Genomic DNA, 115,343 nt, shown 5'->3' with positions numbered 1-115,343 from the left:
AAACCTCAATAAACTCTATGCAAGACTAGCAGGCTATGGAACTTCAATCTTTAACAATAGTAGGTTAATGTTGAGAGTTCGTAATGCGAACAGAGTGAAAATTAATGTATTCTTATTTGGAAAAACTATTCAATAGTTTAAGGCTCCGATTTGTACGTTTTCCGGACCTTCAGGATATCTTTCTAGCTTAAATTAGAAGCGGTTTACAGATTGCCAAAACTTGGCGCTTTCTTACACTTAGCGATACTATAGAATTGAAAAACACTGACTTAAATAGTAGGCCACAATGTGCGAACAAGAAAATAAAAGGATTGTTCTTGAAGGTGATGAAGCAATTGCTTTATGGCAAGCAGGAAAGAAAGAGTGGAATGAATGGGTCAATCAACACCCTGTAGCGGATGTAAACTTTATTTGTGTTGATTTTGCCTCTTTCCGCACTGAAGAAAAGCCGGATATTAGTTTCAATCAATATAACTTTCCCAAAGGAAATGTAAGCTTTTATGGAGCCAACTTCGGTAAAGGGGATTTGCGCTTTGAAAGAGCCACCTTCGGTGAAGGGGATGTGGACTTTAGTGCTGCCACCTTCGGTAAAGGGGATTTGCGCTTTGAAAGAGCCACCTTCGGTGAAGGGAATGTGGACTTTAGTGCTGCCACCTTCGGTAAAGGGGATGTAGTCTTTTACGGTGCCACCTTCGGTAAAGGGGATGTGAACTTTAGATGTGCCACCTTCGGTGAAGGGGATGTGGACTTTAGATGTGCCACCTTCGGTAAAGGGGATGTGAACTTTAGATGTGCCACCTTCGGTAAAGGGGATTTGCGCTTTGAAGTAGCCACCTTCGGTGAAGGGGATTTGCGCTTTGAAAGAGCCACCTTCGGTGAAGGGGATGTGGACTTTAGCAATACCACCTTCGGTGAAGGGGTTGTGGGCTTTCACGGTGCCACCTTCGGTGATGGGGATGTGAGCTTTAGCAATACCACCTTCGGTGATGGGGATGTGAGCTTTAGCAATACCACCTTCGGTGATGGGAAGGTTTACCTTAACGTGAACCACTTTGGAAAAGGTAAACTGCTGCTAAGCAATATTAAATGCCAAGCTATTTCGTTCGAGAGTAGGCATGGTAAAATAAATAAAAGCCCAGTTTTCGACTTAACGGCATTCTCTTTACGCGGAGCAACGATTAACGGTCCGCTTGTTTTAAATAACCTCGCGTTTAACTGTATTCCTGATTTACGCAGCACCAAACTGTCTCACCATGTAGACATGGACGGGCTTGAAGTGAGACCCGCTCGAGAGCGAGGAAACTGGAAACAACTATTCACTAAAACAAACAACGAAGAAACTGCACAATCCAAACTAAGGCGGTTAAAAGAAATTGCTGAACAGTTTAAACATCATCGACAAGCGCTTAAATTCAATGCACAGGAATTACAGGCCACACGTTGGACGCACAATAAATCATTTTTCGGTAATGGATTGGATATTCTCTATTCAGTTACGTCAGATTACGGACAGTCTATAAAACGCCCTTTTTTGTGGCTTTTAGTGTCGTGGGTAAGTTTCGCGACGATTTTTGGGTTTATGTCAGACAAGACAATAATGTCATTTGAAAGCATAAACCATATGTTGGGTTTATCAATAATAAACAGCCTTCCATTCATTACAATAGGCAAAGCCTTTCAAATTGATATCCTAGAAAAATATGAGCTTACATTGATCGATAATATATTTATCGCCATGAGTTTTCAAAACATCGTATCTTTGATTTTGATTTTTCTGCTTGGTTTGGGCCTACGAAATCAGTTCAGGATTTAACTCACTGCATCATATAAGGCACGGAAAATTGATTTGCGCTCTGTTATGCCATCTCGAAGCAAAGTAGAGTAAATTGTCGTTGCTTTAGTAGTTGCGCATTAACATGATGCCGAACACTCAATAATGCTATTTTCATATTAGTTTGCAGTAGTCAAATGATAACCATGCAAATATTTTTTGTGAAATGGATAATTTAACAACTTCTGCTTAGCGAAAAGGGGTTGAGGCCGAAAGATTTGGACGCCAGTGATGTGCTAAAAGTGAAAAATCAACCAATTCGTCGCATTCTCGGATTGAACTAACAGCCTATTTGAGTCGAACAAAGCTGAGCATGGAAAGGTCCGTTTATTTGTCTAATCCGGACCGAGTTTCAACAATGCATTTTTAAACTTTTAAAAAGTCTGAGAGTCCGTTATGCGAACAATCCAGCGATACACTGCTTATGGACAATAGCCTCTATAATCAATCAAGCAATTGATTGTAGTTTTCTTTACGAAGCACCCTTGTGATTTCTATGTATTCAGGCTTTTGAACAAAGAAAACTGCATATGATTCGTAGACTGCTTTTTGAAACTTTTCGTGTGCAGTAAACGCAAAAGGGTATTGGTCAGGCGAGTTTGTAATGGCGTTAAGGACAGACAGTAACCCTTCATAAAATTCAATTGCAGAGCTTTCACCAAAATGCCTAATGCCATATCTAATGATTTTTTCTAAATCCTCATCGGCTGCATTAGTCAGTCTATATACTGGCATTAATCAGCCTTAGCATTTAATACATCTTTTAGAATATCTTCTGCGCTTCTACTTGATAAACCACTTCGCTCTCCAACCAATAAAGCCTGCCTTAGAGAGTCAATCTGGTTCGACTTTTCTTGCTCTTTGCGTATCAAATCTCTCAACAACTCACTGTCACTGGCATATCGACCCTCTGAAAGTTGCGATTGAATCCACTCATTCTGTTGTGATGTGAGTGTAATACTCTTTTTTACCATGCCCATTGATGCTGTCTCTTTTTGCTCAGTACGATAAAATACTACCACTGGTGGAACAACTATTGCAAAGAAATTACTACACGTAATTACATGGAAATGACTATGTATGAGATAGCTATTTATCGCAAAAAAGAACCGTGGAATAAGAATAAGCTTGTCGGTCAAAAAGCCCCTTTCAGGCTTCAGCAAATATTTGCAATCCGAGCAAGGCTTGAAATGAACAAAGAGGTGAGAAATCTAGCCCTCTTCAACTTGGCTATTGACAGTAAATTAAGAGGTTGTGACTTATTGTCACTTAAAGTACGTGATGTTGCGCACGGGGCTTCAATTCAATCGCGCACCATGATTGTTCAGAAGAAAACACAGCAACCCGTTCAATTTGAAATCACAAAAGATACGAGAGCCTGCCTAAAAGCACTTATCGATAAGTTCGACTTGCACTCATACGACTTTCTTTTTCCATCGCGAAATCGTAATTCCGAGCATTTGACGACACGAGCATATGCAAGAATTGTCAAGCAGTGGGTCGTGTCAATCGGATTAGATCCTGCTAACTACGGAACGCATTCATTAAGACGGACAAAACCATCACTGATTTACAAACAGACAAAGAATTTGAGAGCATGTCAATTACTGCTTGGTCATTCGAAACTTGAAAGTACGGTGAGATACTTGGGAATTGAGGTCGATGATGCGCTAGAGATTTCAGAATCGATTGATTGTTAAAGATTCTTTGTCCTTTCGGTTTTCAAATGAGACAAAGGGGAAAGTGAGAGTGTTTCTAAGCTGAACGACTTTGAACTGGTTTTTACGTCCGGTTTATAATACAGAGGTGACCTAACTTACGTATTCGGATATTATTAATTTTCAAATCTAGTTTAATAAGGACGTTAAGTGATTATTTCAGAAGCTGAGTTTTTTTGGCCAAAACCTATACCACCTAAAGAGTTAGAAGCAGAATATAACATGGTCATAAAACTTATTGGTGCATCGCTCTATCACGGAGATTCTTTTGATAGAGACGACATGACAGAAATACTTGGTTTTAATCGAGCAAAGGTAAAAGTGACCAAGGACTCTCGCGAGTTGTTGTTTATAAAACGCATTCGATGGGCAACAAAGAACCTTTGGACTCTTGACAAATACTTAAGACCAGAATTACAGGAAGAAATAAAAAAAGTATATATTAAATGTGAAACTGTAGAAGTGAATAAGGCTAAGCAGTTACTTCGATCAGTTTATCTGGATTGTAACGTTACTCAATATGCTAGCGGTACAAAAAACCTCAACTGGCTACAAAGCTTAAAGCACCTAAACGATGCTTTATTGCCTGTTTAAACAAACAAATTTCCTAAGTCTTACTCAGTATAAATTGGGTACATGATAACTTTGGCAGAAAGCCGGTTGCGACTTTCGTTGATGGCAAAGTTGCTCTTGTCAGTGACGTTGATACTTGTGTCTGCTTGGAACTTGTAACAATGGCGTCCTTGCCGAGACTGTAACTAATTTTGTGTAACTGCCTATCTCAATTTACTCTATAGAGAGATAAGGATAGGCAGATGAACATGAATAAGAAAGATCTTGAAGCATTCGCAAAGGAAGCAGCCAAAGGCATTAAAACACCTGAGGACTTAAACGAATTTAGTCAGATGTTCAAGAAAATTACCGTTGAAGCGGCATTGAACGCAGAAATGGATGAGCATCTTGGCTACGAAAAAAATCAAAAGTCTACGTCATCGAACAGTCGTAACGGCAAGAGCAGTAAACGCGTTAAAACAGAAGATGGTGAGTTTGAACTTGATACACCTCGCAACCGTGAAGGGTCCTTTGAACCCAAGCTCGTCAAAAAGCATCAATCTCGTTTTACATCTATGGACGATACAATCCTCTGGCTTTATGCACAAGGCATGAGTACCCGTGAAATCGTTAATGCGTTTGATGAATGGTATGGTGCAGAGATATCGCCAACATTGGTTTCTCGTGTTACTAATGCGGTTATTGAGCAAGTAGTCGAGTGGCAGTCGCGCCCGCTAGATGCGATTTACCCCATCGTTTACCTAGACTGTATCGTGGTTAAAATACGCCAAGGTAAGCGCATCATCAACAAGTCTATCTTCCTGGCGTTGGGCATTAATAACGAAGGCCACAAAGAACTGATGGGCATGTGGATAGCCGAGAATGAAGGTGCTAAGTTCTGGCTAAGCGTTCTAACCGAACTTCAGCAGCGTGGCATAGAAGACATTCTCATCGCTTGTGCGGATGGCCTCAAAGGCTTCCCTGATGCAATTAATGCTGTATTCCCACAAACGCATATTCAACTGTGTATCGTACACATGGTGCGTAACTCACTGAAATACGTGTCATGGAAGGACTACAAAGCCGTCACAGCAGATTTAAAACGCGTGTACCGCTCGGCAACAGAAGATGAGGCACTGATTGAGTTGGAACAGTTTGCTGAAACATGGGACGGCCAGTATCCACATATTGCTAAATCATAGCGAACGCACTGGCATAACCTCAACACCTTGTTTAATTACCCTGAAGACATTCGCAGGGCAATTTACACCACCAACGCTATCGAATCTCTAAACAGCGTTATCCTTAAAGCCATAAAGAAACAGAAAATCTTCCCCAGCGATGATTCCGCTCGAAAAATGGTTTACTTAGCAATAAAAGATGCCAGTAAGAAATGGTCGATGCCGATTCAAAACTGGCGTCAGGCGATGAGTCGTTTTATTATCGAGTTTGAGGAACGCCTCGAAACGCATATTAACTAATGGCAGTTACACAGAATCTGTTACAGGCTTTCCTTGCCACCAATTTTTTGTATAGTTTGCTGAAAATGTTTACGCTTGGCTTCTGGATTTACTATCTGAATTTGAATAGCGTTCAGCTTCCTCAATGTAAACCCAGTTTCTGAGTTATTGCCCATTGCTCTTCATTTTAAAGGCTTCAATGTTTTCCAAGTTCACCGCTTAGCAAACTCCTTGTGGCATAAATCCGGAAAAGACCTATTGCTTTTTATGCAAAGCCGTAATTCAGAAAATACGGGGGTAGACATTCATCTTACCGCTACCGTTGGCAAAGACCGTGCTCGGTTATTGAACACATACCTTCAGTTCTTCTTCGCACCTAAAGTTATAAGGGCATTCAGAATCAAATCTGCACTGTTGTTGCATTGATGTATTTATGTTTATGCTTTTGTTGCTAGGAAAATATGGTGTTTTTATACCTATTTCATTAACAGTCTGCATGCAGACGCCTCTACTTTGTGCAAACCCCTTAACGCACTTAAGACCATATGTACAATTATAATCACTCATACATTCAGAGGTTGTTGCACTCGTAGATATATGCTTTTGAGTTGATTTCGACTCCGCTTGTTGCTTCGTAGTAGGGATACTTGAACTTAAGCTGTTAAAGAAAACCGAAGCTTGCTGAGGATTTGAATCGATATAGTCAACACCTAACGCGATGGCGGCAATAATTGCTATTCCTGTCACTACATCAGTCCAAGTCCACTCGTTTCCAGAATTAGTGCTACGGTAGGTCATTTGGCCTGAAACCATTTTCTCTTGGTATTCTCGAAGACTTTGAAATCTGCGCACGTCTGTTTGAATCGCATAGTTCGCAAGCCTTATCTCTTGTTCCCAAGTTTCCTGAGCGCTGAACCAAAGGGTATTACTGTTTTCAGTGTAGGTATTCACCCTAGCAAGGTTTTCTTCGGGCGAATAGTTTTTGCAATAACGCGCCGCTTTCCCTTCAGTTCGATTCTTCTTAAATGAGCAAAATTTATTGTACCAAGGTGCTTCATCAGAGTTTCGATAATAAACGGCAGCGACATCATATAAACCTAGTGCTTCTGCGTTTTCACCAAGATAATGCCAAGTCAAATTTGTATCGGGCATCATTTCAAGTAGATATAGAGTACTAGCTACGTAGTGGCCATTGGCTTGCAAATCTAAACTCGTATCGTAGACTGATAAATCAACGGCGGAGCTTTTTGGAAGAACGACAGTTTTTTTTAAAAAATCGTCAAAAGTGGTCTGACTGTTAGCTCTTGTTTCAATGTTTGGTGCTAGTGTACTTTCGCAAGCACCTAACACTAAAACTGCTACTAAAATAGCCAATCGTGACCATGATATCATTGTCATAAAATGTCCCTATAAATCACACAATAAAAGAAATCCATACATTCAATCTATATCAATACTGTCTTCTTTTCTAGGTTACATTTGACTCATTCAAAATATATTTTTCATGTTCATTGCAAAGCAAAGGGTGGAATGGAGAGACCACGACAACAAAAGCATCGTCAAATACTTCTATAGCAGTCAATAATAACGCTAAGTCACGAGCTCAACGTTGAGTACGCAGAAAAACTATTTATAACAAATAGGAATTAATGTTACTTTTCTAAATGCGACCTAAACATCATGGGATAGCTTAAACGAGTTAAATTTTCGCAACTTTCTTTCTAACAGTAAAGTCATATGGATTTGCTCTTTGCACTTAGAATGTCCGTTCGATCAAAACTACTAGCCCTATGATAGCCTCAATTCAATGACTCAATTAAACGACAAGCAACGATACATTGTATTATCCTATAATAGGCATACTCAGCTTGTTAACATAAACATATTGGCTTTTGGTTTCGTAATCTTGCTCTTCTTAACATGAGTATTTGCCTTTTGTTTAGAGCTGATAATGCCTTACGGTATTTGTAAAAGGAAAACCTTTATTTGGACGTGAAATTTGTAGCGGTTGCTATTGGTGTAATCTCTGGTGCTCTAAGATACTGGATTACTAATTTTTGGATGCAACCCATTATTCGTTATCTAGCCATTACCAATGAAGTGCACGTAGATTTTATATTTTATGCGCAAGTCGTAAATGCACAAGGGCTAAACCCAATGGATGCTGCTACAAACTTGATTGGGTATTCGAATACCTTTGATTACGAAAAGTCGAGCGATCTTCAAAAGCAAGTAAGGCGCCAGCTTGGGTTACCACCTGAAAGCTGAGATAAAGATATGAGTGGATTGTTTATATTTGTAATGGTTTCGTTGGTTCTTTGGAGTTATTTCAGAGATGTTTTACGCAGACGAAAGCCAAAGCAATCTGATGCGGTACTCAGTCTTTTCATTTTAGTAGTTTCACCAATTGCCTCTATGCTTGTTTTGATTTCGGTATTAGACCCTCCACCCATTGATTTTAATTCTTCGTGGTCAATCAATTGGCTTATTATTTGAGTTTTCAGCTTCTGCTATGCGAACAAACCTGCAGCTCAATAAGCACTCGAAGTACTCAAAGTTTCAAAAATACTCAGTGACCGCTATCCGTAGGAAGCGACTGTTCAAGAATCCGATACTCCAGAAATACTGAACGGCCGTTCTTTGTCTAATGCCGACTGTCAGGTCAAGTCGAGACTTTTAACTCAGAATGTCAGATGAGATGTAAGCCACTATACTTGAGCCAAACTAACGCTCAACTTACAAGCCTCAGAAATATGTCCAGACCACCATTCCATCAACTCTCTTCGACGCTCTATGTATTCAGCTCTATTGTAAGCCCGCCGAATTTCATTCTTGTCCACATGCGCTAACGCAGCTTCAATAACATCAGCATCAAATCCTTGTTCATTTAAAGTGGTACTTGCAAGAGCTCTTAACCCGTGGGAGACAAGTTTACCGCTAAAACCCATGCGCTTTAGGGCCATATTTGCTGTTTGACTATTACAATGTGTCTTAGGGTTTCTATCTGCCGGGAATACGTGCTCTCTGTGACCGCTAATCGGTTTCATAACCTTTAGCAATGCAAGCGTTTGTGGTGTTAAGGGAACAACATGCTCTTTTTTCTTTTTCATTCGTTCCGCAGGGATTTTCCAGAGCATTTGCTCGTTATCAATTTCTGACCATTTTGTACCTGCAGCTTCACTGGGCCGAACCATAGTATTTAATTGCCATTCAATCAAACAGCGAGTAGTCATTTTAATACTAGCTGTTGAGATCTTTAACATTAAAGTACTCAATTCTTCAGGCTTAATAGTCGGAAGGTGTTGCTTTTTAGGTGCTTCAAACGCATGGATTATACCAGACAGTGGATTAGCATGTATTACGCCAGTATTGTTTGCATAAATCATGATTTCGTTCATTCGTTGGCACAACCTTCTAACTGTTTCTAAGCTTCCTTTTGCTGCCACTGGTTTAATTGTTTTAATAGCAATAGGGGCTGTAATATCACCAATTGCCATTTTGCCAAGTTGAGGGAAGACATGAAGCTCTAAAGAGCGCCAAATATCAATCGCGTAGTCAGCAGTGACTTTTGTTTTTTTATTTTTAGCCATTCTGATGCGACCGAAATTAACGTTTTAGTTTGAGCGTCTGCAAGCATCTGACGCTCTTGGTCTCTCGTTGTTTTTGGATCTACGCCATTTGCCAATTGCTCACGAGCTTCATTTTTGCGTTTTCGTGCATCCAGTAAAGAAACTTCAGGGTAGACCCCTAAGCTAATTGAAGTACGTGATTTTGTTACAGGCTTTATATAGTCCAATAACCACGATTTTGAACCGTTTGTCTTTATCCGTAGCTGCAGACCCTCGCCATCAGCAAGCTTATATACTTTATCTTTTGGTTTTGCTTGCTTAACTTGAGTATTGGTCAATGCCGATGTTCGTCTAGCCATTTTAGTAGTACCAGTTTGAGTATTATATTGTTGGTACTACTTATGGTACTACTAAAAATCGTGGATGTCTGTAGACCCCAATAGACCTCAGTGGATATGAAAATGGCCTACAGCCCTTTATTTACTTTATTTTAGGCAATAAAAAAGGCTGATAAATCAGCCTTTTTTACATCGATTGGTGGAGCTGGCGGGAATTGAACCCGCGTCCAGAAAGCGTCAACCATTGGTACTACATGCTTAGTCTGTCTTTTATTTAACTCTACGGACTCCGACAAACAGGATTCTTTCGAGCTGGCCTATTACTATTTCGCGGTTCAGCCATAGACAAGCTTCCCTCGCTAGGTCATTGAGATGACCTTCCGAACCTCAGCTAATGACCAGAGCGTGAGTGGAAGGGCCTATACAGGTTATTAAGCTGCTAGTGCGTAGTTTTCGTCGTTTGCGACTATTTGTTTGCGGCTTTTTTAAGAGGCAAACCGCACCTCTGCATGCACCTCAAGCATCATTGAATCCTGTCGAATCCAGAGCAGCCCCGAGATATGGTTTAGAGTATAACATGCTTGTAATACACAAAGAAGCTTCCATAATAAAGAAAGTCGTAAATAAAAAGATAATTAAAAGAACAAGATGAGTGTATTTACAGAGTGTCAACTTAGCAGTGGTGTGTGCTTAAAAAACCGATTTGTTAAAGCCGCGATGGAAGAAAACTTAGCAGATGCTAATCAGTTGCCATCACAAGCCCTCTTTAATTTGTATCAAGCTTGGGCAAAAGGCGGAGTTGGCTTGATTATTACTGGAAACGTGATGGTTGATCGCTTTGCGATGACAGGACCCGGGGGTGTGGTTCTAGAAAAAGACACACCGCTCGATGCGTTTGAAAAATGGGCAAAACAAGCTCAATTAAATAACACAAAAGTGATTATGCAAATTAATCATCCTGGTCGGCAAGTATTTAAGCGTATGGGGGGCAAAGTACTTTCGCCATCGGATGTTGCTTTGAATATGGGGAAGCATAGTGGTCTGTTTGAAACACCAAAAGCGATGACTGAAGACGAAATCCATGATGTGATTACTCGTTTTGTTGATACCGCTTTGCAAGCACAAAGAGCAGGATTTGATGGCGTTGAAATTCACGCTGCACACGGATATTTGTTGAGTCAGTTTTTATCGCCTTTAACCAATAAACGCAAGGATGAGTGGGGTGGCTCTATTCAAAATCGCTCGCGCTTATTAATCAATATTGTTTCACAGGTAAAAGAAGCCTGCGGTGAACAGTTTATTTTATCAGTTAAGCTTAATTCTGCAGATTTTCAAAGAGGTGGTTTTGATATAAATGATGCATCAGTTGTCATAAATGCACTTGCACCTTTTAATCTAGACTTCATTGAATTATCGGGTGGTTCGTATGAAGCGCCTGCCATGCAGGGGAAATCTGGTGACGATAGAACCTTGGCAAGAGAAGCCTATTTTTTAGAGTTTGCAAAAAAACTAGTGTCTGAGTCATCGACACCATTGATGGTAACGGGAGGTATAAAGCGATTAGCTGTTGCACAAAATGCAGTCGAAGCCGGAATGTCTTTAGTTGGGTTAGCGTCAGCGCTAGCATACAAGCCTGACCTGATAAATAAATGGCTTCATGAACCTGAATTGCTTGGGTATATTCCTAAGGTCGACTGGAAGGATAAAACCCTTGCTGGGCTTGCTAATATGTCGTTAGTCAAACGTCAATTACGGCGGTTGGGTGCAAATAAGTTGCCAATGAACAACGCTTCTGCATTTTTTTCGTTAATCATGGACCAAATAAAAGTATTTAGGCTTACAAAACGATACAAACAACATCTCAATAAACAAACACAAACGAATTAGCGACGTAAGATGCCAAACGTAAGACCAAATTCAAAACTGTATTTTCTTTGGTGAGAAATGATTAAGCGCTATGCTTCATCATCCGTTCTTTCTGTCTATTCCAATCGCGATCTTTGATTGAATCGCGCTTGTCATGCTCTTGTTTACCTTTAGCTAAATGGATTTCTAGCTTTACCCAACAGGCTTTCCAGTACATTGACGTCGCTACGATCGTTAAACCTTGACGATCTAATCCACCCATTAATTGTTCGATTTCACGGCGTTTTAAGAGCAGTTTTCGGATGCGAGTAGGATCGCAAACAACATGACTAGATGCTTGATTAAGAGGGGTAATCATCATATTACTGACAAAGGCTTCATTGTCTTTTATAAACACGTAGCTATCAGTGATGTTTGCTTTACCAGCACGGATACTTTTTACTTCCCAACCTTGTAGCTCTATACCCGCTTCAAACTTGTCGATAAATGAATATTCGTGACGCGCCTTTTTGTTTTGCGCGATGTTTCCAGGACTTGTTTTTTTCTTTTTCATGGCGCGTATTATACTTAACTCGTTGGGTTTGTCTTTGTTTGTTGTATGCCTTGCACAAATAATTTGTGCGAGTAGATAAAATTCAAGAGCAAGCGTGTTAACATTCGCAAATGTCTTTTATAACTTCATTAAGTAATTGAAAGTAGAGTAAATGCCAAGTATTCAAAGAAATGCGCTTGTACCTTACAGCGCTGAGCAGATGTTTGATTTAGTCAATGACGTCGATAAATACCAAGAGTTTTTACCAGGGTGCGAGCAAAGCACGGTGTTGCACCAAAGCGATACTGAAATGAAGGCCTCGATGGTGATTTCAAAAGTGGGTGTGAAGCAAACGCTAACGACCCTGAATCAGTTAGAACGTGGAAAATTTATCAAAATGGATCTTTCTGACGGACCATTTAAAACACTCAACGGAGGATGGACGTTTACTGCTTTGTCGGATGAGGCTTGTAAAATTGAATTGAAATTAAACTTTATCTTTTCAAATAAGCTGATGGAAATGGCGATTGGTAAAGTATTTAATTCGCTAGCCAACAGTATGGTCTCGGCATTTAGCCAGCGAGCAAAAGAGGTGTATCGTTAATATGGTTTCACAAAATACGCAGTCTCAAGATGAAAACTTGCTCAACATTGAAGTTGTCTTCGGCACCCCTGATAAACAAAAAATAATTAGTCTGCATGTGGCTGAAAACACAACGGTTGAACAAGCCATTGAGCAGTCTGCGATTACTAAATTGTTTCCAGAAATAGATATAAACGTTAATAAACTTGGTGTTTGGAATCGTACTTGTAAAGCCAGTCAGATTTTAAATGATGGTGACCGTATTGAAATATACCGTCCGCTAATTGCTGATCCCAAAGAAGTAAGAAAACGCCGCGCAGAAAAAGCAAAGGAAGAGGGGCGCGCCGACAAAGTAACGGGCGGGCGCGCTAAGTCTTAATTCAGTATTTGCGGCGCTCTAAACCAGTAGTCGCAAGTATTTTTGCTGAAATCTCTTCAATCGAAAATTTGGTGCTATTCAAAAAGGGAATCTTTTCTTTTCGATATAAATTCTCAACCTCTCTAAGCTCCATTCTACATTGCTGCATCGATGCGTATCGGCTGTTTGCTCGGCGTTCAGAGCGGATTTGATGCAGGCGATTAGCATCGATAGTCAGACCGAATAATTTCTTTTTAAATCCACGTAACACATTAGGCATCTTTAACACGTCACCCATGTCATCTTCGGTAAATGGGTAATTGGCTGCCTTTATACCGTATTGTAGGGCCAAATAAAGGCTAGTCGGTGTTTTACCAGAGCGTGATACACCTACTAAAATGATATCAGCTTCGTGATAGTCTTTGAGGTTTGAACCATCGTCATTTGCCAATGCATAATTTACCGCTTCAATTCGAATATCATAAGTTTTTTCATGAATACTGTGAGTGCGATGAGGCATTGGTTTTGAGGGAACACCTATGACTTTTTCTAGTGGCGCTACAAATTGATCTAAAAAGTTGTAATTTATCCCGATGGAACGACTAATAATGTTTTTAATGTCCAAGTTCACCATCGTAAAAAATACTAATGGGCGCTCACCCGACTCATCAAAACTTACTTTTATTTGTTCGAGCACTTCTTTTGCTTGTTGTTCTGTTTCAACAAATGGAATAGTCACATGTTTAAATTCTGTCGGAAATAAAGACAGCAAAGCATGACCAAACACTTCGGCAGTAATGGCTGTACCATCTGAAATATAAAAAGCGGTGCGCACAACATCTCCTTAACAGTGTTGTAATTTAATTACAAAAAGAAATTAAATTTTACTTTAACATAAGTGTCATTTTAGAATCGCTTCCGTCAAAGCTAGCACGCTTTGCGAACTTTGTATTTACATCTGAAAACTTTCAGTTTTATGTGAGACTAAAGTAGCAACTCTCATGGAAGGGTAAAGTTCAGACTAAAAGAGCATAGTCGTGCTAGCACAGATAAGATTAAATATCAGTGATGGTCTGATTTCAATAAACATTTAATAGCTGAGGGCTCGGCAGTGCAAGAATACGTACTTTGGTATCAAGAATTGGGCATGGATGATGTTAATCGTGTCGGTGGGAAAAACGCTTCTTTGGGGGAAATGATATCAAACCTTGCTAATGCAGGGGTTCAAGTTCCAGGTGGTTTTGCGACAACTTCTTATGCTTTTAACACGTTCTTAGAACAATCAGGTGTGGAAGCAAAAATACACGAATTATTAGATGCGCTCGATGTTGACGATGTTAACGCGCTTGCTGAAGCGGGGAAAACGATTCGACAATGGATTTTAGACACGCCATTTCAACCTGAGTTGGAAAACGCGGTAAAAGAGGCATTTGTAACGCTTCAAGGTGACGCAGGTGAAGAGGCCTCTTTTGCTGTTCGTTCATCTGCTACGGCTGAAGATATGCCTGACGCCTCTTTTGCGGGGCAGCAAGAAACTTTTCTTAACGTCAAAGGCTACGATGCAGTTTTAGTTGCTATCAAGCACGTATTCGCATCATTGTTTAACGACAGAGCAATTTCTTATCGTGTTCACCAGGGTTATGACCACAAAGGCGTAGCCTTATCAGCGGGTATTCAGCGCATGGTTCGCTCAGACTGCGCATCATCTGGTGTCATGTTTACTATTGATACTGAATCCGGTTTTGAAGACGTGGTGTTTGTCACCAGTTCATTCGGATTGGGTGAAATGGTCGTACAAGGCGCTGTCAACCCAGATGAATTTTATGTACATAAGCCAACGCTAGATGCTGGACGTCCAGCAATTGTGCGTAGAAATCTAGGCAGTAAATTAATTAAGATGATTTACTCTGATGATGAGTCGCACGGCAAACAAGTGGAAATCGTTGATATTGAAAAAGAAGACAGTTTACGTTTTTCATTGACCGATGATGAAGTTATGGAGCTTGCTAAACAAGCACAAATAATTGAAAAACACTATCAACGCCCAATGGATATTGAGTGGGCAAAAGACGGCGTAGACGGCAAACTGTATATTGTACAAGCTCGTCCCGAAACTGTGCGCAGCCGCGAAGACATGCAAGTGATTGAACGCTTCCAACTTAAAGGCGAAGCCAAGACCATTTGTGAAGGTCGTGCAATCGGTCATAAAATTGGAGCGGGTAAAGCTAAAGTACTCGCTTCTATTGAAGAAATGGACAAAATTGAAGTCGGCGATGTTTTGGTGACAGACATGACTGATCCAGATTGGGAGCCGATTATGAAAAAAGCTTCCGCTATCGTCACCAACAGAGGTGGAAGAACATGTCACGCTGCAATTATCGCTCGCGAAATGGGTATTCCTGCGGTAGTAGGTTGCGGCAATGCAACGGACTCAATCGAAACAGGTGATGCGGTCACGGTATCATGTGCCGAGGGCGATACAGGTTATATTTATAACCAAGAGTTGGACTTTGATGTTGTGACTTCTCGTATTGACTCTATGCCAGATTTACCACTTAAAGTCATGATGAATGTCGGTAACCCAGACAGAGCATTTGACTTCGCTCGCTTACCACATGAAGGCGTTGGTCTTGCCCGTTTAGAGTTTATCATCAACCGTATGATAGGGGTTCACCCTAAAGCTTTGCTAAATTTTGAAGAGCAACCGCAAGAGCTTAAAGAAGAAATTTCTGAAATGATAGCCGGTTACGAATCACCAACAGAGTTTTACATTGAAAAACTAGTTGAAGGTATTTCAAGCATCGGTGCGGCTTTCTCACCAAAGAAAGTGATAGTGCGTATGTCGGACTTTAAGTCTAACGAATACTTCAATCTAGTGGGTGGTTATCAATACGAGCCAGATGAAGAAAACCCAATGTTAGGTTTCCGTGGTGCGAGTCGTTACATCTCTGAGGACTTCAGAGATTGCTTTGCACTAGAGTGCGAAGCGATAAAACGTGTTCGAAATAAAATGGGTTTGACCAATGTTGAGATCATGATTCCTTTTATTCGAACAGTTGAAGAAGGCAAGCAAGTCATTGAACTACTTGAAGAGCAAGGGCTTAAGAAAGGCGAAAATGGCTTACGCGTTATTATGATGTGTGAGTTACCTTCCAACGCCTTACTAGCAGATCAGTTCTTAGATATTTTTGATGGCTTCTCAATCGGCTCAAACGATTTAACGCAACTTACTTTAGGTCTAGATCGTGACTCTGGTTTGATCGCTCACTTGTTTGACGAACGTAATGACGCGGTTAAAGCACTGCTTTCTATGGCGATTAAAGCGGCAAAAGCGCGTGGTAAGTATGTTGGTATTTGTGGCCAAGGCCCTTCTGATCATGAAGATTTTGCTGCGTGGTTGGTAGAGCAGGGCATCGATAGTGTTTCATTAAATCCTGATACGGTGGTTGAAACATGGCTATACCTTGCAGAGCAGCACGGTTAGTCACTAATGCTTTAAAAGTTGCTAGCTGAATTGACAGCTACACTTAACGACAAGCCACTTCTTATGAAGTGGCTTTTTTTATTAAATTTGATTGTGGTTATACTTTCATCATCGCAGTATTTACATCCTTCATTGCAGTGTCTACTGCAATCTCCTTGGAACATAGAAAACCTTATACATCAACCATCGCTCGTAACATCTACTAGCGTACTTCGTAAGTAATATTCAGCTTTTGTCAGCAATACCCATCCCCATTCATAAAAACGCACGAGGGCGTCCATGCCGCTTTGGTGCCGCGTCCTTGCGGCACAAATTTTATGAATGGGGATGGGTATTGCTGACGCGCTGAATGTTCTTTAGTAATGTGTGATTGATAGTTTGGTTGGGGGCTTTACTTGAAAGAGTGGAGCGGTCACAACCATGCTCAGCAGACTTGAGTTTGTATCCAATTGACTGACAATTTGAATAAAGACTTTAATCGACTACCAAACAATTACAAAGCCTTTCTCGTCGGCATCACCACATTCGCAAAAATCAATCCTGCCACTAAAGACATCAAAATAATAAAGGTCTCTTGCCCGATATGGTCGGCTTTGATGAATTGCTGTCCTGAAATTAACGAGTTCAAACCAATGTAGGTTTTAGACCCCGGAACCAATACAATTAACCCGTGCATAGCAACAATGGATGAAGGCGCATTAGCGAGTCTTGAAAACGCATTTGCATAAACGCCAAGTGCGAATGCACCGACAAACGCACCCATACCGTTATCTAAATAGGTTGAGGCGAAAAATGAGGCGCCGTATGCAATAAAGGTTGCCAAGATTGCAAAAGGGACGTGTTTCATTCTGGTTTTAAAAATCGCGACTAGGCCAATGCTCAGCATGAGTACACCCAGCCAATTTATCCAAAATGGCAGTGTTTCAGCGGCTTCTAATTCTTGTTTTCCAAATAAAAAGTAGCCGATAGTGATGCCCAGAAAGGCACCAAAATATAGTTTAAACAATTGCATCACAGCGTCCATGATGCGCGCAGTACCAGACACTAAGTTTCTAGAGCTCAATTCTGCAAGGCCGATGGTCAGTGATAAACCGGGCACTAAAATAATCAGTGATGATAAAATTATCAGCCATACATTGAGCGAGTAACTCAAATAGTAACTAATGGCACATACCGCCAAACCAACTGAAAATGAAGCAACTGGCTCAAGCATTAAGTAAACGCGTTTTGAATGCTCCGCCCAAAGTGTCCATAAATACACCATGGCGCCAAGCACGCCTGACCAAAATATTTCTTGCCAACCTGCGCCCATCAGCATTGCAAACGCGCTAGTGGCAAGGCTAAAAGCAATCCCACTGGGTATTTTTCCATAAGGGCTGGGTGAGGCATCTATGATGTTAAGCTCGTCATCTGCTTGTTGAAGCGATATTTCACCTGCCAGGAGCTTTACGGCTAATTCATCAGTGAATGACAGCGCGTTCATATCCAGCTCGCCGGGTTGCATGCGTGCAACGTGGGTATATTCTTCTTCATGTCTATCGCTCCATAACACCATTGAAAGTGAAGTAGGAGTAGAAACGAATGAAGAGTGGACGCCTAAGTAGGTCGCAATTTCGCTTAAATAGGCTTCTAGCCGAAATGAGGGCGAGCCATATTTGTGCAACATTTTGCCAAGCTTTAAAATAAATCTGCGAATTTGGATAAATTCAAAGGTATCCATTGCGTTCCAATAACGAATTTGTGCTGTTGTAATATCGGCAGTGAGTGCGCCAATGCTTAATCGAGCTGATTAAAAAGTGTGCGGAGTGTAAAGACTTAGTTTGCGTAGTTCAAGTGATAAAATATAGGTCTTTGCGTAAATAAAACTAATCTATTTACGCATTTTTCTGTTCAACAAATAGCGGTCAAGTTTTACGGCAGATTGGCTCATCGAGCGTTGTACCCACTTAAGCAACTTTCTTGCTGGTGTATATTCAGTGCTGAGCAACATTAATCCAGCTAATACTAAAAGCGTAGAGCCGGGAAGTATTGTTAAGACAACGCCGATAATGCATAACACCATGCCTAATATTACTTTTAACTGTCTCATCGTTTATCTCTTTCGCTTGTTTTGAACTTCTACTCCCAAACAATAGGGTATTTCGCACAAAAATGCATGTTTTAAAATGTAACGATATGTTCAGGTTGAACCGAAAGATGTAAACATACATAAGAAGTCATTGTTCTATTAAATTTCGTTTGTAAGCTAGAGCCTAGCTGACTTAGTCGGTATACTCCTTGGCTCTACAATAGGAGCATCAAGCATTGACCGCGTTACCCATACTGCCAATTGAAAATACAATTTCTACCATGACTCAGCAATTTTTAAATGAATTGCAAAACAAAGGGTTTGAAGGAGACATTGAGTATAGTTACGCCAGTCGACTTGCTGTTGCTACTGATAATTCGATTTATCAACAATTGCCACAAGCTGTGTTGCTTCCTGCAAATACCGACGATTTAATAAAAATCGCAAGCTTGGCAGGTCAGTTTTCAGAGGTGACCTTTAGCGCGAGAGGTGGCGGTACAGGCACAAACGGACAATCGCTTACACCGGGCATTGTGGTTGATACTTCAAGGCATATGAGTGGCATACTAGAGCTTAATCTAGACGAAAAGTGGGTACGTGTACAAAGCGGTGTGGTTAAAGACGCTCTCAATGACTTTTTAAGGCCTCATGGGTATTTTTTCTCGCCCGATCTTTCAACAAGCAACAGGGCGACGGTCGGCGGCATGATCAGCACTGATGCATCTGGTCAGGGCTCGCTTGTATACGGTAAGACCAGTGATCATGTCCTTGGACTCTCTTCGGTACTTGCGGGCGGAAGTGTTCTCAATAGTCATCCCATTCCTGTTGAAGAGGCTCAAGCACTAGCAAAACAAAATACGCTAATAGGTACTCTCTATAAGCAAGTGCTTGAAACCTGCGTGAACAAGCGCCAACAAATTATAGAAAAATTCCCGCGCCTGAATCGCTTTTTAACGGGTTATGACCTCGAACATGCCTACGATGACAAGAATCAAACAATAGACATCGGGCGTCTTATCACTGGTGCCGAAGGTTCCTTAGCGTTTATCGCTGAAGCAAAGCTCAATATCACTAAAATACCAAAGCATACTGCGTTGGTTAATGTTAAATACGATAAATTTGAATCTGCATTAAGGCATGCGCCAAGCATGATTGCGGCGAACGCGACTTCGGTTGAAACAGTTGATAGCACGGTACTTAATTTAGCCAAAAGCGACATCATATGGCACAGCGTCTCAGATTTGATCACCGACGTTCCTGGCAAGGAAATGCTGGGGTTAAATATGGTCGAATACAACAGTGATGACCAAGCTGAAATTGAGGAAAAAATTGCAACTTTATCTGAACGTTTAAATGCGGCAGCGCAAGAAGGTAGAGATGGTGTTATTGGCTTTCAAGTGACCTACGAGCGCTCAGAGATCAATAAAATCTATGCGATGCGCAAAAAGTCAGTTGGCTTACTAGGCAAAACAAAAGGCTCAAAAAAACCAATCGCTTTTGCCGAAGATACCGCTGTACCACCTGAAAACTTGGCTGACTTTATTATGGAGTTCAGAGACTTACTCGACAGCCATAATTTAAAATACGGCATGTTTGGCCATGTTGACGCGGGCGTTTTACACGTAAGGCCTGCACTTGATCTATGTGACATTGAACAAGAAAAGTTAGTCAATACGATTTCGGATCAAGTCGTTGCTTTAGTTGCTAAGTATGGCGGTTTGATGTGGGGAGAACACGGTAAAGGATATCGCAGTGAGTACGCGCCTGAGTTTTTCGGAGAAGCACTCTACACAGAACTAAGAAAAATCAAAAAAGCCTTTGACCCGCATAATCAAATGAATCCAGGCAAAATATGCACGCCATACGAATCTGAGGCGAGTTTGGTGAAAGTATCAGATACTAAACGAGCTACCTTTGATCGTACTATTCCGATTGCATTTAAGACTGCATTTGAACCCGCAATGAGCTGCAATGGAAATGGCCTGTGTTTTAACTATGACACAAGCTCGCCGATGTGCCCCTCAAGTAAAATTACGAAAGATAGAAGACACAGCCCTAAAGGAAGAGCCGGTTTGGTGAGAGAATGGTTAAGGCTACTATCTCAGCAGGGCGTGAATACGAATGACTTGTCGTACAAACAATTCAAGTCTTCTTGGTGGTCAAAACGTAAAAACGCTCGCACAGTCGATACTGAACAAGATTTTTCACATCAAGTGTTTGAAGCAATGAGTGGTTGTTTAGCTTGTAAATCGTGTAGCAGCCAATGCCCCGTTGGTGTGGATGTTCCAGATTTTAGGTCTAAATTTTTATCCATTTACTATCAGCGATATGCAAGGCCGCTTAAAGACTACTTTGTTTCAAATATTGAATCGCTTGCCCCTTTAATGGCAAAAGCGCCACGCTTTTTTAACCTGTTTTTGGATAACAGCCTAATCAAAAGTGCTGTTAAGCATTGGGTTGGTTACGTCGATGCACCTTTATTGTCAGTGCCTAATCTAAGTGAAAGAGTCGAATCTATTTGCAGTGACTTTGACCTTCAAGCATTAAGCAATATGCCTGAATCGAAGAGGAACAATCACGTGATAGTCGTTCAAGATCCTTTTACGAGTTTCTACGACGCACAAACAGTAGAGAGCTTTGTTAATCTGCTAAAGAAAATGGGCAAGCAACCAGTTCTCCTACCTTTCGTGCCGAATGGAAAGGCTCAACATGTAAAGGGTTTTTTAGAACAGTTTGAAAAAACCGCTGCTACTGCTGCTGACTTACTTAACAAAGTCGCCGCACTGGGTTTAGACATGGTTGGCTGTGATGCTTCACTCGTGCTCTGTTACAGAGATGAATATGTCAAAATACTTAATGAGAAGCGCGGGGACTTTTGCGTAGATACAATTCAAGAATGGTTAAGTAAACAAGATCTTACTAATATTCAATCATCCCCAGATAAAGCATTCGGCAAGGAGTTCAACTTGTTGGCTCATTGCAGTGAGAAAACAGCAATACCTGAAACCGAGCGAGAGTGGGTTAACATTTATAAGCAATTTGGGCTCGATTTAAAGGTTAAAGCAGTGGGTTGTTGTGGAATGGCGGGTACTTATGGGCACGAGCTTGAACAGCAAGACAATTCTTTTGGTATTTATAACCTAAGCTGGAAGCCTATGATTGAAAGCATTGATAAAACACAAACAGACAAACAAGCAGTTATTTTGGCGACAGGTTTTTCATGCAGAAGCCAAGTTAAACGCTATGAAGGTCAGCGCCCTCTACACCCAGTTGAAGTGCTACAAGATCTTTTATAAATACAAAAAAATAACAATAACAAATTAGTTATGGGTGACACGTTAATCAACATAGCTATAAACAAAGGACAGAAAATGGAAGCGCCAAATAAACAAGAAATGAATCAGGAACAACTAGCAAATTGGGTAAGAGAGCAGTTTCAAAAAGCAAATAAATTCTTAGCGGAAAATGACGTCCTTTTTGATTCTGTCGTGACCCAAGAAAGCAGATATCTCGCACCGTTTATAGCCGTATGGAAGATAAAAGATTTGAAAGGAAAATTCTATTGGGTGATAAGTGGGGAAGTGTCTACTGACTTTATTCATGATAGCGTAGCCAACTCTGCAAGAGCCGCAATAAAACATTTTTCATTAACTTGGCAGCTAAAAGCTGAAAACCTCAGGCAAAGTGCATTAAACAATAATGAACAAGTCGCGATTGCGAATCGCCTAGAAAAAGACGCAGAGAGCTTGTATGAAGTTGCAAACAACGAAAACCTATGGCAAGAAGAGAGCTAAAGGTTTGTTTGCTGAGCGTTAAGAGCTAGTGTTAAGGCAATTACACTAGCTCTTATAGAGCTTAATCTTCGGCTTCTATTTGCTCTACAGAATTGATAGTTTTAGTAAGCGATGTAAGGTAGACACCGGCTTGACTCTTCAGATTTGCGTTTGCAAGCATTTGCTTAAACTGATCTTTTACTTCGTTGTCTATCAACAGCAATGTGTCAGTAGCCAGAGATAGCTCAATATTTTGTTTAATATCTGACTTTTTAATATCTAGCTCAGTTGCTATGCTAGCACTGCTAAAAAAACTCGCTAAGCATAAAGTTGCACTAATAAATTTTATGTTTTTCATGGTAAGTTGCCTTATTAATCATTTGTTAAATATGTTGCTTTTTTTGATAAGTATTTACAAGTTATTAACGATACAATCTCTTTTATAACAATAACTTATCGTTGTATTTCTTATCGTTGATACTAGGCTAAATATTAGGCTTTTTACACTGATATAAAATAAGGCTTTGCATTAGAAAAAGTAATGCTAAAATAACTAAAGAAATCTAACTTCGGTCGAGTTTGCTTAATATGCCAAAACGTTTACCTCCTTTAAATGCGCTAAAAGCCTTTGAATCCGCAGCTCGTAACCTCAGTTTTACTCGGGCGGCTGATGAATTGTTCGTTACGCAGGCAGCAGTTAGTCACCAAATTAAAACATTAGAGAACTTTTTAGCGACAAAGTTGTTTTTGAGAAAAAATCGCTCGCTACTTTTGACAGAAGAAGGTCAGGCATATTTTGCAGAATTGAGAGAAATATTTATGCACATGCAAGATGCGACAGATCGCGTTTTGGCAATGGGTGCAAAAGGGGCGATTACTGTGGCAACGCCTCCCAGTTATGCTGCTCAGTGGTTAGTGCCAAAAATAAGCCAATTTACTCAAGCAAACCCAAGCATAGACGTGCGCATAAAGGCCGTAGATTTAGATGAAGGATTTTTAGATGAGACCGTTGATGTGGCAGTTTATTATGGAAAGGGACATTGGCCAAACCTTTCCTCCGTAAAACTTCATGCAGAATATCTGACGCCAATGTGTTCGCCACTTCTTTTAAATTCAAACAAACCACTGGATACGCTAAGTGATTTAAAAAAACATGTCCTGCTTCACGACGGCAATAGAGCAGTCTGGAAATCATGGTTAAAACATTTTGAAGTACCGAATGTAAATGTGAATCAAGGACCGATGTTTAGTCATACTATGTTAGTCTTGCAAGCAGCTGCATTAGGGCAAGGAATTGCTTTGTCGACAACTGTTTTGGCAAAAGCTGATGTAGATTCAGGGCGACTAATATGTCCTTTCGAAGAAAAAGTAGAGAGTAGGGACGCCTACTACTTAGTTTGTCATCAAGCACAATCAGATAACCCCAAGATACAAATGTTTAGAGATTGGATGCTTTCACAAATTGATACGACTGAGTTATAGCCTGGTGTTTAAGGATAGCGATTAATGAATTTTACAATGAACAAAAGAGCTAAGTTTGCTCTGTTAGCGGGCGTTAGTTTTGCGTTGTTTGCGGTTGTGTTAGGCGCATTTGGCGCACACGGATTAAAACAAATATTGGATGAATATCACTTAGCGATCTTTGAAACAGCTGTAAAATACCAAATGTATCATGGGCTTGGTTTGGTAATCATTGGTTTGTTGGCAGCGAAATCTGAATCAAAGTATTTTGAATATTCAATTTATCTTATGTCACTAGGCATCATTTTTTTCAGCGGAAGTCTTTATTTATTGGCCATTTTTGATTTTAAGTTTTTAGGCGCAGTGACGCCTGTGGGCGGCGTGTTTTTTATAATGGCTTGGATTAGTTGTTTTGTTGGAGTACTTAAGTCGTGAAAAGAGTTATCTGTGAATATATCTAAACTCATTTATTATTGCAGAGCTGGTTTTGAAGCTGACATGGCTGCGGAGTTAGATTCTCATTTTGCGCAAGTGTCTTTGTATGGATATAGCCAATTAAAAGCTAAGCAAGGCTTCGTTAGTTTTAACCTATATTCTCCTTTTATTTTCGAGAGCGATGGTCGTGGTAAATTTCCTGTAAAGTTTGATGAGTTGATGTTTGCAAGGCAGCAGTTGGCTTGTATCGGTAACTTAACATTTGAATCAAACAAGGATCGAGTGGGCGATATACTCACATTTTTAAATGACCTAAACATTAATGTGCCCTTTGGTGATGTATTTTGCGAGCATCCTGAAACCGAAAATGGCAAAGATATGGCTAAATTTTGTAAAAAGTTTAGCGTGCCCTTAAGGCAAGCACTGCGCAAGCATAAGCGATTATCGGTAAAGCCAAACAATGGTTTGAGTTATCTGCATTTGTTTTTTGAATCAAGCGAATCTTGTGAAGTCTGTCTTTCATTTCCAAAAAACAGAAGCAACGATTACTTGGGAATTACTCGTTTGAAATTCCCAAGTGAAGCACCAAGTCGCTCAACTCTAAAATTAGAAGAGGCTATCCTAAAGTTACTACCACGCAACAGCCATAAAGAAATCTTGGTTAAAGGAATGACCGCAGTTGACCTTGGAGCATGCCCCGGTGGTTGGACATATCAATTAGTTAAACGAGGCATAAAAGTTGAAGCAGTTGATAACGGCGAAATTGCGGACTCACTGATGCAAACTGGTTTAGTCACACATTTTGCACACGACGGTTTCAACTATCAACCTCAAGAAGGCCATGTGGACTGGTTGGTTTGCGACATGATAGAAAAGCCAGATCGCGTGGCGGCATTAATGACTTCTTGGCTTGTTACGCGAAAAACCACAAGTAGTATTTTTAATCTTAAGTTGCCTATGCAAAAGCGTTATGCCGTTGTAAAGCATGAACTCGATACCATGATAAAAGAGTTGAACGAAAAACAGATAGACTTTCATATGCGCGCAAAGCATTTATATCATGACCGTGATGAAATTACCGTGGCGGTAGTGACCGGCGGACATTTGATTTAATACACCAAGAAAGGTGACCTTTTACAGATTCTTTGTGGGTAATAGGTGCTTGTTAAATGTGAAAGTTTTGTTTCAAAACAGAGTTTGCAAGGTATTATTCACAGCTAATTTATAATCTTTTCAATCAGCGCCACTTTAGGGGTGCAATTGCGCTAATTAATCTATATAATCCCGCATCGAATTTTTTAGAACCTATAGATAAGTGGAAGCATGTCAGATTTAGCACATTACAGAAACATAGGTATTTTTGCTCACGTTGACGCGGGTAAAACGACCACTACAGAACGTATTTTGAAACTCACTGGTAAAATTCATAAAACTGGTGAAGTACACGACGGTGAGTCTACTACTGACTTCATGGAACAAGAAGCTGAGCGCGGAATTACTATTCAATCGGCAGCTGTAACATGTTTTTGGAAAGATCATCGTTTTAACGTTATTGATACTCCAGGACACGTTGACTTCACTGTTGAAGTTTACCGTTCATTGAAAGTACTTGACGGTGGGGTGGGTGTTTTCTGTGGATCAGGTGGTGTTGAGCCTCAATCTGAAACGAACTGGCGTTATGCTAACGAATCAGAAGTCGCACGTATCATTTTCGTAAACAAACTAGACCGTATGGGTGCTGATTTTTACCGCGTAGTGAAGCAGGTTAAAGACGTGCTTGGCGCTAATCCGCTAGTTATGGTTCTACCAATCGGCGTCGAAGATGACTTTGCCGGTGTAGTCGATTTGCTTGAGCAAAAAGCCTATATTTGGGACGAAACTGGTCTTCCAGAAAACTACGAAATCACAGACATCCCAGCGGATATGGTTGAAAAAGCGGCTGAATATCGCGAGATGCTAATTGAGACTGCTGTTGAGCAGGACGACGATCTTATGATGGCGTATATGGACGGCGAAGAGCCTTCTATCGAAGACTTGAAGCGTTGTATCCGTCAAGGTACTCGTAATCTAGACTTCTTCCCAACTTTCTGTGGTTCAGCCTTTAAAAACAAAGGCATGCAGAATGTGCTAGATGCAGTTGTTGATTACTTACCTAGCCCTACAGAAGTAGAGCCACAAGATTTATGTGATCCTGAAACAGGCGATGCAACGGGCGATAAAGCGATTGTTAGTCCTGATGAGCCCTTCCGAGCTTTAGCATTTAAAATCATGGATGACCGTTTTGGTGCACTTACGTTTGTTCGCATTTACTCTGGTAAATTGAACAAAGGTGACACAATCTTAAACTCTGCAACGGGCAAAACTGAACGTGTTGGCCGCATGGTTGAGATGAACGCCGACGACCGCACAGAGCTTTCGTCTGCACAAGCAGGTGATATCATTGCTATCGTGGGCATGAAGAATGTTCAAACTGGTCACACGCTTTGTGATCCTAAGCATGAATGTACACTTGAGCCAATGATCTTCCCTGAGCCAGTAATCTCTATTGCGGTTGCTCCTAAAGATAAAGGGTCAACTGAGAAGATGGGTATAGCGATCGGTAAAATGGTTGCAGAAGATCCTTCTTTCCAAGTTGAAACTGACGAAGATTCAGGCGAAACCATCCTTAGAGGTATGGGTGAGCTTCACTTAGACATCAAAGTTGACATCCTTAAGCGTACTTACGGGGTTGAGTTAGAAGTAGGTAAGCCTCAAGTCGCATACCGTGAAACAATCACGAAAGCGGTTGAAGATTCTTACACGCATAAGAAGCAATCTGGTGGTTCTGGTCAGTTCGGTAAGATCGATTATCATATTCGTCCTGGTGAGCCAAACTCAGGCTTCACATTTAAGTCTACTGTTGTTGGTGGTAACGTTCCTAAAGAATTCTTCCCAGCAATTGAAAAAGGCTTTAAAGGCATGATGGGTGAAGGTGTCATGGCTGGCTTCCCAGTACTTGACGTTGAAGTTGAGTTATACGACGGTGGATTCCACGCAGTTGACTCATCAGCGGTAGCATTTGAAATTGCAGCTAAAGGCGCATTCCGCCAGTCAATTCCAAAAGCGGGCCCTCAACTTATTGAACCAATCATGAAAGTTGATGTTTTCACTCCTGAAGATCACGTTGGTGATGTAATTGGTGACCTTAACCGTCGCCGTGGCATGATCAAAGATCAAGAAGCAGGCGTAACGGGTGTTCGCATCAAAGCTGACGTACCACTTTCAGAAATGTTCGGTTACATCGGTTCACTACGTACAATGACTTCAGGTCGTGGTCAGTTCTCTATGGAGTTCTCACACTACAACCCATGTCCACAAAACGTTGCTGAAGCCGTAATTGAAGAAGTTAAGGCGCGTAAAGACGCGAAGTAATCGACTTTTTTAAAGATATTAAAAACCCGCCAGATGGCGGGTTTTTTTTCAAAATTGGATGACTTGTCTAGAATGTAACGATATTGAACTGCATTTGTGCATAGCTAATCTTGGAAGGTGATACTTACATAAAGCATCGAAACTTTTTTGCTAAACCAAGGAAGTAGCAACAACGTTATAATCTTTTTAATAAGCCTTTTAACAGTTTTAAGTCTGCTTGTTCTATTACTTGTTTACCGTAGATTAATGCTTCATATCTTTCTTGATATTCAAGTAAAGACTTAAGTTGCCTAGCAGAAATATTCGTTTGACCCATGTTTGTTTCGGTGACTCTGGTGACTAACTGTTTCATTGTTTCATGCTTTTCTTTAACGTAACCAAATTTGCTTATTTTACGTTGAAACAAAAGATTTAATTGTGCAAATTCATCTCTTGGTCTATACGATTTAATTGCAAACACCAGCCCTAGAAATACACCTATACTTACAAAGGCGATGGCTAAGGCTAAGCTCATTACGCGCGTATTAATACTGCCAAAAATATTTTTTATTAACGACTTCTGAGTATCTTGATTAAAACCAAGTACTTGTTGGCTCCAACTGTAATCAAGCTTCTCTAGTATTTGGCGTAATTCTCCGAGAATGGGAAAGTCATGCAATTTTGCTAACGAGAAAGGGTTTTGTTCCATAAACTCATCTTGATTTTGAAGCGAGTCTCTTAACCCTGCTGCGATTCTATTGGGAGCAACTAATGCGGTTGGGTCAAAGCGCAACCAACCCTTTTGCGGATGAAGTGCCTCAACCCAAGCATGAGCATCGTATTGGTATACACTTATTACCTTGTTGATTTGTTCTTCACCACCTTGGTAGCCTGTTACAAGTCTGGAGGGAATGTTGGCTAAGCGAAGCATGTACGCAAATGCTGATGCATAATGTGAACAAAACCCTTTTTTTTCATCAAACAGAAAGCGGTCCACTGGGTCATTCGGCATAAAAGGTGGTTTAAGTGTATATTCAAAGTCACCACTCAAAAATTTACGTTGAAGTTTTTCAATTTTTTGTTCAAACGATAAATCGTTATTAATTTGTCGTTTTACCCATTCTTGGGTTTTTTCATTCCCGCTAGTAGGGACTTGAAGGTAAGCGTGCATCAGATCACTTTCATTGAACATATTCAATGCTAGATCAGGGTAAGAACGCACGCTATATAGAGTCTGCGTGTATAGAGGAGTATTCGCACTAAGCTGGTACTGAGATTTCAGTTTTATGTTTGCTGTATTACTCGAATTAACTAATTTAGGGATATCGATTGAGTAAAGCCATTGTGTGGTGCTGGGTTCAGCAATTATCACATATTCGAAATAACGTTGACTTGAAGGTAAACCAAGGCGCGTTTCATTCCAATTGTAATGTTGAGGGTCACGTGCTTGGATTGACCATGTTTTGCCGTCAAAATAGTCCAACACAATTGCTCGCCAATATCGCTCACTATTGTCAGGAATAGCGTCACTGAATTCGGCTCTAAAAACTAAATCATCTGATTGCGCCAAGTTAGCGATATCACCTGGTGTTATCTCTTCCGCTAATCCGGTTTCCGTACCTTTACCTTCGGGTACTTGCCATAGCGGTGGCAATTTTGGTGTGACGACAAATAGTAAAACAGCAATTGGCACAGCTTGTAATAAAATAGGAATACTAAATCGGCTATTAACGCTGTGCGTGCTGTTTGTAAACTCAGTACTGTTTAAAATGATAAACAATAAACAAATGATCGTGCTGTAAAGAATAGTGAATGCTATTTCTTGATGGAAGATCATTCCACAGGCGACTAAAAACATAAGTGTTACGCTTACGGCCTGATAATCTGCCTTGCGGTGTAAGTTAATCATTTTTAAGCAACAAGCGACCATTAACAGGTTAATCATTGTGTTTAATAGACCGTAGTCAGTGGAAAAGAAAATCAGTACCGCAATACAAAAAACGGCAAATAGGTTAAGCATTCGGTTTTGAATGCGCTTGCTATTTGGTCTAAACACTTTATAAAGCAAAATACCGCAAATACAGGCTATAAGGACAATTACCCAAGCCATAAGCGGTTCTAGTATGGTAAGTGTCACCACTATAAACGCGATGAGAAACAATAGCGCGGGGCGGTCAACAACCCTTACGTTAAACCTCAAAGGTCTTCTCCGATGTGAGAATCGTTTACCTTTGAGTGCAAATCAGAAAATAAAGCAAGTGCAGTTAGGCATTGTTTTCTATGTGATTCTCCAGAACTGGGTAAAATTTGTTGAGTTCCTAGGTTTAACCCAAAATTTTGCTGATTTTTACTCAACTGCATTACTGAATAACAAAGCATCCCTAGTGATTCTTCTAGTGAGTAGTCTGAAAATGCGGAAAGGTTTAATACGATAGTACTTGATTGATGAGCCGCAAAATCTTTACTAAGCATGCCTTGGCCTTTTGCAACATGCTTCCAAGAGACGTGATGAATGGGGTCTTCGTCTTTGTATTCTCTTATGCCTTGTAACTCTTCGCTTGAAGAGTTTTCTAATAGGCGATTCTCGCCGCTTTCATCTTTTTGAGAACTTGCTGTGAAATGCAAGGTTTTATTTTGTATGGGTTCAGGGAAAATCATTAACTTGTCTGACACAGCCAAATGAGACCATGTTTTAAATAGGCCAAAAGGGTAACTGGAGAAAAAAGTAATTCGGGGAAGTAGGTGCTTTCCTCGTGGTAATGCACCTAAGAGTAGCTGATGTTCCTGCTCATTGTTTTTCAGCGCAAGCATTCTAACGATACTTTTTTTCGAGCGGCCTCTACGATCTCTGTTGGTTAGGTGTTGACTGTATTGATGCTGGTAATATAGTCGGGATTCAATGATGTCACTGTCATTGATAACTTTTATGTTTAAGAAAGCGGGCTGATTAGCAAACAACTCTTCGTTTTTTATAAATTTAATGGTGATGCGTGTGAAGAAATAAAAACTATGGAAAAGGCTAAGTAACACAACTGAAAGCGCAAAAAAACTGAGTAGCAACACCAAGTTGTTTTGATAATTTGTGCCAAGAATAAACAAAAATATAACGACGAAAATCAGCACCCAACCAAAACTAGTCGGCAAGATAAAGGTGTTATTCAAGTCAAATCGATATTCGTGAGAAGCAGGTATCCGCCGATCTAACCACCTGTTTCTATGTGTATTGAACCATTCACTAATACTGCTTAACATAAGCTCGTTGGTCTAGGCTGCAATAGGATCGACTTTAGAGAGTAGCAATTTACTCAATTTGGTACTGTATGGCTTGTTACTGTCTATACCTTGAAGTCTGTGTTCGACGACTGAGGGTAAAATTGCTTGTACATCTTCAGGAATCACATAATCACGCCCCTGCACAAATGCAAATGCTTGAGACGCGGCATAAATTGATTTGCTTGCCCTAGGGGACAATGCTTGTGGGAACTCTGCCTCGTTTCTGGTCGCATTGACTAGCTTTAAGATGTACTCGACAACTTTTTCAGAGACAACAACATTTTGAGTTTGCTGTTGCAAGTGCAATAGTATCTCTGGCGGCATAACAAGTGCTGGAAACTCCTCATCCGATTGATTCATTAACATTTCCTTTTCGGCGTCGAAGTCTGGATAACCGATGCTGAGTTTCATCATAAATCTATCAATTTGTGATTCGGGAAGGGGGTTCGTTCCTGATTGAAAGAGTGGGTTTTGAGTCGCAATAACAAAAAAGGGATTAGGTAAGTTGTAAGTCTTTCCATCGATGGTTACTTGACTTTCTGCCATAGCCTCTAGCAATGCGCTTTGGGTTTTAGGGCTCGCCCTGTTAATTTCATCAGCAAGTACCATTTGACTAAAAATAGGGCCAGGATGAAATCTAAAGTTATGTGAATCACTTTCATAGATATTGACGCCAAGCATATCAGCAGGGAGTAAGTCTGAAGTAAATTGAATTCTTGAATAATCAAGGCCAAGGACAGATGAAAAACATTGAGAAAGCGTCGTCTTTCCCATGCCTGGTAAATCTTCTAGTAATAAATGACCGCGAGCCAATAAGCAAACCATTGAAAGCTCAATTTGAGTTTGCTTTCCTTTAATCTTTGTCTTTATTGCGTTTATACATTGCAAAATATCGTCACGCATCTAATCATTTACCTTGATTATTGTATAGCCATCGTTCACGTTACTCCTCGTAAGTTGGGATTACAAGAGAGTAACTCCTTTAACATGACGTTTAATTGTACGCTTACCAAAGCATAATTCCCAACATCATTCGATACTATGGTATGAAAAACAAATACTGATTATTTAACGATGACTTGGGGTATGATAAATAGGCATTTAGCAATTTATGCAAATGCTATGAAACAAACAAAGTAACCAAAGTCACCAAGGAAGCATTCAATGGCACTTCACTCAATGGCAGGAAAGCCTGCACTACCTGAACAATTGATAAATGTTGCAAAACTCGTTGCAGACTATTACAGCAAGTCCCCGACACCGGGTATCAAAGAGCAAGCCGTGTCATTTGGAACATCTGGGCATAGAGGAACAAGTTCTTCTGTCAGTTTTAATGATGGACATATCGAAGCAATCTGTCAGGCCTTAGCAGAATATAGAATCAACCACGATATAAAAGGTCCTATCTTTATAGGTAAAGATACGCATGCTTTATCAGAGCCAGCATTAATTACCGCGATTGAAGTATTATCTGCAAATGGCGCAAACGTAGTCATCCAAGAAAATAATGAATACACACCAACGCCCGTGATTTCACACCGAATTTTATCTCACAATAAGGCTAATCCCGATGATATTGGTGATGGCATTGTTATTACGCCATCTCACAACCCCCCTACAGACGGTGGATTTAAGTACAATCCCCCACATGGAGGACCTGCGGGCTCAGAGATTACGAATTGGATCCAAGAGCGAGCAAACAAGATTATTGCAGATGAATATGTGGAAGTTAAGCGCGTTACGATAGATGATGCGTACTCAGCGGGCAAAGTGACTGAAACAGATTTTGCTCAGTTGTATATTGAAGACTTGGATCAAGTGATAGATATGCAAGCGATCTCAAAATCAAAAATAAAACTGGGAACGGACCCTCTTGGTGGCTCTGGTTTGCACTACTGGGATAAAATAGCAAAACACTACGATTTAAATATCACCGTGGTGAATAAAGAAGTAGACCAACGGTTTGCATTTATGCGATGTGACAAAGATGGCAAAATTCGCATGGACTGTTCATCTGCCTCCGCAATGGCTGGGCTCATTGAAATGAAAGATAGCTTTGATCTTGCGTTCGGGAACGACCCTGATTTTGATCGTCACGGAATTGTAACGTCAACCAGTGGCTTGATGAATCCCAATCATTACCTTGCTGTTGCTATCAATTATCTCTATCAAAATAGGCCGCACTGGGACAAATCACTTAAAATTGGTAAAACGCTAGTATCAAGTAGCATGATTGATAGGGTTGCCAAAAAGCTTGGACGTGATTTATTAGAAATGCCAGTTGGTTTTAAGTGGTTTGTAGATGGACTAAACTCCGGAGAAATAGGTTTTGCAGGAGAAGAGTCAGCAGGGGGAATTTTTTTAAGGCGCGATGGCACCCCTTGGGCAACTGATAAGGATGGTTTCATTATGTGTCTGCTTGCTGCTGAATTGACGGCTGTGACAGGCAAAAATCCTGCTCAACATTATCAAGAATTAACTGATCAATTCGGTGCTCCTTTCTATACACGCATCGATGTTGCTGCATCCTTAGATGAGAAACAAAAGTTATCTGCAATGGATGCCAGTGTGGTTAGCGCAACATCGCTAGCTGATGAAGCAATTGAATCTATCCAAACCAAGGCATCGGGCAACAATGCAAGTATAGGTGGAGTAAAAGTAAGTACTCAAAATGGTTGGTTTGCTGCGAGACCATCTGGGACAGAAAACGTTTACAAAATCTACGCAGAAAGCTTCAAAGGTGAAACTCATTTACAGAATTTAGTGAGTGAAGCTGAAGAGTTAGTCAGTAACGTGTTGAAAAAATAGCAAATGTAAAATATTAGTGCATTTAATGTAAATTTTATGTGAATAAATCATGTGTTTTTTCGCCTTATTCGTTTTTATTCTTAAAAATTAACATTAATTTAACATTTGCTTTCTTTGCATACGTTTTCATATGTAGTTTTGCAGTCTGTTGTGTAATAAAATTACGCCAGACGCAAAACTACATGGACTCAAAACATGACTACAAGTAAAACGGCTAAACCAAAAACAGCGACCAAGGCTGCCAAAACTAAAAAAGCAGCGACAAAAACCACTGTTCCGGCGCTCTCCAAAGCTGAAATCAAAGCATCAATCATCAAGCATCTTCATAGCACGCTCGGTACAGATGAAAACAAAGCAAATAATCATGCATGGTGGAAAGCAACCTGTGCAGCAATTCAAGAGCTAGTGCTGGAAAGGTTGAGAACCACTCAAAAAACACACTATGTAAACGATACACGTGCGGTTCACTATTTTTCTGCTGAATTTTTGATGGGACGTTTGTTATCAAACAATATGCATAATTTTGAATTGTTTGACGAAGCAAGTGCTGCCTTAAAAGAGTTAGGTGTAGAACTAACAGACGTTTTGGAAGAAGAACCTGATATGGCACTGGGCAATGGTGGCCTCGGTCGATTGGCAGCATGCTTTATTGACTCTTTGGCGACAAAAGAACTGCCTGCGATTGGTTATGGCTTGCACTACGAACACGGTTTGTTCAGACAAGAGATAAAAAATGGTGCTCAGATAGAAAGACCTGATAGTTGGCGTGACTATGGTAACCCTTGGGAAATTTGTCGACCAGAATCGATTCAAGAAGTGCCCTTGTACGGTTATGTAGAAACAAAATATGGGGCAAATGGGAGCATTCAAAAAGAGTGGCACCCTGGCAATATTGTAAAGGGAGTTCCTTGGGATATTCCTGTTGTAGGGTATGGCGGCAAGACGGTAAATGTGTTGCGTTTGTGGCAAAGTGAAGCTTCTGATTATTTTAACTGGGATGTGTTCAACGCAGGCGGTTATGTGGACGCGCAGCGTGAAAACATTCAATCAGAGACAATATCCAAAGTACTTTACCCAAATGACGAAACAGAAGCGGGTAAAGAGTTACGCCTAATCCAGCAATATTTCTTCTGCGCTTGCTCATTAAAAGATATTATTCGTCGCTACAAGCGTGCACACGGCGATGATTGGAGCCGTTTTGCGGAGCAAGTTGTTATACAGTTAAATGATACTCACCCAGCCATTTCTATTCCAGAATTGATGAGGATTTTAGTAGATAGAGCGCAACTCGACTGGGAGAGCGCTTGGGAAATATGTACTAAAACATTTGCGTATACAAACCATACACTTTTGCCTGAAGCATTAGAAAAATGGCCAGCTAGAATGATCGAAAAGATCCTTCCACGCCACTTAGAAATAATATACGAAATCAATCACAGGTTTATGGCGGAAGTCGAAGAAAAATGGCCGGGTGATAACGCAATGAAAGCCAAGCTTTCGATTATTGAAGAAAGCAGTGAAAAAATGGTTCGCATGGGCAACTTGTCAGTGATTGGTTCGTTTGCTGTTAATGGTGTAGCTGCGATTCACTCTGAACTGGTTAAGAAAAACTTGTTTCCAGAATTTGAAGCACTTTGGCCCGGTAAATTAACAAATGTGACAAACGGTATAACGCCAAGACGTTGGTTAAAAGCCTGTAACCCTGCCTTATCAGAGCTCATTAACAAGAAAATAGGTGATGATTGGCCAACTGACTTAGACAAATTGCAAAGTCTATCAGCGTTTGCGACAAATAAAACCTTCCAAAATCAATTTATGAAAGTGAAGCTCGCGAATAAAAAGAAATTAGCAGAAGAAATTAAAGCGCAAACAGGCATTGTTGTTGATACCAATGCAATTTTCGATATTCAAATTAAGCGTTTACATGAGTACAAACGTCAGCACTTAAACCTAATACATATAATGGCGTTGTACCGTCGTATATTGGAAAACCCTGATTATGATATGCATCCACGGGTATTTATTTTTGGTGCAAAGGCGGCTCCAGGATACAAACTTGCAAAAGATATTATTCTTGCAATCAATAAAGTAGCCGAGAAAATTAACAACGATCCGCGAGCCAATCAAAAGCTAAAAGTCGTGTTTTTACCGAACTACCGCGTTTCATCGGCTGAAAAAATGATTCCTGCGGCAGATGTTAGCCAACAAATCTCTACTGCGGGCAAAGAAGCATCGGGCACTGGCAACATGAAGCTAGCGCTAAATGGTGCAATTACGATTGGTACGCTTGATGGCGCCAACATTGAAATCGCTGAAGAAGTAGGTGACGACAATATCTTCATCTTTGGTTTAACTGTTGATGAAGTCTACAAATTAAACGAAAACGGGTATAACCCATACGATTACTATTATCAGAATCGAGAAATTAAAGCAGTGCTCGATTGGCTAGATAGTGATTACTTCACACCCGGTCAGCCAGGAGCGCTTTCATCAATCAAGCAAAGTTTATTAGATGGGGGCGACCCTTACAAAGTCCTTGCCGACTTTGAATCATACAGCGAAGCAAACATTGCGCTCGATAAAGCATATCGAGATAAAGCAAAGTGGGCACAAATGGCAATTTTAAATACAGCGAAAATGGGTAAATTTACCTCTGACCGTTCTATTCAAGATTATGTAGACAAGATCTGGAAGCTGGATTCTTGCGCCGTTAAATAACACTTTGATAACACTTTAGTTTAAAGTTTTAAATAAAAAGTAGTAAATATAAAGACGCCAGTGATTTAACTGGCGTTTTTCGTTAAGAAAACACTGATTGAAACGATAACAATATATCGGGCCATGGATCGTGACTTCACTTTTCGTTTGCGCCACCTATTTACCGGATTGAACAGGTGCGAAATCAGTTATATGACACAAGAGCATTTTAGTTTAACTACATTACCGAATCGTTATCATTTCTTTGATTTGATTGAACGAGAGGCAGAAAAGCACGGTGCAGTGTCGTTGTACCTTGTGGACGTGATGCGTTTTTCTGATATATCTTCTGCGTTTGATTATCGTGCAGGTGATCAACTGCTGGTAAAAATTGCGAACCAAATAAATCATGTGTTTCATCATAGACTATTACTTGGACGTATCAGTGGTGATATTTTTGGATTGGTTTTTTCCGGCGAGTCTTCTGATAACCAGCTTCGCGAGCGCTATTTCAAGTTAATTGAGCACTTTAAAACACCTATCTTTGTAAATGAAACGGCATTTATCGCTGACTTTAATGTGGGATGTTCGGTAAAAACAAATAAGAATACCGATGTCATGACACTTGTCTCTAGAGCTGAGTCGGCACTAAAACTTGCGAAAAGCAGTAAGCTTGAGAACTTCAAAATCGTAAGCGAACGAAACTTAAGCTCTACAGGCAGAGGATTGGCGTTAAAGGCAGATTTGACCAGAGCACTAAATAACGAAGAATTAGAGCTGTATCTGCAACCCAAAGTAGATTTAAAAACCCTCCAAATAGTAGGCAGCGAAGCTTTATTACGCTGGAATCATCCTCTAGACGGCTTACTATTTCCTGGTGCTTTAATTGAAGCTGCAGAGTCATACAATCTTATGAATGAGTTGGGATACTGGACAATACATCGGGCCATATCAATGTTAGCGTCCTTAAATATGTCAGGGATCAACCTTCCCATATCCGTAAACTTGTCTCCTAGCCAACTATATGACTCGAACTTGTCTCCAAAAATAAAATCATTACTAAAGTATTATTGTGTACAACCCAATATGATTGAGTTAGAGCTCACTGAAGACGTGGCTTTATCTGATTCTATATTAGTAAAACGCCAACTAGATGAAATACGCGCGATGGGTATAAGTTTGTCAATGGATGATTTTGGTAAGGGGTATTCAAACCTTTCTTTAATAAAGGATTTGGATTTACAAGCCATCAAGATCGATAAAGCATTTGTTTTAGAGTTAAAGGATAATCCAGTAAACTTGGCGATTATTCAGGCGACTAAAATTATTGGCGACTCTAAAAACTGTTACACCGTTGCTGAAGGAATCGAAACTATTGAACATCTTAAATTGCTTTCGAATGCAGGTGTACACATGGGGCAGGGCTTTTTGTTTTCAAAAGCAGTTCCGTTAAAAGACTTCATTAAACTTTATCAAAAAGGCGATTTTACCTATCTTCTCGAGGATAACACTCGCAACCAGGCGTGAGGTTGTTTAGACTAAGCAGGTGTTGAATCACTCAAAACTTATTAAATGGAAGCAATAGCAACCCCATCTTTTCTTGCTAAATCACGAACGCAAGGATCGAGTCTTAAGCCTGAAACTTATACCTTAACCAATCAAACTCGCGTAATCATTCACACCGCAGGTGTCATTGAGTTTGTGCCCACTCAGTATACTAAAAATATAATTCTTTCTTCTGGTATTCATGGCAATGAAACTGCGCCAATTGAAATATGTGATGAGTTAGTGCAGCAAGTGTTAAATGAAAATATAATCTTGTGTCAACGCGTTATGTTTATTTTCGGTAATTTGCCTTCAATGGATATTGAAAAACGCTTTGTGGAAGAAAACTTAAATCGGCTGTTTATTAAAAACGTTGAGTTAAGTAATAATGAGCGCAAAAGAGCTTACATACTGATGAACATTGTTGATTCATTTTTTGAGAAAGCAACTCAATCACAAGAAAGAATCCACTATGACCTACACACGGCGATTAGGGATTCAAAAAACGAAAAATTTCTCGTATACCCATATTTATATGGGCGCAAATATTCAAAAGAGCAATTAGCATTTATGTCTGCATGTGGCGTAAATACTGTTTTGTTGTCTCAAGGCCCAACAAGTACTTTTAGTCATTATTCAAGTAAGTTTCATCTAGCTCATGCGTTTACAGTAGAGCTTGGCAAAGTCAAACGCTTTGGCGAGAATGACATGAGTCGGTTTGAACAAACTAAGAAAATGCTACTCGAATTAATTACAAAACAAGAGCCTGTGTTTAAAAGCTTCGAAGCGTGTCCGATTGAAATCTTTGAAGTCGCGCAAGAAATTGTGAAAACGAAAGAAGACTTTGTTCTGCATTTCGATGATGAGCTTGCTAATTTTAGCGAGTTTAAAAAAGGCGATTTAATCGCTAGCGAATCAGGGAAATCCTACTACACTCAGCAGAATTCAGAAGCTATTGTGTTTCCAAATGCATATGTAGCTATTGGACAGCGTGCACTACTTACGGTAATACCTTGTGACATTTAAACTAAATCAAACACTTGAAAAAGACAGCCTTATGGTTTGTGATTTAAGCCTTAGTCAGGTTAGGTTAATTAATGACTGTCAGTACCCTTGGTTTATTCTTGTCCCTCGTAAAAGTGGTTTAAGAGAAATTATTGATTTGACTGAAGATGAACAAGCCTTGATGTGGAAAGAATCAGCTTTGTTGAGCCGATGCATCAAAACATATTTCGCACCTGACAAGCTTAATCTCGGCATGTTGGGTAACATGGTATCTCAATTACATGTTCACCATATTGCTAGGTTTAAAAACGATGTGGCATGGCCAGGTCCAGTTTGGGGGAAGCATAAGATGAAAGCTTATACACCTGAAAAACATGACGTATTGATTAATAAAATCAAAACCATGTTACTCACGTGAGCATTAGTTAAGCTTGTAAAATGTTTATAAGACAAAGTGTCAGGTCATCTTGAGTGTTGACTGGAAAGAATTCAATTTTTACGTGTGCAAATATAGGAGTGTCTCATGATAATGACAACTACAAACGGCGTTGAAGGAAAAGCTATTCAACATTATTATGGTGTGGTAATCGGTGAAGCTGTAATGGGTGCTAATCTTTTCAAAGACTTGTTCGCATCGGTACGCGACATCGTCGGTGGGCGCTCTGGTGCTTACGAAGACGAGCTTACTAAAGCGCGAAAAATTGCATTTACTGAGTTAGAACGTGAGGCCACGTTACTCGGCGCTAATGCCGTTGTGGGAATTGACATAGATTATGAAGTTATCGGTGGCAAAGGAAGCATGTTAATGGTGAGTATTAGCGGTACCGCTGTAAGCGTTGCTTAAAACAATATTCGTTGATCAATAGAATCCACTCGAATTATCGTCATCCCCCTTTTTCTTTGAATCTGGGTTAGCTTCTGGTTTTTCATATGAATCTGGAAAATCAAAACCGCCTTGCTTAAGTAGGGCGGTGACATTACCGAATATAAACGCCAATACAACAATAATAATTAAAGCGACTACCCAACCGGTCATTATGCTTTTCCCAGATTTAATGTGTATTGATTAAACAAGGATGGTAACAGCTCTAAGATGGTTTGTTTACCTAATATTTGGCTTTTATTCAATTCTACGCGAAGAGAATCTAACGCAAAGTTTTGAATAACACTCGCGGCACTCTTGCTAAAAGAATAATGCCATGGTTCTCTTGCAACTCCGCCCGTATAGACTTCGTAAGGTCTATCAAAGCCAAATTTTGTTGCATGAACTTCGAGCCATTTGTTGAGCTTGTAACAAGGTCCTCCTTGAGCATATTCAGACGGTATCAACTCAAATTTGTGATTGCTTAAGACTACGCTTCGTTTGTCATAAACATCAAAATCAGTTCCCCAGTGATGACGTGAGGCGCCAGGTAGGGCAGACCAATGCATGATCGCGTGAATTTTTTCATGGTCGTTTAATGAGTTTGTATTAATAGGGCGGGAATGCTTATCAAGAATAGGAAGTTCTCCGGCCCATTTCCGATTCCAAATGCTTAACTGCCTATCAAATGAACGAAAGCTACTGCAAATTTGTAAGTCTATGCCATCGGACTTTGCTGCTTGTTGCATATCTAAAAAAGCATTTAAGGTTGACTGTTCAAGGTAATGCTCACCTTCGTTAGAAAGTGCCACAACGTGGCTACTTTCAACGCCCATTACTTGTGCTGCGCTAAGGGGAGAGGTTTGCAATGCCATTAACCCATCAACTTCACAAGCGTTTCGTAATAGACGTTTTCAAGTGTGATTAAATTGTCTATATTTACACATTCATCCACCTTGTGAATGGTGTTGTTTTCGGGGCCTAATTCAATTACTTGTGCGCCTGTCGGCGCAATAAATCGGCCGTCTGATGTACCTCCTGCCGTTGATAATTGGGTATCAAAGCCGCATACCTTTTTAACACTGTGCTGAACAGCTTCGACTAAATTACCTGCTTCTGTGATAAACGGTTGCCCGTTATAAGTCCATTTAATGTCAAACTTAAGTTCATGTTTGTGAAGAATACCTTCGACCTTTTTAACCAGCTCTTGGTCAGAAACTTGGGTAGAGAATCTAAAATTAAAACATACTTTTACTTCACCGGGCACAACGTTTCCCGCTCCTGTTCCCGCATTAAAGTTTGAGACTTGAAAACTTGTCGGTGGAAAAAATTCATTACCAAGATCCCACTGAGTATCGACAAGTTCACTTATAGCCGGTGCAATAAGATGTATGGGATTTTTAACCAAGTGGGGGTAAGCAACATGTCCCTGAACACCTTTTACAACCAAATCTCCAGTGAGTGAACCGCGCCTTCCGTTCTTAATTACATCTCCTGTTAATTTCGTACTTGAGGGTTCTCCTACGATGCAATAATCGATCTTTTCATTTCGTGCTTCCAATGTATCAATTACACGGGTTGTACCATTGATAAAAGGGCCTTCTTCGTCGCTAGTAATCAAAAAAGAAATACAATCTCTATGATCAGGATAGTCCTTAATAAATCGCTTAGTCGCTACTAACATGGCAGCTAGACTACCTTTCATATCTGCAGCCCCACGTCCATATATAAATCCATTGTGTTCGGTTGCAGTAAAAGGGGGAAACACCCAATTGGATTCGGGGCCTGTGGGAACGACGTCGGTGTGACCAGCAAAGCAGAATACAGCGCCTTTTTGTCCCTTTCGGGCCCACATATTAGTAGTATCTTCAAACACCATGCTTTCTATTTCAAATCCAAGTGCTTGAAGGTAGTCTGCCATTAGCTTTTGACACCCTGCATCGTCAGGCGTGACTGAGCGCATATTAATGAGGGTTTTGGTTAATTCAACAACTTCATTCATGACTTAAAAATGTCCTCGTATTGCGCAGGTTTAAACCCTAAATAAAACTGTTGGTTATTATTTTCGTTAATCTGAAGGATAGGGCGCTTAATCATCGCTGGCATTTCTATCATTAACGCTATCGCATTCTCTTTGTTTAGCGTATTTTTTTGTTCATCACTCAATTGACGAAAAGTAGTACCGCGCTTGTTAAGAATGTTTTCCCATGACAATGCCTCTTCGGCTTTTTGTAACCAAGAGTTTTCAAGGCCGTCTTTTCTGTAGTCGTGAAACTCAAAGTCAACTTCATTGTCATTTAGCCATTTTTTGGCTTTCTTAATGGTGTCGCAATTTGGGATACCAAAGAGTGTAACATTGCTCATCAAAACTGTTTCCTATACGAATTCGTAACCAGCGCTAGCCAACGCACTTACGGCGGTTTCTAGCTGCAGGTTTTTTACTAAAATGTAATCTGTTTCAAAAGTTGAAACGACAAAAATACTGACCTCTGCTTGCGCTAGACATTGACTAATCTGCGCCATAATACCAATCATTGATAAATTTAAGGGGCCAAGTACTTCCAAAACTCGCCAATCTTTGTCAGTTTCAATTGCTTCTATATCAAGCGATTCTTTTACGACAAGTGACAACTCATCATTGGTTTTACCAATGAAATAGAAATCAGATGATAAAACGACAGCAGGAATACTACTATCTTCTGAAAGACTGTGGATGGCGAAAATATCTTCAAGTACTGAAAGTGTCTGTTTAGGCAAAGTTATTCCTTTTATCCACTTATTCTGTGGATAAGTCTGTGTGTGACCATGGGGCTATTGTATAAGTGTTTGATTTAATTGTAAAACTCATCTTGTACATATTCTAAGCAAGCGGAAAAGCTTTGCCGCTAACGCCTTAAATTCATAAAATTGCAAGTGTAATTAATGAAAAAAATATAATTATTTTGCTTGTAAAACGCTAAATTGTGAATAACTTACAAAGAATAGGCGTAATGCTGTGTTTTTATCCAATATATGAATGACGCCTGTGTAAAACTTTTTCATTAGTTATGTCATCTATCCTACCTAGGCTATGCCTTTTACTCAATGACCTCGATATAAAATCCTATTTATAACCATTACCAATAACTATTTTCATTTTATTTGGAGGTAGTGCAAACTTAAAGAAAATTAAAAAAAGAGTCAATGAATACAATAGACGTTTTCGCAGGCGCTTATGCGATTAATAAAATCAAGGCCGAAGGCTTTTCGGCTCAAATGTTTGACACATTTCTAGGAGCTAGTGGTGGACCCAAATGGTTTATTCTTGCAGGTTTAGACCGCGTTATTTTCCCCGAATTATTTTCACAAATTGATACTTCAATCAATATTGTTGGTTCTTCTGCGGGCGCTTTTCGCGCTGCATGTTTAACGCAAAAAGATCCTATTGCTGCTATTAACCGATTAGCAGATAAGTATTCAAACACGGTTTATTCCGCTAAACCAACTGTCGCAGAAATCACTGAGAAAGGATATGACCTGTTAGAGTATGTAATGGGCGCGACGGGCGTGCATGAGGTTCTTAATCACCCTAAGCATATTGCTCACTTTTCAGTTGCTCAATGCCATGGAGCCGTTGAGTCTGAAAATAAATTCAAACAGATGTCGGGATTGTTAAAAGCTGGCGCTCGTAATGCCATAAGTCGAAAGCGGTTGGCAAAGTCGTTTACACGCGCCTTGTTTTCAGCAAAGCACAATACATTATCTTTTATCGACCCCGACCAGTTTCCGACAAATAACTATTTACTCACTCAAGACAATCTTATTCCGGCACTGATGGCATCAGGCAGTATACCTCTTGTGCTTGAAGGCGTAGCAAACATACCTGGGGCAAAGCCTGGGATGTACAGAGACGGAGGGATTATCGATTATCATTTTGACTTGCGCTTTAATACTGATAAGTTGGTTTTGTATCCGCATTTTTATAGCACGCCTACACCAGGTTGGTTTGATAAAAATTTGAAGCGCCCATGCACACACTCTAGCTACGAGAATGTCGTATTGATATCTCCGTCGAAAGCGTTTGTTGAAACCTTGCCTTATAAAAAAATTCCGGATAGAAAAGACTTCGAGAAAATGGAAGCATCGCAACGGATTGATTATTGGAGCAAGGTTATAAGTGAGTCTGATCGAATGGGTGAAGAGCTGATCAATAAAATAAATGATGGAAGTATTGTGCAACACATAAAGCCAATACAACTAAATCGCAAATAACGTTTTGTGTTTGTTTCTGTTTGAAAAAACAGCAAACAAACACAAGATGCACATATTTGTTTAAATACGCTTGCGTAAGCCCAATTACGTGGTTATCATACGCGCCGAATTAGACAACTAGTCTAACGAATGCGTCTATAGCTCAGTTGGTTAGAGCGCTACCTTGACATGGTAGAGGTCCCCTGTTCGAGTCAGGGTAGACGCACCACTTCTTATTCGCACAATCAAACCAAATTAAACACTTCGCCTTTTTTGTTCTGCTTGATAATTTGCGTTTTTTGCACTGCATTTAGCACTTCTTCAATCGATAGTTGAAGGCTGTCGATAATATTACAATGCGTAATTTCATTGAGCTTATTACCGTTTTCAATAATGTCTTGATAAGCTATTAACTGAGAGCGCATGTGAAGCAACTTTCTTTCGATATAATCTTCGCGATCGTGGCTAAACATAAATCTTTCCTTCCCTAATTTTTATTATTTATTTTTGTACTTTTCTTATTTTTCTAGCGTTATTAAACGGGTTTTAGGTGAGGTGATCAATAGTAAAAACAGGATGATTATGCGCTTACGAGATAACTCAGTGTTTATGCTGACAATTTTTTGACGCTTTTTTCTTTGTTAAGTGAACTGATAGATTTTAAATATTTCGTACCGGATTAAGAAGAGTGCTAGCATACTCAAAATTTAGGTAGTTAAACGATCGGATTGTAAATGATGACCAAAGCAATGATTATTACAGGCGGCTCCTCTGGAATAGGAGAGTCGATTGCAGCTGCGTTTGAAAAAGCTCAGTATGAGGTTTTCAATTTAGATATTCAAAGTGGAACGTATGGTACTCATATTCAATGCGATGTTACTCAACAGCAATCTATCGTTGATGCCGTCCATCAGATTAGTAGGCGTCATCAAATTGATACAATTATTTCTAATGCCGGCATTCATTTTAGCGCGGATATTGAGAACACCTCAGCCGAAGATTTTGAACGCATACTAGCGATTAACGTGAAGGGTGCTTTTTATTTAACTCAAGCCTGTATCCCATTTATGAAAGAAAAGGGTGGCTCAATAATATATATTGCATCAGAACAAGCCTTAGTCGCTAAAGCTAATTCGTTTGCCTATAACCTAAGTAAGCATGCTTTAGCTTCGATCGCAAAAACCACAGCCCTTGATTATGCAAAATACAATATTAGAGCCAATGCTATTTGTCCTGGTACCATTGAAACGCCTTTGTACCACAATGCCATTGACCGTTATTGTGAAATTTCTGGTGCGGACAAACAAGCCGTTCATCAAGAGGAGGCGTCGCTGCAACCTATTGGCCGCCTTGGTCAACCGGAAGAAGTAGCTGCTTATGCATTATTTTTAGCCGGTAGCACTGCTAGTTTTATTACAGGGAGCTTGCAAGTGATTGATGGTGGTTATACAACAGGTTAGCTCAATGAAACGTAAAATCGTCGACCCTCATGTACATCTTTTTGAACTTCAAAAGGGGAAATATGATTGGCTTAAGTCAACAAATGAACCGTTTTGGCCTGATAAAAGCATTATTCATCAAGATTTTGATGTCGATCATTTGTTGTTAAATGATGCGTTTGAGTTATCTAGTTTTGTTCATATAGAAGCTGGGTTTGATAATAGTACACCTATAAGAGAAGTTGAGTGGCTAGAGAGAAAGATGAAATCACAAACCCATGAATCAATTGCGTTTGCAAGCATCGCATTTCTCGATATCACCATGGAGTGCAGTGAATTTTCAAGCCAACTCTTGTGTTTCACTCAATACCCTTCTTTTCGAGGAATTCGGTTTATTCTCAATGAACATCTATTTGAAACACTAAACCACCAAAATACAGCAAAAAACATCGCGGTTATTGAGGCGATGGGGTTAATTTTTGAGTTGCATTATGAGGCTTCAAATATTGATAACACTATCCATGTTGTCAAATTTTTTGAAGTATTTCCTCAGTTAAAGCTTGTCTTGAATCATGTCGGCTTTATGCATTTCGGAATGAAAAAACAATCTTATTTTTTATCTCATACTGACTGCATGGAACGCAATATTGAACAAAGCTTGGCTGCTTTAGCTACATTAGATAATTTGCACATAAAGTTATCAGGCTTTGAAATGACAAACCGAAATTATCAAACAGAAGCACTTTGTGAATTATTGCTACATGTCACCAAACACTTTGAATTAAACAGGGTGATGTTTGCAAGTAACTTTCCACTGACTCTTTTTAGTAAACCGTATCAAGATTATTGGGCGGATGTTTTACAGGTATGCATTTTGTGCGAGCTTGATTTTCACCAACTTACCTATGCTAGTGCTAAATGTTTTTATCTGATTGATGTTGAAAATAGCGCGTAACATCTTCTAGCGCTAAAGGTTTACTCATGTAAAAGCCTTGCGCCCATTCACAGCTCTGCTCCATTAAATAAGATAGACTGTCTTTATCTTCGACACCTTCAGCGACAAGTTCCATGTTGTAATCAGATGCTATTTGCATGATGCGCTTACTCAATGTTCTTTTGTCTAGGGATACGCTTAAATCCTTCACAAATGCATGGTCGAGTTTAATTGTGTCAACTGGCAGCGTGGACAAATAAGCCAACGAAGAATATCCGGTACCAAAGTCATCCAATGCCAATTTGAAACCAAGCCGTTTGATTGATTGCATCAATTCTCTTGCCGCCGCAACATCATTAACAAGCACCGATTCGGTCAATTCAAAACTGATGCTCGAATTTTCAATCTCATGATCCTCGTTTATGCTTTCTAGCTTGGAAATAAAGTTTTCATCGAATAAATCTTGCGAAGATATATTAATGGATATTTCACACGCAATATTTTGTTTCGTTAAGCATTTTAAGTCATTTACGACTGTTTCGATTACCCATTCTGTTATTTGATTAATAACGCCTATCTCTTCAGCCAGTGGAATAAATATGTCCGGCGCGACATTTCCTAGCACTTTGGAGTGCCAGCGCAGTAATGCCTCTGCTCGGTATCTTGTTTGTTGATGCAGCCCCTTATAAGGTTGATAAACTAGCTTAAAGTTTTCGCAGTTTTTGTCCATTTCATGGCTTAATTCACTCACTAAGGTGAGTCGATCGAGGTATTCTCTTTCGACCTCTGTTGAAAAAGACTGAATAGTGTCGGGGTTGTCTTTACTTGTATCAGACAGTATTGCGAGCCGCTTAAAAAACTGTGTGTTATTTTGAGCATCAATAGGGCAATCAAGCTTACCAATTGATATTTGAAGCCTTACGTTTATTCCGTTTTCAATAAACGATTTTTGTAAATCTAGTTTTATAGATGCTAAGGTTTTTAAATCGCATATGGTATCTGGAAACCATAAAAACTCCGCACCGCTGAATCTAGCGGCTTTGCCTGGAAGCGATAGCAGTCTGTTAGAAAACCGTACGAGACAAGCATCACCAAATTCATTGCCAAACACGTCGTTAATTTCCCTAAAGTTTAGGATATGTATGATGACACCCTGAAACTCGAAAGCCTGTTCAAACTTTGAAACAACGTAGGATTTTATAAACTCCCTGTTGTGAAGAGGTGTAACGCTGTCATGCAATGAGCGATATAGGATCTCTGATTCTCGCTGCTCAATATTCTGTTTCATGCTATCAAAAGTATTGAACAAGCTTTGAAACTCAGCCGATAATCCTTCTGGAGTAATATTGGCGCGATAATCACCTTTTGAAATTCTGCTCGCGTATTTTGTGAGCGCCTCAATTGGTCTGGTTATCTTTTTTGTCGTTAAGAGCCCTAAGAAAGAAGCTATTATTACAGCAATAAGCGCAACTACGCCAATGGTGCTCTGCAGTTTCAAAAAGTTACCAGAAACTCTTTCTGCATTTATGGACATAAAAATAGACGCATGAGCGCCTATAACATTGCTCAAGGAAAGTTCGGCTGTGAAAAGTGGTTGTAAACCAAATATGATAGATGGGTTAAACAAATCAAAATAGCTATCTGAGACAACGCCTTTTTGAAGAATTAAGGTGCTTATTATTGGGTCTTCTAAAGTAGTTATTGTCGGTGCACTTTGATCATTGATAACCAAAGATAGATTTATACCAGATAAGTCAGAGAGGTTTTTGAGCCAAGCTTCGTTGATTTTATAGCCGTGATAAACCTGTCGTTCTGAACTCTCGATATATGCGTTATTGATAAAGTATAGTTGGTCGTTCTTTAGTAGGAAAAAGTAAGTTAATTGAGTATTTAACTCAAAAAGGTTTTTTTCAATATTTGTGAGTTCTGAAAATGAATCTGTTATTAATTCGACACCATCTTCTGTGTTCAACACCAGAAAATCAATAGAAAGTGTTTGTTGTATACTTTTAAGCTCACCTAAACTTAGATTATCATTAAATGCAATTTTTAAAACATCTGAATTGCTGTCGCTAATTTTACGCAAGTGATCTTCTGTGGAAGATTGTACATGTGTGAGCGAACCATAGATATTTTTATGAACGGTCTTACTTGTGCTCTGCCACACAGCAACCAAAATAACGAACGCAGTACTCAACACTAATATGACAATTAGTTTGAGTATGCGTAAATACAGATAATTTGGCATATTGGGTTGAATTTACCTTGTTGAAATAATGGTTATACCTTTGATATTCCTTATCGGCAATTGTATTGGTTTTTCAAACCCAATATTTACTAGAAAAACAAACTTTATTTTACGGTTACTTTAGGAGAACGATTAACGACCTTGTCATTCAGTTCTATTCCAATTCCCGGTAAATCAGGCACCTGGAATTTTCCATTAATCGGTTGGTAGTCTTGAATACATAATTCGCGATTCCAATGTTTAATGGCGTACGTATGGTGTTCGTGAATTAAAAAATTTGGAATTGCTGCCTCTAATTGCAGTGATGCAGCAGTTGCCACTGGACCCCCACAAACATGTGCTTGAACTCGAATGTCATAAACATCAGCATAGTCACATACTTTTTTTGCTTCAGTGAATCCGCCGCAAAGTCCCACATCAGGTTGAAGCACATCAATAGATTGGTCTTCAAAGTAGGGACGACAATCCCAACGGTGGTAAAGACGCTCTCCACCTGCAATGGGTACATCAACGCGTTCTGACACCTTTTTATGTACTGCAGAATTTAAATAATTGACGGGTTCCTCAAACATCATGCATCCGACCTCTTCAATGACTTTACCCATTTGTATTGCAGAGGCGCAACCCATTAGTGAATGTGCTTCAAAGATTATATCAACTTCATCACCGACCTCTTCTCTAATTGCTCGGAGACGATCACCAAACAGTTTCATCTGTTTCGGTGTGAATAGTTTGGTTCGATCAAAACTAGAGTCTCCGTTTTCATCATACACAATCGGGTCAACTTTAACGGCGTCGTATCCTTCAGCCATTGCTTTTGCTGCAGCACGTTTATAATCATCTGGGCTGAGCATTTTTATACAATCTTGGCTCCAATCAAATTGTAATTGGCTGGCATAGGTGCGTAAATTATCGTTGGTTTTACCACCTAGTAGTTGATATACGGGTACGTTTAATGCTTTACCTTTTATATCCCAAAGAGCAGTGTCTATTGCACTCATTGCCGCATATAAAACCGGCCCACCACCGAGCCCCCAAAAGCTCTCGCGGAGCATTCTTGACCACAAAAGTTCGGTTTTAAACGGGTCAAAACCAATTAGCACCGCTTCAGCGATTTCTTTGATCATTGCCGCGGCTGCACTGTGTCCCCAATCATAAGCGAGTCCTGCTTCACCTACACCATTAATTCCTTCATCGGTGTGAATACGCACAAAAATTGGGTTCCAAGGTGGACGTTCAGGACAGTGAATATCAAAAATTTCAATTTGGGTAATTTTCATTTTATTTGCTTCTAATTATTGATCAAAATCAGGGTATAAACGCTTAACTCGTCGCATCATAGCAGGCCAAGCTTTTTGACCGCCACTCAATCCTGTATGTACAACATTTGCTTGTGCTTTTATACCTTCGATAATACTTGGAGCGACTTGTATTACATCGTTTTTAGCATGTTGTAATTTTACTTGGATTTCGCAAGCGCGAATTAGGTCGTACATATGCATAAACGCATCGCCAATGGTTAAGCCCATCGTGAGTGCGCCATGGTTGCGCAAAAGCATAAAATTAGCTTCGCCTAGGTCTTCTTGAAGCCGTTTAATTTCTTCATGATTGACAGCAAGACCTTCGTATTGGTGATAGCTCATGCTCGCAAGCGCAAATGCTGAATATTGACTATACGGCATGAGTCCTTGTTCACAGCTTGCTACCGCAATAGCATCTGTATGATGAATGTGAAGGGCACATTGGTCTTCATGCCTAGCTTTGTGAACGGCACTGTGGATAGTAAATCCTGCTGGATTGATATCAAACGGACAATCTTTATCAAGTTTGTTTCCGTCAATGTCGATTTTGACTAAATTAGAAGCTGTGACTTCTTCAAAGCTTAAACCAAATGCGTTTATTAAAAGGTCATCTGTTCCTGGTATTCTTGCAGAAACATGCGTGTGTATCAGATCATCCCACCCATGCATTACCAGTAAACGATAACAGGCTGCTAACTCTATTCGAGTGTGCCACTCATCAAGCGAAACTTTATTTTTTAAATCTAATATAGGGTAATCGTACATGACAGTAATTTTTTGCGTTTACATGAGGGTAGAATAGCATTATTAGTGTATCAATAAAGCTAGAACTTATTCGAGAATGTTATTTAATATCTGCTACTTAGCTGAAGCCTCTTTAATATGGCTTAAGTAAAAGTATTCGATAGGGTGGCACTTACGAGGTCTGTGGGCATTCTGCGTATTGTTTACCCTGATTTTGTAAGTGCTTGGCCGTTAACAGTTGTTTGGTTGAAAATAAAATAAGTTAAAAGTTACTATCATTTTGGATTGGCCTAATATCTTTTTACCTCGCAAGAGGTGCGAAGAAATTTAGGCCACTTAGCCAATACACTGTTAATTTCTTCTTAAAATTACGGCTTGATATGCATCTAATTCAATTAACGTATCGTTCAGAGAGAGCTGTTTAATATTATTTATTAATACATTAGCGCTACTAAATTCGAGAGGCAGGCGATAAGCCAGTTTTGTGTCAGAAAAATTCAATAAAACTAACAGTTTATCGTCATCAAGAACCCTTGTGAATGCATATAATTGTTCATCGTCAGGCGCTAGAAGTTCGTATTGACCATAAATTAGTGTCAGATTATCTGCTCTTAACTTGACCATTTTTCTAAAGTAATTGAGCTCTGAATCTGCCTCTTTTTCTTGAGATGCCACGTTGACATACTTGTAATTTGGATTGACTTTTAACCAAGGCGTACCCTCAGTGAAACCGGCATTTTCAGTGTCATCCCATTGTATTGGTGTACGTGCATTATCTCTTCCACACAACTTATGCGACTCAATAAACTGATCTAGGTCACCGCCTTCCATTTTGGTCAACTCATACCAATTAATGGTCATCAAGTCTTGATAGTCATCAATACTGTTAAATTTAATATTAGACATGCCGATTTCATCACCCATATAGTAATAGGGCGTTCCTCGCATGGAAAGTAGATATGTAGTGAGCATTTTCGAAGCGTTACGGCGGTGCTCTGGAGCATCGCTTGCCCATCTGGTGACCATTCTTGGAAAGTCATGGTTACCAAAATAAATGGTTCCCCATCCGCGTTCATTAAACACTGCATCCCATTCACTCATGACTTGCTTGAATTTAACTAAATTTTGATAGTCCTCATCAACAATATAGCGCTCACCGACGCCAATTGATTGATGATCAAAATGATAATTCATATTTAACTCTTCACGATCCTCAGCTACCAAATCTAGGACATTGTGAACATGGGTTCCTGGGCCCTCAGCAACCGTCATAACATCGTAGTGCTTCAGTACCTCATTGTGCATTTCATTTAGATATTTATGTAAACGGGGGCCTTGAGCATAAATTTCAATCATCTTGTTACCATGGTATTCAGAAGGAAACTCGGGGTATCCATCATGCTTCGAAATGAAAGTAATTACGTCCATTCGAAAGCCGTCAATTCCTTTTTTAAACCAAAAGTGCATCATGTCATAGATTTCGGCTCTAAGCTTAGGGTTCTCCCAGTTCAAATCCGGCTGCTCAACCGCAAAATAATGAAGATAGTATGAGTCAGTCGCCTTATTATATCTCCATGCACTTTCATCAGGCGCAAAGAAACTCCAGCGCGCAGGTGGCGTTCCATTTTCAGCAGGCCACCAATGATAATAATTGTAGTAAGGGTTTTGACGCGATTTTTTTGCTTCTTTAAACCAAATGTGTTCACTGCTTGAGTGGTTTACTACCAAATCCATCACAACTTTAAGACCGCGTTCATGCATGCCTTTAAGAAGAGTGTCAAAGTCATTCATGTCACCGAACTCTGTCATAATGTTGCGATAGTCAGAGATGTCATAACCATTATCATGATTGGGTGAAGCATAAATTGGATTTAACCATATAACATCAACACCAAGACTTTTGATATAATCCAAGCGATTAATAATTCCCCTTAGGTCGCCAATGCCATCTCCATTAGAGTCTTGAAAGCTACGTGGGTAAATTTGATAAACCACTGCTTCCTTCCACCATTCTCTTTTAATATTTTTTAATTTCACGCTTGTGACTCCTGTGCATGACTTCTAGCAGTATCTGCAGCCGTATTAATCCTGAGTGCGAGTGCACCGCCAGCAATGAATAGCACACCACATAGTGCTAATGCATTGCGTGGGTCGCTACCGAGAACTGAATCGTATATCAACCCAATGGTCGTCATTTCTAGAATTTGTGGTAAGCAAATCATGGCATTTAAGAGGCCCATATATATGCCTATTCTGAGTGCAGGGGCGACGTTCGCACACATTATAAATGGCACAGTTATGACGCCTGCCCAACCAATACCAACTAACGACATGCAAGCAAGTGTTAAGTAAAGATCAGTTGTTAACTGCATTGATAAAAAACCGATTCCACCAATGACCAAAGAAACAGCGTATACCCTATTGTCGCCTAGCTTATGAATGAGTTTTGCGATCACGAATGAAGCGAAAAGAGTGGTGATATGCATGACAGCAAAAGCGGTTCCACCTTGAGCAGTACCTTCTGCAAACCCTGGACTCTCGGGAGTGGGGGCATTGTAAACATGAAAGGCTATTGATAAGGATAAATACTGCCACATAAGTGGTAGACCAAACCAAGTAGTCAGTTTCACCCACCAGAGTTGACGTAAGGACCTTGGCATGTCTTTAAGCGCTGACCATAGATCAGGCAAAATACTTTTTAATACTTTTCCTTTGTTTTCAGCTTCGAATTGAGGCAAGTTCTCAGGAGGATATTCTTTGGTCGTATAAAATGACCATGTTGCAGTGAGAAGAATTACCACTACCCCTATCACAAACGAGTATTTTACGATGTCTGGTATTTGTGACCCATCGGTAACAGCCGAAACCCCAAAAGCAATCATTATCACAGGCATTAAACTCGCTAATACTTGCCCACCAGAAATCATGAATGTTTGTAGGGCAAAAGCGAACGGACGTTGAGGGCGGTTAACCATATCTCCTACCATTGCTCGATAGGGTTCCATGGCAGTGTTCATTCCTGCATCTAGGATCCAAAACAATCCAACTACCATCCAAAGTTCAGGTACGTAGGGCATAAATAATACCGCTACACTTCCAATCAACGCTCCCCACATAAAATATGGTTTGCGCCGACCAAAACGCGTCCACGTCCTATCGCTGACAGCGCCTACCAATGGTTGGATTAACAATCCCGTCACTGGTCCGGCTAACCACAGTAAAGGCAGCTGGTCATAAGAAGCTCCGTGGTAGGTGAAGATGGGGCTTAAATTAGCTTGTTGCAATCCAAAGCCATATTGAATTCCGAAAAAACCAAAACACATATTCCATACTTGCCAAAATGACATGGTTGGTTTTGTTGTGTGTAATGTAGTCATATGTTTGTTTACCAAATTATGATTAGTGCGAACTCACCGTTTACTATTTGAATTTTTAGGAATGTTCACAATATATTTACAAATTATCTTAAACGATTAAGTTTCTCTTGCAAAGTATTTCTTACATTATGTTCAAAATTTTGATGTAGGCATCTGACCTAGGGCTAAGAAACTAGACTCTTAGGACTGACGGCGCATCTTGCAAAAAAGCGCTGCCAATGTTGAATGTGTGTGCTCATTGCTTGAGTATAGCTTGCAAACAATGATCTATGTCTTTGACTAATATGACTTTTAAAGTCATAAGGGAGGTCTGGATGTTGTCCGATTTCATCTATCAATGGGCTTAATTTGTATTGATAGTTATTAAACGCGCTGGCGATGGGTTGGATGCCTTGAATAAAAAATTTTGTGAAAACGTTACGCAAAATATCAAAATCTTGCTTTTTAGAACTTGAATGACATTGAAAGGCCGGTAGTGCATTATCAAGCACGAGGTTTAAACGAGAAATACTCTGTTCGGTAAGCATCAATGAACGCCAAAACTTGGCATAAAACCTGTGATTTTGCATGGACTGTAAATGAGACTCCAACGCTTGAACATCATCCATCAAAACAACAGGAGGGTGTTGCCTATTAGCCTGTTGATTAAGTGACAAAAAGTATCTCAAATCAATTATTGCTAACGAAATTGGATCTTCGTTGCTGCCGTTTAAAAAACCATCAGTTTGGTTTAGGGCAAGGTAGGCTTCCTCACTTTGCGTGATGAGGTTTGCCCAGTTAAACGGGTAACTAGTTTGTTTTGCCAATAACCAAGTCTGAATAAGTGTTAATTCTTTTAATTCCGAGCTATTAATATTATCGCTCTCGTCGATTCGTTGACCTAATGAATTAACACATTGTGATAGAGTATTTATTACTTCCACTTCGTATATAAAGCGTTGTGAAGGTAGGTGGATTTTTCCCAACGCAGTATTTCGTTGCGCGATAAGATGCTTAATTGGGCAGGCATTTAGACCATAAAACTCGCGCAAATTCATATCAATTTCGGGTATGTCTATCGCTAAACTCGTCCTATTTGGGAACGGCATCGATACGCTAGCTTTGTTCTCTACTTCGATTCCTAGCACATTTGTGAGTCGCTCCTCGTAGAGATTTAGCGCACTGGGTAGCTTTTGCATATCGAAGCAGCCACTCAATGCAAGGATTGAGAAGATGTAAAAACCAAGTAACTTAACGCTAGCGATTTTTTCTTTGAGACTGCGAAATATTGCCGTATCTTTCATCTGTTTGAGTATTTTGAAGAGCCTTTAACTGAGCAATTTCTCTTATGTTTAAAAACGTATTTTCTGCAGCAGTTTTCAACATGTTATCAATTAAGAAACGTGGAATAATACCTCCTGGATCAGCAAACCCTATATAAGTCAGTTTTGAATGAGTTTCGTTTATCGGGTAAACAATCCATTTTGCCTGCACGTTAGTGATTAACACGCTGTTCTTAAATTTAGCTGTTGCTTGATCGTCTCCTATGATTTCGATAAGTGTTTCACCTTTGTCTGAGACCGAATACTTTGAATAAGAAACCATTTCTCTTTTGTTAAGTGGCCATGGAGACTTGAATAAGGTCCGCCACTTTTGAGTTTCGCGTTGAATATTTTTTGATGAAGCAGCAGAGCTTAAAGTCTCATTATTTTGCTCGAATGAAACAGATACACAATTATGAATCCATGAACAGTCATTTTCTGTTTCGTTCAGTAACCCTATGAATCCAGATGGTGTCATTGCAACAACAGTCGAAGCAACTACATTGATTCTTGATTGTTGATTAACGATTTTGACGTTAACTAGTTCCGCATTATTTTGAGCAGCACACAAAACAAAACTAATCGTCAACAAAAATCCAGCTAACAACTTGCTTTGTTTCAAGTGAGATATCCTTTAAATGAGTCTATTTGCCTAAGTATTCGCATATCTTTTCTTGATCCGATTGCATCCGAGTTGACCATGTCGTTATAATTCGTCGCCGAAAACACTCAGGCGTCTTATCCATTTTAGATTAGTACGCTTTTATTACAAAAAAATATCAAGTGGCACATTGTAGGTGTCACCACTGACAAGGATAAATATGCCAGTCATTACTCTTCCCGACGGAAGCAAGCGTGAATTCTCGCAAGCTGTTTCGATTTTAGATGTTGCTCAAGACATTGGCCCAGGCCTAGCAAAAGCAACTGTTGCCGGAAAAATTAACGGCAAGTTAGCCGATGCTTGTGACTTAATTACCGATGATTCAACTCTTCAGATAATCACTGCTAAAGACGACGAAGGATTAGAAATCATCCGTCATTCGTGCGCGCATCTTATTGGTCATGCGATAAAGCAATTATATCCAGATGTAAAAATGGCAATCGGGCCGACGATCGACAATGGATTTTACTACGATGTTGATTTGGATGAGCCATTAAACGATGAAGCCTTAGCAAAAATAGAAAAACGCATGCTGGAATTGGCTAAAACAAGTTATCCAGTGGTTAAGAAGGTAGTGTCTTGGCAAGAAGCGCGAGATACTTTCGAATCGCGTGGCGAAAGCTATAAAATTCAAATACTCGATGAAAACATCGAAAAAGATGATAAGCCTGGTTTGTATCATCACGAAGAATATATTGATATGTGTCGCGGACCACACGTACCTAGTATGAAGTTCTGCCAACACTTCAAATTAATGAAAGTTGCTGGCGCTTATTGGCGCGGTAATAGCGAAAACAAAATGCTGCAGCGTATCTACGGCACAGCTTGGGCTGACAAAAAGCAGCTTAAATCTTATCTGAATCGCTTGGAAGAAGCGGAAAAGCGTGATCACCGTAAAATTGGCAAAACACTAGATCTATGGCATTGGCAAGAAGAAGCGCCGGGCATGGTTTTTTGGCATAACGACGGTTGGACCATCTACACTGAATTAGAAAAATTTGTGCGTGTTAAACTGCGCGAATATGGTTATGACGAAGTAAAAGGTCCGTTAATGATGGATCGCACCCTCTGGGAAAAGTCTGGCCATTGGGATAAATACGCAGAAAATATGTTCACCACCGAATCAGAAAAGCGTGAATATGCCATTAAACCAATGAATTGCCCAGGCCACGTTCAAATATTTAATCAAGGTCTAAAATCTTACCGTGATCTGCCTTTAAAAATGGCTGAATTTGGATGTTGTCATCGAAATGAACCCAGCGGTGCACTGCATGGACTAATGCGTGTGCGCGGATTTACACAAGATGATGCGCATATCTTTTGTACAGAAGACCAAATACAACAAGAAGTTACCGATTGTATTAAAATGGTGTATGACACTTATGAAGCCTTTGGTTTTAAAAACATTGTAGTCAAGCTTTCAACGCGTCCTGAAAAACGAGTTGGCGCAGACGAAGTATGGGATAAATCTGAAAAAGCCCTCGCTGATGCGTTAACGGCAAGTGGTATTGATTTTTCTTATCTGCCGGGCGAGGGCGCTTTTTACGGTCCTAAAATTGAATTTACACTTTACGATTGCTTAGATAGAGCATGGCAGTGCGGAACCGTACAGCTTGATTTCTCTATGCCTGGTCGATTGGGTTCTACTTATGTTGCCGAAGATGGAGAACGAAAAGTACCCGTGATGATCCACCGAGCGATTTTGGGTTCTCTCGAACGCTTTATAGGTATCCTCACCGAAGAGTTTGCGGGTGCTTTCCCATTGTGGTTAGCGCCCACGCAAATCGTGATTGCGAATATCACAGATAGTCAAGCTGAATACGTCAAGGATGTTGCAGCACAATTGGCTGCAGCCGATATCAGAGTCAAACAAGATCTTCGCAACGAGAAAATAGGCTTTAAGATTCGCGAACACACCTTACGTAAAGTGCCTTACATGATCGTGATTGGCGAAAAAGAAAAAGAGTCTGGTATGGTCGCTGTTCGTACTCGAAAAGGAGTCGATTTAGGCACTATGTCGGTCTCAGATCTGATCGATTTATTGACTGAAGAAGTGAAAAGTAAAAAAATTCCATAGCGGGAATTATTTTTATCAGTATAATATGCGGTCTTCGAGCGTCTAATGGCGTTCGACATCTTTTAATGTTTTGGAGGAAATGCAAATTAAAGGCGCTAATAATAAGGCTAACAGCGACAAAGCTCGCATCAATGAAGAAATTACAGCCACAGAAGTCCGTTTAATCGGTAAAGACGGTGAACAAGCCGGCATCGTGACGTTATCAGAAGCTCAAGCAGTGGCAGATGACGCCAACCTAGACTTAGTGGAAATTAGCCCCAATGCAGCTCCACCCGTATGTAAAGTAATGGATTACGGGAAGTTCTTGTTCGAAAAGAGCAAAGAACAAAAGGAACAGAAAAAGAAACAAAAGCAAATTCAGGTCAAGGAGATTAAATTTCGCCCTGGCACTGATGAAGGCGATTACCAGGTAAAACTGCGCAACCTGCGTCGCTTTCTAGAAGGCGGTGATAAGGCTAAAGTCACGATTCGTTTTCGCGGACGTGAAATGGCCCACCAAGAGATCGGCATTGAATTGCTAAAACGTGTTAGAACGGATTTAGAAGACATTGCCAACTGCGAGTCTTTCCCTAATAGGGTAGAGGGTCGTCAAATGATCATGGTGCTTGCCCCAATTAAGAAGTAGTAACGGTCTAAAGTACACATTGTCTGCACAACAATAGGTCACCTTGCTGCTAAATGTAACTATCCAAAAGGGTCTGCAACCTCTTTGGACTTTAAACAATGCGGAGTTTTAGCAATGCCTAAAATGAAAAGTAATAGCGGAGCCGCGAAGCGTTTTAGAAAAACAGCTTCAGGTCGCTTTAAAAGCAAGCAGTCTCACTTGCGTCACATTTTGACCAAGAAAAGTACTAAGCGTAAACGTCATCTACGTGCGAAAAAACTAGTTCATGATAATGATACTAAGTTGATTCAACGTATGTTGCCATACGTATAACGTTTAGAATAGGAGACTGAAGAATGGCTAGAGTAAAACGCGGCGTCATTGCACGCGCACGTCATAAGAAAGTATTAAAGCAAGCTAAAGGTTATTACGGAGCTCGTAGCCGTGTGTATCGCGTAGCGGTACAAGCGGTAACTAAAGCGGGTCAGTACGCATACCGTGACCGTCGTCAACGTAAGCGTCAATTCCGTCAATTATGGATTGCTCGTATTAATGCAGCATCACGTCAAAACGGATTGTCTTACAGCCGTTTCATCAACGGTTTGAAAAAAGCGTCTGTTGAAATCGATCGTAAGATCCTTGCTGACATCGCTGTGCATGACAAAGTTGCATTTACTGCACTTGTTAACGCAGCAAAGAGCGCATTAGCGTAAAATCTATTTAACCCAGTTTAAGTTCTTTTGGGAAAGGCGAAGCAGGATGCTTCGCCTTTTTCTTTTCACAAAGCATAAATCGCAATTAGATGTTGTTAGCGAGCAGTAGCGGTTTAGCTTGCATATAATTTGTTAAAGCCTCTTGACTACCATCTACTGAAAAAATATATATTGATTGGTTTACAAATAGCAGGGTAAATCCACTTTCTGTCAGTGCGCTGCATAGAAAAAAGGGATTGTATACCGGTTGAAGCATTTGAAACCATTCGCCATTTTTCATACGTTCATATCGATCTAAACCGTTCTGGTTCAAGCTTCTAATTTCGTCACTGTTACCCAAATTAACATCTAACATTGGGAGAATCATTTCAGTGACGATCGGCGAGGCGAATATGAGTCTTGGTAATTCCAATATTCAGTTCAACTTTGTTTATACATTAGTTATGTTTACAGGCATATAAACGCTAAAGCTCACTTGTATTCAGTTTAAATGATTACAAAAGTAACGAAAAACTGCGTTTTCTAAGAGCTTGCCTGTGCTAATAGACCTAGACACGTACTATAGCGTCGGTGTCCAACAAATTTTATCTCGGTCAGTATATAGAAATAACACATTGTGATTAATTAAACATTGAGCTACATCAATTACACCAATATTTGAGAAAATAAGTTAGCTAAAATACTTAAAAAGCATGTAAAATGCAGGGTTTAGATATCTATTGATGCTTAAATATAATAAAGCACATTCGAATGCCCAAAAAAGAGGAAATAATGGAGCTTGAAGCTATAATCGAAGAAGCCCGCTTAGCCGTTGAATCTGCAAATACACCTGCGGAGTTAGACGAAGTTCGCGTTGCCTTTATGGGCAAAAAAGGAAAAGTTACCGAGTTAATGAAAGGCTTAGGTAAACTTTCTGCGGAAGAACGCCCAGCTGCAGGTCAAAAAATTAACCAAGTCAAACAAGCTATCCAAGCGTTAGTGACGAATAAAATCAAGGCGCAACAAGAAGCGGAACTCAATAAAAAATTATCTGCTGAGTCTGTCGACGTTACATTACCCGGACGTGCTCAGGAAATCGGAAATATTCATCCCGTTAACCGGACGATTGAGCGTATTGAATCTTTTTTTGGAGACCTTGGGTTTTCGGTTAAAACAGGGCCTGAAGTTGAAGACGGCTTTCATAATTTTGATGCCTTAAATATACCTGCAAACCACCCTGCGAGAGCCGATCACGATACGTTTTACTTTAATCCTGATGTCATGCTTCGTACTCAAACATCAGGTGTTCAAATTAGGACTATGGAAAGTCAAGAACCGCCCCTTCGAATCATCTCGCCTGGACGTGTTTATAGAAATGACTATGATCAAACCCATACACCTATGTTTCACCAAGTAGAAGGTTTGATGTTAGACAAAAACGTTAGTTTTGCGGAGTTAAAAGGAATATTACACGATTTCTTAAATCACTTTTTTGAAGCAGAAATGACAGTAAGATTCAGGCCATCATACTTTCCTTTTACTGAACCATCAGCTGAGGTAGATGTGATGGGTAAAGATGGCAAATGGCTAGAAGTTTTGGGCTGCGGTATGGTGCACCGAAATGTGCTCAAAGCAGTCAATATTGATCCTGAAGAGTTCACAGGCTTTGCATTTGGTATGGGGGTAGAGCGCCTGACAATGCTGCGCTATGGTGTAAATGATTTGCGTGCATTTTTTGAAAATGATGTTCGTTTCCTTAAGCAATTTAAGTAAGACAGAGTAATTAATGAAATTCAGTGAAAAGTGGTTAAGAGAGTGGGTTAATCCTTCAATTTCAACAAATGATTTATCTGAGCAGCTTAGTATGGCTGGGCTTGAGGTTGATGATGTAGCTAGTATTGCAGAAGATTTTTCAGGTGTTGTTGTCGGGGAAGTGGTTGAGTGTGGTCAACACCCTGACGCAGATAAACTACAGGTTACAAAAGTTAACGTCGGTGAAAACGAGTTACTCGACATCGTTTGTGGGGCACCAAATTGCAGAAGCGGCTTAAAAGTCGCGGTTGCTAAAGTCGGCGCAATTTTGCCAGGTAACTTTAAAATAAAGAAAGCTAAACTCAGAGGGCAACCTTCGTTTGGCATGCTGTGTAGCTTTTCTGAGTTAGGAATGGGGGAAGACCACAGCGGTATCATAGAGTTACCAAGTGATTCCCCAATTGGTGAAGACATCCGAGATTTTCTATCACTTAATGACAAAGCAATTGAGATTGATCTAACACCTAACCGGGCAGATTGTCTTGGTATTAAAGGTGTTGCACGAGAAGTCGGTGTATTAAACCAATTAGATGTTGTTGAACCAACCATCAAGGACGTAGAGAGTACAACTGAAACTTCGAGAGACATTACACTAAGCGCGCCGCAGGCATGCCCAAGGTATCTGGGGCGAGTGATTACAAACGTAGACCTTTCTCAGCCCTCTCCGTTATGGATGCAAGAGAAGTTACGTAGAAGTGGGATCAGAAGCATCGATGCTGTTGTTGACGTGACTAATTTCGTATTGCTTGAAATGGGACATCCAATGCATGCGTTTGATAATGACGTGTTGTCGGGAAGTGTTGAGGTTCGTATGGCAACTGCCGGTGAAAGACTTGTGTTGTTAGACGAAAGTGAAGTCGAATTAAAAGAGAACACACTGGTGATAGCAGACCAAGAGAAAGCACTCGCAATGGCGGGTGTATTTGGTGGCTTAGCGTCAGGTGTGACTTCTACAACAACTAGTATATTCTTAGAAAGTGCTTTTTTTGCTCCTGATGCTATCTTGGGTAAGGCAAGGCAGTATGGCCTTCATACTGATGCTTCTCATCGCTACGAGCGTGGTGTAGATCCATCGTTACAAATGCAGGCAATGCAACGAGCGACGCAACTATTAACCGATATTGTCGGTGGTGATGTTGGGCCAGTTATTGAAGCTAAATCTGATGAATATTTACCTAAGCCAATCGAATTAACGTTGCGAGCATCTCGACTAAAACGTGTATTAGGTATTGATATCGACGGCTCCAGAGTCAGTGATATTTTACAACGACTTGGTTTAACACCTGTTTATTCAAATGATGCTTGGACAGTAACTGTGCCAACCTATCGTTTCGACATCAGTATTGAAGAGGACCTCATCGAAGAGGTTGCCCGAGTATTTGGCTATAACAATATCCCTAATATTGCGCCTACCGCTAAGTTAGAAATGTGTGATGCGTCAGAAGCATCTATCTCAGGCAGTCGTTTTAAGCATCTATTAACTGACTTTGGTTATCAGGAAGCAATTACTTATTCGTTTGTCGATCCTAAAAAGCAGTCATTAATGTTTCCAGAACTAGTTGGGCTGACATTACCCCATCCTATCTCAGCGGATATGTCTGTAATGAGAGTGAGTTTGTTGCCTGGTTTACTGACTGCTATGTCGTATAACCAAAAACGACAGCAGGCTAATGTTAAGTTATTTGAAACCGGTTTGAGATTTTTACCAGACGAGAATGAAAAAACAGGTGTCAACCAACGCGCAACAATTGCGGGTGTGTTATCAGGTAACACAGCTTCAGAACACTGGTCTATCGACACCAAGCCACTTGACTTCTTTGACGTTAAAGCACACGTTGAGTCATTGTTATCGTTCATGTTCAATTCACAAGATATTGAATTCAGAAAAGAAACTCATAGTGCTTTGCATCCAGGTCAGTCTGCTGCAGTGTATAAAGGTGATTTATTGCTTGGCTTTTTGGGTGCGATTCATCCGAAACTCGAAAAACCGATGGGTTTGAACGGCAGAACATTTGCATTTGAGTTGGATTTGGTTAATATTTCCACAAGAAATTTGCCGCAAGCATCAAAAATATCTAAATTTCCAGTGAATCGAAGAGATATTGCTGTTACAGTAAAAGAAGATGTTGAGATAGGTAAATTATTAAAAACTATCGAAAAAATTGGCATCGACGACTTGATTGACCTAAACTTATTTGATGTTTACCAAGGTAAAGGTATTGAACCTGGGTATAAGAGTTTGGCACTTTCTTTAAGTTTGCAAAATTTAGAACGAACACTTGAAGATGCAGAAATTCAAAAATCTGTCGATATAGTGATTAACTCGTTAAAACAACACTTTAGTGCATCATTGAGAGAATAGTTAAATGGCATTAACCAAAGCCGATATGGCAGAACATCTGTTTGAAAAGTTAGGACTAAATAAAAAAGACGCAAAAGACTTAGTCGAAGCGTTTTTTGAAGAGATAAAAGAATGTCTCGAAAGTGGCGAACAAGTGAAGCTGTCTGGCTTTGGTAATTTTGATCTTAGAACAAAGAACGAAAGGCCAGGTCGAAACCCTAAAACCGGTGAAGATATTCCTATCAAAGCCCGAAGGGGCGTTACCTTTAGGCCTGGGCAAAAACTCAAAAGTAGAGTGGAAAACGTTAAGATTGATAAGTGAATTACTAAAAGAACATTCAAAACCGCTAAAAAAATGCTCATCTTGTATGAGCATTTTTGTCTGTGTCACTTTTATATGTTTAGCAGCATGCTCACCACAAAAAAGTTCCTCTTCTGAAGAAAGCTTGACTCCTTTATTAACTATGCAAGATATTTTAAAAGCACCAGATTTTAAAGAAAGAGTTAGTTATGCTGCTCTCAATAAAGACATTGAGGCCTTAAAATTACTGCAAAAAGATCTCTTAAATTTAGCTAAACAAGCTAGGTTACCACCCGCTGATATTGCTAAACTCAGTGGCGAGCAGGGCTTGGTATTTTTGGAGTTTCAAGGAAAACTCTTGAATTACGACAAAGAGTTTATGCAGCGCTTAACATCCTTTCAAGATTTAAGTGTTTTGTTTGAACGTTACCCTAAATTAGTGTCACTACACCAATATTCAAAGGATATTGAAGCTCAACGTGACTTGGCTATTACTGCGCTAATCGAAGATTTGAAAGCGGAGGGAGTGACGGGTGATCTTAAATCTATTGCTAAATCTCAATGGTTAAATGCGTTGCACTCCCAACGCAATAACCATTGAGCATTTGTACTTATTTACGTACTACTTAGGCGAGAACTTGATACGGTAAATCGCTTGGTTTGGTAACAATGGCGTATTTTCTCCATTAGCATATGCCATAAATCCTTTATCATAGAATTCTGATAAAGGATGGCCTGATTGACCTCCTGGTACGGTTAGTATCGCGTTATCCTCATTGCCTGGTCTGACTATCAAGCGTTGAGAGGCACCAAAGCCGTTGCCTTGTACAGCAGGTAAATAACTGTCACCAAATCCTTCAACTGGACGCATATTTAAAAAACGTGCCAGTGGTCCAACAGAAGCGGCAATAGGGTGTTCAACCCTGAGTTCATTTACTTTTCCCCATTCAAGTCCTGAAAGCGTTGTAGGGTCTGCTCCGTGTTTTTCAATTAGCTTTTCTTTAGTGGTGTTGTACGCTGTAATTAAAAAATCGTCATAATTTTTGTGACCATCTGGTAGCCAAGAGGGTTCTTCTTCATTTAAAACTAGCCATATAGCTGTTTCAATTTCTCGCAAAATTGGCCCAATGCTTCTGCCCTTAGCTTTAAGAGTTTGTTCGATAGGCTGAACGAGTTGATTGATTACAGTAGAGCGATACCTTCTCACTAAGCTATACCCGATTGAATCGCTGCAGGCGCATGCTTTCCAGTTTTCTAATAGCTTTATGTCTGTTTGATATAGCGTAGGCATTTTGCTCAATTGGCTAAGCAGAAGACTATGCCAACTCATCAAGAAGCGCGCTTCATTGTCTAAAAGAATATCGTAAAAGTCTTTTTCGCCAAATTGGTTGAGATCAAATAGTCTATCTCGAATTTGAATACCTCTTGCGCCCAATGCATAACCACCATTCCCAAAACGTGGCAAGTCGTCAACGGAAATAATACGATTATTTGCTGTCCATAGACGCCCATGTTTAGGATTGATAAAAACAGGTACATTTTGTTCTTGCTCAGCCCAAAGGGGAGAATAATCACGTGGCTGAATTGCACTATTGGAAGGGGACGGACGAGCGGTGACAGCTCCGGTCGGTTTCCATGCTGCATTACCTTTACTATCCACTACCATCATGTTTTGTACAGGCATTCCGGCTTTTGTTGATAGGACTAGCGCTTCTTCAACCGTTTCCTGATGGGCCATATGAGCAATCATCATGTTTGCTCCATAGTCTTTATGAGCAACCCACGCTAAGGCATAATTTTTATTATTAACTCTTTCTATTGGGCCGTATTGGCTCATTTCGAAACGGTAATCATAGATATCATCTTTTATTTTAATGGTTTCGGTGATCAATGAAGTTTCTTCTGTATCAGCCAATTCGATCCATTCAACATTGTCTAAATTTGCATTGGTGAACCCCCAAGCAATTTTGCCGTTGCTGCCCACAATAATCGTTGGTGTACCAGGTAATGATACGCCTGTAATCTTTATTTGCTGGTCATTATGTTTATAGTTAAGTTGTGCTCTATACCAAATAGGTGGCACTCTCAAAGATAAGTGCATATCGTTGCTCAACATCGCACTAGCTGAATCAGTTAACGCACCTGTTACGGCCCAATTATTACTGCCGAGGTCTAGCGGTTCTTGTATGCTGTCAAAATCAAATAGATTTGCAAGTTCTAGATTTTTTAAGGAATTTGCACTTATGTCATCCTTTACTAGGGTGGGAATTTCCGTATCCGTCTTTTTGATGACACTTCCATCAAGCGAAGCTTGATAGGCACTGGGTAGATGAAAAAACTCAAGCATTTGCTCACCGTACAAATCTCGAATTACTGTCAATGTCATATCTCTTTCAACTTGACTACCTTGAAGGTCTAAATACATGCTATAGCTAACAAGCAAACTTTCTTCTGGCTTCCATGGTTGAGGGGTTGATTGCGTTAGAAGGTATTCGAATGGGATTTGTTTCATTTCCGCAAGCGCTTTATTTACTCCTGCCGAGTACTGCTTCAAGACAATTTGTTCACTACTAGGTAGTTGCTTAAATATACGCTCTGCTCGTTTTCGAAATTGATGGAATCTTGCTTTCTTATCAATGTTTAAGGTAACGCCACCAAACAGCTCAGATAGTTCTCCTGCTGCACTGCGTCTTAATGTATCCATTTGAAAGAAGCGATCTTGCCCATGTGCATAACCTAGCAAAAAGGCTGCATCTTTTTGATTGTCGGCTTTGACAATTGCGGTGCCAATACTATCTCTTTCTAAAGTAGCTACTGCAGATAATTTATCTGAACTCCTAGTTCCCTCTAGGTTTGGTAAGCTCGCGCTGAGTTGATACCAAGCGTATAAAAAGAGCACCATAAGAATAGCGATAAGACTAAGTAGTAACCATTTGATTAGTTTAATCATTGTTTTCGTTTTTAAACATTGCGATTTGATTTTATCAGGCTAGGATAAACCCAGTTTTTTAACAAGCTTTTTAGGAAAATAAATGGGACCGATCATTATCGATATTGAGGCTTTTGCGTTATCTCAGGTTGAGCGTGAAAAATTAGCACATCCCTTGGTTGGTGGTATTATTTTGTTTTCACGAAATTACGCTGAAGTTTCGCAACTTAAAGCCCTAATAAAAGATATTCGGGAGACTGTAAAAAGGCCATTTTTGGTCGCTGTTGATCATGAGGGTGGGCGGGTTCAGAGGTTCATTGAAGGGTTTACTCACATTCCTTCGATGGGCGCGATTACGAGTATTGTAAACACTAAAGAACAACAAGCACTAGCCAAAGCGATGGGCTTTGTTATGGCCAAAGAGCTAATCGATTGTGATATTGATTTAAGTTTTGCGCCGGTGTTGGACCTTAATCGAGGTTCACAAGTGATCGGCTTACGTTCTTTTTCGAGTGAGGTAGAAAAAACGATTGATCTTGCCACTCACTACATTAATGGTATGAGTAGTGCTGGTATGAAATCATGTGGAAAACACTTCCCCGGTCATGGCAGTGTTTTGGAAGACTCTCACGTAGCGATGCCAATAGATACAAGAGAGTTTGATGATATCAAGCAAACAGATATGGCTGTTTTTTCACGCTTAATTACATTAAATAAATTATCTGCACTTATGCCCGCACATGTCATATTTAATAAGGTAGATGATTTGCCGGCCGGTTTTTCAAAACGATGGTTACAGGATGTTCTACGTCAACAGCTTGGCTTTAAAGGCGTTATTTTCTCTGATGATCTTTCAATGCAAGCTGCTACTGCCATTAAGTGCGTCACTGAACGTGCGCAAGCTGCTTTAAAAGCAGGTTGCACCATGGCGCTTGTCTGCAACGCACCAGATCAGGCTGAAAAAGTCTTAGATGGTTTGTCAATTAAAGACTTCAATACGCATGCAAAATTAGCTGAAAGCTTGCTCATTAGTACAAATATTAAAAACCCAAGTATTCACTCTAAAAGCCTTAACGAAGCACACAAAGTTGCAAAGACTTTGATAGCGAGTTACGAATTAGATGGTATTGTTTAATATTCAGGCTCTCGCTATTTATCTGTTACACCACGATGTCTGGTTTGTTCGATAAAGAATTTAAATAACGAGCACTTACAAATAGGAAATCGGATAATCGATTGATGTATGCTAAACAAACCTCGGGTACCTGATTGTCTTTGGCTAGTGAAACGAGGGCGCGTTCAGCGCGCCTAGCGACAGTTCTACTAATATGAGCTTGTGCCGCCGCGATAGAGCCTCCGGGCAATATGAAATGAGTTTGAGGTGCTAAACTAGCTTGCAAGGTATCAATTTTAGTTTCCAGAAAATCGATTCTTTCGCTCCCGAATTGAGGTTTGTCTGAAATCGCAAAACCAATTGAGAAAATATCTTTTTGGATATTCAATAACTCAGCAGTACTGAGCAGCACATCCTTTCTATGCTTATTTTCTGTCAGTGTTTCTAAGTGGGCGGCTAACATACCGATATGGCTATTTAGTTCGTCTAAGTCGCCATAGCAAGCCAATATTTTATCATCTTTACTGACTCGCTTTATATCAGCAAGGTACACTTGGGTGTTACCTTTATCACCGCCTTTGGTATAAATTTTCATTTTTACTGCTGTTCCTCTTCCTCTAAGTCTTGTGGAGGCTCAAAACGTTCTAACCTGATAATGAGACCAAATTTAGGATGGTCAAAATAATGAATCTGTTTGCTAATAATTCTGCGACGTTGTTTTAAAGGAAATTGAGAAAGGGTGGGGTAACCCTCAGGGATTACATCGAGTTGACTTAACATAAATTCATTATCTAAATGCAGGTAAGGAATGCGATTGATGTAGCGTAAATAGACCTTGATTTGTCCGTCTAACTCCCACGTATCTTCATAAGTATCAACAATCATGTCTTGGTTTTCGATTGCGTCATTGATATTTTCAATACTCGCCCAGTCTACATTTTCTGGAGAAATAAGGGAGGTTTTCAACTCTGTGAAAAATAGGCTACTGTCTTTACTATCCTCTTCATTAATGTTTGTTTTTGGAGAGTATTTGGAATTCAATTCTTCATAGGTAGGTGTTCTATCCTGATATCTAATCCGGTTACCAGCAAAAACTCGATAATAGCGAGCATTCTCTTCTCCAAAGACAACCGGCTGTCTCCACGAGGTGTGCAGTAAGGTCCGAACGTTGCGCTGTTTGTAGAGTGATGAGGCATAATCGATAAGATCCAAATCTTCATCAGGCAATAAATAGTGAGTTCCTGTAAATGCTTTCAATCCCGTGTTGTATCGGCGAGGAGTGCTATCGATCAAACTATTGATATCGCGTAACTCATATTCATAGGAGAACATGCCTAATTGATAAAGATAGGCATGAAATTCGTCTAATTCTGTGCGTTCACAGATTGGGATTTGTTCAGGAATAGGTTTTAACCAATCTGATGATAGTTGATTTGATACCTCAACAATGAAGGTTTCATCGTTTTGTGATACATCCTCTAATAAAAGGCTACCCTCATTTTCGCTGTGAGTCTCACGTTTACCTCCAGTGTGGTCGACAAGTACACCTTCCATTTCATCGAATGAAACACTGGGTAAGTCATGAGCAACGTATGGGCTTGCGAGGTTAATATACTTAGGAATGGCAATGCTTTGTTTATCACAAATGGGAAGTTGAGTTAAAGGGTTATTACCTTCATACAAACTAGATAATGCGGGGGTGAATAAGTCAATTGCTTGTTTGTTTTTAAGCTCGAACATCGCTTTACTAAAATCCTCACTAATTTGAGAATCGTTTCCTGTTCTAGCAAATGCGATTACCTCTACATCAAACCACCAATCAACGTCATCTTGCGCAAACAACTTGCTTGAACAGGTAAATAATGTGCCGGACATAAATAGGCCAATGACTAATTTACTAAAGCAGTTATCACTACGCAGTTTTAGCATGGGTTTCCTTAGTCAGTTTATCAATAAGTTGTGATACAAACTCTATTCGTTTTTCAACATCGTTTGTGTTCTGCATGAACTTGAGGCGCTGTGGCCCATCAAACTTGTATTTACTGGGCTGTTTTTGAATCAATTGAATCAAATAACCAGGGTCAACTTTTGTGTTCGCATCGAATTCTAGTATGCCACCAGTTTGTGATGCTTCAATCTTTTTAATGCCTAAGAGTTGAGCTTTTAACTTCAACTTACTTTGTTTGATTAAATTTTTTGCTGAATTCGGCAGTAATCCAAAACGATCAATTAGTTCAATTTGTAATTCATCAATTGCAATCTGAGATTTACAGTTAGCTAACTTTTTGTATAAAGAAAGACGAGTATTGACATCACCTATATAACCGTCGGGTAGTAAAGCGGGTATGCGTAACTCAATTTCCGTCTGTTTAGACAGTACATCATCAAGAGAGGGCTCTTTTCCTTCCTTTAAAGCCTCTACAGCCTGTTCCAGCATTTCCATGTAAAGGCTAAACCCTACGGTATTGATTTGACCAGATTGATCGTCACCCAGTAATTCTCCTGCTCCCCTAATTTCTAAATCATGAGTCGCTAAGGCAAATCCTGCACCTAAATCTTCTAAAGAAGCAATCGCTTCAAGTCGCTTACTTGCATCTTTTGTCATTCGTCTGGGATGAGGGGTGAGCAAATATGCATATGCCTGATGATGAGAGCGTCCTACACGTCCCCGTAATTGATGAAGTTGAGCTAAGCCTAGGTGATCAGCTCTATCCATAATTATCGTATTTGCCGTTGGTACATCTATTCCAGTCTCAACAATAGTGGTGCATACAAGCACGTTATAGCGCTGATGATAGAAGTCGTTCATGACGTTTTCGAGTTCGCGTTCTCGCATTTGACCATGGCCAATCGCGATTCGTGCTTCAGGCACTATTTCTTCAATTTCTCTGGCCGTTTTATCAATTGTTTTAACTTCATTATGCAGAAAATAAACTTGTCCACCGCGCAGGATTTCTCGCATGATGGCTTCGCGAATGATCTCTTTTTGACGCATTTGCACAAATGTTTTGATAGGCAATCGCTTCGCGGGCGGCGTCGCTATTATAGATAAATCACGCATTCCGCTCATGGCCATGTTTAAGGTCCGAGGGATAGGAGTTGCCGTTAAGGTTAAAATATCTACGTCTGCCCTTAAGGCTTTAAACTTTTCTTTTTGTCTTACACCGAATCTATGTTCTTCATCAATTATTACAAGGCCCAAATCTTTAAACTTAACGTCATCTTGAAGAAGTTTATGTGTTCCCACTACTATATCTGCTTGACCTGATGCGAGGTCAGCAATGACCAGTTTTTGGTCTTTTGAACTACCAAAACGAGAAATAACCTCTATTTTGAACGGGTATTGTGCAAATCGGTTTTGGAAAGTTTCAAAGTGTTGTTGAGCCAACAGAGTAGTCGGTACTAATATAGCAACCTGCTTACCCTGTGAAGCAGCTAAATAGGCAGCCCTCATCGCAACTTCTGTTTTACCGAAACCAACATCTCCGCAAACTAAGCGATCCATTGCGTTTGGGCTACCCATATCCTGTATCACTGAGTTGATCGCACTTGTCTGGTCAACTGTTTCTTCGTAAGGAAAACTCTTCTCAAAATCTTGGTAATCTCGCCAGTCTATCTTATAAGCATATCCCGGTTTAGCGGCGCGTTTCGCATAAACATCTAACAATTGAGCCGCGACATCGCGCACTTTTTCAGCTGCCTTTTTCTTTGCTTTTGACCATGTGTCATTTCCAAGATTATGCATGGGGGCATGGTCGGGATCTCCACCGCTATAACGACTAATCAGATGCAAGGAAGATACTGGAACGTATAACTTTGAGCCTTTTGCGTATTCAATACTCAGATATTCGGTAGTCACCCCGCCTGCATCGAGTGTCGTAAGCCCTAAAAATCTACCTACACCATGATCAAGATGCACCACAGGTTGGCCTTCTCGTAACTCTGCTAAATTTCTTACAATGGCTGATTCATCTGTCGCTTTGCGTTTATCTTTTAGTCTTCGTCGACTTATTTTATGACCCAATAATTGGGTTTCAGTGACAAAATAGAATCCATTTTTACTGTTACACTTGAAGGAGTTTTCAAGCATGCCTACGCTAATAAATATATCGCCTTTGAACGACTGATTAGAAAATACCTCCGAAAATATTTCTATGTTTTGTGGTAATATTTTCGCCTTGTGCAAAATATCGATTAGGTTCTCTTTTCGACCCGCAGATTCTGCACAAAATATGACGATTTGTTTGTTTTCTTTTGCTTTTTTTACTTCAGCTTGTATGGCTTGGTATGGATTCGTCGCACTCAAATCGATACCAATAGTAACGAGCTCATCGCATTCGTAATTGATTCGTCCTGCTTTATTGTCGACCATGTTTGGGTGAATACTAATACGCGGCCATTTTTTAAGCTTAGAAAACAATTCTTCCGTCTCTAAAAATAGTTCACTCGGTCGCAGTAGGGGTCTAGTTAAATTATATCGATATTGCTCATAGCGATTGGCTAAGTCTTTTTCAAATGCTTGCGCTGCCGTGTGCAAGTCACCGTGCATGACGATACAGGTATTGTCATTCAAATAGTCAAACAGCGAAGAGGTTCGTTCGAAGAATAGTGGCAGATAATATTCAATCCCACTGGGCATAGTGCCTTTGCTGACTTGATAAAAAATTGACTCTTGGTCACTGTTGTTTGCACCATCAAAACGCTCCAAATAGCGTTGTCGAAATGCTGATAGCGCCTCCTGATTAGTGGGAAATTCGCGTGCGGGCAACAATCGTATTTCCTCGACTTTATCCCCACTTCGTTGAGTCTCGGGCTCAAAAAGTCTAATACTGTCAATTTCATCGTCAAACAAGTCTATCCTGAAGGGATGTTCGCTGCCCATTGGATATAAATCAATAATACTGCCACGGACGGAAAACTCACTATGAGACATGACTTGACTGACATGAAGGTAACCAGACTTTTCTAGCTTTCTTTTAAAGTCATCAGCATCTAATGTTTGGTTAACGCGCAGATAGAGCAAATGTTGACCCACATACTCAATTGGGGCGAGTCTTTGCATCAGCGTATTTACAGGAACTATAAAAATTCCTGCTTCTTTTTGTGTCAGTAAATAAAGCGTTTCTAGTCGTTGCGAGATGATATCTTGATGCGGTGAAAAACCGTCATAAGGCAATGTTTCCCAATCAGGGAAAAACTGAACTTTAAAATCATCACCTCTTAGGAAATAGTCGAGTTCTTTTTCAAGCTTTATTGCAGTTGGCGTATCTGCTGTTAGCAAAATCAAAGGGCCTTGATGTGACTTAGCTGCTTGTGAAATGGCTAATGCCTGACTAGCTCCATGTAATTGACCCCAGTGAATATGATCGACAATATTTGATTTGGATGCGCTTTTTAGGGTTGGGAGCGTGGGCGAAAATAAACTCGACATCTTTATAAGCTAATCTCTTTTTTGAAAAAAGAGCGCTAAAGGCAATTTGTTGCCTATAAATTGTCTCTTTTTTGTTTATTCTTTTTTAATTGGTTGGTTTGTAAATGCAAGCTAGCGCGAACTAATAATTCTTGGTCCTGCTCGCGAATATGAGTATACACGTAACTGACCTCAAAGAGATCATCTTTAGCAACACTTTCTATTACTTGAGCTTGGCAGTATACAGCGGCTGCTTCTTTCTCTAGGAAGATCTTCACAGTAAAGGAATCGCCGATATCGAAGGGTCTTGGATGTTCAACTACCAAACCTCCACCTCCAAATTTAATTGCTGTTGCTTTGAATTCGGGGTCGTCCTCATTGAGCAGAATGTAGGACATCATTAGGTCAATCTTACGCGATTGCATTTGTAAGAACGAAACCAAATCATTTAATTTATCACCAAGTGAGCGAAGAGGCTTCAAAGCTTGAGATTCGATCTCCGACAATTCAGCGGCTATTTTGAAAGCATACGGCATGGTTTCTTCAAAGGCTTCTTGACTTTGTTTTGACTGTTCATCGGTTGCTGGAATCAAATTAACGGGGATGGGATAGTTAATCAGAAAAAATGAATCAAATTGTTCTTTTTGTTGTTCGAAATTTTGCAACCGAAATCCTCTATTGTCATAATTTAGCAGGGCTTTGCATAAATTCATAAAGCAATTAATAAGCCAAAATGAGCCCTTCAGATAGCTTTTTGGTGCCATATAGTATTAAATACTGATCATTCAATAAATGGTACTTAATGTATTTTTCCATGCCGAAATCTTCATTCGTTAAATCCCTTAACATAGCCTTTTTCATCGGCTTGAGATATTCAAAAACGTCCACCAAAAATAGTTTTGTCGCGTTTATTAATACGTTTTCGGTGATCGGTATAAGTCTTGGAATCGCTGCCTTGATAACTGTTTTATCAGTAATGAATGGATTAGAAGGTCAATTAAAGCAAAGAATATTAGGAATTCTTCCGCATATTGTGGCAGAAATCGACGATCCTAAATTGATTGAAGAACTTGAAAAAGCGCCAATTGTGCAAAACGTAACAGGCTTTATTGAACAAGAGGCAATCATTCAATCACGAAGTAATTTGAAGGGTGTTTTTGTACAAGGCGTCGATAGCCAAAAACTGCATGACACCTCAATTATTGCCAATAATATGTTAGCAGGGTCATACACTGATATGAAAGCAGGAAGCTTTAACGTCGTTATTAGTCGGGTGCTAGCCAATCAAATGGACGTCAGAATAGGAGGTCGTTTGCGAGTTATAAGTACAGTAGCGAGCTCTTATTCCCCTTTTGGTCGCCTCCCTAGTCAGCGATTGGTTACGGTAGCTGGCATATTTGAGGTGGGCTCTGAGATGGATGACAAAGTACTATTGATGCACGTTTCTGACTTGGCAAAACTTTCAAGAAAATCACTAGAGAGTGTTAGTGCCACCCGAATAGACTTGTATGATGCTTTTTTGTTCGAAGGTGTCACCAATGTTCTCAAGCAAAAGGATATCGACTTCAAAACTTGGCGCGAAAGACAAGGACAGCTATTTGACGCGGTCAAGATGGAAAAAAATATGATGTCTTTGATGCTGATGTTGGTGATTGCCGTTGCCGCTTTTAATGTCATATCAGCGCTAGTAATGGTCGTCAGTGAAAAAACAGCTGATATTGCTATACTTCAAACTCAAGGACTAAATGCTTCAAACGTATTGCTGATTTTTTTGTTGAATGGCTTATTCAATGGTCTCAAAGGTATCTTTTTTGGCTTAGTAATAGGCACTTTATTAGTAACACAACTGAATCCGTTTTTGAGCTTAATCGGTTCCCCATTGTCTTTTGGACCAAATGGTCAAGGTCTTCCCATCGATGTCAACTCAGCTCAAATTGTTTGGATATCAATAGGTAGCTTAGTTTTGTGCATACTTGCTACCCTCTATCCAGCGAGTCAGGCAGCAAAGATTCACCCTGCGCGTAGCTTACAAGAGCAATAATCGCTATACTCCGCTGTCAAATGTAAAACACATAGGTAGGAAGACATTGTGAGTAAAGTATACATAAATTCGAGTTCATTACTGCAAGATTCATTTAGGCTTGCAGCTAAGGTATATGACGATGGCTTTAGACCCGACTTTATCATAGGTATTTGGAGAGGCGGAGCGCCCATAGGTATAGCGGTTCAAGAGTATTTTGAATACAAAAATACCCCAACTGATCACATTGCAGTGCGCACCAGTTCTTATTATGGGATCAACAAACAATCAAAAGAGATTAAGGTACATGGGCTACACTACCTGATAGAAAATGCAAATGCTGGTGACAGTTTACTGATTGTTGATGATGTATTCGATTCCGGAAGAAGTGTGGATGCGCTTGTTAAGCAAATTAAGCAATTAATGCGCTTAAACACACCGAAGGATATGCGCATAGCAACGCCATGGTACAAACCTGCCAATAATAAAACAGATATTATCCCAGATTATTTTGTTAACCAGAGTAATGAATGGTTAGTGTTTCCTCATGAGTTGGCCGGTTTAAGCGAAGCAGAAATCAGAGAAGGAAAGTCTGAGTTGAACGATATTATGGATATTCTTTTACCTAAAAGTTAATCGTTCTCAAACTAGTCGTGAGTTATCAATTGCTAGTCGCCACAACGGGTGCTACTTTTTATCCAAATAAAACTTATCGTGATAAGTGTACACCCAGTTTGGTTTATATATGATGAGCAGCGTCATGATCATACCGTTGAATAACGCCTCTGGAAAAACGACTAATGGGATGATTTTTAGAAAATTATTATAAACATCGTCCCACTCATAGCCTATATCGAAATAGTAATAAACACCTTGAGCAACCATTTTAAGTGCAATGCAAACTCCGCCGGCTAAAAATGCGCAAATAAAAATATAAACAAAGATATGTTTACTCATTTTGTGAAAACTAATACTTAATATGAAATAGCTAAGGCATATGGGGAAAACAACACCGAACAATCCATTGATGCCTATTTGATTTGCAGAGTAAAACCCTACGGCTGTTGCGCCGAGCAAAACAAATGAGCCTCCAATGATTGCCCAGCGAAAGCCGAATATGAGGGATAGGGCAGTTAACCACAAAAAATGCACATATAAACCCTCTACAATTCCGACTCTTAACACCCACAAGATAAATATGATTGCGCAAGCGCCAAACAAACGATGCTGAAAGTGCTTGTCGGCTACTAGTGTGCTAAAAGCAGTATTTCTCAATACGAGAAGTAAAATAAGACTATAAAAAGTGACACCAAGAATTTGAAGAGTTGTCATTAATAATTTTCTTAAAAGAGTTAGGTGATCATTGCAAAGCGGTTCGTCCGAATGTGATCGTAAACGGTTTGTTTTGTAACCACCATACTGGCAATGATTAGTTTGTATATTTATTTTATAGTCACAAATCCAAAAGAAAGATGTATTTTTCTTAAATAGTGAATATGATTCCGTCATTATTTATCGCTAGGCAACTTTATTTTAATGCGTGAACAGTTTCCTTACTTTGAGAAGTCTCCTTTAAACTCTGATTTAGAAAGGCCCATTTATCTTGATAATGCTGCCACAACGCAAAAACTGCGCACTGTTATTGAGCGAACTTGTGAGTTTTATAGCAATGAATATGCAACAGTCAACCGTTCGAGTTATCCGCTTGCAAATCGAGCATCAAGATATTACGAAGAGGTTAGGCAACTTACTGCAGACCTAATCAATGCTGAATCGAGCGCAGAAGTTATATTTACATCTGGCGCAACGCAAAGTCTAAATATAGTGGCAAGCGGATTGTGCGCATCTCAATTGAATGGCTCCAAGCTTGTAATTCTTGAGTCTGAGCATCATGCAAATTTGCTTCCTTGGCAGCAATTGTGTAAGCGCCATGATTTGAACTTATGCGTAATCAAGTTAGCTGAGCAAGGCACATGGACACAAGAGCAAGAAAATAATTTGCTCAACGCAATAGATGAGGATACTGCGATTGTTGCTATGGCTCACGTGTCCAACTTGTTAGGTAACATCTACCCAGTTGAAAAGGTCTGCATCAAAGCAAGACGGATGAAGGCGCTTTCGATAATCGACGGAACGCAAGCCATCGCACACTTACACGTCGATGTAAAAGCAATTGGCTGTGATTGTTATGTTTTTTCTTCACATAAAATGTACGGTCCAACAGGGCTGGGAATACTATATTGTCGGTTTTCTCTTGCTGAAAATCTTTATCCGAGCCAATTTGGTGGTGAAATGATTACTGACGTCACATTTGAAGCGTTTGACATGCAGCCGCCGCCATTAAAATTTGAAACGGGGACCGGAAACATCGCCGCCATAATCGGATTTAAACCTGCAGTTTTGTTTTTGGCACAACATATAGCAAACATAATTGAACATGAACGCGCCTTATACGAATATGCATTAGCGAAAATCTGCCAAATTCAAGGCGTACAAGTGTTAGGTAATCGCGACAACTCCATAGGTATTATTTCGTTTATTGTAGACTCATACTCAATTGTTGATATAGCAAATGCTCTCTATCAGCAAAATATTGCTTGCCGTGTAGGCACCCATTGCGCTATTCCATTGATGAAGGGCTTGGGGCTTGACAATTGCATCAGGCTATCGATAGGTTGCTACAATAATGAAGCTGATATAGATGAGTTTTCAAGCGCACTTGCCAATGCAATTGCGCTTAACAATGACAAAATTTCAACTGACCAAGACCTAAATCAATCAAGCTTAGTAGATTACACTTTAAGAGAATTGACGCTGGCAACTAAAGTCTTAAGAGCAAGCTCATGGGATAATAAACATCGTCAGTTGCTGCTTGCAAGTAAACAACTATCAATATTAGACGTTGATAGCTGTAATGCAGATGCCGAAGTATTAGGCTGTGAAACACAGGTATGGATTTTACGAAAGAATGGTTTATACCAAGCTCAGGCCAAAAGCAAAATAATCAAGGGTATATTAGCTATTCTTTTCGAAAAAGCAGACTCTCTTTCTAATGATAGCCTGTTGACCTTTGATTTCTTTGATTATTTACATAGCTTGGGTTTAGCAAAATACTTTTCTTCAGGAAGAAAAGATGGCATCAGTAATGCCATAAAGCGCATTAAGGATCTTGCTTAAGCTTCGATTTGGCACTTATCCATTGCCCCATATATTGAGTGCTCGCCATATTGTGATGCATGAGCATACTGCCAATAAAGTTTGTGGCACGGTGTTCATGCAATAGGTGTTGAGTACCTTCAATTTTCTCTAGTAATCGTTCGATATGTTTTTCATGATTAAAATTCCGTTCTAGTAGTTGGGCGCACCGCTGTGATTTCGAATTCCAATCGCGTTCAGACTCGTGTAATTGCACTGCAATGTCTGCAAATTCGGCAAAATTCTGAGTTTTTGCGCCTGGCCACTTTAAACTATCTGTTTCAATTCCCTCTGTACCAATTGGCGTTGTGACACTTGGGGTAGAGACTTGCATTGCATCAATTAATTTCCCTTTGATACCCGCACCAAAGTTAATCGGTGCCAAAAGTACTTTGTGGGTTGATAGCGTTTCATGTGCATTTGGTGTGAATCCATGGACATAAAAGCCTTGGTTTTTGTTTTCTAATGATTTGGCTTTTGGAGGTAGGTAAGAGCCATAGATGTGGCATTGAGCATTACTTAATCTTTGTTTTATCAACGGCCAAATGTTGTTTTTAAGCGTCAACACTGCATCCCAATTTGGCTCATGTTTAAAACTTCCGATGCTCACGAAGTCTCGTCTTTGTGAAAAGCTAGGCGTGTTAGGAATGAGTTTTCGCTCTAAAAAGCCGATATAGAGCAAAGATGATGCGGGAACGTTGAATGATGACTTAAGTAGACTTTCTTCGAACTCAGATAAAACGATAGAAATATCACTTCGAAAAATAGATGCTATTTCTCGTTTAGTAATATCCAGCTCTTTAAGATTGATAGGGATGTTTGCATCTGGAAAAGATACATATAGTTGATTCTTTTTATTTTGCTTATGCAGTAATCGACGAGCCTCTCTTAGGCAATGGAGGTCTTCACAGTCTAATACGCGTAAACAATTGGGTAATGTTTTAGCTACTCGCCATGCGTATTGTTCTTCCGTTAAAAACCGATCAAATAACACAATATCCGGATTTACGTTTTTAATCACTTCATCAAAGCTGTCGCAATTAAGCTTAATTTGGATTTTCTCGATTTCTAAACGTTCAAAATTAACGCTTTGATCGGAAGTTTGTGCTGCACTTGCAAAACAAACGCGATAACCAGCGCGTTTAAAAGCGTGAGCGTAACTCATAATATTTTGGCTAGCCGCTGTTGATTTTATCTCTGGCCAAACATAAGCGATAAATAAAATTGTGTTATTCATAAACTCTTAAATTCTTGTTTTTAAGCTAATTTATAGTAAAAGCGACATAATACGTGATAGTTTAATAAAGTAATAATGATTAGTTCACCACTTGGTTCATTTACGCTAATGGGGTTTGCGAAAAATGTTGAGAAATACAGTGCATAGAAAGGTGTCCCTATGATTGAAGCAAGAACTAGTAAGCAAAAGGGAAATGTAACTCATCTCGTTTTCGGTGCTGGCTTAATCGGCTCATACCTAGCAGGCGCATTTTTGTGCAAGGGCTTATTGTGTCATATTCATGCCAGAGCAAAGGCAAAGCAAAAATTAGCTAATGGAATAACCTTAACGGATTACACGGGCAATAAAGCACAAGTAAATCAACTATCATTTACCAATCCAACTTTACATAAAGAAGCCAAAGAAGTTTATGACGTTGTTTGGGTGACTGTTAAATGCACAGCGTTAGTCGACTTAAAAACAGACTTAGCTAGGTTCTTGCACAGTAAAAGTATAATTATTTGCTGTCAAAATGGTGTGGAAGCCCATTTAGTGGTGAAAGAACAGTTCCCCGCACTCACTGTTATTAGAGCTATGGTGCCATTTAATGTTGTTTCTGAATCGGATGGCTTTTTTCACAGGGGCTCTCAAGGCAGTTTTACCTTAGAGCAAATACGGAACGAAAATATAGATATCGAGTCATTAGCTATGCTCATTGATAGTGACATTTTACCAACAAACGTTACGCGCGATATGACCTCCTTGCAATGGGCCAAGCTTCAACTTAATTTAGGAAATGCAGTTAATGCGCTATCAAATGTGCCCGTAAAGGCTATGTTAAAAAAACGTCTCTATCGGCATATTATTTCTCGTGCGATGCAGGAATTATTGAACGTCACAGACGCATTACAAATTAAACTCCCTAAAGTCGCTAACATAAGTAATGAAAGAATACCTTTTGTATTAACACTGCCAAATTGGCTGTTTTTAATACTGGCACAAAAGATGCTTGAGATTGATCCAAAGGTAAGAACTTCAATGTGGTGGGATTTGAAAGAGGGTAAACAGACCGAAATTGACTATTTACACCAAAAAGTTGTTGAGCAAGCAGAGTTGTTGTCAATACCTTGTCCTGTTAATAAGTGGCTAGTAAAACAAATCAAAATGAGAGAAAGCCTGCAATCCGAACACAAATTACTATCAGCGAGTGATTTTGAAACAGAAGCCGCACTATTTTTGCAAACACAACTATAAATAAAGTTTCGTAGTGGACAAATGTAAATTTATTGTTAATACTGGTTTTAGGATGTTTTGGTAGAAGTTTAATTTTGTGAGAATTTGAGTGTGTAATCGCACCAAATAAGGCATAAGAGAGTTAAACGAACATGAACGCAATTGAATATGCAGAAAAAGTTAAAACACTGTTTGCGGTGCCCGCCACCGCTTTAAAGGTTAAAAAACTCATCGACAATGATACAGCCGATGCAAATAGTATCGCCAAAATTATCAACACAGATCCTGGTTTGGCTGCTCATATTCTGAAGGTTGCTAATAGTGCAATTTATCGATTCCCACGCAAAGTTGATTCAGTCCAAAAGGCAATTCAAGTCATCGGTACCTCAGCCGTTTACGATTTTGCTTTAGTTTTTGGTATTTCAAATGCGTTCGTTAAAGTTCAAGATTCACTAATAGATTTAGATAAGTTTTGGGAGCAGAGTGTTACTTGTGCCATTTTATGCAGACACTTTGCAGCTTTATTTGGAAGTAAAGATGTGGACAGAATGTTTACGAGTGGATTATTGCATAACATTGGCGAATTAGTTGTTTTGCAAACGAGTCCCTTTATTACTGAGGATTGTGCGAAATTTGATAGTGAAACGCACCCCAAACTAGCCCAATTAAATGTATTAGGGTTTACATATGCTGAAGTTTCTAGCTCGCTATGCGAATCTTGGCAGTTGCCAAGCTCGCTGATAGAAGTGATTAGTGCACAACATCACAATGATAACTTTTCAGATGTGTTAGATAACCAAGTCATTCAACTAGCTTACGAACTTTCAGTGATAAACACTTACCCAGAACACTACAGTTTAAAGGAGCATTTACCCAGTTTCTTATTTGACGGTCTCCATTTGGATATCAACGACGTAGACGAAGCACTGGATATGGCAAACTTTCAAGCTGAACAGATCCTCCACTTGTTTAATCCCGATGTTTTCAAAGCTGCCTGATTCATAAGCAGAGCACTGGTTTTATCTAACCATTAATCAAAAACAGCGACGGTTTGGCGGCTAATCGCGATGAGCTTACCCTGCGTATCCCAAATGTTAGCTTCAGTATGCCCGTAACCATCACCTGCTTGTCGTGTACTCGATTGATATGCTAACCAATCAGTAGGATTGACTGGTGAATGAGGATGAAGAAACTCCAAATTCCAACTTACCGTGCTTGCCGGTGCTGGCCATTTTAGCATTTGTAATAGTGTCGGTGGCCATGCGTCTATTAGGCTAACTAAATGTGCATCAGTGAAGCTAGATGGCGCCTGCTTGAAACGCATCCAACCTTGATAAATAGAAGTTTTTCTGCCGGTGAAAGGGATTCCTCCTGCTTCAAACGATAAATCAATATGTTTTAAAAACTTTGGGGTTACCTTGGGTATTTGAGGAATAAAGTTTCCTTTGTTTGGTAATCCCATTTGATGAGTATCATTGTTTTCGACTTTTATATTCGATTCACGGCTTTGTGCAAAACAAATTTGGCTGACAACACAAATTTTGTTCTCTTGGATGGCTCTGGCCTGAATTTGTGAAACGTTTTTGCCTTCTCTGACTATTTCCACACTAATTTCAAACGGCGTTTCAGCTAAAAGTGGCCCTACGAAATTGGTACTCATGGATCTCATTATACGCTCAGGTGCAACAAGCCCTTTTGCTGCTGCATAAAGTACACCTGCTGATAAACCACCATAAACCGTTCTGCCTTGTGCCCAGCTCTTGGGGACGACAATTTGACTATTTGGGTTACTAACTGTTGCTGCGCCTAAAGACAATAACTCATCGATATTCATAATGAAAACTACATGCTCAAGTGGTCAGATGTGTGCATTGTGTGAAATTCAGTTTTAACTTGCAAGCTTTATTGTTTAAGGAGTATTTATGTTAATGATGTTTACAAATAATTTACATAAAGTTGAGTGAATAGAGTGAGTGTATGAGTATAAATACAAGAGAATCAATGGAACAGTTATATGACAACACAAGCAGCTATGCAGGAAGGTCAAACATCAAATGCTTACAGGAACTACGTTTTAATAATTTTGACGCTAGTATATGCCTTTAACTTTATTGATAGACAAATCATCGGTATTTTATCTCCCTTTATCAAAGCCGATATGGGATTGGACGATGCGCAACTTGGTTGGTTAAAAGGTTTTGCATTTGCATTGTTGTATACCGTAGTGGGAATTCCAATTGCGTGGTTAGCTGATCGGTATAGTCGCGTCAATATTGTAAGTGTCTCGTTGACTTTATGGAGCGGTTTTACTGCGTTGTCTGGTTTTGCTACAAGTTACTTGCAGTTAGCGTTATTGCGCGTCGGGGTTGGTATAGGTGAAGCGGGAGGGAGCCCGCCATCGCACTCAATGATTTCAGACCTGTTTGATAAAAACGAGCGTGCTAGAGCGTTAGCAATTTATTCTTTAGGTATCCCATTTGGCATTATGGCTGCCTATTTCGCGTCAGCGTTTTTTTTAGACGGTGGTACAACAGATTGGCGTACAGTGATGATTGCAGTCGGTTTACCTGGTGTTTTGCTAGCTATTCTTTTGAAGTTAACCGTAAAAGAACCCCAACGGTCTGCTGTTGCCAATGGCCCCAAACAAATGGGGTTCATGACGTCAGTTAAAAGGCTAATGAAAATCCCAACTTGGTGGGGCATGTGCCTTGGTATTTCGTTTGGTTCATTTGGTAACTATGCTATCTCTACATGGATCATTGATTTTTATGTGCGTATTCATCCGAGTATGCCAATACAAGAGTTGTTAATTATATTTGGTATTGCAAACGGAACCGCGTACGCATTGGGCGTGTGGTTGGGGGGTGTCATTGCTGATAAATGGGGTAAACAGTCTAAACGTGGTTATGCACTACTGCCGTTTTTTGCTTTACTGATTGGAGTGCCCTGTTTTTATCTTTCTCTTCAGGTTCAAAGTGTCGAATTATCGTTAATTTTAATGACGATACTTCTTTTCACAAGTGGAATGTATCTGGGACCTTGTTTCGCAATCGCACAAACACTCGCCCCCGTAAACGCACGTGCAATGTCCACGGCTTTATTTTTCTTTGTTTTGAACATAATTGCACTAGGTGGTGGCCCGACTATTGTCGGTATTGTTAGTCAAATGTGGGCAGAAACAATGGGAGAGGCAGAAGCCTTAAGGCTTTCGTTAAGTTGGCTAGTCTTACCTTATATACTGTCTATCGCTACCTTTTATTGGTCATCCACTAAGATAGAACATGATTGGGCTGAAGCTGAACGACAACAAGCGCTAGACTAGCGCTTGTTTTGGTTTGCGATTATCGCGATGTTTTAATTTAGATAGAATATTTAGTTCTTCAGAAGTTGCATAGTGTTTGTCCCAGTGCGCTAGCTTTGGTTGCATTAACTTAAACCATAAGGGAGGAATCAAAACAATTAGCATGGTTGAAATATAACCTGATATCATCTCTGGCGCTTCTGGCATTGCCTCCAATTTATCAAATGGCACTGCACCTTTGGAGTGGTGATGACTGTGCCGAGGAAGGTTAAACATCGCCCAACAACTTATCTTTTTATTAGAATTCCAGGAGTGTCTCGGCTCGACTCGGTGACGAGGATGACGCACTAATCCATAATGCTCCATATAATTTACCACTTCTAAAATACATTTCGATACAAAACCTGTCGCAAATAAAAACAAACAAGCAAACCAGCCGGCGATATAGAACGCGACAAACAAAATAAAAATAGACATAAACCAACCGCGCAAATATTGGTTTTTTATACTAAACAAACTAGTTTTTTACGGTTTAATCTTTTGGCTTCAATATTCCAAGCTGATATATTTGTGCGGTAGATTGCAAGCAAAACATGATGGTATACATTTCGCCCCCTTGGTGCAGTAGCTGGATCATCTTGCGTGGCCACTTTAATATGATGACCATATACATGCTCAATCGAAAAGTTAGCATCTAAACTAGCCGCTAATAACCAACGACCGGTGATTACTGCTTTTTGATCGCCAACTCTATGTATTAATTCGTGCCCCACTACTGTCGCGACACCAGAAAGCATCAGACCACAAAATAAAATTGCAACAGAAAACTCGATGAAAGAAGTCTGGGATTTAGCATACATAAAATCATACTGAATCATGCTGCCAAGCTTGGACACAATCAACCAATCATTAGGTGAACATATCCATAGAATACAAAATAATAGGAATAATGTGGTGGGTACAGAGCTGTATAAAAGGGTGCCTAAAAGTGCCTTATTTTGAAGAGTCGGTTTGCTAATATCATTTCCTAAAAGAGCATCACCGATTGAATAAAAACTCACGAAAGCAATAAATCCAAGGATGATATAAAAATCAGCCAATAAAATACTAAAGCACCCTAATACAATACTAAAGTTATATGCTAAAAATTTAATGTAGTGCCACATACTAAGCTCCTTTCTAGTTTTCAAAATGAGCTTAAGGCGTTGGCTGATTAATTGTGAGTCTTTAACAGGTCATTAAGGAGTCATATATTGCCATTTTTGCAATTGTGATATGAGTACGCTACTTTTGCCCCTTAAATTTATATCTAGTTTGGGTGAAGAAATGCAGCAGGCAAAAATACCTGCATATTATTTTGGTCATATAGTAGAAGTACTAAAACAGTCTGGATTTGATGCTGACGAATGGTTGAATCAAGAGCGATTAAGTGTTGAAGATTTCTTAGCGTTAGATGCCAGTATTACTTACCAACAATTTGAGTCATTGCTCTCGCAACTATTATCATATCCTGAATATCAAAATATTGGATTGAGAGTAGGGCAAAGGCTTAAGATGACTCATCATGGTTTTTTTGGATTAGGCCTAGCAAATTGCGAAAATGTTTTTCAGGCAATAAAGTTTCAACAGCGCTTTATTTCAATGAGAATTCCAAATGTAAAGTTGTCAGTTCTCGAAACCCAAGACTATCTTCGCGTCAATATAATAGACCAATATTGGAAGCATGATCACCACAGAGCAGTCTTAGACGCTTTGATATATGCAATTTGTTCGGTTTTCAAGTCTTATGAACTTTCTGATGTTGGTAGACTTAACGAATTATTAGTTGAATTTGATTTTGAGGCCCCTGATTATCTTAATGAGTATGAAGGACTCGGCGCGCAGCGTGTAACGTTTGGTCATTTAGAAAGTTGTATTTTAGTACCTAAAAAATATCTTTATTTTCCAATCAAAGGGATAGATAGCATCAGCTTTTTACAGGCTAAACTAATGTGTGAAAAAGCATTGCACGAGCATAACAGTAAACCACCCATCGATTATTTAGTTGAACGTTATATTGAAAATAATTTAGACCAGGAAGACTGCTCAATTGACAAGGTTGCAAAACAGGTTGGGATGAGTAAAAGAACGCTGCACAGGCAATTGCTTCGGCGCAACACTCAATATAAACAAATATTGGATGAAGTACGTAAAAAACGCATCATTGAAAAGCTTAACAAGGGCAATGTTTCTGTCACGCAAGTAGCATATGAATTGGGTTATTCTGATTTAGCTAACTTTCGGCGTGCCTTTAAACGAATATTTGGAATGACCCCTCAGGCGTATTTGAATATATATGACCGTTAAATCTATTAATATAAATTTTGCACACGCAAATGGCTTCCCCGCGCAGAGTTATCGTAAGATGTTTGCGGCATTTCCCGATCACTTTCATGTAGTTGCTAAGGACAAGTACGCTCATGATCATCGTTTTCCATTAGTTGATCATTGGCGTAATCAAGTTGATGAATTGATTGAATTTGTCGAAAATCAGAACCTAGACCCCGATTTTGCGGATCGGCCTACCTACGCTGTAGGGCATTCATTTGGGGCCGTTTTATCGTATCTTGCATGCTGTAAACGGCCTGAATTATTTAAAGGTTTAATTATGTTAGACCCGCCCTTAATTACCGGTCCTGCATCTATGGTTTTTCAATTAGCAAAACGCACTAAGTTAATTGATAAGATTACACCGGCCGGTTTATCGAAAATTAGACGCAGAACATGGCATATAAACAATGATTTGGTTAAATATTTTAAATCAAAAGCGCTATTTAAAAATTTCGATGATGACTGTATTAGAGACTATATTAATGCTGTTATGCACCAAGATGAAAAGCTACTGCGATTAAACTTTGAAGTGCAGGTAGAAGCAGATATCTTTAGAACAATCCCCACTCAATTAAGTAAACATTATGGCCAACTATCTACCGGTGCGTTTCTGGTGACGGGAAAAGATTCTAAGGTATGTATTCCAAAGCTTTATAAACGGTTTTTGAAAGGCAACCCTAGCATGAGGCATACTTTATTAGATAGGGGCGGGCATATGTACCCGCTAGAGCACCCTAAATTAGTTGCGAAAACAATTTCGGATTTGATTACTGTTTAAACCAATCTAAATTATCTTTTGTTACCAAAACCACGCCATTTTCAGAGACTCTAAATCCACGTTTTTCGTCTTCACTATGGTTATAACCAATCTGAGTCCCTGCTGGGATAATGCATCCTCTATCGATAATCACCTTTTTGATCCGACAGTTGGCGCCTATTGTCACTTCTGGTAACACTACAGCTTCTTCGACGAGCGCAGCAGATTCAATTCTTACATTAGAAAAACAAATAGTGTTTCTGAGAGTTGCACCTGAAATGATACACCCACCAGATACAACTGAGTTAAATGCCTCACCACGTTTTTCTTCTGATTCCCACACGAATTTAGCAGGGGGAAGTTGTTCTTGGTACGTCCAGATCGGCCACTTTTTGTCATAAATATTCAGGGCGGGGACGGGCGCTACTAACTCCATATTGGCTTCCCAATATGAGTCTAACGTACCAACGTCTCGCCAATATGAATCATTCTTACTGCTTTTTGAGAAATCAAAAGCGTACACATCATTTTGTTCTATAATGGCAGGGATAATATCTTTACCAAAATCGCGCTCTGACCCCTGTGTTTTTGAATCTCTCTCAAGTTGTTCGAGCAAAAATTCGGTATCAAAAACATAATTGCCCATTGATGCTAAACACTTAGAACTGTCACTAGGTAACGGAGTAGGTTCATCCGGCTTTTCTTGAAAGTCTACGATTTTGTTATTTTTATCAACTGAGATAACGCCAAATGCGCCTCTGGCTTGTTCGATCGGTACTGAAATGCAACTCACCGTCATTTTCGCACCCGATTCAAGGTGCTCAGCGAGTATGTTACCGTAATCTTGACGATAAATATGATCACCAGAAAGCACCATTACATACTTGGGTAACTCATCTCTAATGATGTCAATGTTTTGATAAACAGCATCAGCGGTACCTTGATACCATTCGTCTGAATGACGCTGAGACGCAGGTAAAATCTCGACGGATTCACCTAACTCTTTTTTAAAGTGCCCCCAACCTCGAACAAGATGCCTGATTAAAGAGTGAGATTTATATTGTGTGAGTACACCTATATTTCGAATGCCTGAATTCACACAGTTTGATAAAGGGAAGTCTATTATTCTAAACTTACCCCCAAAATACAGGGCAGGTTTTGCGCGCCAATTTGTGAGTTCATGTAATCTTGATCCACGTCCGCCTGCTAATACAAGTGCGTATGTGTCTTTTGTCAGATTACTAATATAACGAACATCTTGCTTACTCATTAAATCTCTTTCCTTTTTCCAGACCAGCCTTCGACTTTAGTTTACCTATACAAGCGCTTACATCAATATATCCGTTTTCATTTATTTAACAAGTGAAACAGAGCAATACAAACTAACTTTTAGTGCTAAGTCTTCGAAACTGCCAAGCTTCAATCTTGTAATTCTTATTTTTCTAACAAAAGTGCGAAAAAATCTTCAGTTATTTTTTGTTGTAAAATTAGGTTCTGTTCAACAGGGCAAAATATATCAACAGATACACATATATTCGCTAATTCATTAGTATGGACATGAAACGTGGGTTCAGAGCTTATAAACTCAACGTCCATACGTTTTTCAATCAAGGATTTATAACGTTGGGCTACATCAGCAAAATCTTCACAATAGACTTTTGCGCGCTTTTTTAGCTCAGTAACAATTGGAGTAATGTTCGTCTTAGGTTCGCAAGTAAGGGTGAATTCAGTTAAACAATAACGCCGCAAAAAGTTTAAATTCTTAACTGTTTTTAGCAGCATTTGGTTATTGGGAATAAACAAATGCTTACCAGTATAGCTATTTGTTTGGAGATCTACTTCCAGCAAGGTCACTTTTGCCCAATCTGTTGCGATGACTTCGCCTACGCCGTCTTGTATTTGTATCCAATCGTTAATTCTAAACGGTCGCGCACTTGCATAATATAAATAACCAATAAAACACTGTATGTATTCTTTGGTCGCAAATACTATTGCCACAGTAAATGCTGCAATAGACAAGGCAAACTGCTGAATTTCACTAGACCATATTGCGAGTACGACCAAAACAAACCCGATGTTAAGGCTGTTGTTCATCGTGTTTACTTTTGAGCGATAGCTAGTTTTCTGTTTGCGCGCTCTTGCCACCAAAACTGTTTTAAAAATTCGCTTAAAAAGTATCAGCAAAAAGAAAAGACAAACTGAAACAACGCTTTGCTGTAACTGTTTGTCTTGCATCAATGAAAAATAAGCTTCGAGCATGCTAAGTGTTTGAAATTAATCGAGTGTATTGAGGCGAGAGTAGCAGTCTACTCCCTGCTTGGCAAAGACTATTGTCTGATCTGACCACTGCCCCTCACGATGTATTTTTCAGCATTTAACGCTTCGAGTCCCATCGGCCCGTATGCGTGTAATTTTGTTGTAGCAATCCCGATTTCAGCACCCAAGCCTAATTCACTGCCATCTGAAAAGCGAGAACTTGCATTAACCATGACGACTGAAGCATCGACAACAAATTGAAATTCTTCGGCGGTTGCTTGATTTTCAGTGCAAATTACCTCTGTGTGCTGACTTCCAAAAATATCAATGTGTTTCAGCGCATCATTTAAATTATCAACTGTTTTAACGGAAATCTCGGGACCCAAGTACTCTTGACCAAAATCTTGCTCATCGATAAGTATTGCTGATTTCAGCTTTGAGTTTGATTGCGAGCAGGCGTGAATAGTTACCTTTCTTTCAGTGAGTTGTTTTTCAGCCATTGCCAAAAACTCATCAGCGATCTGTTGATGTACAATAAGTCCTTCGAGTGCATTACACACACCATAGCGACTGGTTTTACCGTTGATTAAAATATTAAGTGCCTTGTCGAGATCTGCATCTTTGTCGACATATAAGTGGCAAACGCCCTTAAAGTGCTGAATCACTGGAATGCGACTGTGTTCAGAAACGTAGTTAATTAGACCCTCACCACCTCGGGGAATAACAAGGTCGATATTGTCTTTCGCTTTCAGCAATTCAGACATGACAGCTCTGTCAGGTGTATTAACAACAGAAATTAGGACTTTTGGTAGTCCGTGTTTCTCAAGTACGCTATGTAAAGTATCCGCTATAAACATAGATGTTTTTAAGGCTTCCTTCCCGCAACGTAAAATAACTGCATTGCCTGCTTTGAAACAAAGCGCACTTGCATCTGCCGTGACATTGGGTCTAGCTTCATAAATCATACATATTACGCCTAAGGGTATCGACATTTTCGCAACCTCAATGCCGTTTGGACGTGTAATTTGTTTCGATATTCTACCCACTGGATCTTCTAGCTCTACGATAGTTTCGATTCCACGCGCCATTGACTCAATTGCTTCTTCATTGAGTGTTAATCTGTCAATCATTGCAGCATCAAGCTTATTGTTTCTTGCTTGTTTGAGGTCTTCTTTATTTACATCGATGATAATTTCTTGCTTGTCGCGAAGTGAGCTTGCCATATCAAGTAAAACGGCATTTTTAGTGCCTTCGGTTAATCTAGCCAATACTTTTGAGGCGGCTTTTGCTTTAGTTGTAAGGTTCTGAACGTAGTCCATGAGATCTCCGTTTTTTTTAAAGTTTAAGAATTTGGGCTTGGGAATAGCTAGCCAAACTTAGGTTTAGCTAGCTAAGAGTTTGAATGGGGCTGATTTATCAATGCTCAAAAAGCGCGATGTTTTCGTTAGATATGATAGGGCCTGTTTTGCGTTGCATAGCGTCGAGTAATTCAACATTGTCTTGTTTAGTCACGAAATTTAATAAACAACTACTGTAATTACTTTGTGCCTTAGCTAGACGTGTACCGTCTTGGGATTTTACTAAAATGGTGTCGCCAGCCGAAAACTCACCTCTAACGGATGTCACCAAATCACTGGTCATTTGGTCCTGTAAGTCTTCTGCTGAAAGGTTATGATCATCTTCGATGACAACCACACCTTTCTCTTTAGAGGTGTGCTTCATCCAATGCTGAGGTTCGTTCATTGGCTGTTCGAAGGGTTTAAAAAGAGTACCAGGGTTAACGCCACTCAAAATTTTACTGAAGGATGCCTCTTCAAAACCATTGATGATAAATGTTTCAATGCCGTGCGCGGTTGCTTTTTCGGCCGCTTGAATTTTGGTTAACATACCACCCGTGCCCATTTCACTTACCGCACCGCCCGCTAATTTATATATTTCTGGCGTGATTTCAGGTACGTGAGGGATCAGTTTGGCGTCATCATGAAGATTTGGATTTTTATCATATAAGCCATTAACATCTGAACAAATAATTAAAGCGCTAGCGTTTGCAGCAGCGGCCACCATTGCAGATAAATTATCATTATCGCCAACTTTCAAAGCGTCCGTGGTAATCGTGTCATTTTCGTTAATGATTGGCAGAACACCATTATCTAATAGCGTAAATATAGTTTCTTGTATGCTTTCATAACGCAGACGATCTCGCAAATCGTCTTGAGTGAGTAATATTTGCGCTGATGGAAAATCAAAAAAACGGTCCCAAGTTGACATCATTTCGGTTTGGCCTGCGGCTGCCATTGCCTTTTTGAGGGAAATTGATTTTCCTGTTTCGTTAAATTTATTTTTCCCTGCGGCGACTGAACCTGAAGAAACGAGCACTGTTTGAATACCTTTTGCTCGACACTTGACGATAAATTGCGCAATAGCAAGTAAGTATCTTGATTGGCAGCCGTTTTGGTTGGGCGCAATAAGCGCGCTTCCTACTTTGATGACGACCCTTTTCCAAGTGACACTATTTGCATCGTTTTTTAATTCAGACATAAAGTTGTTTTATTTGACCTTTAAGTGATTAGCTAAAATATAATTAGAGTGCTAATAATTATACTTATAGTTAAAACTTTTGCAATGGGCTTTGCTTTCCTTATAATAAACGGCTTATAAAGAGGTGCTGTTTTGAATATATCTGAAATAAAAATTCTCGTTGGATTGGTATGTAGCAAGCTATTTGATTTGCTCTTGTCTGTTAAAATAACCCTGCCAGTATTGCTTTCAGTAATAGGGGCTCCATTATGGTCGCTATCACTAATTGCACCGATAAGAGAGGGGGCTCGTTTTTACCTCAGGCTTGGCTTTCGTTAAAATTGGCTTTGGTGAAAAGTCGACATATTGCATGGATGCTTGGTGTTAGTGTTCAAATTATTATATCTGTAATTATTTATATGTACGTTCCCTTAAGTGATTGGACGTATAAAACCTACCTCATACTTTCTTTATTGTTAATTGCTAGCCTAGCAAGGGCTGTTGTATCGCTCACAAGTAAAGACATTCAAGCCAAAAATATTGAGAAAGGTCAACGTGGTTCTATTAGTGGAATCGCATCAAGTGTTTCAGGAGCATGTTTATTAGCAATTGCTATTTTAAGCATGTTGATTAGCTTTGATGGCCCAATTGAAAAGGCGTTTACGTATTGCTTGATCGCTTGCACGTGTCTCAGTATTGGCTTCCTTTTAATGGGAAGCGTTAAAACTGAAATTGATACAGCTAAAAACACCGTAAAGGGAAAACAAGCCACATTTGTTCAAGTGTGGCGTGCGATGCCAGATAAAGCGAAACAATTCATTCTCGTTCGAAGTCTGCTCGTCAACTCAGCAATCGCAGCGCCGTTTTTTATATCGTTAGGGGAGCAAAATATTCTGACTTCTCTGCCTCTTTTTTTAATTGCTCAAGCCAGTGTGGGGCATGCTGGTATTAGACAAGGACGTAAGGTTTTTATGCTCGATGTATTTGAGGAGCAACAAAGAACTGAGTTTGTTGGTCTAGTCAACACGATAATAGGAATCGTACTGTTAGCATTGGGCGGTACTTATGCGTTGTTGTATGCATTACCTAGCGTGTATTTATTGCTAATCATGAGTGGGTTGATAGTATTTGCATGTATACGATGCCAAGACCTAAAACAAGCGTTATCGCTAGAGGCTTAGCTGGCAGTAGCTAAGCCTACTTTTGATGCATTTGTCCGATTAAGCATAGCGGATATCCACCTACCTGTTTCACATAAGCCCGCTAAGTCGATACCCGTGCTAACCCCCATATTTTCAAGCATATAAACCAAGTCTTCGCTCGCCAAATTACCAGAGGCTCCTTTTGCATATGGGCATCCTCCTAGTCCCGCAACAGAACTATCAAAAGTAGATATCCCCATTTGCATGGCAATTAAAACATTGGCGAGAGCTTGTCCATATGTATCATGAAAGTGGCCTGCAAGCTGTGAAGTCGATGAGTCGTGAAGACATGCTTCTAACATTTTGGCAGTTTTTAACGGCGTACCTACGCCTATGGTGTCTCCTAAGGATACTTCATAGCAGCCCATATCCAGAATTTCTTTTGTCAACGTGCTGACCTGAGATGGTTCGGTTTCACCATCATATGGACAAGCAATTACACATGAAACATACCCTCTAACAGGAATATTGTGTGATTTTGCAGCTTCGATGATCGGTTCAAAGCGTTTTAAACTCTCAGAAATTGAGCAGTTGATGTTTTTTTGTGAAAAGCCTTCAGATGCTGCTGCAAAAACCGCCACCTGTTTACAACCGCTGGCAATAGCATTTTCAAAACCACGCATGTTAGGGGTTAGCGCAGAGTATATAATGCCTTCTTTTTTTTCGATATCTTTCATAACAAGATCTGAGCTTGCCATTTGAGGTACCCACTTAGGAGAAACAAAGCTAGCAGATTCAATATGGGCGAGCCCTGTCTTTGATAGACGGTTGATCAGTTCGACTTTTTGTTCGACCGTAATATTTGATTTTTCGTTTTGCAAACCATCACGCGGGCCGACCTCAACGATATTGACTGATTTTGGTAAGGTATTTTGAATCGTATTTAACATCTAATTTTACCTAAGCATCTTCGGCACATAAATCAATCAGCGCAGCACCACCGTCTACAAGATCACCTTTTGTAAAAAAGCATTCTTTGATTGTGCCGTTAAACGGCGCTTTGATGGCATGTTCCATTTTCATCGCTTCGACTATTGCGACGACTTGACCTTTTTCTACCGTATCACCCGCCTCAACTAGCATATCGACTACAGTGCCGTTCATGGGGGCCTCTACACCACCAGCATGGTCTTCCTCATTATTGATACCTAAATCAGGCGCGACGTAGTGCGTCGTTTCTATTCCCTGAGTTGAATAAACATCGATCTGAGCATCTTTGATCAGGGCGACTTTCTTTATCTTTTGCTCGTTGATTGTCCCTGATAGTTGATTGTTTTTGAACTCGCCCGAAACGGTAATATTATCGGTTGAATTCACGGCCTCTTTGAAAGACCATGTTTGTTGATCGATCTGAGCGACACTAATAGTTTTGGGTTCGTCATTTACGATGAAATTTAGTGTTTCTGTATTGTTGGTATTTAACCTAAATCCGTCAGTATTTGCCCAAGGATTATGCTCAGACTTAGCATCTGTTGGTTTTTTAGAACGCTGTAGCAACCATGCTAGCGCCGCACATTGGAATGACAGGGCACTCGTTGGTGACGTATATGTTGATATATTGGCTTCATTTTTCTTAATAAACTGGGTGCATAGGTCGGCTTGATTAAAGGCATCTGATTCAGCAATTCGTTTTAAATAGCTTATATTGGTAGCAACGCCTCCAATTGCATAGTGCTCTAAGCTTTTAGAAAGTAGATTAATCGCTTGTTCGCGATCACTACCCCAAACGATTAATTTTGCGATCATCGGGTCATAATAAATCGACACTGCATCACCCTCAATCACGCCAGTATCGACTCTAATATGCTCTGATTCAGCGGGCGGTCGCAGTAATGTAAGCGTACCAGTAGATGGAAGAAACTCATTTTCAGGATCTTCAGCGTATACTCGCGCTTCAATTGCATGCCCATTGAGCGTTAATTGATCTTGCGATTTCGGCAGTCGTTTATTGCTTGCAACGGTTAATTGCCATGCTACTAAGTCTTCACCCGTGATCATTTCGGTCACGGGGTGTTCAACTTGCAAGCGAGTGTTCATTTCCATAAAGTAAAACGAACCATCAACATCAAGCAAAAACTCGACAGTACCTGCGCCAGTATAATTAATTGCATGTGCTGCTTTGAGCGCAGCTTCCCCCATTTGCTCTCTTACCCCTTTAGGAAGGTTGGGGGCAGGGGCTTCCTCAATGACTTTTTGGTGCCTTCTTTGTATGGAACAGTCTCTTTCGAACAAATACACACCGTTACCATGATTGTCACAAAAAACTTGAATTTCAACGTGTCTTGGTTGAGTCAAAAACTTTTCGATCAGCATGATGTCATCATCAAAACTTGCTTTGGATTCGCGTTTTGCAGCGTCTAGGGCATGATCAAAATCAGCTTCGCTCCAGACTTCTCGCATGCCTTTACCACCGCCACCTGCGGCGGCCTTGAGTAAAACTGGAAAGCCCATTTTTATTGCTTGGTCTTTTAGAAATGAAGGGTCTTGATTATCACCGTGATAGCCAGGAACAAGCGGAACCCCAGCTTCCTGCATGATTCGCTTGGCAGCTGATTTTGAACCCATCGCTAATATGGCTTCTACAGGTGGTCCAATGAATATGATGTTATTTTCTTTGCATTGCTGCGCAAAATCGGCATTCTCTGACAAAAAGCCATATCCAGGGTGAATCGCATCAACGTTATTTTCTAAGGCTATTTTTATGATTCGCTCACCGCGTAAGTAACTTTCTTGTGAGGGAGCGTTACCCACACAAAATGCTTCATCAGCCATGTTGACATGCATCGAATTTGCATCTGCATTTGAATAAATTGCTAAGGTCGAAATGCCAAGCTGTTTCGCCGTTTTGATGACTCGACAAGCTATTTCGCCGCGATTTGCAATCAGCACTTTTCGAATAGGGTAATGCGCAGTGTGTGTCATAAAATAATTACCTATTTATAATTCTTGTAAACTAACTAATTGAAGTTGGGCTTTCTTTTTTCCAAAAACGCGGACAGTCCTTCTTGGCCTTCTTCAGACACACGGGTTTGCGCTATTTTTGAGCTGGTTGCTTGAATAAGTTCACTATCGATGGTTTTGCCGTCTACAAAATCAACCAGCGCTTTAGCCTTACTCACGGCCTCAGGGCCGTTTTTTAGCAAACTGGCTAGCAAATCTTCAATTGTGCTGTCTAGTTCTGTTTCACTAACTGTTTCACTCAGTAAACCAATTCTGCGGGCGCGTCGAGATGAAAAAACTTCAGCTGTCATAAAGTACCGTTTTGCTAAACGAGCGCCTATTGCTTTGACAACATAGGGACTTATGGTCGCTGGAATTAAGCCTAGCTTTACTTCACTCAAGCAAAACTTACTTAAACGACTACCTATGGCGATATCACAACATGAAATAAGACCAATAGCGCCGCCAAATGCAGCACCTTGAACTCGGGCAATAGTGGGTTTGTTTAGAAAATAAAGCACCCTAAACATTTCAGCCAACTTACCTGCATCAGTCTCGTTTTCCTCAAGTGAGTACGAAGCCATTGCCTTCATCCAATTAAGGTCAGCACCTGCGCTGAATGACTTTCCGTTTGAGGCAAGTACCATTGCTTTCACAGAATCATTTTGGTGCACTTGGTTAAACGCTTCAGTCAGCGCCTTTATCACATCTTGATTAAAGGCATTGTGGGTTTCAGGGCGGTTTAAAGTCACCGTGGCAACTCCGCGTTCGTCAATGCTCAACAATACATTTTCTTCACTAGTATTCATTTTGATTCCTTATTTCTGTCTGCGTATCGAACGTGACAAAAATGGGTTTATTACATTCTAAACACGCCAAACTTTGTATCCGGTATCGGTTTGTTAGCAGAAGCGGCAAGGCATAGTGCTAACACTCGACGCGTATCCGCAGGATCGATCACGCCATCATCCCATAACCTTGCAGAAGCATAATAAGGGTGGCCTTGCTTTTCATAAGTATCGATCACCGGTTTTTTAAGTGCGTGTACTTGTTCGTCAGTGAAGGTTTCGCCGGCTTTTGCTGCTTGGTCTTTTTTGACTTGAGCTAACACACCTGCGGCTTGCTCACCGCCCATGACTGAAATACGAGCATTTGGCCACATAAATAGGAAATTAGGATCGTATGCACGACCACACATGCCATAGTTACCCGCACCAAAACTACCACCAATTAAAATGGTGAACTTCGGTACCTTTGCACATGCCACGGCAGTGACCATCTTAGCGCCATGTTTGGCAATCCCACCCGATTCGTATTGCTTACCGACCATAAAGCCAGTGATATTTTGTAAAAAGACCAAGGGAATTTTTCGCTGTGCACACAACTCAATAAAATGGGCGCCTTTTTGAGCAGATTCAGAAAATAAAATACCGTTATTGGCCACAATACCAACTTGATAGCCGTCTATTTTTGCAAAACCGGTGACAAGTGTTGTTCCGTAAAGCGCTTTAAATTCATCAAATTCACTGCCGTCAACGACGCGAGCGATAATTTCTCGCACATCATAGGGTTGTCGCGTATCCGCTGGGACAATACCGTAGATTTCTTTTGTATCGTACAAGGGGGCAATGGGTTGTTCAGCTTGGACATACTTTTGTTTGTTTCTATTGAGCCTAGCAACGGCGTCTCGAGCAATTTGTAGCGCATGGTGATCGTTGTTTGCTAAGTGATCAACTACGCCAGAAGTACGGCAATGAACATCGCCACCCCCGAGCTCTTCTGCACTGACAATTTCACCTGTCGCGGCCTGCACAAGCGGCGGTCCACCAAGGAAAATAGTGCCTTGTTGTTTAACAATAATAGACTCATCTGCCATCGCGGGTACATATGCACCACCAGCAGTACAGGAGCCCATTACCACTGCTATTTGCGGAATGTTTTGTGCCGACAAGTTTGCTTGATTGAAAAAGATTCTTCCGAAGTGTTCTCTGTCAGGGAATACTTCATCCTGTCTAGGCAGGTTAGCGCCGCCAGAATCAACTAAATAAATACAAGGTAAGTTGTTTTGCTCAGCAATAGTCTGCGCACGCAAATGCTTTTTAACTGTCAAAGGGTAATAAGTCCCTCCTTTAACTGTTGCGTCATTTGCCACAATGATGCACTCGACACCTGAGACGCGACCAATTCCCGCCACGACGCCGGCACAAGGTACGTAGTCATCATAAACATCGAGTGCTGCAAGTTGACTTATTTCCAAAAAAGCGGTGCCAGGATCGAGAAGGGCATCAATACGTTCGCGAGCGAGCAATTTTCCTCGGCTTTTGTGACGTTGGTTATATTTTTCACCGCCACCTTGGCAAAGTTTGGCGATCGTCGCGTTTAAGTCGTTGACTTGCGCGAGCATGTGTTCGCTATTTTGTTTAAAAGTAGCGCTATTGACTTGTATTTTACTTTTGATGACAGGCACGCTTAAGGCTCCTGGTAAATAGTTAAGCCGAGCTCACGCTCGACTTAAAATAATAGGCTAAAAAAGGAAATTTACTTAGATTCTTTGAAAAGTTCGCGACCAATAAGCATACGACGAATCTCTGAAGTACCTGCACCAATCTCATAGAGTTTCGCATCTCTTAACAAACGACCTGTTGGGTACTCGTTGATATAGCCATTGCCGCCTAACAATTGAATGGCATCCAATGCCATTTTGGTAGCAAGTTCAGCTGAGTACAAAATTGCACCCGCTGCATCTTTGCGGGTTGTTTCACCTCTGTCACATGAACGAGCAACTGCATAAACATAGGCTCTAGCAGCGTTCATTTGTGTATACATATCAGCGACTTTGCCTTGTACTAATTGAAACTGACCAATCGACTGGCCAAACTGCTGTCTGTCGTGGATATAAGGGACAACCACATCCATACATGCCTGCATGATGCCCAAGGGGCCACCTGAAAGCACTAATCGCTCGTAGTCTAAACCGCGCATTAGTACAGCAACACCGCCGCCGATGTTTCCGATTATATTTTCTTTGGGTACTACACAATCTTCAAAGACTAGCTCACACGTGTTTGAACTACGCATGCCTAATTTGTCTAGCTTTTGCGCTTGCGAAAAGCCTTTGCTTCCTTTTTCAACGATAAAGGCAGTGATTCCTTTAGGGCCAGCATTGACATCAGTTTTTGCATAAATCACAAATACATGAGCGTCTGGTCCGTTAGTGATCCACATTTTATTACCATTCAAGACAAAGTGGTCGCCTTTATCATCGGCTCTCAATTTCATACTAACTACATCAGAGCCAGCGTTAGGTTCGCTCATTGCAAGGGCACCAATGTGTTCTCCAGATACAAGCTTGGGAAGATATTTTGCTTTTTGTTCAGCATTCCCGTTTTTTGCGATCTGATTGACGCATAGATTACTGTGAGCACCGTAGCTTAATCCTATTCCTGCAGATGCTCGGCTAATCTCTTCCATAGCAATTGTATGTGCGAGGTAGCCCATGTTTGAACCGCCGTATTCTTCGTCGACAGTCACGCCTAATAAGCCCATTTCACCTAACTTGGGCCAGAGTTGATTCGGGAACTGATTGTTAACATCAGAAGATTCAGCCAATGGCGCAATCTCGCCTTGCGCAAAGTTATAAACGTGGTCTCTGAGCATATCTATTTCTTCGCCTAAACCGAAGTTTAGAGTAGGGTATGGCGCGTTCATTGTTGAATACCTCTTTCTAGTTCATCTAATTCTTCACGACAACGTGCTTCGACGTCATCGAGTTCATTCATTAACATTTGAATATCGTTTAATTGTTGAGTAAGTACAGCACGTTTTTGTTCCGTCAGCGTCAGCATGGTGCGTAACTGAGCTGCAGAGTTTGGATTTGTATCGTAAAGCTCAAACACTTTTTTAATTTCTGCTAACGAAAATCCAAGGCGCTTACCACGCAAGATAAGTTTAAGTCTTACCTTATCTTTATTGCGATAAATTCTGCTTTGGCCTTGCCTTTCTGGGCGCAATAAACCTTGCTCTTCATAAAATCTGATAGACCGTGCTGATATATCAAAGTCTTTTGAAATTTCACCTATCGAAAAGGTTTCTACTGCTTTATCCATTGCAAAATCACACTCAATTCTTTAATAATTGTAATCTGGTTTACGTTTACGTAAACTGCTATTAACGTAAAGGTAAAGTAAAATAAACTTTAAATCAACATAAAAGCAAATAAGTAGCGGTCAGTGACTTGTAAAAGGTGCATGATTGACAATGCGTAACTTCAATTCAGAGGAATAATAATGAGTAAATCAGTGGTAATTGTGTCTGCTAAACGCACGCCCATAGGCGGATTTATGGGCGCTTTAAGTAGCTTGGCTGCGCCAGAATTAGGCGCTCATGCGATAAAAGCGGCAACTGAGAACCTAGATAAAAGCATTGTTGATGAAGTCATCATGGGGTGTGTTTTACCCGCGGGAACCGGGCAATCACCTGCAAGACAAGCGAGTTTAGGTGCTGGTTTGAATTTAGCTACCGGGGTCACAACCATAAATAAAGTGTGTGGCTCGGGTATGAAAGCTGTGATGTTAGCTCATGACTTGATCAAAGCTGAGTCAGCAGAAGCGGTAATTGCTGGCGGTATGGAAAGTATGAGTAATGCGCCATATATCCTTCCAAAAGCACGAGCTGGTTACCGAATGGGGCATGGACAAGTAGTTGACCACATGATGATGGATGGTTTAGAAAATGCCTATGATGGTCAGGCAATGGGGTGTTTTGCTCAAGCGACAGCAGATGAAAAAGGCATTACAAGAGAAGATATGGACAAGTTTGCGCTGTCGTCGCTTGCAAAGGCGACAAACGCAATTTCACAAGCTTCGTTTGCAAATGAAATCTCGCCAATTACGATTAGCGGTCGCAAAGGAAAGACGCTTGTTGATATTGATGAAGGGCCCAACAACGCTAGACCTGAAAAAATTCCTAATCTAAGGCCTGCTTTTAAAAAGGACGGTACGGTTACCGCTGCCAATTCTAGTTCTATATCTGACGGTGCTGCGGCCCTATTAGTGATGAGCGAAGAAAAAGCAATTGCCTTAGGTTTAACTCCCTTAGCAAAAATCGTTGCTCATTCAACACATGCAATTGAACCTGAAAACTTTACCGTGGCGCCAGTAGGCGCAATTCAAAAACTAATGAATAAAACTAAGTGGGATCTTGCTGATGTCGATTTATTTGAGATCAATGAAGCGTTTGCAATGGTCACCATGTTGGCAATATCTGAATTGAATATAGATTCAAATAAAGTCAACATTAATGGGGGAGCTTGTGCGCTTGGGCATCCTATTGGGGCTTCAGGTGCGAGAATTTTAGTCACCTTGTTACATGCGCTTAAAGCACAAGGTAAACAAAAAGGTATTGCGTCTTTGTGCATTGGTGGTGGAGAAGCGACTGCTATTGCGGTAGAAATGCTGTAGCAGATTGATTCTGCTTGTTAGTTCGAAGCTTAAGAACTAGGTAAGTGGGTCGTATTCCCACTTACCATCAACCAGTTTAACGCAACATTTTGGGTATTCTCTTTCTGAGCGCCAATTGCGTTTATTCATCTTAACAATCACGCCTTGAAACAGTTCTTTGTTAGCAATAATTTTTGCATCTTCTTCGTAAGTTACCTTGGCTTTTTCCATTTCAATGTTCATTTTTTCTAGCCAATCAAGTAGCTTTTTCTCAGAATCAAATACTACGTCTGCACGGTCTAACTGTCTTTTTAATGATTCAGGAATGGCTTGTTTATGAATATCTCTGAGTTTTACTTCATGGTCAAAGTTATTGCCTCTAATCGCTCTCAAATGCTTGAGTAATACTTCGTGGCGGTCATTTAATAAATTGATACCTTCGCTATAGTCAATCGTAAGCGAACTTCCTGAGACAGCACCCACACTGCCGGCTCTTACTGTTGAATAACACTTTATATTACTTGCAAAAACAGTTCCCATGGGTTTGTTTATGTCACCCACGGTCACCATTCCTTTGCATTTGATTCTAGAGTAGGCAAGTTGCTTTTGAATATTAACGTGTTTACCTGCGACAATATCAAGCCCTTGCCCATGGGTAACAAAAATACTACCATTTGCGTATAACTTGCAGTCTTCTTCATGCATTTTTCCCATCGCGCCCTCGGTAATAATGATATCACCGCCAGCTCTAAGCGTTGCAGATTCAACAAAGCCGTTGATTGTAATATCACCTTTTGCAACTACAACCATGCTTTCTTTGACGTCACCATTAACGATAACCGCTCCTTCATAATCGATATTGCCTGTGCCAACGTTGACACCTTTGGATTCGAAGGTGTCATCTACGGTCATCTTACCCTCTTCAAACTTTGGTTGCCCTGTGACTGAAGCGATAATGAGATTTTTATCTTTTTTACTTACTTCAGTATTGTTACCAAGCTTGAATTCTTTCCAATCGCCCGACTCAGCTTTAAGTGGCGCACCAGTAACGGTAAAGCCTTCTCGACCTTTCGATGGGGGCATGTTGCGTGCTACTGGTTGTTTCGCTTGAACACATGATATTTCACCTAGGTTGCGCATATCTGCTTTTCCTTCTTCATCAAGCTTGGGCTTAAGCACGCGATCAAGCGCATTGGGCACTAAGGGCTTAATGTAAGACGGTTTACCTTTTCTCGAAGGTAAACCTTTGGCAACTTGTTCAGTCATTTCAGTGCCAGGAGAGGCTTCGCTTGCTTGTTTCATCAGAGCAGCGATTTTTTTTGTACTAATACCTCGTTTTACGCCTTGTTGGTGTAGTAACTTTACACAACTTTGAACCGATGGAATTGCACCAGCGTGAGGGGCTTCAATCTTTATACTTGCAGCCATTTGATCATCGGCAATTTTAATTAGAATATCCGCGTCTCTGATTTCACCAATTGTGCCTTCAATAGCATCCATCATATCTTCTGCTTTAGCAGCATTGACTCTTTCGCAAAGTATATCAATGGCATTAGTCAGCAAGAAAAAGACATTGAACTCGCTTTGACCGATGTATTCTTTCAACGGCTCAGGTTTCATTACATCTTCAAATAGCAACGGGTCTACAGATATATGCAGTTGTTTACCACTAGATATTGTCGAAAGCGTTATTCCTTTCATAAAACCTTTTTGTTTGTTGGCTAAGAACTAAGTATTAAGTATTAGTTGTTTAATGTAAATAAAGAGCAATATCGTTTTAATATATACTGACTAAATATTGTTCTAGGTCTCTTAAAATCCTAATTTTTTTGGGGTTTTGCTCATATCTACCGCTCAAATCTATTAACGTTTGTTGAAACTCATGTACTGATAAACAAGTCTTTTTTGAACCATCTGTAAAACGCATATGTCGATGACGTTGCCACTTTTCAATTTCACTTGAATCAAGTGTACTTGGAAAGTTTCTGGCTCTATACCTAAATAGTTGAGAGCGCATATGAGCAGATAACTCATTCTCTAAGGTAATTAATTGCTTAGGTTCACAAGTTTGAATTTTCTTTAACATCACTTTATCGGCCGAATCTAGAAAACCTCTACTATATAAACTTCCATCAATATCCTCAGGTTCCAGTGGGGCGTTTGATTCAAAGATATTTGAAAGTTTTACAACAAGTTGACCGCTCGTAACACTCTCTTTCTGTATCGCTCTTAAGTGTTCACGACAGTTTCCTAAATCTAGCTTGCATCGCTGTGCGATCTCTTCTGTCATTACTTTAGAAGAAACAAGGAACGGTGATTTGTTAGCGTGAATCACTTTAATACCCGGGCGCTGTTCAAATGGAATTGCGGAAGCATATAGCCTTTCTTTAATCGTATCTGCTTCTAAATCAAATATGTCGACCGGGTTGATGCGTAAATCTAAACAAATAATGGCGTTATTATTTATAGGATGAGGACATATTGGCACCACCAGCGTTGTACACGCATAATTAGGACTGATGCTACCGCTGGTGTAGATAAGTGGTGTTTTAAGGTCAAAGCTAATTAACGTGTTAACCTTTGTTTTTTTCGTAAGTCATAATAGTAATCGAACAGTTTGGGTTGTGCTTCTTTTAATCGTTTAGCAAATTCTATTGTCGCCTTTACATCTGAGATAGCATCGTGAGCATCTTGGTGCTCAATTCCGTTTGCTTTGCTTAATTCCTCCAATTTGAAACTGGGGGTTCCGTTATCTTTTTTAGGCCAAACGAGCCCATCAGGTCTAAGCGCATAACAAGCCCTTGCTAAATCTATGAGGTCCCAACGACTGTTTTGATTTGAATATTCTCGAGCGTAAGGATCAAAGAAATTGCGATAAAAAAGGTGACGACTAACTTCATCATCAAATTTAATGCTGTTATATCCCAATGTGCATGTATTCGCTTGGCTCATTAGACGGTTTATTTTAGCTGCGAATTCAGCTTCGATTAAACCGTCGCGAAGGCTTTGCTGTGGAGTAATCCCCGTCACTAAACACGCCTCTGGATGTGGCAGATAATCGTTTGGAATTTGACAATAATATGAAATGGGTTTTCCTATTATTTCTAAATTTTCATCTGTGCGAATGGCTGCAAATTGACAAGGAAAATCGAAACGTGGATCGACTCCCCAAGTTTCATAATCATGAAATAAAAAGGTGGCGTTATTGGAAGTCAAAAAATTGCTCATTTATTAAACCAACGGAAAGTTTAACATGACTTGGTGCACGGAACATATAGATGTTCCGTGTGCTGAAATTTTATTATGTAAACAACAATTAAAACTTTATAAGCACTCATTGCTTGTGCGAGTTGATTGTTAAGTTGTTGATATACATTATTTATTTTATTTTTTGAACGCTTACATATTGTTTTAACTATATATTATTAAAACACTCAATTTATTGCTGGCTAGAATATTTTTAAATAACAAAACTGACGTCAATATTATGACGCACACTTCAGTCTATGAGCCCCCGATGATGCCGTTTTTCAAATAATTAATTGGACTATAAAATGTGTTTTATATTTCATTTGTCAATAAAGGTATTTGAGAAATTGCAGCTAACATTGTTGTACAACAACGAACGAGGAAGCGTCAAAATGGCTAATATAAATAGACAAAATGCTCTATTCAAATCCAATAAGCAAAGGCAACTTGGAAAAGGATTAGACGCGTCACAGATTACGATTGTTAGAAACAATACAATCAATATTGCCTCTTCGGATATTGTCCCATTTTTCTCGGTGAGAAAATTACGCGTTATATACAACGAACTTCAGGGAAACAATGAATTTAAATTTAATTCTTTCGAAGCTTTCAAGCAGGATGTTTTATCCTCGATAGCCCCTCAACTAGAACTAAACCGTTGGGAGTCTATAGCTTCTAGACGATAAGGCTTTTAGCTGTTCACAATTCTTTAGTATGTAGACAAGGTGACCCAATACCGTTAAATTAATTTGATTGCTCTTTTATTGGGTCTCTTTATGTCTAGTTTTTACAAAAATTTTGTACTCGCGCTTTTACTTTTTCCTTTCATTTCAATCTTTGCTAACGAAGGCGATCAGAGTATTGCAATCGCGGTTCATGGTGGAGCGGGCACTATAAAAAAAGCCAATCTAAGTGATGCTCAAGATAAAGCCTATCGACTGGCCATGAAACAGGCAGCTGAATTAGGCTATCAACTTTTAAAAGAAGGTAAGAGTGGTGAAGATGCCGTTGTTGAAGCTATCAAACTGCTAGAGTTATCCCCTTTGTTTAATGCGGGTGTCGGCGCTGTCTATACGTATGAAGGTCAGCATGAACTAGATGCCTCAATTATGCACGGAAAACACCTAAATGCAGGTGCAGTAGCAGGTGTTAAACATATTAAAAGCCCGATTGAAGCCGCGCGTCTTGTGATGAATGAATCAGTGCACGTTATGCTAACAGGAAAGGGAGCAGAGGAATTTGCATTTAAACACAAGATCGAACGTGTTGATAACAATGTGTTTAATACAAAGAGAAGACTCGAAGCGCTTGAAAAAGCAAGGTTGAAAATAAAGCAAAGCGAACAAGCTTTTTATCTCGACAACAGTGTGAATGATTTTAAATTTGGTACTGTTGGCGTGGTAGTACTAGATAAAATGGGCAATTTAGTGGCAGGCACCTCGACTGGAGGAATGACTGCTAAACGCTACGGAAGAGTGGGTGACTCTCCGATCATCGGCGCAGGTACCTATGCTGATAATCAAAGTTGTGCCGTTTCTGCAACTGGGCATGGTGAATTTTTTATAAGATACAACGTTGCCGCTGATATCTGTGCGCGTATGAAATATCAAGGTGTTAGTTTGGCAGAAGCTAGTGATGCAGTGATCAATACCGTGTTGAAAAATGCAGGTGGAGATGGCGGTGTAGTAGCGATTGATAGCAAGGGAAACATTAGCATGCCGTTTAATACAGAAGGTATGTATCGAGCAAGTATCGACACTAATGGCAAATTAACTGTCGCGATTTATAACGACGAATAGAAAAATATAGCTACGCATAAAATTCGACTAATACTATGGGGGGGTGCGTTTCAATATTACTACTTGATCATTCATTTTTGTTTTGCATGATCTAAATGCACGTATCTTTGATAAACTAATAGCATTAAGCATTCGAATAGCTCTGACATCATTGATGTGTTTCTAGTGGTTGGGGAGTATTCAAATACCATGAAATTCAAATCAAAATATGCAATTTAAAATTAATGACGCGCTTTCGCGTTGTATGCTTCGAGATAAGCATCGTTTTCTCAACACCTTCAAACGCCTAAATAAACAGGCTGATAGCGACGAGAAGTTAGCTAAATTCGAGCGTTTGCTGCTCGATATTGAAAAATCACAACTGTATTTCAAACAGCGTCAGGAAGCACTTCCTGCTGTAGAATACCCGCAGCTTCCCGTATCGGATAAAAAAGACGATATAAAAGAGCTGATTAACGACAATCAAGTTGTCATCATTGCAGGTGAGACTGGGTCCGGTAAAACCACTCAAATTCCCAAGATGTGTTTAGAGTTAGGCCGAGGTGTGGCTGGCTTTATTGGCCATACACAACCCAGAAGATTGGCAGCTCGAAGCGTTGCAACTCGAATCGCAGAAGAATTGAAAACTGAAGTCGGGCAGGGCGTCGGTTTTAAAGTACGTTTTAGCGATCAAGTCAGTGATACCAGTCACATTAAATTGATGACCGATGGAATACTGCTAGCCGAAATTCAGCAAGATAAATATTTAAATCAATATGACACAATCATCATTGATGAAGCTCACGAGCGCAGCTTAAACATCGATTTTTTATTAGGCTATTTTAAACAGCTATTGCCAAAACGTCCTGATTTAAAGTTAATCATTACATCTGCAACCATCGACCCAGAGCGCTTTTCAAAGCATTTTAATGATGCTCCGATTATTCAGGTGAGTGGGCGAACTTATCCCGTTGAGATTCGATATCAAGCACCCTCTGATCAAAAGGACAGTGACCAGATTAGCGAAATTATTCATGCAGTCGATCAGCTTATGCATGAAAAGCCGGGTGATATTTTGGTGTTTTTAAGCGGTGAAAGAGACATACGAGACACACAAGATGCATTGATCAAGCGTCAGTATCGCGCAACTGAAATTGTGCCTTTATTCGCTCGCCTGTCGGCCAGCGAGCAAAATAAAATATTCCAAGCGCATACCGGCAGACGAATCGTGCTCGCGACAAACGTGGCTGAAACTTCGTTGACAGTGCCGGGCATAAAGTACGTTATCGACCCTGGTTGGGTGCGTATATCTCGCTACAGTCCGCGCAACAAAATTCAAAGACTTCCTATTGAGCCTATTTCACAAGCTTCGGCTAATCAGCGCGCAGGACGTTGTGGTCGAGTCTCAGATGGTATTTGTATTCGCCTTTATTCAGAAGATGATTTCAATTCAAGGTCTGAGTTTACCGATCCTGAAATTATTCGAACCCATTTGTCATCCGTTATTCTGCAAATGCTTGCTTTAGGCTTGGGTGAAATCAAACACTTTCCCTTTATACAACCACCCGATGACAAAAATATACAGGATGGCTTAAAGTTACTAGAAGAGCTACAAGCACTTACGCGAGATGCTAAAACTGGGTTACGACTAACCGATGCTGGGCGCAAAATGTCAAGGCTTCCAATTGACCCGCGCTACGCTCGAATGGTCATCGAAGCCAGTAAAAATAATAGTGTAAGAGAAGTGATTATTGTGACTTCAGGTTTGAGTATTCAAGATCCAAGAGAGAGACCGCTCGATAAACAACAAGCCGCTGATGAGAAGCATTCAGAATTTGCTGATAAAGACTCCGACTTTTTGAGTATCTTAAATTTATGGGAAAGCTTTACGAGTGAGCAAAAATCGCTGACCAATAACCAATTGCGCAAATGGTGCAAAACGCACTTTATCCACTACATGCGCATGCGCGAATGGCAAGATATTGTCAGTCAACTCAAAAAATCACTGGTTGAGATTGGCTATCGCTTAAATTCAGAACCTGCGGATTACACCGCTATTCATAGCGCAATTGCCAGTGGCTTACTTTCACAAATAGGCATGAAAGATACTAATCGTGAGTATCTAGGAGCGCGAAACATTAAGTTTATGGCGTTTCCAGGTTCGCCATTGAGCAAGCAGCAGCCCAAGTGGTTGATGGCGGCTGAATTAGTTGAAACCTCTAAACTCTACGCAAGAACACTGGCAAAGGTTGATACCAAGTGGATTGAACCGCTTGCTCAACATTTAGTGAATAAGAATTACAGTGAACCGCACTGGAGTAAAAAGCGCGGTGCTGTGATGGCGTATATGACACAAACTTTATACGGCATTCCTATTGTCAATCGACGGTTGGTTAATTATTCAAATATTGATCCAGCAATATGCCGTGAAATCTTTGTGCGAGAAGGGCTTGTTCAAAATCAGACTCAATTAAACTATGCGTTTTTACGCAAAAATCAATCCTTGATAGAAGAAATTGAATTACTTGAGCACAAATCGAGAAGACGTGACATCTTGGTAGATGAAGATGATTTGGTTGGTTTCTATTTAGAACTGCTCCCTGAGCATGTTTGTAGCGATGTTAGCTTTAAAAAATGGTGGAGTAAAACGCTCAACAAAACACCCGATTTATTGTTGTTTGATCCAGAGTCACTATTAAAGAAAGACACCAGTTCTATTCAGGCGATTGACTACCCTGACCATTGGAAACAGGGAAATTTGCGTCTTCCTTTAAGCTATGAATTTGAACCCAACAGTGAATTTGATGGCGTGTGTTTGCATATTCCACTACCGCTTTTAAACCAAGTGAAAGATATTGGCTTTGATTGGTTAGTACCGGGCTTTAGGCATGAATTAATCGTTGCATTGATAAAATCGTTGCCAAAACGTTTAAGACGTAACTTTGTTCCCGCGCCTAATTTTGCTGACGCCTGTTTAGCGGATATTTCGCCAGTTAACGACAACGGTGCACCTACCTTACTGATTGAACAAATCATGCAAAAACTGCTAAAAATGACAGGTGTACGATTGCAAGTTGAAGACTTTGATTTGTCTGCTCTTGCCAGTCACTTAAGTTTTAATTTTACAATAGTTGACGAAAACAATCAGTTAATTGAGCGCGGCAAATCGCTTGTTGGCCTGCAAGACAAACTCAGTGGCAAGGTTAAACAGACTTTTACCAAAGTGGCGACGCCAGATTTGGAAAGGCAGGGGTTGACTCAATGGGACTTTGATAATTTGCCGAGCTCATTCGAGAAGAAACATGCGGGTTTTGAGATAAAAGCATTTCCGGCGCTCGTGGTGAAAAATAATAAAGTTGATATTGTGCTCTTAGACGATGAGCATGAGGCGGTCACTAAGCATCGCCTAGGTGTTTATCATCTGATTAAGCAAACCGTGCCATCGCCGCTAAAATATTTACAGGAAAAGCTCCCCAATAAAGCTAAGCTTGGTCTCTATTTTAATCCATTTGGTCAAGTGAAATATTTAATTGATGACATCATTATGGCAAGTATTGCGGCTATGGTTACTGAATTAGAGACAAGCATTTCAGGTAGTATCAGGGACAAAAAGGCATTTGAGCAAGCTTGTGATATCGTTAAAGAAAATATCAATGATAGGGCTTATGACATCGCGCTCAAAATTGAAAAAGGATTAACAACCGCACACAGCGTTCAAAAACAATGCAAAGGCAATATACCCTTAAACATGCTTAATAATGTGGGAGCAATTAAGGCTCAGTTGAATCGCTTGGTTTATAAAGGCTTTGTGTTTGATTTGGGAGAGTCGCGCCTTGATGATTGGAATCGCTATGTAAAGGCACTCGCCGTGCGCAGTGAAAAGTTAAAAGTGGATGTCAATCGAGACAGACTCAACCAATTAGAGGTGGATAAAGCGCAAACTAAGTTCGAAGTTGCTTTACAAAAATATAAGCATGCAGAGTCGCCACCAGATGGTCTTAAAGAAGTTGAGTGGATGATCGAAGAGCTAAAAGTATCCCTATTTGCTCAACAATTAGGCACTGCTTATCCGATTTCAGTTAAGCGAATTGAAAATAAATTAAGTGAATACTCCTGATATGTTGACATATTGTTAATACATCAATATAAAGTATGAGTTGTTACGTTTTTTTGCAGTGAGAGGAAGCACAATGTTAGGTTACGACGATAAACGCAATTTTTACCGAATGATGATTAATTCTCCGTGTTCAGTGACCCTAGCTGATGATCCTACCAAAGCATCGATGAGTGCAGTTTGCAAAGATATTAGTGCAACAGGTATGTCGGTTGAAATGGGTGAGGTATCACTTGAGTTAGGCACACTTCTTGAAATTTCTATCGAATCTAATAGCGACCAAATCCCTTCGTTAAATGCTAAGGCTAAAGTAGTAAGATGCGACAGCATTGACGATGGTGCTTACTTGGTTGGTGTTGAAATTAGTGAGATGAATTAAGCTATTTCTGCTCGTTAAACTCTGTGTTTGTTTAACTTTAATGGTGACGTTACGAGATTTCCGCTGACGCGGAGATCTCGTGGTTTATTGGAGTTAATGTGGGTTTTGGAGATGACGCGTTGGTTTGGTCGACTGGTTAGTCACAAACTACTAGGGTTTAATCAAACTCGGCAAACCAAACCTTTCAGATAGTATCCTTCAGGAAACGCAGTTGAGACTGGGTGATCTTCGTCTTGTTCTAGGCGCTTTATAATTTGAGCTTCGATTTGTGCATCGAGCGCACCGTCCGCAACGATCTTTTGAAATAAGTCAGCAGGCATAAGACCTGAGCAGCTGAAGGTCAACAAATAACCACCTTTGTTTAATAAACCAAACGCCAAACGATTAATGTCTTTATAGCCGCGTGCCGCTCTATTTAAATTGTGTTTACTATCGACAAACTTTGGTGGGTCCAAAATGATTACATCAAATGTTTTCCCTTCACTTTGATAATTTCTGAGTAACTCAAACACATCGGTTTGAAGGTGCTCAGTGTTTGCTAAAGATAATCCATTGTTTTCAATATTTTGTTTGCTGACTTCAAGTGCTGAGGTCGAGGCATCTACATTAATGACGTGCCTCGCGCCATTCTTTAGCGCATATAAACCAAACGTACCCGTGTAACTAAAGCAATTAAGAACGGTTTTATCCTTACATAACTTGCCTGTATTTAAACGGTTTTGCCTTTGGTCTAGATAAAAACCTGTTTTATGGCCATTGATAAGATCAACATTGATTTTAATTCCGTTTTCTTTGATTTCAATGTTATCTGGAAGTACACCTTTCAATGTCTGAACCAAAGGCTCTAAGCCTTCTTTCTTGCGCACATCTACGTCACTTCGTTCATGGATAATACAATCAGGGAAAATAGACTCGATAGCGCTCACGATTTTGTCACGGTGCTTGTCAGCGCCCGCGCTAAGAAGTTGCATGACAACCACATTTGCGTAAACGTCAATTGTAATACCCGGTAAGCCATCTGATTCAGCAGCAATTAGACGATATGCATCGGTATCGTGAGTATTGATAAGTGACTGACGTTTCTCGTATGCCTGTTTTAATCTAGCTTTGAAAAACACATTGTCGATAGACTGCTGAGAATCAAAGGTCCAAATACGGGCCCTAATTTGTGATTGAGGGGAATATGCCCCTCGCGCTAGCCATTTACCGTCATGGCTCATGATATCAACGGTATCCCCAAGGTTTGCACGCCCTTTTACTTCTTCGACCGCGCTTGCAAAGATCCAAGGGTGTCTACGAAGTAGTGATTTTTCTCTGTCTTTATTCAGTATTAGCTTTGCAGCCATTCTATTACCTTTATATTATATTGAATTAGGGTGTAAAACCTTTGTCTTCAGTTGTTGCATCGTTTTCTGCGGCGTTGCGAGCTAATTCGTCAACACGATCATTTTCGGGGTGACCTGAGTGGCCTTTAACCCAATGCCACTCTATGTTGTGCCGTTTTATCGCGTCATCAAGAAGTTGCCATAAATCCGCATTTTTAACAGGTTTTTTATTTGCGGTTTTCCATCCGTTTCGCTTCCAATTATGGATCCACTGATTTATTCCGTTTTTAACGTATTGGCTGTCAGTAAAAAGATCTACTAGACAGCTTTCTTTTAATGCATTCAATGCCTCAATTGGGGCGAGTAGTTCCATTCGGTTGTTGGTAGTATTGACAAATCCGCCTGCTAATTCCTTTCTGTTACTTTTGTAGATGATCAGCGCACCATACCCACCAGGACCTGGGTTTCCTAAACAAGAACCATCAGTGTAAATCGTCACTTTTTTTTCTGACATCAACTTTTTACCTGTATACGCGAGTTGCACGTTAGCTCGACAGTGTTCGCGTAATTAAATTAAAAATATAAGCGTGCTAGTATACAAGCCCTCTGCAAAATTAGATATCATCAAACGCTAAGCTCATTGAAGTAATCAATGTGCAAAAAAATAGAATTATAATCACAAGGCATTTATGAGACAGATTATTCTAGATACTGAAACTACCGGCATTAATCCAAAGGAAGGGCATCGGATCATCGAAATTGGGTGCGTCGAAATGATTAACCGTAAACTCACTGGAAATACATTTCATGTCTATATCAACCCAGAGCGGGAAGTAGAAGAAGAGGCTATTTCTGTTCACGGCATAACCAACGAGTTTTTGGCCGATAAACCTTTGTTCAAAGATATCTGTGAGGACTTTATTGAGTTTATCAAAGGTGCTCAACTGGTGATCCATAATGCTCCCTTTGATGTCGGGTTTATGGATCACGAATTTGCTATGTGCAAAGCATCCATCAAGAAGACTGAAGAAGTATGCAGTGTTTTAGATACCTTGGTTTTAGCCAGAGAAATGCGTCCAGGACAAAAAAATAACTTGGATGCATTGTGTAAGTTCTATGGTGTTGATAACACGCATCGTACATATCACGGCGCTTTGTTGGATTCAGAAATTCTCGGAGATGTCTATTTATACATGACTGGCGGGCAAACTGCCCTTAGCTGGAATCATGAATCAGAGTCTCAATCTAGCGGGCCTAAAAATCAACCCAGAAAAGTTAACAAAACCGCGTCATTAAAGGTTATCAGAGCTTCTGCCGATGAATTAAGCATTCATGAAGCATATTTAGATAAACTTGAAAAAAAATCAGAGCAAGTTATTTGGCGCCAGACGTAGCCATATAAACGCAAGCAAATTGACTTCCTCAGGAGGATCTTTCCGTTTTTGGCTAGGTCCAGTATTACTATGTGCTCTTCTATTTTTCGCAGCGATTAGTAAACAGAGCGAAGCATTTGAAACTTCAGCAAATAGTGCCCGCCCAGATCAAGTCGTTGCAATAGGAAGTGAATACGAAAATAGCATCCAACTTTTGAATAATCGATTTCGTGTAGATAACGATGTTGACGAAATCACGATGATATTTTTTCGTGAGCAAGGCTCAGCTCCCATCGTGTTAGTTAAACCAGATGGGTCAAAACTCTCCTTAGTACTCGGTCGCGATAATAAAGAGTTTACTTGGTTCGAAACTGATACCTACGACATGATAACCATTAAAAAGCCAATGCCAGGTCCCTGGCAAGCGGTTGGACAAATATTACCGGAAAGCAAATTAATGGTGATTGCCGATATTGGTTTGAATGTTCAGCCAATACCCAGCCCGGTTTATTCTGGTGAGGTCATAAAGCAAACTGCTTCTCTTACTAATGCGGGCCAACCGATAGACTTCACAGCCTTTAGAGATGTCATCATCCTAAATATTGATTTTGTAAGTGCCAACAATCCAAATTATGAAAATTTTGGCCTAGGTGCTCGCCGAGTTGCAAGTTTTCAAGATAACGGAACAGGTTTCGATGAGTATGGAGCAGATGGTGTGTTTACTGGTCAATTTGACCTAAGCATTCCATCGGGTGAATGGCGTCCCACCTTTAGTGTGATAACCCCCATGTATACGCGGGAAATAGTCAATCAAAATGTGGTGTTATTACCTAATCCTATCTTAATAGATGTCATCTTAGATAAAACTGAGGATACCAATGATAATGGTGAGACAGTGCAGTTTGAGAAGGGGGTCCATACAATAACGATCGATGTCAATCGCGATCAAATCGATATGCGCACTCTAATTTACGATGGGACGGTGCGATATCCAAATGGTGAAGTCCAAAATGTTTCATTTACCAATTCAAGTGAAGAAATTAAAAGAATTGAGGTGATAAATAATGATTATGGAACTTATCGTTTTAAAATGACCGCGTATGCAAGTAATCAGCAAGGAAGAGATGTTGTCATAGATGTACCTGAGTTTATATTTAGAACTGAAGCACCACCGCCGCCACCACCAGAACCCACCGAAGAAGAGTTGGCCGCGATTGCTGAAGCAGAGGCTGAAGCAGAGGCAAAAGCACTAGCAGAAATTGAAGCCAACCGCCCAATGACAACACAAGAAATCTTACTCACTGCACTTATGGTAAACGCTATTATTTTGGTTGTTGGTGGCATAGCGTTATTCGTGTTTATGAATATTCGTAATCACCCAAAAGACCACATACTGATAAGAGTAAAAGTAAAATCTTTGAAATTGTTTAAAAAAATAAAAAGCTTGAAAAAGACAAGTTCAAAAGAAGATAAGACCGGTGACAAAGCCAAACAAAAAGATAAAAAGAACGAAAACAAAAGTGAGAAATCCACTTCGAATAAGGAAGCGGAAACCAG

98 protein-coding genes, 1 tRNA gene, 1 other RNA gene and 2 pseudogenes (1 of these 102 only partly in view) are annotated in these 115,343 nt (G+C 40.1%); 50 read left to right on the top strand and 52 right to left on the bottom strand.

What is annotated here, in order from left to right; genetic code table 11:
- Nucleotides 1-286: 286 nt before the first annotated feature.
- Nucleotides 287-1,813 carry a pentapeptide repeat-containing protein gene (locus KUL10_RS02160; RefSeq protein ID WP_110427250.1) on the top strand — a complete coding sequence of 509 codons (1,527 nt, stop codon included), beginning with the start codon at nt 287-289 and terminating at the stop codon, nt 1,811-1,813.
- A 462-nt stretch (nt 1,814-2,275) separates the two neighbouring features.
- Here KUL10_RS02160 and KUL10_RS02155 read toward each other — a convergent pair whose 3' ends face one another.
- Both KUL10_RS02155 and KUL10_RS02150 read right to left on the bottom strand, forming a co-directional pair.
- Nucleotides 2,276-2,566, bottom strand: coding sequence for a type II toxin-antitoxin system RelE/ParE family toxin (locus KUL10_RS02155; RefSeq protein WP_110427249.1), 291 nt, complete (start codon nt 2,564-2,566; stop codon nt 2,276-2,278).
- Nucleotides 2,566-2,853: a type II toxin-antitoxin system ParD family antitoxin gene (locus KUL10_RS02150; RefSeq protein WP_233499670.1), complete on the bottom strand. Its 288-nt coding sequence runs from the start codon at nt 2,851-2,853 to the stop codon at nt 2,566-2,568. The genes KUL10_RS02155 and KUL10_RS02150 overlap by 1 nt, the downstream gene beginning before the upstream one ends.
- A gap of 54 nt (nt 2,854-2,907) precedes the next feature.
- Here KUL10_RS02150 and KUL10_RS02145 point away from each other — a divergent pair, with 54 nt between their 5' ends.
- The 3 genes and pseudogenes from KUL10_RS02145 (at nt 2,908) to KUL10_RS02135 (ending at nt 5,582) form a co-directional block, all read left to right on the top strand.
- Nucleotides 2,908-3,531 (top strand): tyrosine-type recombinase/integrase, encoded by a 624-nt coding sequence (locus tag KUL10_RS02145; protein ID WP_110427247.1) that lies wholly within the window; start codon nt 2,908-2,910, stop codon nt 3,529-3,531.
- Nucleotides 3,532-3,699: 168 nt separating this feature from the next.
- A complete protein-coding gene (locus tag KUL10_RS02140; protein WP_110427246.1) occupies nt 3,700-4,143 on the top strand; it encodes a hypothetical protein in 444 nt (147 codons plus the stop codon).
- 227 nt (nt 4,144-4,370) lie between these two features.
- Nucleotides 4,371-5,582, top strand: a pseudogene (locus tag KUL10_RS02135) (IS256 family transposase).
- A 321-nt stretch (nt 5,583-5,903) separates the two neighbouring features.
- Here the strand turns inward: KUL10_RS02135 and KUL10_RS02130 are convergent.
- Nucleotides 5,904-6,959, bottom strand: a complete 1,056-nt coding sequence (locus KUL10_RS02130) for a hypothetical protein (protein WP_110427245.1) — start codon at nt 6,957-6,959, stop codon at nt 5,904-5,906.
- A 588-nt stretch (nt 6,960-7,547) separates the two neighbouring features.
- Here KUL10_RS02130 and KUL10_RS02125 point away from each other — a divergent pair.
- Nucleotides 7,548-7,829 carry a hypothetical protein gene (locus KUL10_RS02125; protein ID WP_110427244.1) on the top strand — a complete coding sequence of 94 codons (282 nt, stop codon included), beginning with the start codon at nt 7,548-7,550 and terminating at the stop codon, nt 7,827-7,829.
- Between the two features lie 440 nt (nt 7,830-8,269).
- Here KUL10_RS02125 and KUL10_RS02115 read toward each other — a convergent pair.
- Both KUL10_RS02115 and ssrA read right to left on the bottom strand, forming a co-directional pair.
- Nucleotides 8,270-9,489, bottom strand: a pseudogene (locus KUL10_RS02115) (integrase domain-containing protein).
- Between the two features lie 176 nt (nt 9,490-9,665).
- Nucleotides 9,666-10,023, bottom strand: a transfer-messenger RNA (tmRNA) gene (gene ssrA, locus KUL10_RS02110).
- A gap of 93 nt (nt 10,024-10,116) precedes the next feature.
- Between ssrA and KUL10_RS02105 the strand changes: the two genes are divergently transcribed.
- Nucleotides 10,117-11,355, top strand: a complete 1,239-nt coding sequence (locus KUL10_RS02105) for an NADH:flavin oxidoreductase/NADH oxidase family protein (RefSeq protein ID WP_110427242.1) — start codon at nt 10,117-10,119, stop codon at nt 11,353-11,355.
- A gap of 61 nt (nt 11,356-11,416) precedes the next feature.
- Here the strand turns inward: KUL10_RS02105 and smpB are convergent, their stop codons facing one another.
- On the bottom strand, nt 11,417-11,887 hold the full coding sequence (gene smpB / locus KUL10_RS02100; protein ID WP_110427241.1) for an SsrA-binding protein SmpB: 471 nt from the start codon (nt 11,885-11,887) through the stop codon (nt 11,417-11,419).
- A 151-nt stretch (nt 11,888-12,038) separates the two neighbouring features.
- Between smpB and KUL10_RS02095 the strand changes: the two genes are divergently transcribed.
- Complete coding sequence (locus KUL10_RS02095) at nt 12,039-12,470, top strand: type II toxin-antitoxin system RatA family toxin (protein WP_110427240.1); 432 nt, start codon at nt 12,039-12,041, stop codon at nt 12,468-12,470.
- A 1-nt stretch (nt 12,471) separates the two neighbouring features.
- Nucleotides 12,472-12,828 carry an RnfH family protein gene (locus KUL10_RS02090; RefSeq protein ID WP_110427239.1) on the top strand — a complete coding sequence of 119 codons (357 nt, stop codon included), beginning with the start codon at nt 12,472-12,474 and terminating at the stop codon, nt 12,826-12,828.
- Between the two features lies 1 nt (nt 12,829).
- Here the strand turns inward: KUL10_RS02090 and KUL10_RS02085 are convergent, their stop codons facing one another.
- Nucleotides 12,830-13,642, bottom strand: coding sequence for a pyruvate, water dikinase regulatory protein (locus KUL10_RS02085; RefSeq protein WP_110427238.1), 813 nt, complete (start codon nt 13,640-13,642; stop codon nt 12,830-12,832).
- A 276-nt stretch (nt 13,643-13,918) separates the two neighbouring features.
- On the opposite strand from KUL10_RS02085, the gene ppsA reads away from it, so the two are divergent.
- Entirely contained in the window at nt 13,919-16,291 is a 2,373-nt protein-coding gene (gene ppsA / locus KUL10_RS02080) for a phosphoenolpyruvate synthase (RefSeq protein WP_110427237.1), read from the top strand.
- A gap of 493 nt (nt 16,292-16,784) precedes the next feature.
- On the opposite strand, the gene KUL10_RS02075 is transcribed toward ppsA, so the two are convergent.
- Nucleotides 16,785-18,011, bottom strand: coding sequence for a threonine/serine exporter ThrE family protein (locus KUL10_RS02075; RefSeq protein ID WP_110427236.1), 1,227 nt, complete (start codon nt 18,009-18,011; stop codon nt 16,785-16,787).
- Nucleotides 18,012-18,161: 150 nt separating this feature from the next.
- A complete protein-coding gene (locus KUL10_RS02070) occupies nt 18,162-18,380 on the bottom strand; it encodes a PGPGW domain-containing protein (RefSeq protein WP_110427235.1) in 219 nt (72 codons plus the stop codon).
- 260 nt (nt 18,381-18,640) lie between these two features.
- On the opposite strand from KUL10_RS02070, the gene KUL10_RS02065 reads away from it, so the two are divergent.
- Nucleotides 18,641-21,655 carry an FAD-binding and (Fe-S)-binding domain-containing protein gene (locus KUL10_RS02065; protein WP_110427588.1) on the top strand — a complete coding sequence of 1,005 codons (3,015 nt, stop codon included), beginning with the start codon at nt 18,641-18,643 and terminating at the stop codon, nt 21,653-21,655.
- Nucleotides 21,656-21,730: 75 nt separating this feature from the next.
- Entirely contained in the window at nt 21,731-22,153 is a 423-nt protein-coding gene (locus KUL10_RS02060) for a DUF4826 family protein (RefSeq protein ID WP_110427234.1), read from the top strand.
- 61 nt (nt 22,154-22,214) lie between these two features.
- Here the strand turns inward: KUL10_RS02060 and KUL10_RS02055 are convergent, their stop codons facing one another.
- Nucleotides 22,215-22,490: a hypothetical protein gene (locus KUL10_RS02055; protein ID WP_110427233.1), complete on the bottom strand. Its 276-nt coding sequence runs from the start codon at nt 22,488-22,490 to the stop codon at nt 22,215-22,217.
- 230 nt (nt 22,491-22,720) lie between these two features.
- On the opposite strand from KUL10_RS02055, the gene KUL10_RS02050 reads away from it, so the two are divergent.
- From KUL10_RS02050 to fusA, 4 genes are all read left to right on the top strand, one after another.
- Nucleotides 22,721-23,614 (top strand): transcriptional regulator GcvA, encoded by an 894-nt coding sequence (locus KUL10_RS02050; RefSeq protein ID WP_110427232.1) that lies wholly within the window; start codon nt 22,721-22,723, stop codon nt 23,612-23,614.
- Between the two features lie 24 nt (nt 23,615-23,638).
- Nucleotides 23,639-24,028 (top strand): DUF423 domain-containing protein, encoded by a 390-nt coding sequence (locus KUL10_RS02045; RefSeq protein WP_233499669.1) that lies wholly within the window; start codon nt 23,639-23,641, stop codon nt 24,026-24,028.
- Nucleotides 24,029-24,040: 12 nt separating this feature from the next.
- Nucleotides 24,041-25,141, top strand: a complete 1,101-nt coding sequence (gene rlmM / locus KUL10_RS02040) for a 23S rRNA (cytidine(2498)-2'-O)-methyltransferase RlmM (protein WP_110427231.1) — start codon at nt 24,041-24,043, stop codon at nt 25,139-25,141.
- A 210-nt stretch (nt 25,142-25,351) separates the two neighbouring features.
- Nucleotides 25,352-27,439: an elongation factor G gene (gene fusA / locus KUL10_RS02035; RefSeq protein ID WP_110427230.1), complete on the top strand. Its 2,088-nt coding sequence runs from the start codon at nt 25,352-25,354 to the stop codon at nt 27,437-27,439.
- 175 nt (nt 27,440-27,614) lie between these two features.
- On the opposite strand, the gene KUL10_RS02030 is transcribed toward fusA, so the two are convergent.
- The 3 genes from KUL10_RS02030 to KUL10_RS02020 are packed head-to-tail and all read right to left on the bottom strand — an operon-like array spanning nt 27,615 to nt 31,594.
- Nucleotides 27,615-29,618, bottom strand: a complete 2,004-nt coding sequence (locus tag KUL10_RS02030) for a DUF3488 and transglutaminase-like domain-containing protein (RefSeq protein WP_110427229.1) — start codon at nt 29,616-29,618, stop codon at nt 27,615-27,617.
- Entirely contained in the window at nt 29,615-30,670 is a 1,056-nt protein-coding gene (locus KUL10_RS02025; RefSeq protein ID WP_110427228.1) for a DUF58 domain-containing protein, read from the bottom strand. The genes KUL10_RS02030 and KUL10_RS02025 overlap by 4 nt, the downstream gene beginning before the upstream one ends.
- Before the next feature lie 12 nt (nt 30,671-30,682).
- Nucleotides 30,683-31,594 carry a MoxR family ATPase gene (locus KUL10_RS02020; RefSeq protein WP_110427227.1) on the bottom strand — a complete coding sequence of 304 codons (912 nt, stop codon included), beginning with the start codon at nt 31,592-31,594 and terminating at the stop codon, nt 30,683-30,685.
- 261 nt (nt 31,595-31,855) lie between these two features.
- On the opposite strand from KUL10_RS02020, the gene pgm reads away from it, so the two are divergent.
- From pgm to KUL10_RS01990, 6 genes are all read left to right on the top strand, one after another.
- Nucleotides 31,856-33,499: a phosphoglucomutase (alpha-D-glucose-1,6-bisphosphate-dependent) gene (gene pgm / locus KUL10_RS02015; protein WP_110427226.1), complete on the top strand. Its 1,644-nt coding sequence runs from the start codon at nt 31,856-31,858 to the stop codon at nt 33,497-33,499.
- A 195-nt stretch (nt 33,500-33,694) separates the two neighbouring features.
- Nucleotides 33,695-36,217, top strand: coding sequence for a glycogen/starch/alpha-glucan phosphorylase (locus KUL10_RS02010; protein WP_110427225.1), 2,523 nt, complete (start codon nt 33,695-33,697; stop codon nt 36,215-36,217).
- Nucleotides 36,218-36,409: 192 nt separating this feature from the next.
- Nucleotides 36,410-37,723, top strand: a complete 1,314-nt coding sequence (locus KUL10_RS02005; protein WP_110427586.1) for a bifunctional diguanylate cyclase/phosphodiesterase — start codon at nt 36,410-36,412, stop codon at nt 37,721-37,723.
- Nucleotides 37,724-37,768: 45 nt separating this feature from the next.
- Nucleotides 37,769-38,767 (top strand): succinylglutamate desuccinylase, encoded by a 999-nt coding sequence (gene astE, locus KUL10_RS02000; RefSeq protein WP_110427224.1) that lies wholly within the window; start codon nt 37,769-37,771, stop codon nt 38,765-38,767.
- On the top strand, nt 38,757-39,164 hold the full coding sequence (locus KUL10_RS01995; protein WP_110427223.1) for an HIT domain-containing protein: 408 nt from the start codon (nt 38,757-38,759) through the stop codon (nt 39,162-39,164). Before astE ends, KUL10_RS01995 begins: the two co-directional genes overlap by 11 nt.
- Nucleotides 39,165-39,269: 105 nt before the next feature.
- Nucleotides 39,270-39,590: a heavy metal-binding domain-containing protein gene (locus tag KUL10_RS01990; RefSeq protein ID WP_110427222.1), complete on the top strand. Its 321-nt coding sequence runs from the start codon at nt 39,270-39,272 to the stop codon at nt 39,588-39,590.
- Between the two features lie 15 nt (nt 39,591-39,605).
- On the opposite strand, the gene KUL10_RS01985 is transcribed toward KUL10_RS01990, so the two are convergent.
- Genes KUL10_RS01985 through KUL10_RS01965 form a run of 5 tightly spaced genes read right to left on the bottom strand, consistent with a single transcriptional unit; the run spans nt 39,606 to nt 42,365 of the window.
- Complete coding sequence (locus tag KUL10_RS01985; RefSeq protein WP_110427221.1) at nt 39,606-39,782, bottom strand: DUF2897 family protein; 177 nt, start codon at nt 39,780-39,782, stop codon at nt 39,606-39,608.
- Nucleotides 39,782-40,483: a M15 family metallopeptidase gene (locus KUL10_RS01980; RefSeq protein WP_110427220.1), complete on the bottom strand. Its 702-nt coding sequence runs from the start codon at nt 40,481-40,483 to the stop codon at nt 39,782-39,784. Before KUL10_RS01980 ends, KUL10_RS01985 begins: the two co-directional genes overlap by 1 nt.
- Nucleotides 40,483-41,610 carry a succinyl-diaminopimelate desuccinylase gene (dapE, locus tag KUL10_RS01975; RefSeq protein ID WP_110427219.1) on the bottom strand — a complete coding sequence of 376 codons (1,128 nt, stop codon included), beginning with the start codon at nt 41,608-41,610 and terminating at the stop codon, nt 40,483-40,485. The genes KUL10_RS01980 and dapE overlap by 1 nt, the downstream gene beginning before the upstream one ends.
- Nucleotides 41,607-41,972: an ArsC family reductase gene (locus tag KUL10_RS01970; protein ID WP_110427218.1), complete on the bottom strand. Its 366-nt coding sequence runs from the start codon at nt 41,970-41,972 to the stop codon at nt 41,607-41,609. Before KUL10_RS01970 ends, dapE begins: the two co-directional genes overlap by 4 nt.
- Nucleotides 41,973-41,984: 12 nt before the next feature.
- The gene (locus KUL10_RS01965) at nt 41,985-42,365 is read right to left on the bottom strand and encodes an ACT domain-containing protein (protein ID WP_110427217.1); all 381 of its coding nucleotides are present in this window, start codon (nt 42,363-42,365) and stop codon (nt 41,985-41,987) included.
- Between the two features lie 426 nt (nt 42,366-42,791).
- Between KUL10_RS01965 and KUL10_RS01960 the strand changes: the two genes are divergently transcribed.
- The gene (locus tag KUL10_RS01960) at nt 42,792-43,859 is read left to right on the top strand and encodes a patatin-like phospholipase family protein (protein WP_110427216.1); all 1,068 of its coding nucleotides are present in this window, start codon (nt 42,792-42,794) and stop codon (nt 43,857-43,859) included.
- A 131-nt stretch (nt 43,860-43,990) separates the two neighbouring features.
- Nucleotides 43,991-44,067: transfer RNA gene (locus KUL10_RS01955), tRNA-Val, on the top strand.
- A 16-nt stretch (nt 44,068-44,083) separates the two neighbouring features.
- On the opposite strand, the gene KUL10_RS01950 is transcribed toward KUL10_RS01955, so the two are convergent.
- Nucleotides 44,084-44,311, bottom strand: coding sequence for a hypothetical protein (locus KUL10_RS01950; RefSeq protein ID WP_110427215.1), 228 nt, complete (start codon nt 44,309-44,311; stop codon nt 44,084-44,086).
- A gap of 264 nt (nt 44,312-44,575) precedes the next feature.
- Here KUL10_RS01950 and KUL10_RS01945 point away from each other — a divergent pair, with 264 nt between their 5' ends.
- Together KUL10_RS01945 and KUL10_RS01940 are read left to right on the top strand one after the other, a co-directional pair.
- Nucleotides 44,576-45,298, top strand: a complete 723-nt coding sequence (locus KUL10_RS01945; protein ID WP_110427585.1) for an SDR family NAD(P)-dependent oxidoreductase — start codon at nt 44,576-44,578, stop codon at nt 45,296-45,298.
- Nucleotides 45,299-45,302: 4 nt separating this feature from the next.
- Entirely contained in the window at nt 45,303-46,232 is a 930-nt protein-coding gene (locus KUL10_RS01940; protein ID WP_158525296.1) for an amidohydrolase, read from the top strand.
- Here KUL10_RS01940 and KUL10_RS01935 read toward each other — a convergent pair.
- The 7 genes from KUL10_RS01935 to KUL10_RS01905 all read right to left on the bottom strand — a co-directional run bounded on the left by KUL10_RS01935 (nt 46,192) and on the right by KUL10_RS01905 (nt 55,804).
- The gene (locus tag KUL10_RS01935) at nt 46,192-48,459 is read right to left on the bottom strand and encodes an EAL domain-containing protein (protein ID WP_110427213.1); all 2,268 of its coding nucleotides are present in this window, start codon (nt 48,457-48,459) and stop codon (nt 46,192-46,194) included. The genes KUL10_RS01940 and KUL10_RS01935 overlap by 41 nt on opposite strands.
- A gap of 104 nt (nt 48,460-48,563) precedes the next feature.
- Nucleotides 48,564-49,739, bottom strand: a complete 1,176-nt coding sequence (locus KUL10_RS01930) for a mandelate racemase/muconate lactonizing enzyme family protein (protein ID WP_110427212.1) — start codon at nt 49,737-49,739, stop codon at nt 48,564-48,566.
- 15 nt (nt 49,740-49,754) lie between these two features.
- Entirely contained in the window at nt 49,755-50,525 is a 771-nt protein-coding gene (locus tag KUL10_RS01925) for a class II aldolase/adducin family protein (protein WP_110427211.1), read from the bottom strand.
- Nucleotides 50,526-50,855: 330 nt separating this feature from the next.
- The gene (locus KUL10_RS01920; protein ID WP_110427210.1) at nt 50,856-52,541 is read right to left on the bottom strand and encodes an alpha-glucosidase; all 1,686 of its coding nucleotides are present in this window, start codon (nt 52,539-52,541) and stop codon (nt 50,856-50,858) included.
- Complete coding sequence (locus tag KUL10_RS01915) at nt 52,538-53,881, bottom strand: MFS transporter (protein WP_110427209.1); 1,344 nt, start codon at nt 53,879-53,881, stop codon at nt 52,538-52,540. Before KUL10_RS01915 ends, KUL10_RS01920 begins: the two co-directional genes overlap by 4 nt.
- 164 nt (nt 53,882-54,045) lie before the next feature.
- Nucleotides 54,046-55,164 (bottom strand): DUF3080 family protein, encoded by a 1,119-nt coding sequence (locus KUL10_RS01910; RefSeq protein ID WP_110427208.1) that lies wholly within the window; start codon nt 55,162-55,164, stop codon nt 54,046-54,048.
- Nucleotides 55,118-55,804, bottom strand: coding sequence for a hypothetical protein (locus KUL10_RS01905; RefSeq protein WP_110427207.1), 687 nt, complete (start codon nt 55,802-55,804; stop codon nt 55,118-55,120). Before KUL10_RS01905 ends, KUL10_RS01910 begins: the two co-directional genes overlap by 47 nt.
- 199 nt (nt 55,805-56,003) lie before the next feature.
- On the opposite strand from KUL10_RS01905, the gene thrS reads away from it, so the two are divergent.
- The 4 genes from thrS to rplT all read left to right on the top strand — a co-directional run bounded on the left by thrS (nt 56,004) and on the right by rplT (nt 59,237).
- Nucleotides 56,004-57,920 carry a threonine--tRNA ligase gene (gene thrS / locus KUL10_RS01900; protein ID WP_110427206.1) on the top strand — a complete coding sequence of 639 codons (1,917 nt, stop codon included), beginning with the start codon at nt 56,004-56,006 and terminating at the stop codon, nt 57,918-57,920.
- Nucleotides 57,921-57,999: 79 nt separating this feature from the next.
- Nucleotides 58,000-58,545 (top strand): translation initiation factor IF-3, encoded by a 546-nt coding sequence (infC, locus tag KUL10_RS01895; protein WP_110427205.1) that lies wholly within the window; start codon nt 58,000-58,002, stop codon nt 58,543-58,545.
- Between the two features lie 114 nt (nt 58,546-58,659).
- Nucleotides 58,660-58,857, top strand: coding sequence for a 50S ribosomal protein L35 (rpmI, locus tag KUL10_RS01890; protein WP_110427204.1), 198 nt, complete (start codon nt 58,660-58,662; stop codon nt 58,855-58,857).
- Between the two features lie 23 nt (nt 58,858-58,880).
- On the top strand, nt 58,881-59,237 hold the full coding sequence (rplT, locus tag KUL10_RS01885; protein WP_110427203.1) for a 50S ribosomal protein L20: 357 nt from the start codon (nt 58,881-58,883) through the stop codon (nt 59,235-59,237).
- A gap of 85 nt (nt 59,238-59,322) precedes the next feature.
- Here the strand turns inward: rplT and KUL10_RS01880 are convergent, their stop codons facing one another.
- Nucleotides 59,323-59,592, bottom strand: a complete 270-nt coding sequence (locus tag KUL10_RS01880; protein WP_146216743.1) for a hypothetical protein — start codon at nt 59,590-59,592, stop codon at nt 59,323-59,325.
- A 416-nt stretch (nt 59,593-60,008) separates the two neighbouring features.
- Between KUL10_RS01880 and pheS the strand changes: the two genes are divergently transcribed.
- Genes pheS through KUL10_RS01860 form a run of 4 tightly spaced genes read left to right on the top strand, consistent with a single transcriptional unit; the run spans nt 60,009 to nt 64,271 of the window.
- Nucleotides 60,009-60,989: a phenylalanine--tRNA ligase subunit alpha gene (gene pheS, locus KUL10_RS01875; RefSeq protein WP_110427201.1), complete on the top strand. Its 981-nt coding sequence runs from the start codon at nt 60,009-60,011 to the stop codon at nt 60,987-60,989.
- A gap of 13 nt (nt 60,990-61,002) precedes the next feature.
- Entirely contained in the window at nt 61,003-63,390 is a 2,388-nt protein-coding gene (pheT, locus tag KUL10_RS01870) for a phenylalanine--tRNA ligase subunit beta (RefSeq protein WP_110427200.1), read from the top strand.
- Between the two features lie 4 nt (nt 63,391-63,394).
- Complete coding sequence (locus KUL10_RS01865; RefSeq protein WP_110427199.1) at nt 63,395-63,691, top strand: integration host factor subunit alpha; 297 nt, start codon at nt 63,395-63,397, stop codon at nt 63,689-63,691.
- Nucleotides 63,681-64,271, top strand: coding sequence for a hypothetical protein (locus KUL10_RS01860; RefSeq protein WP_146216742.1), 591 nt, complete (start codon nt 63,681-63,683; stop codon nt 64,269-64,271). The genes KUL10_RS01865 and KUL10_RS01860 overlap by 11 nt, the downstream gene beginning before the upstream one ends.
- A gap of 21 nt (nt 64,272-64,292) precedes the next feature.
- On the opposite strand, the gene KUL10_RS01855 is transcribed toward KUL10_RS01860, so the two are convergent.
- The gene (locus tag KUL10_RS01855; RefSeq protein ID WP_110427197.1) at nt 64,293-66,620 is read right to left on the bottom strand and encodes a penicillin acylase family protein; all 2,328 of its coding nucleotides are present in this window, start codon (nt 66,618-66,620) and stop codon (nt 64,293-64,295) included.
- Nucleotides 66,621-66,702: 82 nt separating this feature from the next.
- Between KUL10_RS01855 and nagZ the strand changes: the two genes are divergently transcribed.
- Nucleotides 66,703-67,734: a beta-N-acetylhexosaminidase gene (gene nagZ / locus KUL10_RS01850; RefSeq protein WP_110427196.1), complete on the top strand. Its 1,032-nt coding sequence runs from the start codon at nt 66,703-66,705 to the stop codon at nt 67,732-67,734.
- 25 nt (nt 67,735-67,759) lie between these two features.
- Here nagZ and KUL10_RS01845 read toward each other — a convergent pair whose 3' ends face one another.
- Genes KUL10_RS01845 through KUL10_RS01830 form a run of 4 tightly spaced genes read right to left on the bottom strand, consistent with a single transcriptional unit; the run spans nt 67,760 to nt 73,788 of the window.
- Nucleotides 67,760-68,308 carry a cob(I)yrinic acid a,c-diamide adenosyltransferase gene (locus KUL10_RS01845; protein ID WP_110427195.1) on the bottom strand — a complete coding sequence of 183 codons (549 nt, stop codon included), beginning with the start codon at nt 68,306-68,308 and terminating at the stop codon, nt 67,760-67,762.
- 2 nt (nt 68,309-68,310) lie between these two features.
- Complete coding sequence (locus KUL10_RS01840; protein ID WP_110427194.1) at nt 68,311-69,642, bottom strand: CsiV family protein; 1,332 nt, start codon at nt 69,640-69,642, stop codon at nt 68,311-68,313.
- Complete coding sequence (gene mfd, locus KUL10_RS01835; protein ID WP_110427193.1) at nt 69,626-73,144, bottom strand: transcription-repair coupling factor; 3,519 nt, start codon at nt 73,142-73,144, stop codon at nt 69,626-69,628. The genes KUL10_RS01840 and mfd overlap by 17 nt, the downstream gene beginning before the upstream one ends.
- Before the next feature lie 53 nt (nt 73,145-73,197).
- The gene (locus KUL10_RS01830; protein ID WP_110427584.1) at nt 73,198-73,788 is read right to left on the bottom strand and encodes a PilZ domain-containing protein; all 591 of its coding nucleotides are present in this window, start codon (nt 73,786-73,788) and stop codon (nt 73,198-73,200) included.
- Nucleotides 73,789-73,937: 149 nt separating this feature from the next.
- Between KUL10_RS01830 and KUL10_RS01825 the strand changes: the two genes are divergently transcribed.
- A complete protein-coding gene (locus tag KUL10_RS01825; RefSeq protein WP_110427583.1) occupies nt 73,938-75,164 on the top strand; it encodes a lipoprotein-releasing ABC transporter permease subunit in 1,227 nt (408 codons plus the stop codon).
- Nucleotides 75,165-75,212: 48 nt separating this feature from the next.
- Nucleotides 75,213-75,779 carry a phosphoribosyltransferase gene (locus KUL10_RS01820; RefSeq protein ID WP_110427192.1) on the top strand — a complete coding sequence of 189 codons (567 nt, stop codon included), beginning with the start codon at nt 75,213-75,215 and terminating at the stop codon, nt 75,777-75,779.
- Nucleotides 75,780-75,830: 51 nt separating this feature from the next.
- Here KUL10_RS01820 and KUL10_RS01815 read toward each other — a convergent pair whose 3' ends face one another.
- Nucleotides 75,831-76,475: an energy-coupling factor ABC transporter permease gene (locus KUL10_RS01815; RefSeq protein WP_110427191.1), complete on the bottom strand. Its 645-nt coding sequence runs from the start codon at nt 76,473-76,475 to the stop codon at nt 75,831-75,833.
- Nucleotides 76,476-76,679: 204 nt separating this feature from the next.
- Between KUL10_RS01815 and KUL10_RS01810 the strand changes: the two genes are divergently transcribed.
- Nucleotides 76,680-78,320: an aminotransferase class V-fold PLP-dependent enzyme gene (locus tag KUL10_RS01810; RefSeq protein WP_110427190.1), complete on the top strand. Its 1,641-nt coding sequence runs from the start codon at nt 76,680-76,682 to the stop codon at nt 78,318-78,320.
- Here KUL10_RS01810 and KUL10_RS01805 read toward each other — a convergent pair.
- A complete protein-coding gene (locus KUL10_RS01805; RefSeq protein ID WP_110427189.1) occupies nt 78,304-79,575 on the bottom strand; it encodes a glycosyltransferase in 1,272 nt (423 codons plus the stop codon). The two genes, KUL10_RS01810 and KUL10_RS01805, sit on opposite strands and share 17 nt — an antisense overlap.
- 159 nt (nt 79,576-79,734) lie before the next feature.
- Between KUL10_RS01805 and KUL10_RS01800 the strand changes: the two genes are divergently transcribed.
- Together KUL10_RS01800 and KUL10_RS01795 are read left to right on the top strand one after the other, a co-directional pair.
- Nucleotides 79,735-80,808: a 2-dehydropantoate 2-reductase gene (locus KUL10_RS01800; protein WP_110427188.1), complete on the top strand. Its 1,074-nt coding sequence runs from the start codon at nt 79,735-79,737 to the stop codon at nt 80,806-80,808.
- A gap of 131 nt (nt 80,809-80,939) precedes the next feature.
- Nucleotides 80,940-81,785, top strand: coding sequence for an HDOD domain-containing protein (locus tag KUL10_RS01795; RefSeq protein ID WP_110427187.1), 846 nt, complete (start codon nt 80,940-80,942; stop codon nt 81,783-81,785).
- A 32-nt stretch (nt 81,786-81,817) separates the two neighbouring features.
- On the opposite strand, the gene KUL10_RS01790 is transcribed toward KUL10_RS01795, so the two are convergent.
- Complete coding sequence (locus KUL10_RS01790) at nt 81,818-82,621, bottom strand: acyl-CoA thioesterase II (RefSeq protein WP_110427186.1); 804 nt, start codon at nt 82,619-82,621, stop codon at nt 81,818-81,820.
- A gap of 180 nt (nt 82,622-82,801) precedes the next feature.
- Here KUL10_RS01790 and KUL10_RS01785 point away from each other — a divergent pair, with 180 nt between their 5' ends.
- Nucleotides 82,802-84,109 (top strand): MFS transporter, encoded by a 1,308-nt coding sequence (locus KUL10_RS01785; RefSeq protein WP_110427185.1) that lies wholly within the window; start codon nt 82,802-82,804, stop codon nt 84,107-84,109.
- On the opposite strand, the gene KUL10_RS18930 is transcribed toward KUL10_RS01785, so the two are convergent.
- Together KUL10_RS18930 and KUL10_RS18925 are read right to left on the bottom strand one after the other, a co-directional pair.
- A complete protein-coding gene (locus KUL10_RS18930) occupies nt 84,101-84,565 on the bottom strand; it encodes a fatty acid desaturase (protein WP_255417681.1) in 465 nt (154 codons plus the stop codon). The genes KUL10_RS01785 and KUL10_RS18930 overlap by 9 nt on opposite strands.
- Before the next feature lie 26 nt (nt 84,566-84,591).
- On the bottom strand, nt 84,592-85,254 hold the full coding sequence (locus KUL10_RS18925) for a fatty acid desaturase (RefSeq protein WP_255417680.1): 663 nt from the start codon (nt 85,252-85,254) through the stop codon (nt 84,592-84,594).
- 109 nt (nt 85,255-85,363) lie between these two features.
- On the opposite strand from KUL10_RS18925, the gene KUL10_RS01775 reads away from it, so the two are divergent.
- Nucleotides 85,364-86,434, top strand: coding sequence for an AraC family transcriptional regulator (locus KUL10_RS01775; protein ID WP_110427184.1), 1,071 nt, complete (start codon nt 85,364-85,366; stop codon nt 86,432-86,434).
- Nucleotides 86,424-87,236, top strand: a complete 813-nt coding sequence (locus tag KUL10_RS01770) for an alpha/beta fold hydrolase (protein WP_110427183.1) — start codon at nt 86,424-86,426, stop codon at nt 87,234-87,236. The genes KUL10_RS01775 and KUL10_RS01770 overlap by 11 nt, the downstream gene beginning before the upstream one ends.
- On the opposite strand, the gene glgC is transcribed toward KUL10_RS01770, so the two are convergent.
- The 4 genes from glgC to proB form a co-directional block, all read right to left on the bottom strand.
- Nucleotides 87,226-88,485: a glucose-1-phosphate adenylyltransferase gene (gene glgC, locus KUL10_RS01765; protein WP_110427182.1), complete on the bottom strand. Its 1,260-nt coding sequence runs from the start codon at nt 88,483-88,485 to the stop codon at nt 87,226-87,228. The two genes, KUL10_RS01770 and glgC, sit on opposite strands and share 11 nt — an antisense overlap.
- Before the next feature lie 164 nt (nt 88,486-88,649).
- A complete protein-coding gene (locus tag KUL10_RS01760) occupies nt 88,650-89,309 on the bottom strand; it encodes a mechanosensitive ion channel family protein (RefSeq protein WP_233499668.1) in 660 nt (219 codons plus the stop codon).
- A 233-nt stretch (nt 89,310-89,542) separates the two neighbouring features.
- Nucleotides 89,543-90,790, bottom strand: coding sequence for a glutamate-5-semialdehyde dehydrogenase (locus tag KUL10_RS01755; RefSeq protein WP_110427180.1), 1,248 nt, complete (start codon nt 90,788-90,790; stop codon nt 89,543-89,545).
- 97 nt (nt 90,791-90,887) lie between these two features.
- Nucleotides 90,888-92,009, bottom strand: coding sequence for a glutamate 5-kinase (proB, locus tag KUL10_RS01750; protein ID WP_110427179.1), 1,122 nt, complete (start codon nt 92,007-92,009; stop codon nt 90,888-90,890).
- Nucleotides 92,010-92,257: 248 nt separating this feature from the next.
- Between proB and KUL10_RS01745 the strand changes: the two genes are divergently transcribed.
- The gene (locus KUL10_RS01745; RefSeq protein WP_110427178.1) at nt 92,258-93,169 is read left to right on the top strand and encodes a hypothetical protein; all 912 of its coding nucleotides are present in this window, start codon (nt 92,258-92,260) and stop codon (nt 93,167-93,169) included.
- Here the strand turns inward: KUL10_RS01745 and KUL10_RS01740 are convergent.
- The 6 genes from KUL10_RS01740 to KUL10_RS01715 form a co-directional block, all read right to left on the bottom strand.
- Complete coding sequence (locus KUL10_RS01740; RefSeq protein ID WP_110427177.1) at nt 93,166-94,080, bottom strand: hydroxymethylglutaryl-CoA lyase; 915 nt, start codon at nt 94,078-94,080, stop codon at nt 93,166-93,168. The two genes, KUL10_RS01745 and KUL10_RS01740, sit on opposite strands and share 4 nt — an antisense overlap.
- A gap of 10 nt (nt 94,081-94,090) precedes the next feature.
- Nucleotides 94,091-96,112 carry an acetyl/propionyl/methylcrotonyl-CoA carboxylase subunit alpha gene (locus KUL10_RS01735; protein WP_110427176.1) on the bottom strand — a complete coding sequence of 674 codons (2,022 nt, stop codon included), beginning with the start codon at nt 96,110-96,112 and terminating at the stop codon, nt 94,091-94,093.
- Nucleotides 96,113-96,147: 35 nt separating this feature from the next.
- Nucleotides 96,148-96,939, bottom strand: coding sequence for an enoyl-CoA hydratase/isomerase family protein (locus tag KUL10_RS01730; RefSeq protein ID WP_110427175.1), 792 nt, complete (start codon nt 96,937-96,939; stop codon nt 96,148-96,150).
- A gap of 50 nt (nt 96,940-96,989) precedes the next feature.
- Nucleotides 96,990-98,597: a carboxyl transferase domain-containing protein gene (locus KUL10_RS01725; RefSeq protein ID WP_199509172.1), complete on the bottom strand. Its 1,608-nt coding sequence runs from the start codon at nt 98,595-98,597 to the stop codon at nt 96,990-96,992.
- A 71-nt stretch (nt 98,598-98,668) separates the two neighbouring features.
- On the bottom strand, nt 98,669-99,838 hold the full coding sequence (locus KUL10_RS01720) for an isovaleryl-CoA dehydrogenase (protein WP_110427174.1): 1,170 nt from the start codon (nt 99,836-99,838) through the stop codon (nt 98,669-98,671).
- A complete protein-coding gene (locus tag KUL10_RS01715; protein ID WP_110427173.1) occupies nt 99,835-100,236 on the bottom strand; it encodes a MerR family DNA-binding transcriptional regulator in 402 nt (133 codons plus the stop codon). The genes KUL10_RS01720 and KUL10_RS01715 overlap by 4 nt, the downstream gene beginning before the upstream one ends.
- A gap of 177 nt (nt 100,237-100,413) precedes the next feature.
- On the opposite strand from KUL10_RS01715, the gene KUL10_RS01710 reads away from it, so the two are divergent.
- Nucleotides 100,414-101,589 carry an acetyl-CoA C-acyltransferase gene (locus KUL10_RS01710; protein WP_110427172.1) on the top strand — a complete coding sequence of 392 codons (1,176 nt, stop codon included), beginning with the start codon at nt 100,414-100,416 and terminating at the stop codon, nt 101,587-101,589.
- A 36-nt stretch (nt 101,590-101,625) separates the two neighbouring features.
- On the opposite strand, the gene KUL10_RS01705 is transcribed toward KUL10_RS01710, so the two are convergent.
- The 3 genes from KUL10_RS01705 to sbcB form a co-directional block, all read right to left on the bottom strand.
- Nucleotides 101,626-103,269: a DUF342 domain-containing protein gene (locus KUL10_RS01705; protein WP_110427171.1), complete on the bottom strand. Its 1,644-nt coding sequence runs from the start codon at nt 103,267-103,269 to the stop codon at nt 101,626-101,628.
- 76 nt (nt 103,270-103,345) lie between these two features.
- Nucleotides 103,346-104,107 (bottom strand): hypothetical protein, encoded by a 762-nt coding sequence (locus KUL10_RS18760; protein ID WP_233499686.1) that lies wholly within the window; start codon nt 104,105-104,107, stop codon nt 103,346-103,348.
- A 26-nt stretch (nt 104,108-104,133) separates the two neighbouring features.
- On the bottom strand, nt 104,134-104,796 hold the full coding sequence (gene sbcB, locus KUL10_RS18755) for an exodeoxyribonuclease I (RefSeq protein ID WP_233499667.1): 663 nt from the start codon (nt 104,794-104,796) through the stop codon (nt 104,134-104,136).
- A 413-nt stretch (nt 104,797-105,209) separates the two neighbouring features.
- Between sbcB and KUL10_RS01695 the strand changes: the two genes are divergently transcribed.
- The 4 genes from KUL10_RS01695 to KUL10_RS01680 all read left to right on the top strand — a co-directional run bounded on the left by KUL10_RS01695 (nt 105,210) and on the right by KUL10_RS01680 (nt 111,088).
- On the top strand, nt 105,210-105,503 hold the full coding sequence (locus KUL10_RS01695) for a hypothetical protein (protein ID WP_110427170.1): 294 nt from the start codon (nt 105,210-105,212) through the stop codon (nt 105,501-105,503).
- A gap of 90 nt (nt 105,504-105,593) precedes the next feature.
- Nucleotides 105,594-106,616, top strand: a complete 1,023-nt coding sequence (locus tag KUL10_RS01690) for an isoaspartyl peptidase/L-asparaginase family protein (RefSeq protein WP_110427581.1) — start codon at nt 105,594-105,596, stop codon at nt 106,614-106,616.
- Between the two features lie 208 nt (nt 106,617-106,824).
- Nucleotides 106,825-110,712: an ATP-dependent RNA helicase HrpA gene (hrpA, locus tag KUL10_RS01685; protein WP_110427169.1), complete on the top strand. Its 3,888-nt coding sequence runs from the start codon at nt 106,825-106,827 to the stop codon at nt 110,710-110,712.
- Nucleotides 110,713-110,785: 73 nt separating this feature from the next.
- Nucleotides 110,786-111,088: a PilZ domain-containing protein gene (locus KUL10_RS01680; protein WP_110427168.1), complete on the top strand. Its 303-nt coding sequence runs from the start codon at nt 110,786-110,788 to the stop codon at nt 111,086-111,088.
- Between the two features lie 161 nt (nt 111,089-111,249).
- Here the strand turns inward: KUL10_RS01680 and KUL10_RS01675 are convergent, their stop codons facing one another.
- Both KUL10_RS01675 and rnhA read right to left on the bottom strand, forming a co-directional pair.
- Nucleotides 111,250-112,434, bottom strand: a complete 1,185-nt coding sequence (locus KUL10_RS01675; protein ID WP_110427167.1) for a class I SAM-dependent rRNA methyltransferase — start codon at nt 112,432-112,434, stop codon at nt 111,250-111,252.
- Between the two features lie 25 nt (nt 112,435-112,459).
- Complete coding sequence (gene rnhA, locus KUL10_RS01670; RefSeq protein WP_110427166.1) at nt 112,460-112,927, bottom strand: ribonuclease HI; 468 nt, start codon at nt 112,925-112,927, stop codon at nt 112,460-112,462.
- Between the two features lie 175 nt (nt 112,928-113,102).
- Here rnhA and dnaQ point away from each other — a divergent pair, with 175 nt between their 5' ends.
- Both dnaQ and KUL10_RS01660 read left to right on the top strand, forming a co-directional pair.
- Nucleotides 113,103-113,807, top strand: a complete 705-nt coding sequence (dnaQ, locus tag KUL10_RS01665) for a DNA polymerase III subunit epsilon (RefSeq protein ID WP_110427165.1) — start codon at nt 113,103-113,105, stop codon at nt 113,805-113,807.
- A 19-nt stretch (nt 113,808-113,826) separates the two neighbouring features.
- Nucleotides 113,827-115,343: the 5' portion of a TIGR03503 family protein gene (locus tag KUL10_RS01660; protein ID WP_233499666.1), read on the top strand. The gene runs 4 nt beyond the window's last position; the window shows 1,517 of its 1,521 coding nt (coding positions 1-1,517); the start codon lies at nt 113,827-113,829; its stop codon lies beyond the right edge, outside the window.

The sequence above is a fragment of the Glaciecola sp. KUL10 genome, from assembly GCF_003203515.1.
Taxonomy (GTDB): Bacteria; Pseudomonadota; Gammaproteobacteria; order Enterobacterales; family Alteromonadaceae; genus Glaciecola.
The sequence above is the reverse complement of the archived record's forward strand: the minus strand, read 5'-3'. Positions and strand labels throughout refer to the sequence as shown.

What these genes read in the sequence shown, in the direction of transcription:
- KUL10_RS02160 (WP_110427250.1), top strand. Translation starts at nt 287, where the DNA reads ATGTGCGAACAAGAAAATAAAAGGATTGTTCTTGAAGGTGATGAAGCA.
- KUL10_RS02155 (WP_110427249.1), bottom strand. Translation starts at nt 2,566, where the DNA reads ATGCCAGTATATAGACTGACTAATGCAGCCGATGAGGATTTAGAAAAA.
- KUL10_RS02145 (WP_110427247.1), top strand. Translation starts at nt 2,908, where the DNA reads ATGTATGAGATAGCTATTTATCGCAAAAAAGAACCGTGGAATAAGAAT.
- KUL10_RS02130 (WP_110427245.1), bottom strand. Translation starts at nt 6,959, where the DNA reads ATGACAATGATATCATGGTCACGATTGGCTATTTTAGTAGCAGTTTTA.
- KUL10_RS02105 (WP_110427242.1), top strand. Translation starts at nt 10,117, where the DNA reads ATGAGTGTATTTACAGAGTGTCAACTTAGCAGTGGTGTGTGCTTAAAA.
- smpB (WP_110427241.1), bottom strand. Translation starts at nt 11,887, where the DNA reads ATGAAAAAGAAAAAAACAAGTCCTGGAAACATCGCGCAAAACAAAAAG.
- KUL10_RS02095 (WP_110427240.1), top strand. Translation starts at nt 12,039, where the DNA reads ATGCCAAGTATTCAAAGAAATGCGCTTGTACCTTACAGCGCTGAGCAG.
- KUL10_RS02090 (WP_110427239.1), top strand. Translation starts at nt 12,472, where the DNA reads ATGGTTTCACAAAATACGCAGTCTCAAGATGAAAACTTGCTCAACATT.
- KUL10_RS02075 (WP_110427236.1), bottom strand. Translation starts at nt 18,011, where the DNA reads ATGGATACCTTTGAATTTATCCAAATTCGCAGATTTATTTTAAAGCTT.
- KUL10_RS02070 (WP_110427235.1), bottom strand. Translation starts at nt 18,380, where the DNA reads ATGAGACAGTTAAAAGTAATATTAGGCATGGTGTTATGCATTATCGGC.
- KUL10_RS02065 (WP_110427588.1), top strand. Translation starts at nt 18,641, where the DNA reads ATGACTCAGCAATTTTTAAATGAATTGCAAAACAAAGGGTTTGAAGGA.
- KUL10_RS02060 (WP_110427234.1), top strand. Translation starts at nt 21,731, where the DNA reads ATGGAAGCGCCAAATAAACAAGAAATGAATCAGGAACAACTAGCAAAT.
- KUL10_RS02055 (WP_110427233.1), bottom strand. Translation starts at nt 22,490, where the DNA reads ATGAAAAACATAAAATTTATTAGTGCAACTTTATGCTTAGCGAGTTTT.
- KUL10_RS02050 (WP_110427232.1), top strand. Translation starts at nt 22,721, where the DNA reads ATGCCAAAACGTTTACCTCCTTTAAATGCGCTAAAAGCCTTTGAATCC.
- KUL10_RS02045 (WP_233499669.1), top strand. Translation starts at nt 23,639, where the DNA reads ATGAATTTTACAATGAACAAAAGAGCTAAGTTTGCTCTGTTAGCGGGC.
- fusA (WP_110427230.1), top strand. Translation starts at nt 25,352, where the DNA reads ATGTCAGATTTAGCACATTACAGAAACATAGGTATTTTTGCTCACGTT.
- KUL10_RS02025 (WP_110427228.1), bottom strand. Translation starts at nt 30,670, where the DNA reads ATGTTAAGCAGTATTAGTGAATGGTTCAATACACATAGAAACAGGTGG.
- KUL10_RS02020 (WP_110427227.1), bottom strand. Translation starts at nt 31,594, where the DNA reads ATGCGTGACGATATTTTGCAATGTATAAACGCAATAAAGACAAAGATT.
- pgm (WP_110427226.1), top strand. Translation starts at nt 31,856, where the DNA reads ATGGCACTTCACTCAATGGCAGGAAAGCCTGCACTACCTGAACAATTG.
- KUL10_RS02010 (WP_110427225.1), top strand. Translation starts at nt 33,695, where the DNA reads ATGACTACAAGTAAAACGGCTAAACCAAAAACAGCGACCAAGGCTGCC.
- KUL10_RS02005 (WP_110427586.1), top strand. Translation starts at nt 36,410, where the DNA reads ATGACACAAGAGCATTTTAGTTTAACTACATTACCGAATCGTTATCAT.
- astE (WP_110427224.1), top strand. Translation starts at nt 37,769, where the DNA reads ATGGAAGCAATAGCAACCCCATCTTTTCTTGCTAAATCACGAACGCAA.
- KUL10_RS01990 (WP_110427222.1), top strand. Translation starts at nt 39,270, where the DNA reads ATGATAATGACAACTACAAACGGCGTTGAAGGAAAAGCTATTCAACAT.
- KUL10_RS01985 (WP_110427221.1), bottom strand. Translation starts at nt 39,782, where the DNA reads ATGACCGGTTGGGTAGTCGCTTTAATTATTATTGTTGTATTGGCGTTT.
- KUL10_RS01980 (WP_110427220.1), bottom strand. Translation starts at nt 40,483, where the DNA reads ATGGCATTGCAAACCTCTCCCCTTAGCGCAGCACAAGTAATGGGCGTT.
- dapE (WP_110427219.1), bottom strand. Translation starts at nt 41,610, where the DNA reads ATGAATGAAGTTGTTGAATTAACCAAAACCCTCATTAATATGCGCTCA.
- KUL10_RS01970 (WP_110427218.1), bottom strand. Translation starts at nt 41,972, where the DNA reads ATGAGCAATGTTACACTCTTTGGTATCCCAAATTGCGACACCATTAAG.
- KUL10_RS01960 (WP_110427216.1), top strand. Translation starts at nt 42,792, where the DNA reads ATGAATACAATAGACGTTTTCGCAGGCGCTTATGCGATTAATAAAATC.
- KUL10_RS01950 (WP_110427215.1), bottom strand. Translation starts at nt 44,311, where the DNA reads ATGTTTAGCCACGATCGCGAAGATTATATCGAAAGAAAGTTGCTTCAC.
- KUL10_RS01945 (WP_110427585.1), top strand. Translation starts at nt 44,576, where the DNA reads ATGACCAAAGCAATGATTATTACAGGCGGCTCCTCTGGAATAGGAGAG.
- KUL10_RS01940 (WP_158525296.1), top strand. Translation starts at nt 45,303, where the DNA reads ATGAAACGTAAAATCGTCGACCCTCATGTACATCTTTTTGAACTTCAA.
- KUL10_RS01935 (WP_110427213.1), bottom strand. Translation starts at nt 48,459, where the DNA reads ATGCCAAATTATCTGTATTTACGCATACTCAAACTAATTGTCATATTA.
- KUL10_RS01930 (WP_110427212.1), bottom strand. Translation starts at nt 49,739, where the DNA reads ATGAAAATTACCCAAATTGAAATTTTTGATATTCACTGTCCTGAACGT.
- KUL10_RS01925 (WP_110427211.1), bottom strand. Translation starts at nt 50,525, where the DNA reads ATGTACGATTACCCTATATTAGATTTAAAAAATAAAGTTTCGCTTGAT.
- KUL10_RS01915 (WP_110427209.1), bottom strand. Translation starts at nt 53,881, where the DNA reads ATGACTACATTACACACAACAAAACCAACCATGTCATTTTGGCAAGTA.
- KUL10_RS01910 (WP_110427208.1), bottom strand. Translation starts at nt 55,164, where the DNA reads ATGAAAGATACGGCAATATTTCGCAGTCTCAAAGAAAAAATCGCTAGC.
- thrS (WP_110427206.1), top strand. Translation starts at nt 56,004, where the DNA reads ATGCCAGTCATTACTCTTCCCGACGGAAGCAAGCGTGAATTCTCGCAA.
- infC (WP_110427205.1), top strand. Translation starts at nt 58,000, where the DNA reads ATGCAAATTAAAGGCGCTAATAATAAGGCTAACAGCGACAAAGCTCGC.
- rpmI (WP_110427204.1), top strand. Translation starts at nt 58,660, where the DNA reads ATGCCTAAAATGAAAAGTAATAGCGGAGCCGCGAAGCGTTTTAGAAAA.
- rplT (WP_110427203.1), top strand. Translation starts at nt 58,881, where the DNA reads ATGGCTAGAGTAAAACGCGGCGTCATTGCACGCGCACGTCATAAGAAA.
- KUL10_RS01880 (WP_146216743.1), bottom strand. Translation starts at nt 59,592, where the DNA reads ATGTTAGATGTTAATTTGGGTAACAGTGACGAAATTAGAAGCTTGAAC.
- pheS (WP_110427201.1), top strand. Translation starts at nt 60,009, where the DNA reads ATGGAGCTTGAAGCTATAATCGAAGAAGCCCGCTTAGCCGTTGAATCT.
- pheT (WP_110427200.1), top strand. Translation starts at nt 61,003, where the DNA reads ATGAAATTCAGTGAAAAGTGGTTAAGAGAGTGGGTTAATCCTTCAATT.
- KUL10_RS01865 (WP_110427199.1), top strand. Translation starts at nt 63,395, where the DNA reads ATGGCATTAACCAAAGCCGATATGGCAGAACATCTGTTTGAAAAGTTA.
- KUL10_RS01855 (WP_110427197.1), bottom strand. Translation starts at nt 66,620, where the DNA reads ATGATTAAACTAATCAAATGGTTACTACTTAGTCTTATCGCTATTCTT.
- nagZ (WP_110427196.1), top strand. Translation starts at nt 66,703, where the DNA reads ATGGGACCGATCATTATCGATATTGAGGCTTTTGCGTTATCTCAGGTT.
- KUL10_RS01845 (WP_110427195.1), bottom strand. Translation starts at nt 68,308, where the DNA reads ATGAAAATTTATACCAAAGGCGGTGATAAAGGTAACACCCAAGTGTAC.
- KUL10_RS01840 (WP_110427194.1), bottom strand. Translation starts at nt 69,642, where the DNA reads ATGCTAAAACTGCGTAGTGATAACTGCTTTAGTAAATTAGTCATTGGC.
- mfd (WP_110427193.1), bottom strand. Translation starts at nt 73,144, where the DNA reads ATGTCGAGTTTATTTTCGCCCACGCTCCCAACCCTAAAAAGCGCATCC.
- KUL10_RS01825 (WP_110427583.1), top strand. Translation starts at nt 73,938, where the DNA reads ATGCCGAAATCTTCATTCGTTAAATCCCTTAACATAGCCTTTTTCATC.
- KUL10_RS01815 (WP_110427191.1), bottom strand. Translation starts at nt 76,475, where the DNA reads ATGACAACTCTTCAAATTCTTGGTGTCACTTTTTATAGTCTTATTTTA.
- KUL10_RS01810 (WP_110427190.1), top strand. Translation starts at nt 76,680, where the DNA reads ATGCGTGAACAGTTTCCTTACTTTGAGAAGTCTCCTTTAAACTCTGAT.
- KUL10_RS01805 (WP_110427189.1), bottom strand. Translation starts at nt 79,575, where the DNA reads ATGAATAACACAATTTTATTTATCGCTTATGTTTGGCCAGAGATAAAA.
- KUL10_RS01800 (WP_110427188.1), top strand. Translation starts at nt 79,735, where the DNA reads ATGATTGAAGCAAGAACTAGTAAGCAAAAGGGAAATGTAACTCATCTC.
- KUL10_RS01795 (WP_110427187.1), top strand. Translation starts at nt 80,940, where the DNA reads ATGAACGCAATTGAATATGCAGAAAAAGTTAAAACACTGTTTGCGGTG.
- KUL10_RS01790 (WP_110427186.1), bottom strand. Translation starts at nt 82,621, where the DNA reads ATGAATATCGATGAGTTATTGTCTTTAGGCGCAGCAACAGTTAGTAAC.
- KUL10_RS01785 (WP_110427185.1), top strand. Translation starts at nt 82,802, where the DNA reads ATGACAACACAAGCAGCTATGCAGGAAGGTCAAACATCAAATGCTTAC.
- KUL10_RS18930 (WP_255417681.1), bottom strand. Translation starts at nt 84,565, where the DNA reads ATGTCTATTTTTATTTTGTTTGTCGCGTTCTATATCGCCGGCTGGTTT.
- KUL10_RS18925 (WP_255417680.1), bottom strand. Translation starts at nt 85,254, where the DNA reads ATGTGGCACTACATTAAATTTTTAGCATATAACTTTAGTATTGTATTA.
- KUL10_RS01775 (WP_110427184.1), top strand. Translation starts at nt 85,364, where the DNA reads ATGAGTACGCTACTTTTGCCCCTTAAATTTATATCTAGTTTGGGTGAA.
- KUL10_RS01770 (WP_110427183.1), top strand. Translation starts at nt 86,424, where the DNA reads ATGACCGTTAAATCTATTAATATAAATTTTGCACACGCAAATGGCTTC.
- glgC (WP_110427182.1), bottom strand. Translation starts at nt 88,485, where the DNA reads ATGAGTAAGCAAGATGTTCGTTATATTAGTAATCTGACAAAAGACACA.
- KUL10_RS01760 (WP_233499668.1), bottom strand. Translation starts at nt 89,309, where the DNA reads ATGAACAACAGCCTTAACATCGGGTTTGTTTTGGTCGTACTCGCAATA.
- KUL10_RS01755 (WP_110427180.1), bottom strand. Translation starts at nt 90,790, where the DNA reads ATGGACTACGTTCAGAACCTTACAACTAAAGCAAAAGCCGCCTCAAAA.
- proB (WP_110427179.1), bottom strand. Translation starts at nt 92,009, where the DNA reads ATGTCTGAATTAAAAAACGATGCAAATAGTGTCACTTGGAAAAGGGTC.
- KUL10_RS01745 (WP_110427178.1), top strand. Translation starts at nt 92,258, where the DNA reads ATGGTCGCTATCACTAATTGCACCGATAAGAGAGGGGGCTCGTTTTTA.
- KUL10_RS01740 (WP_110427177.1), bottom strand. Translation starts at nt 94,080, where the DNA reads ATGTTAAATACGATTCAAAATACCTTACCAAAATCAGTCAATATCGTT.
- KUL10_RS01735 (WP_110427176.1), bottom strand. Translation starts at nt 96,112, where the DNA reads ATGACACACACTGCGCATTACCCTATTCGAAAAGTGCTGATTGCAAAT.
- KUL10_RS01730 (WP_110427175.1), bottom strand. Translation starts at nt 96,939, where the DNA reads ATGAATACTAGTGAAGAAAATGTATTGTTGAGCATTGACGAACGCGGA.
- KUL10_RS01720 (WP_110427174.1), bottom strand. Translation starts at nt 99,838, where the DNA reads ATGAACGCGCCATACCCTACTCTAAACTTCGGTTTAGGCGAAGAAATA.
- KUL10_RS01715 (WP_110427173.1), bottom strand. Translation starts at nt 100,236, where the DNA reads ATGGATAAAGCAGTAGAAACCTTTTCGATAGGTGAAATTTCAAAAGAC.
- KUL10_RS01705 (WP_110427171.1), bottom strand. Translation starts at nt 103,269, where the DNA reads ATGAAAGGAATAACGCTTTCGACAATATCTAGTGGTAAACAACTGCAT.
- sbcB (WP_233499667.1), bottom strand. Translation starts at nt 104,796, where the DNA reads ATGAGCAATTTTTTGACTTCCAATAACGCCACCTTTTTATTTCATGAT.
- KUL10_RS01695 (WP_110427170.1), top strand. Translation starts at nt 105,210, where the DNA reads ATGGCTAATATAAATAGACAAAATGCTCTATTCAAATCCAATAAGCAA.
- KUL10_RS01690 (WP_110427581.1), top strand. Translation starts at nt 105,594, where the DNA reads ATGTCTAGTTTTTACAAAAATTTTGTACTCGCGCTTTTACTTTTTCCT.
- hrpA (WP_110427169.1), top strand. Translation starts at nt 106,825, where the DNA reads ATGCAATTTAAAATTAATGACGCGCTTTCGCGTTGTATGCTTCGAGAT.
- KUL10_RS01680 (WP_110427168.1), top strand. Translation starts at nt 110,786, where the DNA reads ATGTTAGGTTACGACGATAAACGCAATTTTTACCGAATGATGATTAAT.
- KUL10_RS01675 (WP_110427167.1), bottom strand. Translation starts at nt 112,434, where the DNA reads ATGGCTGCAAAGCTAATACTGAATAAAGACAGAGAAAAATCACTACTT.
- rnhA (WP_110427166.1), bottom strand. Translation starts at nt 112,927, where the DNA reads ATGTCAGAAAAAAAAGTGACGATTTACACTGATGGTTCTTGTTTAGGA.
- dnaQ (WP_110427165.1), top strand. Translation starts at nt 113,103, where the DNA reads ATGAGACAGATTATTCTAGATACTGAAACTACCGGCATTAATCCAAAG.